Genomic DNA, 115,343 nt, shown 5'->3' with positions numbered 1-115,343 from the left:
TAGATTCATTACGACGAAAGAAATACATGTCTAAATAATAATAGTATCCCACACGATGCAAGTGAGTTAAGAGTGGGGCTTATTTAACGGTTTAGGATTCAAGGGGAGAGTTAGGTCTAATCCACTTATCCAGTGTTCTCACTTTTTAATTCTAGTGTGGCTTCCTGTTTTAATAATAAATTTACCTCCTTGAATAGATTTAAGATTGCACCTTGTTTCTCTTCATCAGTCATAGGAGGTATTCCATCAATAAGTTGCCTCAAACGATTGTTTTCTGCAGATAGTTGATCGCTGCTACTTTTAACTTGTTTTAATAATTCAATCAACTCATGAATTCTAACCATCTTTGCTTCATGTGTTGCTTTCAATGTAGCTAGTGTTCGAATGATCGAATCAATATTTAATTCGTCCTCCAGCTGCTGGATGGATAGCTTTTTTGGAGGGTTTACTTTTACCTGTTTTAATTGTTTAGCCTGTAAAATAGCTTGTACATATTTCTTTCTAATCGTGTTATTCCATCTAAATCCACATGCACCAGCCGTTCTGGTTAGTTTCTTTCCTACTTCTTCAAACGCCTTAAGCTGTGTGCTCCCATTACGGATATGATCTAGGATTGTTTCAGCTAAGATTAAATCATCAGCTGTGGACCAAGAATCAGAACGATTAGTATTCATGGTATTCCTTCCTTTCATTACTGCTTAAATGATATATTGTATGGGACCATTTTTACGAATATGCAGTAATAGTTTATAGATTCATTCTTTACTATTCTTAAGTAATTTAAACTTTATAAATAAATGGGATCATACGGATTACTTAGGTCACAATCTAAAAGGGGCGTGAAAATACTCCCGTACGTGTGGCCTTTACAGCAGTTTATCCATCTCCAGAATTTAACAAGTTGAGGCCACACGGAAAGGAGTGGAAAAGTCTCTCGAAACTGTCCTACAATTTAACTATCAAACCAATGTGAGGATATGAACTATGATGGATGATAAGCAGTTAGAGTTTGAATTTGAAGTCGACAACATTTCAGATCATTACATTGTGACGGAATCCAATGCACTTGTTGAAGCCAGGACAAATCTAACACTATATGAAGAGCGACTGATCTATATACTTGCTTCTCGAATCCATCCAGAAGACACAGCATTCAAGACACACATTTTCCGAGTAAAGGATATTGCTGAGAAGCTTGATATTACAGAAAAGAACTTCTATAAACGAGTTCGTGAGATTGTTAGTAGTCTGCAGGATAAGAAAGTGGTCATTGAAGAGAAGAGTATGAATTCGACCTTGTCCGCCCATTGGTTGGCTGCAGCGCGCTACTATCACGGTAAAGGTATGATTGAACTTGAATTTTCCGAAATGCTGCGCCCTTACCTATTGCAGCTTCAACAGAATTTCACAAAATTCAAGCTATGGAATGTGCTTTATCTGAAGAGCTTTTACTCTTCTAAACTATACAAGCTTCTTAAACAGTATCTTCCCCTGCAAAAGCGCAAGTTTACGATGGAACAACTACGGGATAAGCTGGAGATCGATGAAGGGAAATATGTAAGATACAGTCACCTAAAGAATCGGATCTTATTGTCAGCACAGGAGGAACTAGAAGCGAAAACGGATATTAGATTCACCTTTGATGAAGTTAAGCAGGGAGCTAAGGTAGTTGGAATTGTATTTCACATCTTCCCCAATCATAAACAAGAACGCAACGCTCTAAATGATGGTGAATATATTGATCAAGAGGATACAATCGAATTACTTGCCCGGTTTGAAATCAAGAAAAAAATGGCCAAAGAACTTGTATCAAAGTTTGGTGAACAGCATATCCGTGAGAACATCAAGTACGTTTTTGAAAAGAAAAGGAATATAGAAGTGAGCAATATGGCCGGCTATATTATCCGAGCAATTGAAGAAAATTACGCCGATATTCAAAGGCCTTATGATCCGGAAGAGGATGAGAATAGTAAGACCTCTATCCCAATGTTGAATGAAAGAATATCAAGACAAATCGTGTTTTATAATGAGTGTATAAAGTCGGGAGTCCAGACTGAACGTGACGGTACACGCGAGATGCTTTCTAAAATTATGATTGAGATCCACCAAGTATATGAGGAGAGAACACTTTGTAATCAACGCCCACTTGAGGAAGAAGATTTCTACCATGCGTATGCGAAAGAAGCTTTTCGGTTCCTAATGGTACAAATGAATTCTCAGTTGGAATTAGAATTAAATTAAAGTCAGATCTCAATATGGCACTCATGTAATGATTCTTGAGTGCTATATTGTTATACATATTATAAGGAGCAAAAGTGTGAATAAATCTAATTTCGTGTACCTATTTTTCTCGTTTGCTTTTTTGGTTATTTTTATTATTTCACTATTAAGTGAAATCGACGCTAAAGTAATATTAGGTTACTCCATTGCCACCTTTGTTTTTTCGATCATCGATTTGATAAATACAATTCAAGATGGTAGAAGCAGGTTGAACACATTGCGAAAGGATCAGGGTCAGCAGGAAATTCAGGGATACTTTGATTCTGTTAATGAAATTTTTAGAGGAGCTATTGAGTCGGCCCAAATTGAAAAGAAACGTATGAAAGACACTAGAGAAGGGCTTTTCTTTAGATTACTCACCAATGATTTTACTTTTAGAAGCCCTAAATCAGAAGCCAAAAAAATAATAGAACCAGCAAAAGATATCGCTGATATTACGAACAACCTAACATTTGATTATTCAATTTTTCAAAAGCTTACTTCGTCTTTAGAAAGTATGAAGCCAGTAAGGGAAGTTTCTTCCCGTATATCATTATTATTGTTGATGGTATCCTTCGTATTACTTGTTGTTATTCCCTTGTTTCCTGATAATTTTGTTAGTGTTGTGGTAGGTAGTGATTATGAAAAAGTAGGAACGTATATTGTTCTACTCAGTTTAACATTGCTATTCTTCACCTCATTTATGCGAAACTATTATATGGATAAAACCTATGAGATTCAAACTGAGAAGTTCTATAATCTTAAAAGTGAAATGGACAAAATGATACTGAAAATTCAATATGACATCAAAACTTTCGATGAGTCAATGGCAAATTCATCAGAAGAATTTAAACAACTACTCGAGCTTGTTGGAGTGGGGATTACGAAAGAGTTAACAAAAATCAAAAGTGGTGAATAGGTAGTGATTGGATTAATTTGATAATTGTTAATGACAGGATCGCTTAAATTAACCACAAAAATTCATGGACCATAAAGTAAAACCTTGAGAGCATCATTCTCAAGGTTTTTTGATCTACAAAGAATAGCAAATGTACTGAAAGTGATGGCGTTGCCAAAATTGATTAAGGGGAGAGTAGAAAAGTTACTTGTAGTTCAAGCGAGAAAAATGAATATTCTGTAATGATACCCATTACACGTATACACTATTCATCAAAAGATGTACGCAAGAGGATTAAGTCTATACAGGGTAAAGAATGTAAGTAACTCCTACCCTGTACCCTGTACCCTGCATAGAAGTGATAGTAATGAAGGGAACTAATTCTACTATATATAAGTAAAGCCATGGAAATTTATATTGCTGCTTAACTTTCTCATTGTATAACTCTACACGATCCTGCCATCTTCGTGTTGTCGTGCAAACCAGCGAATGGTTTGATTTGCAACAACTTTTAAACATTGCGCAAATTGCTCCATATCATCAATTGGACATTCGTGCCCCTTATATCTGTAATTAGTTTTAGCGTGGGCTATCATATTTCTTGTATCGGATATCGCACTTGCTAGAGTTTCAAGGCTTAGCTTTTTTAGATATCTAGGCGCAATTAATTCAATATCTGATATGTCACAACAAGTTTGAACAGTTAGCTTAATTGCTTGATGATCCTTTGAATGGTTTCTATGTTCATCGTACAGTTTTTCCAGTTCTAAAATAAATGAAGAATCGGGATTTAGAGCTCTAGGACTATACAGCTTTTTTGTTATTGAATCAAGCATCTCTTTTCTTAGTACTGTTTGAGAAACATATTCAATAACTTTTGTGTACGTGAGTATCAAAAATTCAGAATTGTGAATGTCGTTTCCTGAGTTGTAAATTTCTAAAACTTCAGATATTCCCTTTCCCTGAATAAGTGATCTGAGCCTTAAGTTATTATTTTCTTGATTGCTTTCTTCTACATCAATATGGAAGAAATCATACGAAGTCGGTCGGGGTGAAGGGGTTAAATTAAGATTTAAAGTAGTTCCACATTCGAAAATATAAGCTTGGATTAATTCTTCTGCATCTGATAGGTCTATTGAATCTTCCGAATAGATTCTTATGAACAAGTCCTCAGCCAAAATAGGGGGAGTATATTTATCATACATTCTATCCATAATCAACTTCATACCAAAAACTGAAATACCCTGTTCTAAAGTGATGTATACATTTTTGTTTTTCCACATTTGTTCGATAGTGTACTCCGCAGTGCCCAACTCTTCAAATCTAGGTTTTTGGTAATCAACATGTACAAGAATTAAATTAGGAGAAACAAACAGTTTATTGTTATGTATCTTACCTTGTACGACATATTGAAAGACTTCATCAAGTTTCTCTAAAGAAAACAATTTGTAATCATTTGAGAATAATTCGAACTCATCCCCAGGTTCAAATTCAACCCCTATTACGAATTCGTTTGTGACTAACAAATCTTCGCTTATTAGAGAAGAGATAGATTCAATTATATTTTCCAAATCTATTTTTTCGTTATCAATACTATCACCACTAGTGTAAGCAAAGAAAAAAATAATCTGGTGTTTTTTTAAATGTGTAACCACTCTCTTGAAGCTTTCTTCGGTCAGTGAGGTGTCAAATCTTAACATAGTTTTTCCTCCAGTTGAAGCTAATGAATGTAGCTAACCTCTTGTTTATTGATGTAAAGCAAAGGTATTTGTAGCGCGATTAAGTGCGTCAAATAAGTACTTCTTTATTGATTATTTTGATCCATGAAGAAGTCTACTTGTTGTCCACATTTAATCTGCAGTGCATCCAGACACAAGTTTCTTCGAAGCAACCATTTCAGTACTCCTTAATATAGGAATCAATTAACAAAATATCTCATCCAGCATATTTAAACGTACAGATCTCACGCATATAGCGTTCGCCTTTCACAGCAACACTAACCTCTGTGATATCTTCGATCACTCCACTACCAATGAGCTCCGTGCCGATAAAAACAACAATGGGAGTCCGGTCAATAAGTGCAGTATAAAGTTGAATGTCGGAAGTCAAAGAACGCATGAATCGGGATTTTGAACGCATAGATACACTCCTTTCGTTATAAGTTATATAAGAACTTCGATAAATATAGTCCATTTCCTGTAATATTAGCGCGGATGGAGCAGTAAGAAGAAAAAGAAAGAAAAAGAAAGAAAAAGTGCAATACAAGTAAACCTTAAAAAAGCGTCTCTGATAAATTATTTCAGAGGCGCTTCTTTTGTGATCAATACTCATAAAATATAATATGATTTTTTTATTTGTAACGACAAATTCTGATAGTAAACTACAAATATTGTTTTCTATAATGGTATTTATCCAATCATTCTGTCGTTAAGAGGAGGAAGAACTTTTGCAAAACAAAAGAAAAAGAAATTGGAAATATTGGACTGGGTCATGCGTGTTGAGTTTAGGGGTACTGTGCCTGGCTTCATCTGTACAGGCGGCAGGGAAAATGACATATGTATATGATGCTAATAATCGGATGACATCTGCTACGACATCTGAGGGAGTCATATATAACTATGAGTATGATAACAACGGTAATCTGTTACGAATTACTAAGAGCATGCCTCCGGCGATTGGGAAACTTGAATCTGTAACATATATTTCATCAGGAAAAGTGAGTATCAAGGGATGGGCGCTAGACAAAAGTGGTGTGAAATCAATCCAGATTTATTTAGGAAGAATTCCTATGGGGGACGCCACGTATGGTAAGCAGCGTGATGATATTCTTAAAGCATATCCTGCCTACTCTAATGGTAATGCAGGTTATGAATATATATTCACAAATTTTCCAACCACACCTGGGACATACACCATTAAAGTTGTTCAAATCGGAAATGATGGAACTCAAAAGGAATACCTAGAGGACATCGAGATCCCAGAAGTATCAACGAATCCTCCGCCTCCAGATATGTAAGGGTAATAAATGTACACCACTTTTGTAATATCTTACGTTACCATCTCCATAAATTGGAGCACGACATGTTGCAACTTCTTCTCGTAACAACATGTTTAACAGTAATCTAACTGATGCATGTATAGCAACGTAACACTGATGTTAAAAACCAATCATCCGTTACTAAAAAAAGGAGAAGTATATGAAAAAGAATTTATCCGTAAGAAAAGTTATCAGTGCGATACTCGTACTAACCATGTTATTCTCTTTACTTGCAGCGTATGAAGTACCATTTGGAAGTTCTAGAGTAACCGCTGCACAGGATGTCAATCTAACAGAAGATGATTTCACAGAGTCCTCAATACCTTTGGAAGATCTTATCTCAATTAGTTCGGTTGCTGAGCTATTTGGAGTAGAAAGTGATTGGATAGTATCGGAAATGAGTAAAGGGTACGATCTCAGTGACATTTATCAAGGGTTGAATGTACAGCAATCTGGTGGTGATTACGAGGAGTATCTAAAAAATAAGTATCCAAATAGAGAAATCACCGCATACGAAATCCATCAGGAAGAACTTGCACAGTTGGAGAATCAATTAACAGCAGAAGAGAAGGAAGACTTTCGACAACAGTCCACTGCTTCTTCTTCAATCATGGCAACTCAATCTGGAGCGTATGATAAAATTGCCATCCAACGGGCTAAACTTAAATACGATCAGGCTCCATATAGTATAGGTGATGCAACTGGTGGCATCTCCATGACGGATTCATCACTTAACATCCGAGTAACTGACTTGGTTCTCCCTGGACCAAATGGAATGGACTTTGCACTTACGCGAGTGTACAACAGTGCAGCTGGGAAAGATGATATTTATTTTGCTGAGGGCGAAGGGGGTTTGTACGGTAATCACACTCGTATTTCTATAGATGATGAACGTTTTCAGCTCGGAAAAGGTTGGTCCTGGGATATCTCTTATTACAGCACAAATGAAAATAGACTTCATATCGCTGGTATGGGCTCATTTATGCGTTCGGAACATTCTGGGAGTGGCCTTGAAGGGATGCCCTATCCCTATATTGTATTTGCAGAGACTTCCCCTCCTGTAGGAGGAAACTCAGATATACGATACGTCCTTGAGAATTTTCAGGAGGATACCCGTCAATACTTCGATGGAATGGGTAACCTTGTTGAGATCCGAGATGCTTCAGGTAATCGTATTGTATTAACTTACAGTTATATGGGACGATACGCTTGGCCAGTACTTCAAACCGTGATGACCGTATCTGCTGATGATAAAAATCGAAATTATCTTACACTTGAATATCAGGAAAACACAAAAACGATTCGGGCATCGGTAGGAAACCGGGCAGTTACTTACAAAAAGACACAATTACCTTATACTACGAATTCGGTTAAAAGGGACGTATTAAGCGAAGTTATAGATCCCCTTGGTCGATCTACAAAGTATACATACACCCAGTACAGTCAGCTTCCATTTAATCTTTTTGAGTCCTACAAAGACTTTACAGGTACCATGCGCCTGTTGTACTGGGGATGGCAAGACTGGGTTTTCCTTTCTGCTATTGAACATCCAAATAAAGCGATCACACAATATAGCACAGGCATGTATTCCATTCATACGGGGGAATATGCTGTTGAGACAGCGGTAACTTACTCCGCGATTAACAATTCTTACAGTTCCTCTTCAGCTACGGAGACTAGAAAAACAACATCCTTTGTAGAGACCACCTACTTCGATAAAAATGCTCACGGTCAAGATGTAACATTCTCCACCTATACAACGGAAGGTCCTTTCGAAAGTAAATACACATTTAAGCGTAAGTACTGGGGAGATAACACGCCTGACACCTTCTATTTGCAAAAGAAAACGTTGAAACCGATAGAGGGTTCCGTTGCGGAGAAGGTAAGTACGTATACGTATGATGAATCTAAACGAATACCTGAACCAACTACCATAGATGAATATAGTTTTGGGGAGTCTGGTTTACTGATTAGAAGTCAGAAAAAACAGACGTTGGATTCATTCGGCTTAGTTTCTTCCATAACCGATGCTACTGGTGCAACTACAATGATTACCAATGATGTCGTATCAAGTAATAACCGGATTGCCCCAACTCAAGTTGTTGTACCTATTAGTTCAACTGAGAGTTTAATAACAACCTATACGTATGATGTTAAGAAAGGATATTTGTTAACAGCCTCATCCAAAAACAAAGCTGGTACCCTTCTTGAACAAACCACTTACGAATATGATGCGAATGGAAATGTAAAGAAAGTCACCCTTAAAGGTAGTGGGAAGGACACAGTAGTTGAGCAGACTTTTGATCAGGCGTCCAAAGGGTTCTTTTTGACGGGTCAATCAGTTCATACAACTCATTCAACTGGAGAAGTGCAGACAAGACATGTCCAGGCAGCTTACGATCCTCTTAATGGTTTACAGCAATCATTTACGGATGGTAACGGAAATGTGACCTCTTACAACTACGACGCACTAGGACGTATAACTGCTGAAGTATACCCAGACGCTTCCCGAATGTCAGTGACATATAATGACGAATTGAATTCCGTGACCATCACTGATCCGACAGGTATAACAAGAAGTCTGCTTTATACCCCACTTGGAGACTTAAATTCAGAAAGATATGACCGTGGTTCCACCACATACCGTTACGACTCATACGGTAGATTAATGAGAAAGCTGGACTATAACGGAGGAAGCCTTTCCTATCAGTATGACCCATGGAGCCGGATCTCTATGGAGATATTTGGAATTGGTGCAAATAGATACGAGTATGATGATGTAAATCGGATAAAGAGTATTACGGATGGAGCAGGGATAGTAATCAGAGAAAGCTACGATTCTTTGGACAGAATTACTACAAAAGAAGAAGTTCGTCCAGCAGGAAATGTGGTGATTAACAAAACGTCCTATGATTATGCTGGCAATGTAACTTCTCTTACAGATGCTAACAATCAATCCACTAAGTACACTTACGACGCTTTGAGTCGTTTGGAGACGGTCACCGATCCTTTGGGGCAAATGACAAAATATACGTATGACCTACAGGGGAATCTGACTAAAAAGCGTTATGCAGATGGTCAAGAAATGGTATACGAGTATGACGAGATTGGTCGATTGCTCAAACAAACTGATCCGCTAGGTCAATATGAAGTCTTTCGTTATGACGGGGCAGATCAGTTGATAAGTCATATCGATCGAATGGGGCATGAGCAGACAAACACGTATAATAGTCGTGGATTCATGACGAGTCAGTCAAGCCCAGATGAGACTGTAAACTACGATTATGACACTGCTGGAAGACGAATTTTGATGACTGATACGACAGGTACAACGAGTTACTCTTACGATTCCAGTGGTGATCTCTCTCAAATTACGTATCCAGATGGTGCTACACTTGCTTTTTCTTATGAAGAAAGAGGCCTCCGGACGCAACAAGAGTTTACTTTACGCAATTACCAATTAAAAGTAGAGCAAAACTACCTAACTCCTTTACCACTTGTATCTGGTTTAAATGTAAAGGATAGTGGAGATACAGTTCTGGGTGCTTATACGTACTCTTACCGAAGTAATCAAAGTCTAACTCAAATCAAAACGAATGACGGGTTGGAACAATCTTATGTATATACTGGTTTGAATTTGACAGGTCTTAGCCAAAGTCAAAACGGGACACCGTTTGGTAATTATGCATATAGTTATGACAACAATAGAAGTATACTCTCTAAAACAGATAATGGAGATACTTCTACGTTTACCTATGATGAACTGGACCGATTAAAGTCATCGAGTTTGTATACAGAAAGTTACAGCTATGATGTACGCGGGAATCGAAAGGAAATGGCAAGTGACCGTCCATTTGATCCACGTCTAGTTGATTATAACTTTGACCAAAAAAATCGTTTGACTTCTGTAAATACGGAAACCGGAGAAGTCCGCTATCGTTATAACGGCGATGGGTTGTTGGTAGAGCGAACAGGTACTAACGGTTCTAAAACCAGATACTATTATGATGATCGAATGTTGCTTGTAGCAGAAGGGGTAATTGGAACAGACGGAGCGGTCACGATCACAGCAGGTTACGTATACGATGCTAACGGAGAAATTCAAGCTCGTCATGTTCCAGGTGAGTCTGGACTGCAAACCTATTGGAAAAATGGGCATGGAGATATCACAGAGCTTAGAAATGCATCGGGTGACAGGCTTAACCGGTATGCATACGATGTGTGGGGGAACACACTGATTGAAGAAGAGGAGGTATCAAACGTACTACGCTATGCCGGAGAATATTGGGATAGCGAAACAGGTCTTCAGTATTTACGTGCTCGCTGGTATGATCCAAGTGTAGGACGGTTTATCAGCGAAGATACGTTTGAGGGAGATTATACGAATCCGCTGAGTCTAAATCTGTACACGTATGTGGAGAACAATCCGCTTAAATATGTAGACTTTACAGGTGAATCCAAAAGGCCAGCAAAAAATAGCATGGAAGGGTTAGGACACGGTAGCGGAAGTGCTAGTGCAGGGAGAGGCTCCTCAAGCAGAAACATGGGTGGTGGTGGCCGAGGAGGAAGCTCAAGTGGAAGAGGATCAACAAGCAGCAAACCTTCCACTTCTAATAATGGTCAGACGAGTAAAGGGACAGGTAGCTCTTTAAAAAACATTAAGAATTTAGATGATATTCTGACAGACCCAGGTAAATTAAAAGGGGTTAAACCGGATGAGCTTCATAAGTATCTAAAAGAAAATGGCTTTAAACCAGAACCACTAAGCAGCGGTTCCCAAAAAGGAGTTACTTTTGAAAATGGCGGAGGATTTAAAGTGAATTGGGGTGGTGACAGGATACTGCAATACCATCCTGGAAGTAGGCACCATGGTAATGTTCCATATTACAAAATATCTTCTGGCACCACAGGTACAAATCGATATGATATGCAAGGGAATTTAATTAAATAAGTCAGGGTGATTAGTATGGAATTACAAAAAAAAATTGATTCCTTAATTCACGAGTTGAATTTTGAAAGAGTCACTGTAAATGGCATCTCAATGCTACACTATAATGGTAGTTATTACAAAATAAGTTTCATTAAAGGTCTCAATTCATATGTCATCGAATTTGCAAATAATTATGATGAAGCAAAAAAGAACTTGTTTGAGGACGGTGATGTATATCCTGTTTCGTTAGGCGAAGATAGGTTAATCAGTGAATTACATCATGATTTAAATAAATATTATTTGAATAAATAGCAATAGAATGCCCTAAAGTTTCCGACTTTAGGGTGATTTTTTAGTGGCTAATTAATTTGTTCTCTAATTTGTAAACGTGTGTCGTTTTACTTAAGAGCAACAAGACTCCAGTATTTACTGGCTCTCGATGATATTACCTGAGTGTAGGCCGGTTTATCACCGATTATACGAATCCGCTAAGTCTGAACCTGTACATGTATGTAGAGAATAATCCGCTTAAATACGTAGACTTCACAGGTGAATCCAAACGGCCGACTAAAAATACAATGGAAGGGTTAGTACAAGGCAGCGGAAGTGCTAGTGCAGAGAGAAGTGGTTCTGGCGGAAATATGGGTGGTGGTCGAAAGGAAGCTCAAGCGGAAGAACAAGCAGCAAGCCATCTTCATCCAGTAATGGCCAATCTACCAATGGGACTGACAAGGCTTCTAGTGCAAAAGATCTAATTGGGAAAGATTTTGAGGATTACCTAACTAATCAGTTAGGTGGGAAAGGAAGCTTCTCAAAAGGTGGGCGAGTTTTTGATGGTGGAGTCGGGAAATTTAAATCAGATATGGGTGCTAGACTTGAAATTGCAAAACAAAATGATGCCACATATTTTTTATATTCAAATTCACGGATTCCTCAAGCAATAAAGGATTGGCTAACAAAGAAAGGAATTGGTTTTAAGAAATTCTTAGATTAAAGATAGGAGGACTGTACATGTCTGTTTCATCATCAATTGAGATAAGTTTATCAAAGCCACTTTCAAGACTGACTATTCTTCAAAAATTAGAAGAATTCGGTTGGTCGTATAACGATCGGAAAAGTAAGTTATCTGCCAATTGGGGACGAGGATGACTTTGACTGGCAGCACAAAGATATTCCTGTAGAGGAGTTACTAAAGATTTTAGCTATAAAGGATAGTCAAAGTGAATTAATTGGAGTGGCGATAACTTGGAAGGATACTAATATAGGAGGTACTTTTTTAATTAAAGAAAACAATACTATACTTATGAGTCCTGATGTCAATCGAAAAGTTCTTGATGTAGAAAGTTATAATAAAGTAACTGATATAAATTGGTACACAACCAAACTAATACCTGTATTCGGCGAATTATTTGAGTCTATTTCTTATGATGAACATGTATAATGTTCCTACGTTTAAACCTTGAGGCAATGTCCCTAAAGTTTTTTCTTTCGTGTCGAGGGCCAAGTGCGGGAGTTGCAGTACTATGTGACTAATGGTCATGGAGATATCACCGAGATCCAGGATACATCCGGAAAAATCTTGAATGAGTACACGTATGATATTTTGAGAAATCCGGAAAAGACAATAGTAACCGTGCCTAATATCCTCCGTTATGGGATAGCCGTCCTGATGATGCTGTAATCTTATTACTAAGAGGGATGGGATTAATTGAATGAGAAATATATCGAGAGAAAAGTGTTTTGAATTAATAAGCTCAGTACGTGATCTTGTTGAAAAAGAGATAGATTTGCCCAAATATTTTGAAGAAGGTTCTTCAAACATTAATATGGAACTAAGTGAGGTGGATCTCCAAGGAGTGAGTAATGGATATTTATCAGAAATTGTTTATGCTATTACAGGATATGAAGTTGAAGTTATTGGTGAAGTAGAAGAATTGTTTCCATGCCCTTGTTGTGGTTTAAAAACCCTAACAGAACTTTATGATAAGACTGCAGGAACAGGTTATGATATTTGTCCATATTGCGAGTGGCAAGATGATGGAACTACGGATATAAATTCATACAGGTCTATTAATAAGGGGAGTATAGCAAATTATCTTAATAAACTCCGAATAAATCCTAATAAGTACTATAAGAACAAATGGCTCAATGGGGAAGGTAATGATTATCAGAAAGATGTTTCAAAATAACTGGTTACCCATAACGAATAACACAGTTAGCCTATTGAGTCTCCATTTCGATTATACACACATATAATTACTATATTAAAACCTTGAGAGCATCATTCTCAAGGTTTTTTCTTACTCAGTCCATATTTAATGCAATGCATCCGAGAAATTGCCGACCTTACTTATAGTAGAAATTGATAAGCGCTAACACTTAAGTCACAGCCAGGAACTATTCTCCGGAAAGCGTTGCAGTACTATGTGACTAATTCCTGGGAAACGGTTGGGCTAAGCGGAAGAGATCTTCAAGCGTAGATTTTCAATACTGTTCATAAAAATCCATTTAATATGTATCATTATCAAAGCTCTTTCTATACTTGATTTTTAAGTAGGAAAGGGCTTTTACTTACTCAAATAAAGATAAAAGTCTTCATAATTTCTGACCTTTTCTTGTAAGGTATTTTTTTATTTCTGACGACAAATTATGATAGCAAATTACAAATATTGTCTTCTATAATGATATTTATCCAATCATTCTGTCATTAAGAGGAGGAAGCACTTTTGCAAAACAGTAAAAAAAGAAAATGGAAATATTGGGTAGGGTCTTGCGTGTTGGGTTTAGGCGTACTATGCCTCGCTTCATCTGTACAGGCAGCAGGAAAAATGACATATGTGTATGATGCCAACAATCGGATGACATCTGCTACGACATCTGAAGGAATCAAATATAACTATGAATATGATAAGAACGGTAATCTGTTACGAATTACCCAAAACATGCCTCAGGCGATTGGGAAACTTGAATCTGTAACATATATATCATCAGGAAAAGTGAGTATCAAGGGATGGGCACTAGACAAAAGTGGTGTGAAATCAATCCAGATTTATTTAGGAAGAATTCCTATGGGGGACGCCACGTATGGTAAGCAGCGTGATGATATTCTAAAAGCATATCCTGCCTATTCTAACAGTAATGCAGGTTATGAATATACGTTTACAAATTTTCCAACCACTCCTGGGACATACACCATTAAAGTTGTTCAAATTGGAAATGATGGAACTCAAAAAGAATACCTAAAGGACATCGTGATCCCAGAAGTATCAACGAATCCTCAGCCTCCAGACATGTAAGGGTTGTAATTATACTTGCCTGCAATAGTCTAAAAAAACAATCTATTTAGGGAGAGATAGAAGAAATGAAAAAAGGTTTATCCATCCTTCTGATAGTTACTTTTGTAATATCTATGTTACTCCCGCCAGAACTGGGAGTACAACGAGCTGATGCTTCTTCTTCTCATAACAACATGTCAAACAGCACTGTAACTGATGCTGTTTATACCGACGTAACACTGAATCCTTCTATTGATCCCAATGATCTCATTACGATTTCAACCGTATCCGAACGGTTCCAGGTGGAACGGGATTGGATCATCTTCGAACTGGGAAAAGGTTACGCTTTGAATGATATTTATCAAGCATTGCTTGCTCAGGAACAAGGTGGTTCCTACGAGTCAAGCATGCAAGAAAAATATCCGAGTTTGACTGCTACGTCATTTGCTGAGATCGCTGAACCATTTGATCTTGAACCAGGATCTTTGGGTCGGGCCGATGAACCTTCGGTAACCGATGTTACATACAGTATGTTACCTGATCAAGCATCCGTGACAGATGAGGTATACATATCTTCTGATATCTCAACGATGGCTGCAAACGGATTTGATGATATTGCCCTTCAGCGTCAATCTATTAAGTTTGATCAGGCTCCCTACGGAGTAGGTTCTGTCAATGACAGCATATCTACAAGTGATGGCTCACTAAATATGAGCGTAGTAGATCTCGTAATGCCAGGAGCCAATGGCCTCGATTTCACTTTGCGACGTAAATATGATAGTTCGCTAGGGAAAGATCAGATCTATGCACGTGTTTCCCCCGATTTTCAGAACGTGACAACCTCTACAACAGAGGAGTATAAGTTCCCTCTAGGAAAAGGTTGGATCTGGGATCTTCCCTATGTCAAGCATGATAACGGTGGAACTTTTGTCCACATTCCCGATATGGGTACCTTTGCCCAATCCGAGTTTGAATACAGCGGATTAGCCGGATATCCATGGGAAAATATCGATTTTGGACTCCTCCATACTGAAATTTTTGCAGGCGGCGAAAAAGCCCATTACGTTTTTAAAGACTATAACACGGGTATCGTTCATTACTTTGCACAGAATGGAGATATTCTACTGACGCAAAACCAGTTTGGTAATCGCATAGAATACTTCTATACGACATCGTTTGAGTTTGGAAATGTATTAACTTTTGTGAGAACTCAAGCTGGGCCTAATCAACCAGCACAGATGATGGACATCTCCTACAGTTCAAATGAAGTCAAAGCTTCCTTCAACGACCGGGTGGTTACCTATAAGAAAAGGAATGTCACGAGCAATAATCGTACCCAAAGCCTCCTTGATGAAGTTATCGATGCGGGAGGGAGATCAACAAAGTATGGATATCTTCGTTGGAATGCTCTTCCTTTTAATTTAATTGATCACTTCAAGGATTACACAGGAGAAAATCAGCAGGTTTATTGGGGGCATAATGACTGGCTCGTTTTGGCTTCCATTGAGCATCCAACGAAAGCTATGACACAATACACGTTTAGTGGAACTGTGCTTCGAAAACTGGGACCAACGGGTGCTGAGACTCAGCCGCGATATGGACAGCGCAAAGTATTCTATAGCACAGCAGGACAAGAAGTATCAAACCAAATTAATGTAACTTATAGCGGCGATATTGGTGCGGTCTACGGACAAAACAATACCTTTACTACTACGGTGGATGACGGGCTGACTCGATCCGAATATAGTTTTAAGAAGCAATACATCGCCCATAACAAGCCAGACGTGGTGTACAATACGCAAATCAGCACCCGAGCTTTGGAAGGGAATCAGAGACGAGTTACTGCATATACGTATAATGAAGCAGCCTACCGAAATGTACCGACCCGGATTGAAGAACGCTCCTATGATACGGCCGGTGCTTCTAGTGCGGCAGTGACTACATTCCAGTATAACGACTGGGGACATGTCACTTCTCAAACGGATCCACTTGGAGGCACTGTGAAGTCTACTTACGAGATGAAGTTCTTCAGCGGGTATGACTTATCTCCTGTGAATGTACTTACCCAGCGTAGCGAAACCGGTGGCAATAACGGACTTGCAACAACAAACTTTACTTATAACTCGGTTACCGGGTCGTTAACACAATCGGTGACGCGGGATAGTCAAAGCAATCTTTTGGCTCAAACTAATTATCAATATGATAGTTATGGTAATCCGATTTTTTTCCAACTCAAGGGAGAAACGGCTGATACTGTGGTGCGTCAGCAATTTGCTTATAAATCCATGCAGCCTACCCAGCAAGAGGTAGATGTAACTAATGCCTCTGGAAAAAGTTCTACAATTACCCTACAAGCGGGGTACAATGCGACCGGAGAGATGAATAGCTATACTGACGGGAATCAAAATACGACAACAACAATCTATGACAAACTTGGGCGTGTCATCTCAGAGAAGAATCCAGACGGGACGACTACAACACTCTCCTATGACGACTCTAATAATACCTTGACTGTGACTATGCCGGATCTTAGTAAAACGATATACCGTTTTGACCCGCTAGGCAGGCTGTCTAGTGAGACCAATGAACGAGGTAGCATAGCGTACTCATATGATAAGTACGACCGGATGGTCGCTAAGACAGATGCCGCAGGACAAACTACATCGTATACATACGATGCCTTTGATCGAATTACTCGTGAGCATGATGGGACCTCCACAACTCAAATGACGTATGATGATACGGCTCGTACCCGGACCATTACCGATGGTGAGAATAATCGCATTCGAGAGACCTATAATGTTTTAGGTCAAGTGACCAAAACGGAAGAATTGCGGGCTGCCGGAAACGTTGTTCTAGCTAGCTATTCCTATGATACTAAAGGGAATCTCATCTCTGTTACTGACGGGAACGGCAATCTCACTAAAAATGGATATGATGCTTTATCCCGATTGACATCAGTGACAGATGCAGAGAATAAAAAAACCAGTTATACGTACAGTCTCGGTGGCGACTTAACGAAAGTCACCTATGCAGACGGGAAAACTCTCCAAAAGCGATATGATGAGGTGGGGCGTTTACTGGTACAGACCGATCCTTTGGGTCAATCCACACAATATACGTACGATGCTAATAATAATGTGACAAAGGTACTGGATCGCAAAGGACAGGAACGGACCTATATATACAACAAACGTAACTTCCTGCTTGAAAACCGTGCCAGTGACGGAAAAATCACATTCACTTATGATGCCATGGGTCGGAGAACAAGCATGACTGATACCATAGGAAGCACTCAGTACGGATATACACTTGTTGGCGAGTTGGAGAGCATCAGATATCCAGATGGAGCAACGTTAACGATGGGGTATGATTCCCGAGGTATGAGGACTCGTCAGACCTTCCAGCAAGGTAGTTATAAGCTCAACCTGAGCATGTCGTACAAGGGGGCGTCGGCACTTCCGGAATCCCTGAGTTTGACGAACGGCAGCGGAACGGTCCTCGGTAGCTTTTCCTATACGTATCGTGGTAACAACAGTTTGGCAGAAAAAGGTGCTGGCTCCGGGTGGAAGGAAACCTACACCTACGAGGGTTTGAACCTGAAGGGGCTTGGCCATGCGTTTAAAGAAAAGAATGGTCCAAGCTATACCTACGCCTATGATAACAACCGGAATATTACAAGAAAGACTGATCAAGGGATTGCCTCTCAATTTACTTATGATAAGCTGAATCGAATAAAAACATCTAGCAAGTATGCTGAAACGTATGCTTACGATGCCCGGGATAATCGCAGCAGTCTGGAGAGCAGTAAGGAGTGGAGCCCGCCAGCCGCTATGTCTTATTCCTACGATGCCCGCAACCAGCTGACAGGTGCCACGGTAAACGATCAGACGGTGAGCTACCGTTATAACGGAGACGGTCTGTTGACGGAGCGAAGTGAGGGAGGGCAAACAACCCGTTACTACTATGATGACCATGGAATATTGATAGCAGAAGCTTCGGTAGGCAGTTCTGGAGCGGTGCAGACCACGGTAGGTTATGTATATGATGCGGCCGGGAAGCTGACCGCCCGACAGATAGTCGGAGAGAACCAGCTTCAGTACTATGTAACCAACGGCCACGGGGATGTAACGGAGATTAGAGATGCATCCGGGAACATATTGAACCAATACACTTATGATATTTGGGGCAATCCAGAAACGACAAAGGAGACCGTACAGAATTCCTTACGATATGCCGGTGAATATTGGGATGAAGTAACAGGACTCCAGTACCTAAGAGCCCGTTGGTACGATCCGAGTATTGGATGATTTCTAAGTGAGGATTCGTACGGAGGTGAACTGACAAATCCGCTAAGTTTGAATTTGTATACGTATGTGAGTAATAATCCGCTAATCTATGTAGACCCAAGCGGGCATAGAGAAGAGTGGGGTTCAGGAGGAAGTGGAGGCGAAGATTTCGGTTTCTGGCAAAAAGAATGGAATGCATTGAAGGGGGCACATTCCAGTTGGTCCGGAGCGATTGATTTTTGGACGATGGGAACTGTCAGCGCATTAAATGAGTATTACCGGGTGTCTATGGAAAACCCTTGGTCAATGGAACAATTTATTCAAGCAGGGTATTTGGTCATGGAACTGAATCCTGCAGGAAAAACTACAGCAAAATTGTCTACCAAAGGTGGAAAATTCATAGACAAGGCCATTAGCAAAGCATGCAACTGTTTTACAGCGGGGACTAAGGTATTAACCGACGAAGGGGAGAAGAATATTGAAGACATTCAAGTCGGAGATATGGTTCTCGCCAAGGATGAGAATAATTCTGATGGAGAGTTGGCTTACAAGGAAGTAACAGCTTTATTCCGCAACCAACGTGATGATATTATTAAGTTGCATGTTGGAGAGCAAGTCATTGAGACGACTAATAATCATCCGTTCTATATTGAAGGAAAAGGTTGGGTACTTGCTGGTGAGCTTCAAGCGGGCAATAAACTCCAAAAAGCTGACGGAAGCAATCTAACGATTGACAAGGTAGAGTTTGTCAAAAAAGATGAGCCTGTTACAGTTTACAATTTTGCCGTTGCTGACTACCATACGTATTATGTAACTGATTTAGGAATTTGGGTACACAATACGAATACTGGTGATTGTATTATTAAAACAGGTGACAAGACACCTGGAGGTCATTCATTTAGTGAACATGGTGCAGAACGTGCAAATGAGAGAGGGTTTTCACCTCAAACGATTGACAACATAATAAACAACAATAAAAGGAATAGGAAAAGTAAGGTTGATGACCAAGGGCGGAAAACATGGGAATATACAGATGCTCGGGGCAATAAGGTTGTAACCAACGAAAGTGGAGGAATTATTTCTGTCCATTCCCCTGCTTCGGGGGGCGTGTATATTCCTAAACCTTAATAATGATAATTGGAGTTGATAAGAAAAGATGAATAAGGATGTATTATTAGAATTATCAAAGAATCTAAATACTGAATATGAGATAGGGATTTGGTCAGAGACAACGGACTTCTTTGAAAGACAGGATAATATCGCAGACTTTTCTGTTAAATATGATGATGGTCAGTATAATATTGTGATTAAACTAAAAGACTTTAACTTAAATGCGGCAAAAATCATATTCGCCTCATTAGTACGATTTATAGAGTATAAATCGACATTCTATGTGAGGGAAGATAAAAAAGATTCATTCGTATACTACTTACTCTCTTCAACTGATAGCAAAAAAGCATTCTTGTTTTATGTAGTTATTCAATAAGTTTGAGACCCTGAGGGCAGCAATCCTCAGGGTCTTTTTTTTTCCACCCAGTGCCGAATGAATCGGGCGGCAAGCCCCGAAAGAACCTAACCCTCATCACCTCCGTATGATATTTCTCTGAAATAGCTGTTAAGGAGATCCTTGCTAGTGGAGCAACACAGTTACTACTCTTTTATACTGCATATTTAAATATACAGACTTCTCGGAAATAATGTTCGCCTCTTATAGCAATACTGGCTTCAGTAATATCTTCGATCACTCCGCTACCAACGAGCTCCGGGCCTATAAATATAACGATAGGTGTTTGTTCCATTTTCGCGGTATATAGGTGGACATCAGAAGTCAGAGGACGCATGAAACGGGATTTTGAACGCATAGGTATAGTCCTTTCGTAGTGGATTAGTTGAATATTTCGACAAATTGGGGCTGTTCCCCTGCAACTTTTACGTACGTATGATATGGCTGATTACGAATCAAAGGTGACTGTCGGCATAGAGCAAGATGCACAATCGTGGTGACTTCAGCTAGTCTGTATAATGATTGGATGTAATTCTAGTGGTAGTGCAAAAATGCTGAATAAGAAGCCTGGCCAGCAGGCTTCTGTCATAGGTAACTTTTTATCGTTCGTAAAATATTGGCTAGCTCAATATAATTGTTAGCCTTAGCAAATACTAGCGTTTCTAGAGATCTTCTAAAGATCCAAACGTTTGTGGCTACAAGAAGGACTAATAGAAAGAGAACGACAATATTTCCGATATCTGACCAGTCCCAAAATTTCGTTACAAAGTTATTCCATAGAGGAAATAAAAAAGCTGAGAATATTGTAAAAGGTAGCCATCTTGTTTTACGATGATTATCACTTTGCTCTGTGTAATATTTGATTATTGATTCAATTAAGTTATTGTCTCGAATACCTTCTGATCGTAAGTAATTATAAATAGCGTCGCACCGAATAGTAAAAAGAATGTCAGTATTATAATTAATGGACGACGTATTAACTAGAAATGCGCGATCAATATACTTTGTTTTCACATAACGGTTGGATGCAAGACCAGCAGCAATCAGTGAAAAGAAGGCTGTTAAAAAGAGTAAAGCAAATGCAATGCCATAATAATCAAGGGGATCAGTGTTGTAGAGTCCAATATAAATGGTATGTGCAGGGACAAATATAGTTAAAATAAAAAGTGAAATAATGGCAATCCATTCGTAGACAATAGAGCGAGTATTCATTAGTTTGCTTCTTCTAGAATTACGTTTAATGATTTCATGCAATTCACGCTTTAACTTTAAGTCTTTAACGGAAACACTCGGTATATTATTGGACATGAAACTTCCTGGTTTTTTGACTTGCCTTATGTATCGATCCATTGGCATACTATCCCCCCTTATCAAGTTATCGGTCATAACAAGGGAAAGTGTTAGCCGAAGGCATCAGAACAACTAATTTACGTGGAATAATCTTACGTGTTTTCACGCATATATCTTAATAGTCTTGTTTCTTTCGACGCACTTACCATCAGCACCTCTTCATCTTATCGTATATTCTCCATCAGTTCAGATCGTTCGGATCCGAATCTTGCTACATCCATGTAATCTGCAACCAAGCAAGTATTCAGTCCAGTAGAGGAAGACATTGAGCCATCCACAAACTAATCTCACCTTGATAACGCTTTCATTGTTTTCGGGTTTAGATCTGTTTTTTCTCTTTTGATACGGGGTTTGCTTGTCGGTCTCTCTCTCATTCAATCGAGTTTAGTTTCTTGATCCGTAGGTAGTTTCTTAATATTTATTTAGATGCTGAGTACGAAGGCTGCCAATCAATAAAAACGTATAAAGTAACTTTGCAATATGAATATACTAGGTTCGTTTCTAGATAGAGTGAACGTTGAAGGGTAGAAAAGGGGGGAAGTAGATAAGAGAAGAGAGGGGCATGGTGGGATAACAGTGAGTGTTAACGTGTTAACACGTAAGTTGTCTTCACGTGTGATTGTGATATAATAAAGAGAGACTATTGGAAAGGTTGGTGTTTATGTCCCTCAAGCACATTACATACTTAGAGTTTTTAAAGCGTAGTCCTAGAAAAGCAGAAGTGGATGAATATATGTCTGGAATGACTGAGCAGAATCAGATTGAATTTAAAAACCTAGTATTGTTTTCTCAATACGGCTTGGAGCAGCTCGCAAAAACAGAAAAGCTCATCAAGTTTGGCGACACTTTTATAAGCCGTGCTGCATTATTTACGGTTCTGGTTGCAACAGCCATAACCGTAGCTTTAAACTACTATCTCTTTCATTTTGGGTTGATAGGTTTTTTGGGACTTTTTGCTGTCATGAATCTTGCCGGCTTACTGTATGTCACCAACGTTAGAAAGACTGCCCTTACCATCCCCCACTCCAAGCTGTGGCACATTACAATTCATCAATACGCTGGTTGGGTAGCGAGAGACAGTGATGAATTCATCCAAGTATTAATAGATTTCAACAGCCATATTTCAGAATCAAAAGTTGCTAAAATGTCTGATCGTTTTATGAATCTCATATTCAACAAATAAATGACTTTAGACCAGGAGGACTGACCATATGAGTGATGCGGGTTCTAAAATCGAGAAACAATCAACACTTGGCCATGTTGTAAAAGTCCAACAAGTGATTGATTTTATCGTTCTCGCAGAGCTCCAAACCGGACGGCGCTTTGGTAAACAGCTAGATCAAGTGATCACGACAACGTTACGCGGGGTGGGTGTTAACGATTCCTACCTAGCTCAACGGCTGAAAACGTTAGCTGAGAAGGGGCACCTATCCAGTGAGTGGGAAAGTGACAACCGTTTTCACCGCTTTTATGAAATCACCCCATCGGGGCTAGAATACTTTCAGCAGCTTCAGCGAGAACTTCCTGAGCGTGTTGACCTTGCTCTTCGGGTATATAAAATATTTGAAGCAACATTGAAAAAATTCGAGTAGGAGGCCGCTTTGTCGATGGAGTACAGCGAAATGATCTCCGCACTTAAACGCCAGTTCCCCTCTGGTACAGTTCAATTCAGGGATGACAACCATCGTCCTTATATCCCAAATCAGGTTTATACGGATCGTGTGGAATCTGCAACCGGGAGCCAGTGGGACTTAGAAATCAAAGACCTGGATATAAACATTCCTTACAAGTATGTTAAAGCGATTGTAAGAATCCAAATTGGTCCACATTTCCGAGATGGATATGGTTTATCTATCATCCAGGGAGAGCCTAGCGAACAACCGAATCGGCTAAAGATCGCCATTGATTCAGCAGTGAACAGCGCTTTTGTCGAAGCTTTAGATAAATACCAGGTCGGCTGGATTGACCTGGCGCCGTACAAGACGAAAGATTGGGCGGCTAATCCTGCACTTCAACATTTGTTAGTGCAAGGTGCTCCAATTGCCGGTGTACCAGTTCAATCACAAGAACAGACGGTTCATCAGTGTCTCATTTGTAAACGACCATTGTCTAGTTTGGATTGGGATTTCCTTGGAAAGGTACCCAATCTTAACCGAGGTAAAATGACGTATTGTTTTAATGATCTTCCTGACCACTTAAAACGAAGAGTGGACAACAAAACCCTACAAGAATATGAACAACAACAAACACATCGTCCTGAATAAGGGCAGAACGAAAAAGAGTGAAGGCTAGAAAAGCACTTTTCTCTTTTTTTTTAATAGTTATATACTAGTATTATATTATATTAGTATATAAGATGGTGGTGTACAATGGACGATTTTATTCAACGGGCCTTCGGACATGGGGGACACCTAGCAAGCATGATCAATGGCTACACCCCCCGGGCACCGCAGATTATGATTTCGACGAAAGTGGGCCATGCCCTGGAGAAGGAAAAACACCTACTCTGTGAAGCTGGGACCGGCACAGGAAAGTCTTTAGGATACTTAACACCTGCAGCGCGTTGGGCCGCTCAGAACCACAAAACTGTTGTGGTGTGTACCCACACCATTCCCCTTATGACCCAAATCATAAATGTTGAATTGCCGCGGGTTGCTAATATTCTTTCTCGAGAAAATTTAGATTTGAGGTACCAACTGGTGAAAGGGAAGGACCACTACCTTTGTTTTAGTAAAGTAGAACGGCTCTGGCAGGAAAAATTGTTAAGTGATGACCAGGATGCACAGCTGATCCAAAAAATCTATACCCGAATGAATCGAGATGGCGTAGGCGAAAGATCCGAACTTGGATTTGATATTGAAGACAGCCTTTGGCGCCAACTGAGTGCCTCACGGTGCTCGTCCACGAATCGGCCAAGTGAATGCTCGCTTGAAGTCTTGAAGGGACAAATGCAAAAGTCACACGTTATTGTAACTAATTTCGCTTACTTCTTTAACGATTTGAAGATGCGGAAGAAAACCGGCGGGAATGGTACCTTACCACCCTTGATGCCGTAATCTTTGATGAAGCCCATGAAATTGAGGACGTATGCTGCAATGTCTTTGAAAGGTCTGTTAGCGTTGAACAACTCGAGAACCTTTTTGAGACACTTTACAATAGGTATTCCATGACCAAGCTCAGTACAGACCTGCATATCGAACTAAATGAAATTCGTCAAACATTTATAACAAAGCTCAATGATTTGTATCACGAAGTTCGGAAAGAAATGAAAAATGAGCATGGGAAGCCTATTACCTTTAAATTGTTGTATGAGAAGCGAGAAGTCTCCAATGTCGTCGAAGCCCTAGGTACATTCATTGAAAAAGTGAAATCACTCAAGCTAAAAGGTGTATCCGACATCTTGGAGCGGATGTTTGAGTGTAATGACGATCTGGACTTTATTAATGAGAATGGCCGAAAATCCTGGGCCTATTGGGCAACCATCGAAAAAAGGGGACAGCTCATATTACACGCTGCGCCGCTCTATCCTAAAGCCGTATTAGCCAGAGGGCTTTTTGATAAGGTACCTGTGGTTCTCGCAAGCGCTACGATGTCTACCATGACAGCGCAAGGTAAAACCTTTGCATTTTATGCCGGCCGTGTTGGGGTGAAGGACTTTGACAGCATAGTCGTTGACAGTCCTTTTGATTACGAAAACAAAACAATGCTAATTTGTCCAGACGATGCACCGGATGCAAACAGTCCGGATTATAACAGCTATCTCATCGAGAAATTGGAAGAGATTCTGATGTACACTGGTGGCCGTATGCTTGTTTTGTTTACTAGCTTTGAAACGATGAACCAGACAGCTCAAAAATTAAAACCTTATTGTACCGACAACGATTTAAACCTGTTAGTTCAATATCCTGGTTGCGATCGGGAATCCATTATCCATGAACTGAAAACTAACCCTAGTACCGTCGTCTTGGGTTGTTCAAGCTTTTGGACTGGTGTTGATGTGCCTGGGGATGCACTTACTGCAGTAGTCATCGCAAAGCTACCATTTCCTATGCCTAATGAACCCTTGATCCAGGCACAGCTGGCAGTCATCGAGCAAGCACAACGAAGCAGCTTTTTCGATTACATGTTTCCCAAAATGATGGTTAAGCTGCAACAAGGTTTCGGAAGACTCAACCGATCCATGCAGTGTCAGGGCGCCGTCATTATTCTGGATAATCGAATCTTTAAGAAGAGATACGGGAAAATGGTGATTAAAACGCTTCCCAAATGTAAGTATTCAAGAAATATATCAGACCTAATCCACATCCTACCTTGTTAATAAGGTATATACCCCATACCTTTTTTGGCATTGAAGTATTTTATTTTTCCGGATACTAAAGTTTAGGGAGAATCTTAATCGGCAACAAGCAGGTGCTTGTTAGTTGCTGAGCTTACTTACTTTTTTCATATAGATTACATAATCACCGAAGGAGTGGGTCATCTATGATGGGAAGATCCCATTTAATTATAAGTACAGGTTTATCACTCTCCGCGGTTTCAATCTTTGATGTGGCTCTGTCTCTCCCAATGATGGCTATAGCCGTAGTTAGTTCGCTACTCCCAGATATTGATGAACCCAACTCGCTACTACTATCCAAAACGCTCCCTAAGCATTTTATACAGGGTATTCAAATTACTGGTCTTCTTATCGCGGCTCTTATCTTCCTCCTGCAGCCTATGGAAGCTCTGTGGAACAACATCATTGTCGGTGCTACATTGCTAGTTTCTGTCCTGCCTATACGTTCTCTAAGGAACATCCTGATCATTGTCATCGGTGGACTTCTGTTTTGGGCTGCGCCATCTGAAAATGGGATCTGGTTTTATGTCATAGGTGCTACATTAATTGTTTGTGCTCTTGCTCCACATCGGGGTATCACTCATAGCGCGTATGGTCTTTTGGGATGGACTGCCATACTATATTTCGCTACATTCGGCTATGGAGACAAAATTTGGATCGTTGGGTCGCTATCCTACTTACTTCACTTAATAGCAGACTCCATCACAAACCGCGGAATACGCCCGCTGCCCCCGTTTCAATTCCGGATCAGACTAAGGTTAATGAGCACCGGGACATTTAAAGGCCACTTGGTGGAACAAGGATTTATAGTGATAACGCTTGCCACAGTAACCATGATGTTTTTTATCGGGAAAATAACCTTTATGTAATGCTTGTAAACGCTGGTCCCTTGGTGGAGGCCAGCGTTTGTTTACTTCAGAAATATATTGGATCGAACCTTTACGTTTCTGAACCCCCTGAATTAAAATGAGATTAGAGACGTACTTCCCCCCTGGAAGGAGGCTTAAATATAGAATTTATCACTCTACTTGCAGCACTATTGGTACTGATCACAAGAGCAATTGAGTTGTACCTAGTCATTGAAAAGAAAAAAAGCAGTAAATAGATTTTAGAAAAATACATAAATCACTAGAATTATAAGTTCGGGGGGAGTAGCTGTTTCTGGGCGTTAAACAAAAAGGATTAGAGATATCGTACAGTGTATCTACATAAAAGTGTACCTAATGAAATATGTACATAATTCTCAGTTATACCAGTGATCTCATATACCTCTGAAATGCTCATCATGATATGTTCATTATGGAGAGGTGTAGCAAATATGTTGAATCAATCAATTAAACCTATGTTGCTGTATCCGTTGCAGCCTAATCAAATAAAAAGCTGGAAGAATAATAGTTTGAAATGGGATGGCTTTCGAATTCTGATTCACTATGATGATGGCAAAGTTCGTGCGTTTTCAAGACACGGTACGGAAATTACATCAAGGTTTCCGGAATTGTTAGATATACAGCTTCCCGTAAAATCAGCGATCCTGGATGGAGAGTGCATAGCATTTGATTTAACCCAGCCCAAGGACCAGCCACCGAAATACTGGTGGGATGATGCTATGGCAAGATTTAATACCAAAACTGAGTCAGGGGTAAAACGAATTATGATCACGATAAGGGCTCATTTTCCTCTGTGGGACATTTTATACCTGAATGGTGAACCGATAATAAAGAAAACCTTTGAGGAGCGTAGAGAAGTCTTAGAATCGGTTGTAAAACATTCAGAGACATTATCAGTAACTCCTATATATGATAGTGGGCACAAACTGTTTCAGAAGGCTAAAGAACTCGGTCTTGAGGGTATCTGTCAGTATAATGGGGATGCTCCAATGATTTTAGATGGGCGTTCAGAACGTCACGTGGTTAAGGTAAAAGCGTATCAATACATTACCTGTCAGATAGAATCTATGCGGATCCAAGGGAGGTTTGGTTGGGGTCTATCAGTAAACGGTAAGTATGTTGGTGTATTGGAATTTCCACCTGGCCACGAAGAAGTACGTGCTTTTCATCAGATATCCAAGCAGCTCATTCGGGGCGAAAGTAAAGGCTGGCGTTATTTTGAGCCGTTAATAAGCTGCAAAATTAAATTTCAATGTTACACTAAGAACGGAAAACTTCGTTCTCCCAAGTTTGAAGGATTCTGCACAACTACTTCTGTACAATGAAAAAAGCTGAATATATCATTAATCCAAAGGGTTCCACAGTTCTGGAATTCATTACTTAACTATTTGGGATGAACTCCCTGAGAAGATGTACTATAATCCTTAATTATACTAAAACGCCTATTCTTATAGGCGTTTTTTTCATTAAGTTAAGCAACTTTTTCATTTGTACATTGCTTTCTTGATCGCCAAAACATGTTCAGACAAGTAATCCCATTGTAACAGGATTATGTATTCAGATTATGCTCCGTCGCCAACTTCTACGCAAATGATCGTGACCCCTTCCTTTAATAAAATACTATGATTATTAAGGGGAGCAGGAGTTTTGTATACAAACTTATCTTTAAATCATACCTCTGGAATATCCCTTTTTAATAGTGAAATTGTTGTAATACTGAATAATCTTTCTTACAATAAAAATAAATCTAATATTGTGGGGGTAACCTCTGATGAAACGAACTGGAATGAAGAGAGCATTAGACCGACTTGGACGTATTGTTCTTCCCAAAGAAATGAGGGACACTATGGATATTCATATTGGTGATCCACTCGAGTTCTTCATTGAAGGTAAAGAGTTGATACTCAGAAGATACAAGTCAACAATGTGTGTGTTTTGTGGTGATCCAGGTACAGAAATGTATTTCAAAGAGCAATTTATATGCCAAGCTTGTGCACTTGAATTAAAGAATCCAACTGACATTCCTCAACAGTTCCCCCCTCAGCAAGAAGACTCTCCTGCACCTGAGGAGCTTTCTGTTCCTAATACTAACGATACTAACGAAGAAAAGACAGTAGACGAAGAGAGAGCTAAGGCACAGTATCCAAAATTCAATACTAAAACTGCCCGTAAACTATTAATATTAAAAGAAATTACCGAGCAGCAGCCATTTCTTTCACAACAACAAATTGCAGAAAAACTGGGCATTAGTCAAGGCCGTGTCTCTCAGCTAAAAAAGCTACTTTGATGTTAAATATTAAGTCGTTAACAATAAAAAAAATTCCTTTCTTCAGACAATATTCTTTTTTAAGAACATAATGCTCTACGATCCATATTAATATCTACAACTGCTAGAAATATTGTAGACAGGAATAACAGGCTTGTTCATTGTTATGGTTATTGATATAAGAAATGGATATCGTTTATAATACAAACATACGTTCTTAGTAATTGTGTGCATTACTTAAGGGGGATCAAAGAATGAATCAGCTTACTACCAGAGAAGAGGAAGCCTTGCAAGCCATCAAAGTTTACTTTCAAGATCACGGATATCCTCCAACAACGCGGGAGCTCGGTGATATGATGGGTCTGGCCTCATCCTCCACTGCATACAGTTATTTAGATCGACTTGAGAAAAAGGGTTTTATTACTCCGGCAAGAAAGCATCCCACGTAGTATAAAAATCCTGGGATAGATTTTTTACGCTATTAGATTCTACTTATAATAATGTTAGAAGTGTGATCCGTGTATAATAGAGAAAACTTATGTTTTGAAGTGATACACTATGCATAACCCTGAAACGGGCCAGATAAAATTAACTTAATGAAGGGCAGGGATAATAGATGAATGGTCATGGAATGGGTACTTAACAGTGCTGACTTATTTATAGAATCACGCTTGGACGACCTCCTAAGAAATAGGATCAACTATAGGAATTAAAAAAACCACTTCTCCCGAAGTGGTTTTTTTAATTTGTTTAATTCCAGCGTTCATTTCCCCTTCAAGGTAAAACCTATATAAAAATTTACCTCTTGCATAAAGAACGTCTGTTCGGTTTATAATATATACAAACATACGTTCTAAAATGTAGGGGTGAATTCAGGTGGCTAAGCAACGAACCATAATGCTTATTGATATGCAGTCGTTTTACGCTTCAGTCGAAAAGGCAAAAATGCCACAATATAAGAACAGACCATTAGCTGTCGCAGGTGATCCAGCAAGACGTTCGGGTATCATACTTGCTACATGTCCATTAGCAAAAGCCAAGGGTGTTTCGACTGCAGAACCACTGTGGCAAGCATTGCAGAAATGTCCCGATCTTATTATTGTCAGACCACATATGCAAGAATACATCGAGGTATCCACGCAAATCATGACTATTATTGAAGAGTTCACGGACTTGGTCGAACCGTACAGTATAGACGAACTTTTCGCTGATTTTACGGGTTCCCTACATTTATTCGGTAATGATCCACTCGATTTAGCCAAACAAATTCAAGCCAAAATTTATAATGAGACTGGCGTTTATGCCAGAGCCGGCATAGGTGAAAACAAAATTATTAGTAAATTATGCTGCGATATGATAGCTAAAAAAGTTGAAGGTGGAGTGTTCCACTTAAAAAAAGAGGAATTACACCTACACATTGGAGATAAACCAATCCGTGATATGTGGGGAATTGGCTCCAGGATGGAAAAACATCTTTGGAAGATGGGGATCCACACTATCAAAGACCTGGCAAATGCGCCTCTTTCGAAACTGAGAAGTAAATGGGGAGTGAACGGAGAGGTCATCTGGAGAGTAGCCAATGGTTTGGATAATTCCCCAGTATCCGTGACCAGCCATAACATGCAGAAGGACATTGGGAACGGAATGACCTTACCTAGAGACTACGCAGACGCCTGGGAGATTGAAGTGGTCATTCAGGACATATGTACAGAAGTATGCAGAAGAGCCCGTAAAAAAGGACTGATGGGGAGTGTAGTGTCTATTAGTGTATCTGGAGCGGATTTTGACCGCCCAACTGGCTTTCACAGGCAAGTTAAATTACACGAACCTACCAATATAACGGTTGAAGTGTGCAAGATAGCTAAGCGGATATTTCATCAACATTGGGATGGGCAACCTGTGCGCCGTGTAGGTGTATCTCTTTCTCAACTATCGGACGCAGATACTTATCAATTAACTCTATTCGGTGATCAAGAACAGAAACGGGCAATTGATCAAGTGATGGATGACATCAAAGATCGATTTGGGGACATTGCTATTTTACGAGCAAGCTCCATTACAGCTGCCGGTCAAGCAATTGATCGAGCATCTAAAATCGGAGGGCATTACAAATGAGCAAAAAACTTGAAGCCAATGGATTATGGGAGTCAAGCCGGATGATGCTGCCACAACATAAAGAACGAATTATTGAGCATCGTACACAAATTCAAGTTCAATCTAAACCTCTCATCCATGAAGATGAGTGGGAGATCATTACTCAAAATATAGGAATGTCGCTAAGCTATACTTTGCATGCAATTTTTGAGGTGTTTAATGAGTCGGGGAACCGCCACGTTTACGGTATAGTAACTTCAGTGAGTCGGTATAAATTCAAAATTGAATTGGAAAATGGTTTTGAATGGGTTGACTTTGATCAGTTGGTTTCTGTTCAACTGGAAGAAGGAGGCGACTACGGTGAAGCAGTCTTCTGAGGAACTTGCACTGGTGAAGAGGGTTGTAGAACTACCTTATTTGCTAAGTGCTTTAGAAGTAGATAAGAATAAACTCTTAGCTTCTGAGTTTAAGATGAATTCGGTGTATGTCAATTACCTAGATAATATCCAAAAGAAAATTGCATTAGAGATGTATGTAGCAAAACGAAGTCTAAAGAGCCATCACATAAAAATTATAGATGAATCAAGATCCAATATCAGTTTAACTGTAGATTACTCTGTAAGAGGATATATTCATAAAATGACACTCTTATGGAGCAAAGTTAAAGTGGATATAACCTTAATGCTTACGGAACATATGCACGTGAATATAACTGATTTACCCAAATGAATATGAACATAGAGCTAGTACATTATATTTAAAACACGTTGCAGGATACTTAGAAAAATTATGTCTTCTTCTTGTATGCAAGCAGGATAATTTATTTAGCAGTCCAATCTCACATAATAGTCCTTTATGACTATTACAGCGTTTAAATTATAAATATATAGACCTACTTTATTCGTATTGATATAATTATGGAAAATGTTAGGTGGGGGGGATTCATTTTGAAAAGACAAAACTCAAAGATTGTAATCTCGTTTCTATGTGGTGCTATATTTTTCTCAGGAGTATCTTACGCAGCAGATAATTATTTAAAAGCTGTTCCTGTGAAGGATAGTAAAATGAAAATTAATGGTTCCGAAACGGTACTAGAGAATCCTATGGTTAATATTAATGGTCGTTTATATGCTCCTTTAAAGGAGTTAGGTCAAGAAGTAGGTTTTTCCGTTTCTTCTGGAAGTACTATACAAATTGACAAGTTCGAAAAACTTCCTTTGTCTTATACACGTGACAATGTAACAATCACTCTAAATTCTCTTACTAAAATTGATAATAGCGTTCAACTAAACGTTACACTGAAAAATAATCGTGATCAGAGTATTAGAATAGATCTTTCTCAAGTTAGAGCTGATGATAACGTTAAGGGTAGAAAGGTATACACTACAGGTCAGTCATTTACCTTCACACCAATAAATGATAACTGGAACCTTACTACAAAAAAATTTTTAGATAATCCCATTGATAGCAAAAGTGAAGTCACCGGTAATATAAAGATAGGTATTACAGAAGGAACAAAAAACATCCATTTTTACTTTGAATCACGCAGCATACCAGCTTCATTTCCTTTCTATGTTGATACAGATGGACTATTTTAACACATCCTTGTGTTTTGACGGATTAATATTGCTAAACATTACATAGTACAGGAGGAAGCACATGAATGACAAATTGAAAGGTTTACTTATTGGTGTGGGGATCGGATCTTTAGTTACTGGTGCAACCGCTTTTGCTGCAGGGGGCAAGATGATCGAGGTGTTTTATAACGTAAACGATATTAAGGTAAATCAAATATCAAAAATGCCAGAAGGAGACTTGCAGCCTTTTTTATATAAGGGGAGTACTTTTGTACCTTTAGCGTTTATGAGTGGTGCCCTAGGACAACCTGTGAAATGGGATGCAAAAAACAAAACGGTTCTCATAGGTGAAAATAGAGACGAGATTGTGTCGTATCCTGGTAAAGACATCAAACCAATTGAGACTCAATCAGGATCTTATTACAACAGCCATTCCGTTGAATACGGAGGGGAGAGTATTAAAGATAACAATGGAAATGAGCACGCTAACTATCATACATACGTATTTGCAGCTAATACAGATAACTGGATTTACAACAATTACAATTTGAATGGGGAATATAAGAGTTTTGTTGCAGAAGTGGGGCTACTAGAACGGTACAAGAATTCTTTAACTCCCGTCACATTAACAGTGACTGTAGATGGAAAAAAAGCGTACGCTCAGGAATTTAAAGCTGGAGATATACCGGTTGAAATAAAGCTTGATCTTGAAAAAGCTGTTAGTTTGCAGTTTAAGGTTTCAACGGCAAACGGGACCGATATGTCAGGTTTAGGAATTTTTGACGGCTACTTTATCAAATAATTGCTTTGTTACGGACTGAGTATGTCGACAATTTATTAACAATAGAAAAAGCATAGAGAAAGGAGCCATAGAAAGAAATAAAACATTGGATCCTACTGTCGATATAAGTGAACTTATTAAAAGAAAGTAGTTAGAATAAGTTTGGAAAAGGAAATATATAAATTAAGAGTTGTATTCTGAGTCACATCCTAGTGAATTGTATATTTTCAAGTAACGGGGAGACCCTTTCACATTGAACCTATGTGCAGGATTTAAAACACACTTTAAAGTAAATGCTGTCGGCTTATGGAAAAACCATAAACGAGAAGTAACACTTGCACAAAGTTATTTTGCATAAAGAATTGTCATCGAATATAAGGTGAATTCTTGAAAATAGGGGGTTATATGATGAGTAGAATTGAAGTTGCAGGGATTTGGAGTATTCCTGATAATACTGGGGACAATGTGGAAGGAATCTTATACCTTGATCCCTCAAAGGGTATTTTAAAATTAATTTTATATTCATTAGAGCCAATTGGGTTGATGAGAAATATTGAGATTATTAGTGGTAGGACCATCCAAGGGTCTGAAGTAACTTTATATGATTGCTATGTTGCCCAGGAAAAGATCAGAGTGGGGGCAAACAGAAAATACGAGTCTCTCATCGATGTGAAATATGTTTATGAAGGAATTAAAGCCAATAAAAAGGGGGAATTGCTATTCCACGAAGTGAACTTTAGATTCACCAACTTGGATGAGTGGGCGTATGTTAAAGGGTTTGATCTATATACGGTTGAGGATTGTGATTTTTCTTTAATTCATAAACATCCTGATTCAGTAATTTTCAAAGTTGATACAGATACAACGCTTTCTATTAACACAGGATTAGTATCACCTATGGCACTACTCGTTGAAAAAGAAGTAAAAGTAACACAGAGGGTATATGTTTCTATTAAACATAATTCCCCACAACCTATAGAGAAAAGTATTGACTTAATAAAGTCGTTCATGGGTTTGGTTAGCTTGGGGATAGGTAGGGCTGTTAATTTTACAGAAATATCTGGATTTAACCCAAATCATTATCAAAATATAGGTGAAAGTGAGCAAAGACATTATTATAAAATAAGAGTTTATAATGGAAACTTTACAGATGAACAATATAATGGTGTTGACCCAAGAGATACTCTACTTAATTTGCAAGATATAAAAGAGAATTTCGGTGAAATTATAAAAGTTTGGTTGGAAAAATCAATATTACTTCAGCCAGTCATTGACTTATATCTGACCTCTTTAAATTATTCTGAAATGTCTATTGTACGTCACTTCTTAACATTGGTTCAGGCACTCGAAGCGTTCCATAGGAGGACCAGACAAAATTTTGTAATTCCGGAAGAAGAGCACAGAGAGAGAAACAAGTTGATTGTTGAATCTGCTCCAGAAGAATACAGACCCTGGTTAAAACAGGTACTCTATTATGGGAACGAGCCAACCTTAAAAGATAGATTAATCGAATTGACACACGATGGCCCTGATTATTGGGTGTTCTTCGATAACAAGGAAGAGGCAGAAAAATTTTCGACCGATGTCAAAAATACGAGAAACTATCATACCCATTACGATCATAAGCTTTCAAAGAAAGCCCTTACTGGAGAAGAGTTAGAACTTGCCTGTTTCTATTTAAAGATCATGATTGAATATTATCTTCTGGGAGAAATTGGAATCGATAGAGATTTTGTTCGTCAAAAAATTGTTAGGGTAGGAAATCGTATTAGGGACAGGAAAAATGTTCAGAAATACTGGAGAGACAGAACAGTGACAGATTGAATAAACAACAATTTCAGATGGTGGGAACTGTTACCGTAGACTTCCTGAAGATCTTTGTTATTCCACAACTGCGAACTCCCATTGAAATTTTACTAATTAATCTTAAAAGATCTAAGTAATCTTCAACTGTATCCCTAAAATATCAGTGAACTGATGTAACAAGTAATATCATTCCTTTGTTATTTTGAGGCTGAAGTTGCATGCGGGTGTTTTAATTGTTGAAGGGAGAGTAGACTAATGTGCTCAGTATGGAGTATCACTATTAGTGAGACCGGCGAAGAAAAGATTATATGGGGAGAAGAATCGAAAGTTAATGAATATAAACAAGCTAGCTTAGAGCACGAGGACTTCGGAGGAGGATTTACTGGTAGAACAATTGAAGAAATTAAAGCGATTGTTGATGGATTAAAGAAGAATCATCCTAATGCAATTGAAATAGCTTTATAGAATATAAGGGGCTCATCCCCCATGTCGAGTGACAAGAACATGGTCCCATTGACATTGCTATTTTACGAGCAGGCTCCATTACGGCTGCTGGCCAAGCAATAGATAGAGCATTAAAATTGGGAGCATTACAATTGAGAAAAAAACTGGAGGCCAATGGAATATGGGAATCTAGTCGCATGATGCTCCCCCAACACAAAGAACGAATTATCCAGCATCGCAAACCACTTCATGCACATGTGAAATCGCTGATTCATGAAGGTGAGTGGGAAATTATTGCTCAAAATTTAGAGATGTCGCTGAACCATACTTTACTAGCAATCATTGAGGTCTTGAACGAATTGGGGAACCGGTATGTACACGGGTTCGTCACTTCGGTGAGTACCCTTCAAAAGAAAATAAAAATAGAGATGAATTATGGTTTTGAATGGGGTAATTTTGATCAGTTGGTTTCTGTAAAACTCTATCAAGAAGGCGCATGTGATGAGGCAGCCTAGACAGCCGTATAAGGCTGTCTTTTTATTTTCCCTGACCAATTTTATCGTCCAACTCCCAAGACTCCAACAGGGACAATCCTATCCATCTACAAACGTTTCACTTGGTGGCACGCCTTGAATAGGTTGACGTGGCGTCAACTACTTTCTAATTCCCCTAAATGGTGAAGTGGAAAAATCCTAACATGGTGATCCGCTATATCAGAATCCTCAGCACTAACCAACTTGGTAAACGCTGATCCATAGAGGATGAAATTTCGTCTCTCCTAACCACTAATCGAACATGTGGAAAGATAAAAGCACCCCAATCTAACGGAGTGCTTTTAGATTATTTAGACAGTTCAAGAATTTTCTCAGAATAATATATGATTTGGTCAACGTATTTCTTTTCCTGCTTAAGACTTGCTATGTAACTTTTTGAGGCATAGGCCATTGTTTCTCTTTTATCTTTTAATGCAGCGATTAGAATTCTAAGTTTCTTGATTTGTTTCTTATAATACGCCACCTTTTCTGCTACAGTACTTTCCTTTTTAGCAGCAGCTTCTACTTTAGGCTGAAGGGAAGGAACAGCAATTACAGTAGACATCACAGGGAAGCAAATTAAGACGCTTAGAATCTTATTATGTTTATTTTTTTTCACAAGCTATTCCATCTCCATCTCTATCTAGGGCTTTGCGGTATCCTGGATCACCTTTATAAAGAGGTGCTTTCCCAGCCTTCCTCACAGCAGTACAGTTCTTGTAATACACTTTTTTTGCTTCAGCTTTAGGTACAGCTACTATTGTCGATACGTTAGCAACCAAAATCGCGGCTATCAATGTAAACACTAATTTCTTTTTCATACTGTGATTACTCCTTTAATGTGTATGTAAGTTGCAAAGATAGTTTACCAAAAATGTATGGGTAGCACTACATATTTCCTAAGGATGGACAATAAAAAAAGAACCCTTTAGTCACTTTCAACTACCAACAATGGAGCCTGTACATAAGTATGCCGCTGCTCTCATTCGGAGTATACGACGGTAGAAAAGTTGGAATTCTCCAATGGCTAGTTATTCTGGACCTCCCTTTCACTATAGCCAAGAGCCTACAAAAAGAGGTGGCAAAAGTATTGCAGATCAAATTACTGAACGTGGTTGGAATGATCAACGACTGAGTGAAGCTATATATGAACCGGCAGGGACTGTAGACTGGGTTGATCAAAGAAAAGGACAGAATAATGCACCAGTTACAGTATATTATCACAAAGATAGTGGTTATGTTGTTAGAAGAAATGATACGGGAGAAATTATTCAGGTTAGTCAAGTGGATGACTCCGATTGGAGCACATACTGGTCAGATGATGATATCAAGTGGGTTAAATAGATTCAATGAATTTAAATCATAAGTAGGGAGTAGAGCATATGGTCGATAATAATACCTGGAGCACGGAGTATTCTTCTGTTGATATGCGTGCAGTAAGGTTAGTAGAAAAAAAATGGGGTATACAGTTTCCTTCAGAATACATTAACTTTATTCAAAAATATCACGGTGCAGAGCCTGTGCAACGGACGTTGAATATCAATGGAAAGAAAGTTATGTTCTCATCCTTCTTAACCTTCATCGCATTTGATGATCTTGATATATTAGATGTATATAATGAGCAAAAGAACAGTCTTCCTCTTAATCATTTTCCTTTTGCTATAGATGAGGAGGGTAACCTGTTTTGCTTTAATTTCAGCAACTTGCCTCATCCTAGTATTATTTATGTAGAAACGATACGTTCTGCCGATCCACAGGGTATTTATATCGCCTCAGACTTTACAGAGTTCATGCAACAATTTAATTAGCTGAGCTAACTTCAGTATGGCTAAATCTATACTTTATTCCTATGCTAAATTTGATCCATTCAGACTCCAAACAGGATAGATGCTTTTATTTAGGGGGCTTCTCTCTATATATTCGAATCATGGATACAGAAAACTACAAGGTTAACTGTTTTTCTTCATCTTATTTATATGTTCTGCTCGTTTACTCACATCTGTAATGTTCGCACTGAGAAGGGATTCATATATCTGTTGAACCTCCACATTATTTAAAATTGCATTTTCAGTAATCGTTTTGACTCGAATAATCTTGCGGTATATGAACTCAGAAAGTTCAGTATCATAAACGATCAATTCATTCGATTCAATTTTACGGAGTTCTGGATCGATGCTAAAGCGGCAACGCATTGTAAAAGAAACTATTGAAACGAACAAGAGATCTGGATATCCCACTAAAACATGTTCAAGAGCTTTGATATGTCCATAGTTTTGCTTCAAAGGGTTATACATATTAAATCTATTATTCACACGCCAATACTTATCTTTGCGGGAACCTTTGATTTCACCATTGTAATTCTTGGTTTCTATAACAAATAAACCGAAAGGGGAAATAACAACATGATCTATCTGAGAGTACCCTGTTCTTGATTTGGGGTTAATGATCATAATATCGTTTATGTATTTCGTATCCTTGGGTAGCTGATCCAGCTGAATGTTTATTTTATGCTCCCCTAGATCACCAATTCTGGAGGGATCAATTCTAGATTTATTTGCGGTAGTTCGATTAGAAGAAATATTCTTAGATGTTGACATTTTTTTAGTGGTTTCATTATTTTGAATTTTAAACCAGCTTTTTATTGTATTGAACATGAGAGCATCTCCTCAACCTTTTTTATTATATCGGATGTTTGGTTTTACTAGCTTAGATTTGATTTCAATTCTGGGACAAGACTTTGGATTTCGTGGATTGAAATCTACCTGTCGCTTTACACTAGGCATGGGGTGAATACCGGAACGCGTTGCACTAGCACAGAAGGTATATAAGGCATTCGACTCTACGTTGAAAAAATTCGAGTAAATGGTATCGGCTGTATCTAAACTAATAGTAATTAGTTAGCATTACCTGACCAAAAACAACGAAATCAAATAAGTCTACCTTATTGAGGCAGACTTATTTGTGTAAATTATTTATCTATAAGAAAAATTAGATTACCATTAGATTAATATTAACAATGAAATGCATCAATTTGTTTTGCATCTATTCCAAAATAAGATGGAAAAGGTGATCCTGGTGGCCATACGTATCCTGCAACGGATGTTGGTCCAATAAAGGTAGGAAAGAACCACATTTGATTCCCATTACTCAGCCAAACATATGTCCACTTGTAGATACAACCAAACATACTCGGTGCATCAATGGCATAAGCTTGCGGTGGCTTTTGAGGAATGTATGAAGGAGGTTGTGTGGTTGGTGCAGCTCCTTGACCAGCAGATTGCTGAGGCATTTGCCCTGAAGTAGATCCAGGGTACATTGGGGTCACAGGAGTCGGATAATAACCGGGAAACTGACCCGGAACCATCGGTGGCTGACCGGTAGGAAACAATCCTGGAATAGGAAGCTGTCTGTGCATAGTTTGCAAAGCTAAATTATTCAAATAGCAGTTATAACAATAAGGAAAATAATGCATATCAATACCTCATTTCCGATGTTTTAGTCGAAAACCAACATGTACTGAATCAATACCTTTATTAGTCGTTCATCAATTTGTCTCCTTATCCAACGATTCCCTTCAACATTCACTCTCATTCTTAGTTAGGTTATGGTCAGTAGCCCAAAAGTGTGAATGCAAAAAACATAAATGTGGTGGATTATGTACTAGACGTGTCGTCGGTTTCCTTTCACTCGCATAAATTCAATATAGAATGAAGTACATCATTCTTTTTAGGTAAATGATGCGAATCGAACGGGATTACAAGGATAAGAATCTATTTCGTACGAATTATACTGGATGGTCAGAATAGATTAACGCTTCAATAAACTTGCCCTCTTATCCATTAATGAGGAGATAATAAATGATTGATATACAGCGATTATACGAAAAATACCTGACCTTAGAGATACCCAATCCTTTTACATTAGAACAAATTCATAACCGGCTAACTGAAGCCTATTATGCTGAACAAGTAGATCTCAATATCTTTTCTAGTTTAAGGTTTGATCCTGAAGCAGGCTTTGATCAAGCTCTTGCTGCATATGTTTTCAAAGATGAGAGAGGTATCCAGAAAATTTTAAAGCTCAACAACGACGAGGAGATACACGAACCTTTAGAATTTGCTTGGATCATTAATTCAACGCTGCAAGGTTTTTCTCACATGTTGGTTCTTGAAATCGATGTGCTTCGAGGAAAGATAGAGGAAGAGGAAATGTATTTAGGAAATCTTCCGTTCGAAGAGTACTTAATTACACTCTATTTGACGGGGCACATTCAGTTTGAAGATGACTTGTTCATTGACAAGTTGGCGGCTCGTTTCCAGGAGGGTTACCGACTACGTTACTTTGGAATGCAAAATGGTGATGAAAAGTATTTATATAAATAACTTAGGTTCTTGGTATTAGAGGCTCTTTCGTCAGAAAGGGCTTTTTTACATTTTTATAAACTTGAACGTTAAGAGTAAGAAGAGCAAGATTACCCCCTTCTATTTTCTATTTCTCAACGTTTACAGAAAAGAAAATACTCAGAGGCTTACCTGTTACCGCTTATTTACTACTTTCGTTAGGAAACACGACTAATTGATATTAGAGTCCTTTTGGATTAATCATTATTGTACAGTAACCTACTAATTCGATAGCTTAATTTAAGCTCTAGGAATATCTTAGTATGAATTAGGATATAAATAGAATTAACAATATATCAAAATGAGGGAGTGTTCTTAATGGAGACACGTAAAGATAGCTGGGACGTTGAAGCAGATCTGCTTTTAGCCCAAACCGTACTATAACATATCGAAACGGGAAGCACCCAGTTAAAAGCTTTTGAGGAAGCTAGCGAAAAGTTAAATAGATCGAAAGCAGCGTGTGGATTCCGTTGGAATAGTTCTTTGCGTAAACAGTACGAAAAAGATATTGAGGAAGCAAAAAGAACCCGAAGCCAAAATAAAAGTGATGGCAATATCGTATCGATTAATAACACGCATACGGATCCTGCAGTTACCTCCAAAAAGAAAGTTGCAAAAGGCAAAGAGAAGGTATCCGTAGAAGAGAATATCGTTCGTTCCATTGAAGCCCCAACTCAATTGAATCACGATTTTATAATTACCTTTAATGAGGTTATGGATCAACTGGGTAACAATATAACCGTGTTAAGGCAGATGACTGTCGAATTGGCCGAACGTCTTGAAGAGGCCAATGATCAGAATAAGAAGTTAAAAAGTGACTATGCCAGTCTACAAAACGAAATCATTAATGCTGTTGACATGAATGTTCTAATTATACTTGCCGATAAGGTGTCTAGTAAAAATAAAGAACAAATCACAGGTTAAATTAAACACGCCTGTAAGCTTTAGTTGTGTTTAATAATAATAGAGAGGCCCAGTACCGAATAACTCGGCATTGGGCTTCTGGCCGGATTATACTGTCGAGGGACAAGAAGATGGTCCCATTGAAGTCGCTACTATAGCGGCTTTTTTATGTGTTCTTATCCCGCTCCCAGGGCTACGATAAGCTATCATTAGCATAGTTTTGCTTGTGTAACGGATAAAATGTTCTCTGTAATGATACAAAACTTAATTTGAAAACAAACATCGTAAAGGAAAATTTAGTCAAGGGTTGTTAGGTTCCCTGTGCTCATAAACACTAGTCGTCACATAATAATAACCTTAAACAAACATTACAGTTAGTTACTTTCGTCTGAATAATCACTATGTAAGTAACTTATATGGAAGCTCAGCTTCAGCATTTTGAGCTCTCCTGAAACGTGACTGGCTCGTTCGAGACGGTTGTGGCCGTTCAATATTGTGAGCTGTGTCAGTTGAATAGATCGAATAAGGAAAGGGAAACTTACAAATAACAATAAAGAAGAACAAGGGTATGAAGGATTTGAAGCAGCGGGCAGTTCTTGTTCAAACTTTTGGAAAAGAAAACCTGGCTGATTTATTAATTATTAGTGCTTATTTCTCAGATTAAAAAAAGGATAGGTGAAATAATGCAATATGAGTATGATGTGAAAAAATTCGGTGCAATTGGCGATGGTGTTTCTGATGATACGGACAAAATTCAAGCAGCACTGGAAGTAGCGCAGAAAAATAATGGAGGAATAGTTTTCTTTCCAATCGGTAGATACAAGGTAAGTTCTACAATTAATATTACCGGTTGTAATATTCAACTTGTGGGGAGTGGACACGGCTCAGTAATTTTCTTAGACAAAGAAAATGGTACTGTTATAAAGGTTGGACACTCTACTGATATGAATCAGACAATGCACAATAAAATAAAGAACCTTGTAATCGATAGAAGTGAAATCCCAGAATTTGATTCATGTGGTATTTGGATAGATAGAGCAAGGTATACTGACGTAGATGAAGTAACGATATACAATTCGGGATGCGGAATTTCGGTTGGCCCCAAAGGTGAAGATGGAATTCCAAACCAATTCACTAGTATTACAAATTCAAGGTTACTTCAGGGCACATTTCCTGATGCTGGTATAATTTTTTATTCAGGTGCTGATTACAAGGTTTCCAAGGTATTTATCGAACCAGGGAATCGGGGGATAGTTATGTCCGGAAAATCGAATGCTATAACAATAGATCAAACTTCAATAATTAATGGTGGTGCTTACCAATATGGGATCGTAAGTGAGGGGACTGGATTTGCTCGTTACGTTACAAATTGCATAATTGAGAACGCACTGCATCAACAAGTCTTTATTGGTGGGAGTTCTGAACGGTTTACACTAACTAATTCTTGGCTTGGTGCTGGTGATACTAATGGTGACACCCGCATCGGGATACAAATTGAACCTGGAGCTAAATCTATAACTATTTCAAATAACCGTATAGGTGATCAACGTAAAATGGGGATACTTTCCCGTGGTGACGACGTGATTATTCAGGGGAATACGTTAGAAGGAAATGTTAACGGTAACTACAATTGTGATAGTCTGCAGGTAGAGGGAGGGAAACATGTTATTATTTCCGGCAATAGGATTAGTAGTGTATCAGATCGTTTCGGAGCTGGACTTTATGATCATGAAAGTAACATATTGAATTACTTTATATTTACAAATAATGATACTTCCGAAACTGGAAACGGATATATAATTAGTGCTAGTGGAAAGCATAAAATAGATTCAAATAATCTATAAGTGTCATGGGACAAGAACATGGTCCCATTGAAGTCGCTATTTTAGCGGCTTTTTTATTTTATCGATCGGTACAAGTTCTTGTCCCAAGCGACAAGAACTTTCTGCTTATACTTTTACACAAAGTTAGGATTTTGTACATATGTATATAAGCACGAAAAACCGACCCTCATATTCCAGAGCCTATAAGTAGTATATATACAAACTTGTTCCTATTGCCGTAGCTTTATATGACACAAAAGTTCTTGTCCTCAGATTGGTACAAGAACTTTGTTCCTTAAAACAAAAAAGCCGCTATAATAGCGACTTTGAATGGAATAATGTTTTTGTCCCGCGACATCACAACAGCTTTTTTCGGCAACCTTCTTCGCTCCAGCTTTAACTACTTGCTTAGTAACAGCCTTTACAAACTATCATTCATATTTCTATCAATGAGAACTTCCCGATCCGTATTGCAGACCTTGTAGCCGTATCCCCATACTGTCCGAATGAACTCGTCCCCTTTAGGAGAATGAAAAAATAGCTTCTCCCGCAATCGCTTGATATGGGTATCCACCGTGCGATGATCATAAATCTTTTGGTGGGACGACTTCCACACTTCCTTAAGCAATTCCTCCCTTGAAAAGGCGGTCTCTTGATGCGTGACCAGAAAATAGAGCAGATCGTATTCTTTGGGCGTTAGATGAACTTCGTTGCGCTGCACCAGAACACGTCGAGCGGAAGGCTGGATTATAAGCTCAGAAATCAGAATTTCGCTGCCTGGGGGATTGTTGAATTCAAAAAAGGACGTTCCCTGCACCCGAGCCAGAATGCTTCGGATTCGCAGTACGACTTCTCTTGGGCTGAACGGTTTGACCACGTAATCGTCAGCTCCTGCCCTAAAGCCTTCGAGTCGATCTCTTTCTTCCGAACGCCCAGATAACATGACGATTGGAAGGCCATGATGGTAGTATTTTATATATTCGCAGATTTCTATGCCGCTCATGTCGGGAAGCAACCAATCCAACACCATGAGATCATAATTTCCACCATTGGCATAACAATTCCGGATGGCTTCTCCCCCACTATCTGCCTCTTCTACGATGAAGTTCTCTTTCTCTAAATATTTCTTGAGTAAACCACGGATTCGGGTTTCGTCGTCTACCAGCAAAATTCTTTTATGGTCATGGATCATCTCTCTCCACCTCCTCCTACCATTTGCAATTCGATCTGTTTCATTTCATAAAAATAGCCTTGCCGCTCCATCAATTCCGCATACGAACCCGTTTCTACGATCCTTCCTTGCTCTACGACTACAATCCAGTCCATTCGTTCCAGTCCGGTAAGCCGATGACAGATCAGCACTAGCGTATCTCCTGCTGCCTGTTCGTATAGATGTGTCATCACCCGTTGTTCTGTCACATAATCCAGGGAGGACGTTGGTTCATCCAATAGCCACACTCTTCCTTGACGGAGCATTACCCGAGCCAGAGCGATGCGCTGCTTCTCGCCGTCAGATAAGTTCTCCCCTTTTTCGTACACTACATCCGTTAACGACATCTTGGGCAATTGAACTTTGGCAAGCACGTCCAACAATTGATCGTCGGCATGTTCTCGACTATCATCGAGAAGCAAATTATCCCGAATCGTTCCCCGGAAAAAATGATTATGTTGCAATACAACATTTGCCATTTCCCAAATGCTCGTCTCATCCAATTCGTTCACCGAAACGCCGTTAAAGCGGACATCTCCAGCCAGTGGTGTACGAAGTTTTAGCATCAAATCAATTAGAGTTGACTTTCCCGACCCGCTCGCTCCGACAATCGCTGTTTTGGAACCCGCAGGAAAGTGTAGTGATAAATCTTTGAGCGCCGGCCTCCATTCCCCCTCATATTGAAACGTAACGTCGGATAGTTCAATCGAAACGGTATGATCTGTGGATACCGTTCCGCTTGGTTGTTGTGCTGGCGGCGAGGCAGAATCAAGCACCGTTTCTGTTAGGCGCTTGGCTGCATGCTCGCTATCCTGTTTATACGCTGGTAATGTAGCCATGGCCGCCGCTTCTTCAAATACCGTTAAGGAGGCCATCACCAGCATGGCCAAAAATACGCCGCCAAGCACTCCTTCCATAATCAAATAGGCGCCAAGTGCCAGTACTCCCCATGAAACCAGAAACGTAACAAAAGCATGCATGGATTGACCACGCAATAAGTGCCCAGCTGCACGTAGCTGCTCATTAGCTAATGCTGCAGAGACATGCTGGAGCTTCTGTTCGCGTTGAGCCATCTGTCCGTATACTTTCAAATCCCGGTATCCGTATAACACCTCGGTGACTTCCATTGACAGTTGTGCCCTTTGTTCACGGACGCGCCCCTGTGTTTTTCGCTGCCCTAACATGACTACCCCTGGCACAATCAGTGCGGTTGCCAGCATCCCAAGTAGGAACAAGCACGCAATCCAGATTGAAAATGAAGCAGTAAACAGCATCGTAGCCAAAAAAACCATGACCACAATCACCGGCGGATAAGCGACACGCAAAAAGTAATTTTGCAGACTTTCGACATCGCCAACTATTCGTGCAAGCAGATCCCCGCTCCGATTTTTATTCAGCACACCAGGTGTTAACGGGATCAACTTGGCGAAGAACGATGTACGCAAACGGCTTAGCATGGAGAATGTCGCCCGATGAGAATACAAGCGCTCACCGTAACGACTCGCCGCTCGAAGGAAACCTAGTAGTTTGACTAGCGAAGTAAGCACAATTAATGTATAAAGCGGCGGCGCAAAAACCGTTTGAGAAATCATGTATCCACTTGCGGAAAAAAGAGCCACACCCGCTATGCCGGCAACAAATCCTCCTAGAATGGAAAGAAGAATGTCTTTTCGCTCCTCAATCATACTTTTTGATAAAATAGTCAGCTCGCTCATGCTAATCCCCCTTTTCGTTGAACATCGATCATCTCGGCATATTGCGGCAATCGTTCAAGTAGTTCGGCATGAGATCCGAAATCTGCTAACGAACCATGCTCCATAAACAAAATAGTGTCAGCATGCTGAATCGTATATAATCGGTGAGCCACCGTTATCATCGTAGCCGTTTTTGCCAATGTGGTGATAGAGCTCTGCAACACACGCTCGGTGTGCAAATCAAGTCCCACGGTAGGTTCGTCAAACAAAATAATGGCGGATTGCTTCAGAAAAGCCCGTGCCAAGGCAAGCCGTTGCTTTTCCCCACCGGACAGCCCCCTACCTCCTTCACCTACACAGGTATCAAACCCCTGTTCCAATTGGGCGACAACCGCAGTAAGCCCTGCATTTTCCGCTGCTTGCTCGATTTCGGCCCTGGAAACATCTCGACCAGTGCCAATGGCGATATTTTCGGCGAAAGTTCCTGCAAATATATAAGGATGCTGCGTAATATAGCTCACATATCCAAACCAGGCAGACTCATCGTATGACATGAGCGAGCTTCCGTTCACGAAAATCGTGCCCGATGCCGGTTTCAGCAAACCGGCAATAAGATGTAGCAAGGTCGTTTTGCCTGAACCACTCTGTCCAACAATGGCGATATGTTCGCCCGGCCGGATCGAGATCCGTTCCGTTTGAAGTTCGAATGAATCGGCCCCATACTGAAAACGAACATGATCCAGTTCGATAGTTGGCGGCACGGGGAGCGGCTTTTCATGGGGCGCCCCGTACTTTTGCGACTGGGCTATTAGAGCCTGGTTACTGCTTCGAAATGTCCCGGTTTCTTTCTCTGTCTGAGTATTTCGTCCATCGCCCGATTCAGCAAACGTCTGCTCCACTTTTCGAACCGCACCCATGCTTGTTCTCCCGCTATGAAAAGCCGTACCCGTATTCTTCAGCAAGCTATAGAACTCCGGAACAAGTAACAATACTAGAAAAGCGGTTTGAAACGACAGTGCTTTGAACACAAGTAACTGAATGGCCAGTTCGAGAGCGACAACGCCGATACTTAGCATAACCATCGATTCCAGCATGAACGTATTGGTAAAAGCAATTTTTAAAATATCCATGGTAGCATCCCGATAACCTAGGCTGCTGCGCTCGATGGCCTGCTGTTGACGATGAGCCCGGCCAAATATTTTCAAACTAACCAGTCCTTGAAGAGAATCCAGAAAGGTACCGGAGAACTTAGCCAATTGCGCATATTTTTCTTCGGATTTTTTTTTTGTTCTTAGCCCCACCAGAATCATGAACAGCGGGATAAACGGAGCAGTGAACAGCATAATCCAGCCTGAATTGGGGTGTTGAATAAACGTAACGAATAAAATCAAAATCGGAATGATTGCTGCTTCCATCATGCGTGGCATGTACTGACTGAAATAACTGTCAGACTCATCTACTGCATCCAGCGCAACACTCACCTTTCCACCCGTCTGCCCGCGAAGGGTCGAAGGCATCGAAGCATGGGTCAAGTTCTGTAGCACGGCTGCTCGCATATTCGTCTTGGCAGTAGCGGCCATCCGTAACCCGATTTTTCCGTTTCCATACGACAACAACGTGCGCATAGCCATAATAGACAGCAGTATGCCGAGCAATATGGTAACGGATGAAATGGAAGCCTTCTCCACGAAAATCCGTTGCACCGCTTCGGCCAGCAATACGGCCTGACTCACGATAGCAACGCCAAGCGCAGTCGACATGACCGCAAGGAGAATGAGACGTTTTCGCTGTAGTGACATTTGCTGAGAAATCAGGCCTTGTTTCCTCTCCTTCAAATCATTCTCCTCCTTGATGTTAATGCATTCGAGGGTTACCCTCACATACACTATTGAAAAGTCTATTTTCGTTTGCCTTTCACATAATCCGCATCGAACAGGAAAAGTTTAAAAACCAGAATCAAAGACGGAACCAACAGACACATCCCACCGACAAATACAACAACGAGTGCAAAGCCCATCGATGGAGAAGTCACGCTGCTCTGAATCGTAATATATGGATCAAGGATATATGGATACTGACCAATTCCATAAGCGAAAAAGGCACAAAAAAATTGCAGCATCACGCAAATGAATGCCAATCCGTAGCGGCGTCCATTGTATAACAACCACATCGCGACCATAAAAAACGCAACCGAAAGCGCCAGCAGCCACCATAAATCCATCATATTTTGAAAATGTCTTTCATTGTGTTGACCCAAATAGATGAATGCGGTTAGTGCGACGATGATCGTCGGCGTACTCCAAAAGAGCGCATAAGTACGCATCAACTTTAGCGCAGCGTGATCTTCTGCTCGAGAAGCATAAAAGGCTAGGAACGAGCCGCTAATGAACAAAACGGATACGATAGCCAGCCCAACAATGCTCCAGGATAACGGATTGGTAAACAGCGCCCAATAATCCAAGGAAACCATCTCACCTTGCTGCAAAATAAAACCACCTTCAGACAGTGTCAGTGCCACTGACAACGAAGCAGGAATTAGTAAACCCGTGGCACCGTACAAAAACAAATATAGAATGTTATTTTTCGAACCATAATTTTCAAAAGCGTAGAACGAACCCCGAATGGCGAGCAAAACAACCGCAATGCTGCCGGGAACGATTAGCGCTGAGCCATAATAATAAGCCGTATCCGGAAAGAAACCGATAATTCCAATGTAAAAGAAAACAAAAAACACGTTAGTGATCTCCCATACCGGCGACAAATAGCGGGAAATCAGGCGATTGATCAGATGGTCCTGTTTCGTCAAACGTGCATAAAACGCAAAGAACCCTGCACCAAAATCAATCGAAGCTATAATTAAATATCCGTACAGAAACATCCAGAGCACCGAAATTCCAATTAACTCGTAACTCATTGTGCCTGCTCACCCTTTGCCGTTGTTTTGACGCCCACTTGCTGAATCAACCTTTCCATCTCGGTTTCTGCCGGATTATTGTTGAACAGTCGTCGAAGTACGAGAACACAAACGGTGCCTAGTACGATGTACAACAACAAGAAGAGGAAAAAAATAATTCTTACGCTTGGTGATGTCGTTGCCGCCTCTTCTACACGCATATAACCTCGGATGATCCACGGCTGCCTTCCGATTTCCGCGTAAAACCAGCCTAGCTCAACCCCTAAAAATGCCAGTGGCGCACTCAGAGCAATAATCCGGAGCAACCACTTGTTAACTTCATTGCGTTTTTTCCAGAATACAAACAGGAAATACAACACGGAGATGCCGAGCAACGCAAATCCGATTCCTGCCATCAAGTCAAACAAATAATGCACGAGGAGCGGGGGTTGTTCATCAAGCGGAAATTCATCTAGTCCTATTACTTCCGCATTGAAATCTCCAAAAGCCAGAAAACTGAGAAGTTTCGGCAAGTGAAGCGCCCCTATAATTTCATGCTCTGCATTAAGCCAGCCTAGCAGTATCAGATCCGCACCACTTTCGGTCTCGAAATGCCATTCTGCGGCAGCCAACTTCTCCGGCTGATGTTCGGCTAGAAATTTGGCGGATACATCTCCAGCTAACGTGTTGAGTAACCCAAACAACATCACAACAGCCATCATTAGCTTCAGAGCTTTTTTGTGGTAGCCAGATATACCCTTTCTAAGCATCGTAAAAGCTGCAATTCCTGCTAACAGGGCTGCACCAGTTAAATAGGCAGAGCTTAAAACGTGGAATACCTTGGAAAACGTAGCCGTATTCAGCATCGCTTGCACTGGGTCAACTGCCGTGAAAAGGCCTCCTTCCATTGTAAATCCCCCAGGCTGGTTCATGAATCCATTCACCGTTGTGATAAAGACAGCGGACATTCCTGCTCCGGCTACAATCGGAATCGTTAGCAGCCAATGAATGTACGGATTTTTGAAGCGATCCCACGTATACAAATAAATACCTAAGAAAATGGCTTCAAAAAAGAAGGCGAACACTTCCATAAATAACGGAAGTGCAATTACGTTCCCCGCGAGTTTCATAAAGTCAGGCCATACTAAGGCCAGTTGCAGCGAAATTGCCGTCCCCGTCACCACACCAACCGCAACGGATATGACAAACCCTCTCGACCACCTCTTTGCCATCAAGATATAGTGGTGATCTTTCTTCCGAATGCCGACAAACTCGGCAATAGCGATCATAAGTGGCACACCGACGCCAAGCGTCGCGAATATTACGTGAAACCCAAGTGTCATTCCTGTCACCAGCTTGCTCCACAGTACCGTGTCAATGCTCATCTCTTTCCAGCCTCCTTTCAAAATCCGTCTAATTATTGTCGTAAGATGTTACTGATTTTCTAGGACACTTGCCCTAATTGCATTCGATATCAGGTTTGACCAATCAATGAGCTCGTTGCATTGCATTCGTGGAGCAATTTCCTTTTCGCACCCCAAAAAAGAGAAATATTTCACAAAGTAATTGGTGAAAGTGACAACCGCTCAGTGAAATTCACGACCGATCAGTTGGAAATGCGATTCAAGTAACTGCAAAACCTAATATTTAAAATTATTATATCTTTGCCTTTTAACAATTCAATCACGGTCACGTCTTCGCCCCTAAACGTTCAAGAAAGGATCAATTCTTTATGACATCTGGGTGAATATCTCAAAAACCACCTGATAGAGCTATTGATTGAACTTGTTATACGTGATGATCCACTCATCTCTATTGGTTTGACCCCAGAATTGTGATAATAGATTCCTCAAGCACTATAAATGCGACTTTTGGGCTCTATATATACAGATTTAAGAGCATGAAATTAACCATTATAATCTTGAATGTACAGAACCACAGTCACCACTCGAACTTACTAAACACCTGAAGCCCGTTGTAGGTTATCATGTCTCGAGTAAAAAGAAATGATCTTACATGGAGAGACTCCAAACATAATGGTTGATCCATCGAATCATAGTTGTCCATAAATGGAGACCCCCCTTTGTCTTCCTGTTGATGAACTTCCCTTGGCACAACGATACTTTAACTTGATATTAAAAAAAAAGAGAGCAAGGCTAATGTTAGCCTAGCTTTCTATTTGCTCCAGCTTGACGCAAATGATCCCTTATCTTGAGCGAATTTACATCAATTTACGAAAGAAGTCCCCTGCAGCATAAAAATACCTAGCAATTGATAATCCTTTGTCATTGGACTCAAGAATCTATTCCGTTTCCAGTTCGATATGAACACCCTTATGACAGTCGCCATCATCGGTGCTGCGGCAATCGGAGAATGGGGCGAAGGTGCGACTGTTGTTATATTGTTTGCAATTAGTGAAGCTTTGGAACGTTACTCCATGGAAAAAGCACGTCAATCCATTCGCTCCCTAATGGATATTGCACCGAAGGAAGCTCTGGTCCGTCGTGGTACCGAAGAGATCACTGTCAGCGTGGATGATATCCAGGTTGGTAATATTATGATCGTGAAGCAAGGTCAAACACTTGAAATGGATGGTATAGTGATTAATGGAAGCTCCACAATTAACCAAGCAGCAATTACTGGCGAATCGGTTCCTGTAATGAAAACCACTGATGATGAGGTTTTTGCAGGCACATTAAATGAAGAAGGATTACTTGAAGTCAAAGTAACGAAGCGTGTCGAAGATACCACGATATCCAAAATTATTCACCTTGTTGAAGAAGCGCAAGCTGAACGTGCGCCATCACAAGCATTCGTAGATCGGTTTGCAAAATATTACACGCATGCAATAATGATTTTGGCGTTAGGGATTGCGGTAGTCCCTCCGTTATTAATAGGAGCTGATTGGGGAGATTGGATTTACAGAGGATTAGCTGTACTTGTTGTGGGCTGCCCTTGTGCATTAGTGATTTCGACTCCTATTTCAATTGTTACAGCCATTGGTAACGCCGCCAAAATGGTGTTCTTATTAAAGGCGGTATTCATCTTGAAGAAGCTGGTAGGTTAACTGCTATTGCTTTTGATAAAACGGGTACACTAACGAAGGGTTTTCCAGAAGTGACTGACATTGAAACCTTCGATGACAATGACGACAAGCGATTGCTCGCTATTGCAGCAGTTTCGAAAAGGGTTCGCAACACCCGCTTGCTTCCGCAATTCTACGTAAAGCTGAAAACCTTGGAGCTGACTTATCTCTAACCGTTGATGAATTTCAATCGATAACCGGGAAAGGCGTTAAGGCCAAAGTGGATGGACGATTGTATTATGTAGGTAGTCCAAAACTTTTTGAGGAACTTCATTCCAATATGAAAGCTGAAACAAAGCAGCGTATCGAGGGCTTACAAAAACAAGGAAAAACAGTAATGGTTTTAGGAACGGAACAACAAGTGCTTGCCTTAATTGCCGTGGCTGACGAAGTACGCGAATCCAGTAAAGAGGTTATTGTACAATTGCATGCTATGGGTATCAAGAAAACGATTATGCTTACGGGCGATAATCAAGCAACTGCAGCCGCGATCGGGCAGCGTCTGGATGTGACAGATATTAAAGCCGACCTTATGTCGCAATGATTGGAGATGAATATATCCTTTCCATTTTCGAAGATATATGTCCTATGGTGGATACATATTGTTTCTGCTTGTCAATGCACATCCCTTTGACTCTATTTGATATTAAACTCAATGAGAAAAACCTTCCATTATTTTAGTTAAGGAAGGTTAGTTTATATCACCAAGGTATGAGAATATATAATCTAAGGTTAGTGCAGAAGGTGCTTACAGGTAGGACAGACTTATCAGCAAATTTCCTTCACTGCGAATATATTCTCTAATATATTCTATCGACTAACTACATATCTCCCCTATCTACACACAGTAAATGATGAGCATCCATCCGAGTAAAAGAACAAACAAGACGGATTGGAACAAACTTTTAGGTTTAAACAACGGAACGGCAAGCGGAACATAAGGATCAATTATTTGTTGTATCCGATAGTTAATAGCGGTGTGTGCAAAGAAGACCCCGCCATACATGTGATGCATTTTTTGATTCGCCATTTTAAACAAGATTTCACCAATGGGTGCAGGGCTTCGCATTTGTTCAATAGCATATCGGTCTGCATTCAATTCCATCTGAATTTCAATATATTGAAGCAAATCGCGGATGATTGGCAAGAACCACCCAGCTTTTGCTGCCAGTTTCAAAAGTAAGGTTCCTAGTGGATGTCGACGGTAACAATGATAATATTCATGCAAAAGGATTGCTTCCAGTTCTCTTTTGTTACATTGCGCTATCATTTTATCTGACAATATAATTTGTGTACGTACAATCCCCCATGACATTGCAATCAGCCCCGGGTGAGAAATAACGCGTACTTTGATTCGATTCTTTTCAAATTTAGCAAACAGTTGTTGGTAAGGGTCCGTTAATAGTTGTAGTTCTTGATGGTCAAATTGCAATCTCATCATACGATGAATCCAAGCTTGTTTTATAATGTGATAACCTAAAATGATAAGGGAGATAAGAACGATAACTGAAAACAGTTTCTCTCCTGCGAGCTGATTAGTTACAGCATCTTCGATCAAAGCATTGAATTGCGTAGCCATATCGCTTTTTTTGGGCAAATCTCTAAGTTGATGGTATACCTCATATATAATCTGCACCAATCCAACACTAACAATAGACAAACACAACCACAAGGCTCTACGCGGATGATTGATCCATTTGAAAAGCTCACTCATCATCTCGCCTCAAATCGTTGAGTTTCCTTTCAAGCTGTTTCAACAACTCTGGATCTGCCTGATCCAAGTTACTAATCAGATTTTGGACCATAAATGAACCGAAGTCAGCAAATAACCCATCTGTCACGGCTTGGGTCTGCTCTGAAATAAATTCATCCTTCGATTGAGGAGCTTCGAATAAAGTAAGACGGGTACGCCCTTGCCCAGTAGAATGTCTAAGCAGCATTCCCTTTTCGTGTAGCCGAGACATTACGGTCATGACCGCATTCAGAGAAATTGGCTCCTGTTTATCAACCAAATCATGCACTTCTTTAATGGTCATACGTCCACGCGCCCAGATCACTTCCATGATTTTGGCTTCAAGCGAACCCAAAAACCGATGAATACCTTCCTCATCCAGATGTACTTTTTTTATTTTCATATATGTAACCTCCTCAGGAACTATTCCTTGAAAACGAATGCCGGTATATGTTCCCATTATACTCTGTATAGTTTAACGATTTTTAAAGCATAAGCCAACCTGAAACGTTTAGGAGTGTTTCACCAATGCTGTTTGGTTAGATAGATGATAATTCTCTAACTAATCAATTTCAGCATAAAGAACTACAACGTGTAGTTCTTTATGCATGCTTGTCTTTACGGTTACTAACCTATTCGGTCCAAATGAGCATCAAAGATACTGAAGAACAAAACATGAGCCACTCCTTAGATCCTAATGAATTTCTTCAGTCATCTTATTGGAATTATACAATGATGTGACCCTTCTTGCCATTACGTACCTCTCTTTATAATATTTCTCGTTTAACCCGCTGATCGTAACCCCTTTGCTGCTGGAAGAGTGAGCGAAAGAATCGTTTCCTATATAGATTCCCGCATGAGATATACCGCGGCCGCTCGTATTGAAAAATACCAAATCACCCGTTCTTAAATCTTCCATCTCGACAGCTGCCCCTGACTTTGCTTGCATTTGGGAAGTACGAGGCAAATTTATATTGTATTTATCCATGATATACAGAATGAAACCTGAGCAATCAAATCCTGAAGTGCTTGTCCCACCCATAAGATAAGGCGTTCCAATCACTTTATTGACCTGAGTTTCAATTCGCACCTCGTTAGCTGATGCTGATCCTGCATAATTGGATAACATAAGCATGGCGCCAAGGGCAATGGTAAGCGATTTTTTCAAAATCTAGCTCCTCCTTTGAATTTTTCATGTTCATTATAGAATGCCAAAAGATTAAAAAAATGTAACCCTACACACTGTAGTACATTAGCGCACAAGTTGTCAAATACTGTTGGTAATGTAGGGAATGACTCCGATATTTGAGTACAGGTTCAATTTATCCTAAACCAAGCTCAGTTTTGTATCATGAAATAGCATTCATGAGTCCTACAAAAGACACGACTGTAAATGAAACGCCACAGATCAGTGCAACATATGGATTTTTATTTCGTTTTAACATCAGGTACATAATCAGGATGCTGCCCAAAGCCAGAATATATAAAAACACATTTATAGGATCAATTGTGAATTGAACGGGATAATCGATCACTCTGCCTTGATTAAACCAATCGTACAATCCGGATGCAGATAGTTTCATCGTATCTGAATTAAGCTCATGAGGTGCCGGCTGTTGATTTAAAAAGCCTGTTGCCACATAGATCAACAAAATAAGGATAGCTTCAACGGTTAACCATGCACTGGGATTGAAATCACCCCTCCTGAGTTTGCGTTTGATTATAAATCCATTAAAGAAAGCGATCACGAACATTGGAATAATCAATAGATGTTTCAACAACAAGGATTGCCCATACGAAGTGACCCAGGAATTTACATAATCCGGATCATTTCTGAAGTTCAGAAGCAGTCCTGAAAGAAGAATGATGATCATGGCTACAACTGCAAATGGATGATACCAGGATAAGAAAGACTTCCAATTCTCTGTTTTATTCGGCATATACCTTCCTGCGACACTCAATATCCCTGCCCATATTGTAACGAAAATCAGGTGAATGAAATGTGTCCAAAATCCTGGCAACCCAAAGTAGGAAGATGAATGGCTGGACCAAGATAACGTTGCTACGATTCCGATAGCAAAGAGCAAGAGGCCGCCCGAATGCAGTCGAGTCAATCGATGATTCAAGAGTACCATGGTCATGGAAAGAGCCGAGAGCATTAACGTCCACATGTAAGCTTTTCCTTCTGCAAAAGACAACATGACACTTCTAAATATGATATATAAATTGGTATCGTTCGAGAAAAATACGATAATACGAAGAATCGGTAAAAATGAAAAGACAGCAATACCTGTTATGGCCAGAATTATGATAGATCGAGGTATTCGAATGGTCTGGTGGAAATGCGGAAGGATCAATCCGCCAAACAAAATGGCCAAACAACTGTAAAGAACGGGTTCTCCGAGCCAATACCAGGTCATGGTTTTCTCCGCTTCATGGCTCGCAGGATTCCCCAAATAGTGATGAACAGAGCTGCAATACCGACGATATAATATATCCATGTGAAGTCATTCTTTTGTGGGCTGTCTGCTAGAGGTTCGGACTGTTCCACAGTTGGTGCTGCCTCGGGGACGGCTTCCTGATTTTGTGGATCCGTGGTCTCCTCGTCCGGTTCAGAATTTGAAGGTTTCACAGGGAGATTGACGCTGAATCGGTATTCCCCTTCAATTGGATGACCGTCTTTCCCTACAATTTTCCATCGAATCGTGTACTTGCCGTTTGCAAGTACGAGTGAATCGTTTAATTCCCGAACCATGCTTCTGTCCTCAATTTGAGTTTTTTCCAGTAAGACTTCTTTGTTGTTCTCGTCCATTAATATAAAAGTGCTCAGAATTTCAATATCTGTGTTGAATTGCAACGTAATTTCATGCAGTTGCGTGGTTACTACCTCACCATCTTGTGGCGAAGAATGTTCAAGTTTAGTGTGCGCGGACAGATTCGACGGAAAAGTCAGGACAATAATGCAAGCCAGAATCAGAGTTAACAACACTTGTTTACGAATGTTCATAGGGTTGATGGATCCTCCCTTTCAGTTTTAAAATGTGGAATGTTTAATTGGGAGCATATTGTCTGGAAAAATGAAATCCGCCACCCGCATAATAATGGCCAAATAATTTATATTCCTTGTCAGGCAATTGATCCGTCTCGGCAGAATATACTCCATTTCCTTCGTATTTTGCTTGAAGCCATATGTCGTTCTTATTGCTGGGGGCCTTAATCTCAAACATCACCCATGAACCATCACTAATGACCGATTCATCCAGTGATGCCTCAATACGAGATTCGTTCTGTAATTCACGCTCAATGGATAATTTCATATCAGAAATCCCGCCTGTTCCTGCGATGGGCGTGCTACAAGCTGTTAAAGCGAGTATCAATGTAAGCATAAACATGCCTATAGCGGATTTTTTCATCGACATCCCCCACCATTCCAATGAATCCTTTTCTTCATTTCGATCTCTTTCTCCTTCTGTTTTCTACATTCCTTGAAAAATACACTTATTGAACATTCCGTTTCCAGACTAACATATGAACATATGTTCATTCAATGAGGTAATTTCAACAAAATCCCGAACATTAATACGGGAACAACGAGAAAAATCACAAATCCAACGAAATATTCCAAAATCCCTCCCTCAAGATTGTTTTTTCTTGTTCGATCTTCACGTACTTGTGTTGTTGACAAATGCCTACCTCGATAATATATTGATTAGGGAAATAAATTTTCCCTAGGGAAACAAACTAGCACTAGGGAATGTTTTTTATATAAAGGAAATATAGTTTGCTATAGGCGAGAGTTAATGAAGGGGTGAAGAGCAATGATACAGATCAGTCAGCTTAATGTGGATTACTTCGGTAATCCGGCACTTCAAAATGTAGATATGGATATCCCGCTGGGATTTACAATAGGCATAATTGGACCTAATGGTGCGGGGAAATCGACGTTCATCAAGTCTTTGCTTGGTGTTATAAAAAAACGTACGGGGAATGTTCTCGTCAATGGTACGGCGATTGCGCAAGCGAAAAAAAACATCGCATACGTACCTCAAAAAAGCGAAGTGGATCTAACCTTTCCCATTACAGTACGGGATACCGTTCTGACTGGAACGTATCCCAAATTGAAACTTTTCCGCAGTCCGGGAAAAAAGGAAAAAGCATATGTAGATCACTGCATGGATCTGGTGGATATCACAGAATTAGCGAATAAACAAATCAGCAACCTATCCGGAGGGCAGCTTCAGCGGGTATTCATTGCAAGAGCACTCGCACAACAGGCAGATATTTTCTTCCTCGATGAACCATTTGTAGGCATTGATCTTGTTAGCGAGAAAATCATTGTGAATCTTCTGAAAGAACTCCGGGAGCAAGGGAAGACCATATTGATCGTTCACCATGACTTGCATGAGGTTGAAGAGTATTTTGACAAGGTCATTATTCTCAACAAGAAACTGATTGCTTTTGGAGACGTGTCCAGTACCTTTACTACAGAGAACATACAAGCCGCATACGGCTCTTCTCTGGGAAATATTCAAATTAAAGGGTTGGGAGATGCTCAGAATGATTGATCTGTTGTCGACATGGCTCGATATCCCGGTATATGCATTGAACGCAGGACTATCTGCAATTATTTTGGGAATCGTTTCGGGGGTGCTCGGCAGTTTCATCGTGCTTCGAAAAATATCCCTGATGGGAGATGCGCTGTCACACGCTGTCTTGCCGGGAGTTGCCATATCTTATATTTTAGGCATTAACATGCTGGTTGGCGCTTCATTGTTTGGACTGCTTGCAGCGATTCTCATTCAATTCATTACCAACCGCAGCACGATTAAGAGCGATACGTCCATCGGTATTATTTTGAGTTCGTTCTTCGCATTGGGGATCGTTCTCATCACGTTTGCCAAGAGTGGTCTGGATTTGACCCATATTCTATTCGGCAACATTTTGGCTGTTCCGCAATCGGAATTAACGCAGTCCTTCATTATTATGCTGGTCGTTATTGGTGTTGTATCACTGTTTTACAAGGAACTGTTGATCAGTTCTTTTGACCCGATCGTCTCCAAAGCCAATGGATTGAATATCAACTTCTATCATTACTTGCTGATGCTCCTGCTTTCGGTCGTCACGGTCTCCTTCCTGTCTCAGGTAGGCATTGTGTTAGTCATCGCGATGCTGGTCATACCGGCGGCGACTTCCTATCTGTGGACCAATAAATTGCTTCATATGATCGTGTTCGCTTCAATATACGGAGCGTTATCCGGAGTGATCGGTGTAATACTTAGTTTTGAATTCAATCTTCCGACGAGTGCAACGATTGTCCTGGTTGGAGTAACCGGCTTTGCGGTTTCGTTTATTCTAACCCCCAAAAACAACTTTTTTAAGAAGGGAGTAAGGACACAATGAAAAAACAAGTAATCAGCATTCTTATTGTCCTCATGTTCATTTTGTCCGCATGCTCTGAAACAAAGTCCAATAGCACGGAGGCTTCGACTACACCAGATGAAAAACTAAAGATTGTAGCAACGTATTCCGTTATTGCGGATATGGTGGAAAATATCGTAGGTGACAAAGGGGAAGTATACAGCATGGTTCCGATTGGAACAGATCCTCACATGTATGACCCTTTACCACAAGATACGAAAAAAATATCGGAGGCCGATCTGGTGTTTTATAACGGACTTAATCTCGAGACCGGGAAAGGCTGGTTCCAGGATCTTCTGAAGGTTACGAATAAAACGGACGCTGCGTTCGTAGTGTCAGAAGAAGTAACGCCGATGTATCTTAGCGAAGAAGGAAAAGAAACGCAGGAAGATCCTCATGCCTGGCTCGACATTCAAAACGGGATCAAGTATGTGGATGTCATTACGAAACGGATCATTGAGAAAGATCCGGACAACGAGCAATATTACTTGGACAACCATGCTACCTATGTTGCCAAATTAGAGGAAGCCGATCAGTACGCCAAGGATCTAATTGCCAAAGTTCCCGCAGAGAAGCGGATTTTGGTAACCAGCGAGGGTGCATTCAAGTATTTTTCCAAGGCTTACGGTTTTGAGGCCGCGTATATTTGGGAAATTAATACGGATAACCAAGGCACTCCTGAACAGATGAACGGCATCATCGACATTATTAGAACCAACCAAATTCCAGCGCTGTTTGTTGAAACCAGCGTCAATCCGAAGACGATGAAAACCGTCTCTAATGAAACAGGGGTCCCTATTCACTCGAACATATTTACAGATTCCCTTGCCAAAAAAGGTGAAGATGGCGACACGTACATTACCATGGTCAAATGGAATATTGACAAAGTCACGGATGGTTTGTCGCAATAATGAAAAAAACGGGCCACCTTGCGGTGACTCGTTTTTTTCATGTTTCTCCGTTTTCATGCGAATTGTTGTACGCGAGTAGTCTTAGGGCATTGAAGACGACCAATAACGTTGATCCTTCATGAATCAGCACTGCGACGCCAATACCGGCAAAACCGAAAATCGTGGCCGGAATCAAGAAAGCCGTGACCCCCAGGCTTACCCATAGATTCTGCTTGATAATCCCTTTGCTTTTACGGCTTAATCCGATGGCAAATGGCAAAGCCGTCAATTGATCAGTCATCAGTGCGATATCTGCCGTTTCCAGAGCAACATCAGATCCTGCCGCCCCCATCGCAATCCCCACTGTACTCTTTGCCAGAGCGGGTGCATCGTTGACTCCATCTCCCACCATGGCCACCTTGTTTTCCTGCGCCATTAATTCTTCGATGGCCTTCACCTTGTCCTCAGGCAATAGATCGCCCCATGCATCGGTTAACCCAATCTGCTTGGCAACCGATGTTGCCACATTCTGGTTGTCACCCGTAATCATGGTGATCCGCCGAATCCCTACTTGTTTTAGCAGTAAGATCACATCTGCAGCTTCATCTTTTGGCACATCCATTAAACCAATGATGCCAAGAAAAGTGTCTCCTTTTCTAACAATCATCGTCGTATTCCCCTTAGACTCAAGTTCCGTGGCTTTGGACCGCAAATCCTCAGGTATTTTAACAGATAGTTCGGTTTCAAATAAACTTCGATTGCCGATATAGACCTGTTCACCTTCCCACATTGCAATAACGCCCTTGCCTGTTACGGATTGTAAATCCGATGCTTCGCTTCCTTTTCGCTCTCCGAGTCGCTCCTTGACTCCGTTGACAACTGCCGCAGCCAGTGGATGATCACTTAGTGCTTCAACATCAGCAGCAATGCCCATCAGGTGATCAGACGTTACGCTTCCATAGGGGAATATTTCAGTAAGTTTGGGTTTGCCCTCGGTTAAAGTCCCTGTTTTGTCAAAGGCTATTGCTGTGAGTCCCCCTAAATCTTCCAACGGAGCTCCGCCTTTTACCAGCACTCCCCCTCTCGCCGCTCTTGCAATACCGCTTAAAACAGCGCTAGGAGTGGATATGGCCAGCGCGCAAGGACTTGCGGCAACCAACACGGCCATGGCTCGATAAAAGCTATCTGAGAATGGTTCTTCAATAACCAAAAAGGCTAAAAGAAGCAATGCTACCAACACCAACACACTGGGAACAAAAATCTTCTCAAACTTGTCCGTAAATTGTTGGGTAGGAGACTTTTGGGATTCGGATTCATTAACGAGTTGTACCAGCTTGGCTAAGGTAGAATCGCTCTCTTCTCTGACGACTTGAATTTCCAATCCGCCAGTTCCGTTAATGGTCCCTGCATAAACCCTATTCTCAGGAGGAATTTTGTTGAAAATCACGTTTGTAGGGAGATTTTCGATCCAGGGTTGTTTATCTACGGGAATGCTCTCACCTGTGATGGAGGATTGGTTCACGCTACTGGAACCTTTAATCACAATGCCATCTGCCGCTATATGGCTATTAGGCTTCACGATGATCACATCGTTTACACGAAGTTCTTCGACAGAAATGTCGATTTGGAGATCACCACGTCGGACAATCGCGGTTTTAGGCGCGAGTTTCGTTAATGCTTCTATGGACTTCCTGGCTTTTCCAATTGCGAAGTGCTCTAGGGAATGTCCCAAACTAAATAAAAATAAAAGTAGAGCTCCTTCTGCCCATTCCCCCAAAAGAGCAGCCCCAAGGGCAGCCAAAATCATCAGCGAATCAATCTCGAAACGGCCGCGCCTCATGGATCCTATAGCTTCTTTCGTGGTGAAGTATCCACCGAAAATGTAGGCCAACACATAACTCACCAAACTGGTCCAATCAGGGATCCTTTCGGAAAAATGCAGTAGAAAACCGATTCCCAAGAATAATCCGCATAACAGTGAAGCGATCAGTTCCGTGTGTTGACCGAAAAAGCCCCCATGTTCATGGGCATGCTCATCTGAATTCGGGGGATTAGCTGGTTTGGTTGAATTTTGCAATGTTAAAGCCTCCTATACTACACGAAAATTGTTGTTTGGTTATAGATTTTCGAACCTATACTATTACTGGTACAGATCCTCCTTTTACGCGCCTCTATAATTAGGTATAGCTTAGGGATATGGGTTAGATGTTTATTTGTAGCACTTACCATGTATTTTATCCAATAATTACATCGTTATGTATCATCTCAAATTAACAAACTATCTTCTGAGACAGTTAAATCAAAGTTGTTTCCTCAGACCTTAAGTTTATGAACATGTTATATTTGTCAGGAGCTACAGAAATATGACAAAACACTTCTCTTGTAAAAATTAGTTTAGATCGTCCTAATAAACACAATATGCAGGATTTTGTTCATAGAACAATATCCTGCATATTTTAATTCAGTTAAAATAATCAGTGATGTTCATGAAGAGCCCAGTGAGGTCCTTCATAATGTTCGTGATTTTCATGCCGATCAAAATGACCTGGGATTGAAATCCAATGGTAACCATGTGGAATATGTCCTTGAGGTGGTTCTCCTGAGATTGTCTCCAAGTTCCCTTCATAATAACCAGTATGGGCTTCTTCATGTTTTCCTAAGTCATAGTGTCCATTGTGAAGTTTCACTTCATAATGTTCTGGGATAGAAATTTCCTGCATGTAGTATCATCCTTTCTGAAATGGGATCGAAGGTATTCTAACCATGTCTGAATTAATAAATTCAAGGTTATAAATGTAAAAGTACTTGGTGTTAGTCTGCTGAATGTACTTCCTTCAAGGAAACATTATTTTATAATGTAACCATAACCCCAGAGCGTATTAATAAGCTCTTCTTGTTCAGGAGATAATTTTCCTCTCAGTCGCTTGATGTGAGTGTCCACTGTTCGTGAATCCCTTACGTCTATCTTTTTATCGCCCCAAACTTCATTTAATAATTCTTCCCGTGTGTATGCTCTTCCACGGTTCAAAGATAAAAAATAAAGCAATCCATATTCCATTGGGGATAAATAAATGGTTCGACCTTCATAAGTTACTTTACGGAATTCAGGAGAAATTTGGAGTTTACCAATCTCAATGCAAGATTTCTGTATTCCTTCATGTTCAAAGGAATTTTTGAATCTTCCCAATATATTTTTAACACGTAGTATTACTTCACGGATGCTGCATGGCTTTTTCACATAATCGTCAACTCCAACTTGAAATGCCTTTATAATTTCATGTTCATTCGGTTGTGAGCTTAAAACAATAATCGGAATGTTCCCTCTATATCGAAATAGTCTACATAGTTCTATCCCACAAATGTCTGGTAGTAATGAATCCAAGATTATGAGTTCGTAATGATGCATCTGAAATTTACTTAATGCTTGTAAGCCTTCTTCTGCCTCATCAACCACATAATTCTCTTCTTCTAAGACAATGCGTAGCTTTTCTCTAATGCGCCAATTTTGATCTATAATTAGTATTTGTTTTTGTTTTAAACTTCTGTTTAACAATATTTCACCTCTCTCTAGTCCTTCTTATTCATTAGATAAAATTAATGAGTAAAATCATATTCATTTTGAAGCAAGCAAATTCAATTACAAATTAAAAAATGAGGATCATACATCCATAATCCTCAATAAAGTTATCCTACTGATATATATTATAAAAAAAGGAACTACGAATTGTAGTACTTTTTATCATGTGTCATTCTTTATTCAAAATTCGGTCATATTTTCATCAATTTTCAGTTATACTACCTATTTCTATGATCAAAAAAAGGACGTCAATCCTACCAAGGAAAAGGCGTCCTTTTAATTTATATTTCCACTTTTATAGCTCAATACAAGGGAATCGATCTTTCATTTTAAACTCCCATTGCATTTAGTACTGTGAGTAAACAACCCAACGTAAGCATTAATCACTTCCCACTGTCAACAACGAATGTTCCTAATAACAAGAAGATACCTTTAACAGAGAAAGCGAAAAAGCAATTGTACACACTTTATTGAATGTATCTTCACAAGTAACTTAACGGATTCTGTGGATTTCCATTCACACGTACTTCAAAATGCAAGTGAGGACCAGTTGAATTGCCTGTCGAGCCCACTTCTGCAATGTTTTGACCACGTGTTACAGACTCTCCTTCTTTAACAAGAATACCGTTTTCTCTGATATGAGGATAGAGTGTCCACAGTCCATCACCGTGATCAACAATAACCGTGTTCCCATATCCGCCGTACCATTCTGCCATAATGACAACACCATCTTCTGCTGCATAAATACTAGTACCCTGAGGGGCGGCGAAATCTGTGCCATTATGCATCTTCCCTACTTCGCCTGTTATGGGGTGAACACGTGGACCAAAATTGGAGGAAATATAAGCGCCTTTAATCGGCATACCAAACACTCCCTTCCCGCCAGGATAACTATTCTTGCTGGGTGTATTGTTAGAGCTCGAAATCTTTTGTAACGCATTTTTTCTTTCTGCTTCTTTCGCAGCCGCTTTCGCCTTTGCCGCTTTTGCTGCCTGTTCTTCTTTCATCTCGTTCTTTTCCTGGATTAAAGCAGAACGTTTTAACGCTATTTCAACTAACATACGATCCTGCCTATCACTTAGTTCACTTTGTGTCTCAATCTCCTTCTTGTATCCAGCAATAAGTTTTTGCTTTTCTTGCTCCTTTCTGGCTAACTCCCCTTTACGAGCCTTTTTCTCAGCGTAAAGTCGTTTATGCTCCAAGTATTGTTCATCAAGCTGTTGTTTCTTCACTACAACGAGCTGTTTATCCTTTTTGTGCTCGGCTAAAAGACTTTGATCCTGATTTGCAATCATTTTTAAAGAATCCATTCTCTTAAGAAAATCAGTGAAGCTTGTCGATGACAACAACACATCTAAATAAGAAACTGAACCATCCGTATACATAAATCGCACTCTGGATTCAAGTAAACTCTCACGAGCAGAAATTCGCTCTTCTGCAACTTGTAATTCTATCTTTGTAGTGCGCAAGTTCTCTTCAGTTGTTTCGATATTGTAAGAAACCTTAGCAAGCTCATTGCTTACGTAATTTATTTGATCCATTACGCTCTTCAAGTAAGATTCTTGCTTTTGCATGTAATATGCGGCTTCCTTCTTTTTCTTATCAGCTTTTTCCTGTGCTGATTTTGCCGATTTAGACTGTTGTTCGAGCTCTTTTAGATCATTTTCAATATCACTAATACTTGAAACAGCAGACTATAATCAGGACTGAGAACAGTAGCAGTAATACAGCTTATTATTAGAGCTGTTGCTAGCTTTTTCACTAATCATCTACCTTCCTATACACTAGTTGTAAGGTCAAGCTTCTGCTTTATTAGTCATATAAATCGCTATAAAGCTATTAAACCTTAAAAAATCACCAATTCTTTACAACTGAGATTGATCAAATTATTAAAATTTTGTTACCCTACACAATGTAGTTTATTTGACGTTACCTTGTCAACTCCTTCAATCGACGAAAAACGATAGGTTTTGCATAGCTTTTCTCCTGTACGGCCAGGGTTATGCTGATATACTTGCGCCAAAAAGCCGATTCCTGAAAGAATCGGCTTTTTAAAGTTACAGTTGTTTGAGTCAAAAGTAACAAGTCGTTCATATTTACAAGTTCAACGCTTCATTTATATCACAAGAGGCTACTTCGTTCTCCACTTGTGCATAAACATCATCCATGACTTGCAACAGGTTCCTGATCTGTTCATTCCTTAAGGAATAATAGATGTATTTTCCTTCCTGTCTGCTTACGATAATGCCGCATCCTTTTAAACAGGCGAGATGCTGCGAGATGTTGGATTGGTTGCCTCCAAGCTCTTCTACAATTTGAGAAACCGTTTTTTCTTCCTGATTTATGGAATCCAGGATCAGCAACCTCGTTTTGTCGCTGAAACCTCTCAGAAATTTGGCTTTTACCTCACAGCCGTTCGTATTCAAATTTATCCCCCCAAGCCTAACACTAATGATGCTAATTTAAATTTAGCATGTAGCCATAGAAGATTCAATTCAACCGTTGTGCTTCATCGGCTTATTTGTTAACAACAGAAAAATGGTGATTAGGCCAAATGCAACAAACGCCATGAACGGAATAGTTATAAATCCGAGCCAGTCAACATGGGTAGTCGAGCACGGTATTCCTTGTTTACAAGGAGCTACACTTTCAAAGTTAGGTAACTTTTGTTTCATATAATGAAAAGCAGACACAAGCATCCCAAGAATCGTTAGCGGAAGAACATATTTTTTGATAGACTTTTCATTGAAATAACTTGCAATCCCTAAACTAATGCATAATGGGTACATCAGAATGCGTTGAAACCAGCACAGTTCACAGGGAACAAATCCTCTAACCTCACTGAAGTACAGACTTCCGAAAGTTGCTACTAAAGCTACAATCCAAGCATAAAACAATGTGTATTGTTTGAAAACCACACCCATGTTCCTTTCCGGTTCAATTTCGTTCTTGTTCAATCGCTTCAACAATGCTTTTATAATCGAATGGATTACCAATCAAGATGTGATTGACCATAATAGAAGGGGTCTGTTTGATATTATGTTGTGTAACCAATTGATTGTCCTTTTCGATTTCATTTCGGACCTCAGTGCTACTGATTTTTAACTGCAATTCTGCCAAGTCAATTTGCGGGAAGGATTGACTGACGAGATCAGATATCCTCCCTTCAGTCAACCAAAGCGCATCATGATCCGACACAGGCTGGGCTTCAAACAACAACTCGTGGAATTCCCAAAAGGCTTTTGGCTCCATTTGAAATATAGCTTCGCCTGTGGATGATCCCAATAAGGATTCTTCACCATGAAAAAGGGTATTCACGAATGAAAACTTCACTTTGCCCGTGTCAACGTAGTCTGTTTTTAGCTTAGGCCAGATTTGTTCGCCCCAAGCTTTGCAGGATGGGCATTTGTAATCTCCAAACTCAACAATGGTGATCTCGCTATTTTCGTTTCCCAAAGTGGGCTGTCCTGTAACTTTCGGTGCTCTCTCGATGTTTGCATTTCCTTCTGTTACTACTGAGTTGTTCTGGGAGTAGTCATATATGATATACCCTACTCCCAGTAATAAGATAATCAGTAACGTAGCAATGACCAATTTTCGCGAATGCGGAGCCTCTTGTTTCAAAAATCCACCTCGTCTCTAAATAATGTTCAGATCTTAGCTTTTCATGCGTAGCAACCTCATACTGTTCAAAATCACCAGCAATGCCGCTCCTGTGTCACTCATCACAGCTGCCCATAAAGTTAACCAGCCAGGGAAAATGAAAGAAAGAGCAACGACTTTTACTAACAGCGAAAACCAGATGTTTTGCTTAATGATTCGAAGCGCTTTGCGGCTAAGTTTCATTGTATGAGGAAGTTTTTCCAGATTATCGGCCATCAGGACGATGTCTGCTGTTTCCATGGCCGTATCTGTGCCAGCTCCCCCCATGGCAATGCCCAAGTTGGCTGTAGCCAGCGCAGGTGCATCATTAATCCCATCTCCTACCATGGCCACGAGCTTGCCTTCTTTTTGAAGCTGCTCTATTGCGGAGACCTTATCTTCTGGAAGCAATTCGGCAAAGTAATGATCAAGTCCTGCTTCGCTTGCGATTTTGCGTGCCGTGCCCTCATTGTCTCCAGTAAGCATGACGACTTGCTCAATACCCGATTGTTTCAGCGCCTTCATCGTGGTTATTGTAGTCTCCCGAATTGCATCAGACACGGCTATCATGCCGAGCAGATTGGTTTGCGTACCGACAAGGATCAAGGTGTTTCCTTCCTGTTGGAGTCGGGAAGCCTGCTCTTCCAGATGCACTATCGGTACGCCCATTTCTTGAAATAGCTTTGGATTACCAGCGAAATATTTGGTGCCTTGAATGGTTGCATACGCACCTTTACCCACGAGAGCTCCGTACTGTTCACCTTGGAGCGGGGACATTTCCCGCTGATTCGCGTGCTCCACGATGGCTGATGCGATTGGATGTTGCGAATGCTCTTCAATCGTTAGCGCAATGCGAAGTAATTCTTCTTCGGAGACCTTTTGCGTAAATAACGCAGATACCTGAGGTTTACCCACTGTCAGTGTTCCTGTTTTATCAAAGGCAATCGCCTTGATCGAGCCGGCAACCTCTAGGAACGTTCCGCCTTTGATTAGCACGCCGTTTTTGGCTGCGTTCCCGATGGCAGACACGATGGCGACCGGTGTGGAGATGACCAATGCACAAGGACAGGCCACGACAAGCAACTCAAGCCCTCGGTAGAACCAATCGCCCCAAGTGCCCCATCCAAAAAGAGGAGGGATTACCATGATTAAAAGAGCGATAGTAAATGTGATTGGGGTATAAATTCGTGCAAAACGGTCTACGAAGGCTTGCGAAGGGGCTTTCTTCTCTTGTGCTTCCTCCACCAAATGAATGATTCTCGCAATCGTGGTATCTTCCACCAGTTTTGTGACGCTTACCTCAAGAGAACCACTTTCGTTTACCGAGCCTGCATAAACAATACTTCTAGGTTCCTTCTCTACAGGGACGGATTCACCGGTAATTGGAGCCTGATTGACCACAGAGTGACCCCTTGTAACTTCACCGTCCAGCGGTATTTTTTCACCGGGCTTGATGACGATGACATCCCCGATATGAATGTCTTCTACGGGTATGCGCACCAAATGTTGCCCTTGTTTGACCCATGCTTCCGTAGGAGCCAAGTTCATTAGACCACGAATAGATTTTCTTGTTTTTTCGATCGCTCTATTCTGCAGGGTATTCCCTAACGAGAACAGGAAAACGACTGTGGCGCCTTCGAACCATTCACCAATTAGTGCGGCGCCCATAGCCGCAACGGTCATTAATACGTTCATATCGAGTGAAGCGCTTCGTACTGCATAATAGGCACTTCGGGCAGGTTTATATCCACCTATAACGATAGCCAGGGCATAGAGCAATGTGATGAGCATTTCCGATACATTGCCGTACGAGCCCACAAATCCCATAACCAAAAATATGCCGGAGTACAAGGTGGCTGGTATGGGCTTCTTCGATTTCTCTTCCACCATATCAGATGAAGACCGACTATTGGTAGGCAACAATGCCGTGAACCCCGCTTTGGATACCTCTTCCTTCACTTTATCATTCGTTAAATCATGATCGATCCGCATCTTCCCTGTCGAGAAGTTTACGTTAACTTCACGGACTTCAGGAAACTTGAGCATATGTTTTTCCAAGGTGACGGCACAAGCCCCGCAATCCATGCCTTCAATGATATAAGTCTGTCCGGTTTGCTTCGGAGCAATGGATTCAATGGAATACCCCAGTTTTTTGACCTGCGATTCAATTCGATTTCCGATGGATGGATCAGAGACGGTAACACTCATCTTGGCTGTGCTGAAATTCACTTGAACCTCTTCTGTACCTTCCATGCGGGAGATGCTCTTTTGAATCGTTTCAGCACAAGAAGAACAATCCATGCCCTGAACCCGATATTGAAGCATCTGTCCTGTATCTAATTTCAAATCGGACTTAGAGACCCTTGGAACGGAAGCAGCAGAGCTGGAACAACAAGAGTCTTCTTTGCCTTTTTCTTGCCCCTCGCTGCTGCAACAGTCTTGTTCATCCGCACAGCAGTCACTATTTTTCGTTGGTTTGAAAGTTACGGTGAACTGAATCTGCTGTTTAAACGTGGCACCTGGTTTGATGCTGGGTTGAATAGAATCGGTGCAGGAATGGCTTGAACAACAACTTTCCTGCTGAATTTGTTGTGACTCCGGTTGTTTTGCTGATGAGTTGCATCCTCCCGTTTCAGAACAACAGGAATCCGGATGATTTCGTTCAGACATCGCCAATCAACTCCGTTTCTTTACTTCACATCATTGTACGGTAAAAGTTTGAAAAATAAATTAGTTCCTATTAATATGACAATCATATTAGCATTTACTAATATATACGTCAATGCAGATATTATTCACTAAACACTCTTAACCGGTCGCTACGTTAATTAAAAAAAGATGATCTTATTCTATCGTGTTCATTATAGGTTCACATAGTACCGGAGAGCAGATCTAAAGGTTCATTATAAGTATGAATAGGATGTTTCGATAACATCAGTCGATTTTAAACATGCAATAAGTTAATAAATTTACCGGATGTTAACTCAAGTAAATTGGATGCAAAAATTTGATCTTTTTAATTTTTCAATTAGTCCATACTGTACACCCGTTCACTCTACTTGTTATATCAAAAGTCAGGAACTTCATGCTGGAGATTGCCTTTAAGCAATTAAGTATTTAAGAATAAAGATGGTTCAGGTTGCCCTGTTGGAGAAGCAAGGGAAAGTAGATGGACAGTTTGTTGACGTTATGATTATGGAGAAAATCTTATTAAAATCGGCTAAATCAAAGTCCCTAGGCTTATCCTAAGGGCTATTATTTTCTAGGAGCCTTTATGGATAAATCCCATACCCGAATAGTTTTCCTTCTTTGAGCTATTTACTTAAAATTTTATGAACAATTAGAGAATGTTTCGAATTTAAACTGCATTGTTTTTATCAATGCACTACAATGTGTAGTACACATTTATTTAAAATTTTATATATCGGGAGGCTCATGATAATGTTACTTACATTATTAAGCATAGTAATGATTACCGTTTTATCCGGGTACGTCGTGTTGAATACCTATAGACGAAAAGATAGAGTCACAGGTATGCATGGAATGATGATCGCCATGAGCATTGGAATGATGTCTAGTCTTGCCCTTGGTTTTCAACTAGGCATTGTGTTTGATCATGATTTGGCTGTCCCTTCCATCATCGCTATTTTATTCGGTTTGGGGACCGGTTACTTTACAGGAAAACCTGTGAGTGTACTGGCATCGTTAGATGGAATGTTAGCTGGAATTATGGGTGGAATGATGGGAGCCATGCTCGGATCTATGCTTGGTTTTACCTATATCATGGCATTGTTTGTTGATATCCTATTTATCCTTATAATATGTGTGGTTCTTCAAATAACAAGTTCAGATTCAAATGAAACCAATAAAAAAACAAGCAGTGGGATTACCGTGCCCTTTATCGCAGGAATAATAACTGTTGCCTTTGGAACTGTATCGGTGGGTTTGCTGCTATTTAATCAGTATCAAGATAATCGAACCTCTGTAGTTTCTTCTCAAAATAAGGAACAGAATTCTGTTCAAGAAAATGCAGGCTATCAAGTTATTTCAGTAGATGTAAAAACCAATGGCTTTAGTCAAGAAAATATTGTAGTCAAAGCCGGTGTTCCGACAAAGTTAAATTTCATAAAACAATCAGGCTATACGTGTATAAAAAGTGTTGGATCTACAGATTTAGGTATTGATGTTTACCTTGAAAAGGGAGATAACTTCATTACTTTAGATAATTTGAAACCTGGAACATATCATTTCAATTGTGGTATGTATATGTATTATGGGACTATTACAGTTGTATAATCGAGTTTCGACTGGTTTCCGCACAGTAAAAACGCTATTATCCCATAGTTTGGCTTGTAATGTCTGTTTTAAAGGGGGGCATGCTTTCTTTTTTTAATGCAACTTAGAAGCATAAGTTTGTTGTGAGACCCAATAGAACGCAGTATTATAATTCAAGTAGACAGCCGACTAATTAGTCGACTGTCTTTTCATTAAGCTAACGAGTAGGTTAGTTCAATTGTAAGTAAGAAGGATAGTAGTACAGAAAAGACCGCCTTTTAGCGGTCAGATCATATTACTTTCCTTTTTGTATCCTTAAAAGTCTTAAACTGTTAAGGGTCACAATCAAAGTTGCTCCCATATCTGCCAGAATCGCAAGCCATAGAGTAAGCCATCCGGGAACGATTAGTATTAACGCTAACAACTTTATCCCTAAAGAAAAGCCCACGTTTTGTTTGATGATCATCAGTGTTTTTTTACTTAAGCGGATGGTGTAGGGTAATTTCCGTAGGTCATCTGCCATCAATGCGATGTCGGCTGTCTCAAGAGCAGTATCAGTACCTGCGCCACCCATGGCTATACCAACAGTGGAAGCCGCAAGTGCAGGTGCATCATTTACTCCGTCACCCACCATCGCTACATGGGAATAATCTCCCCGTAGCTTCTTGATGTAATCCAATTTGTCTTGAGGTAACAATTCTGCTTTAATTTCTGCTACACCTAACTGCTGGCCAATTGCGTTAGCTGTTGCTTGGTTGTCACCAGTGAGCATAATCGTCTTTTTTACGCCGATAGAATGCAATTCATTTATCACAGCTTTACTCGAATCGCGTACAGCATCGGCAACTGCAATTAAGGCAATGACTTCATGTTGCGTCCCCAGCACCATTACCGTTTTCCCTTGAGTCTGAAGCATGATAATTTGTTTACGCATTGAACTGGATACCTCTGATTCCAGTTCATCAAACAGCTTAGGGCTACCAATAAAATATTGCTGTTGTCCTACCGAAGCTTTGACGCCCTTCCCTGTGATTGATTGAAAGTGATCAACTGAAATGGAAAGATCGGCACCCATTTGTTCCGCTTTCCGGACAATGGCTGATGCTAATGGATGTTGTGAGCCTTTTTCAATTACAGCAGCAATGGAGAGTACTTCGCCTTCACTACGTTCCCCAAATACAGCGATGTCCGTTACCTCCGGAAATCCTTTAGTAAGGGTACCTGTTTTATCAAATGCAACTGCTGAAATGCGCCCAGCCTCTTCAAGATGAATACCACCTTTAATCAATACACCGTTTTTCGCTGCATTTCCAATGGCAGTAACAATAGAAATTGGGGTAGAAATGACCAATGCACAAGGACACCCTACTACAAGCAATGATAAACCACGATAAATCCAATCCCCCCAGTCCCCACCTAGCAAAGGCGGAATAATGGCGATACCCAAAGCCAGCACCATAATAGCAGGCGTGTAGTATTTAGCGAACCGATCCACAAAAGCCTGAGATGGTGCTCGTTCAGCCTGAGCCTCTTCCACAAGATGAATAATTTTGGAGATTGTCGTATCTTCTACATGTTTGGTAACTCTAACTTCAAGCAACCCTTCCTCGTTTAACGTTCCGGCAAACACTTCATCGTCAACAGTTTTAACGACCGGAACAGACTCTCCCGTGATTGCTGCCTGATTCAAAGTTGACGTTCCTTTTATTACTACTCCATCCATAGCCAGTTTTTGACCTGGCTTGACGATCATTACGTCTCCTACTTGGATATCATCAACACTTATGGTCATTTCAGCAGAACCACGTCGGATCAGAGCTTCTTTGGGCGCAATATCCATAAGTGAACGGATTGACTGACGTGCCTTTTGCATAGAATAGCGTTCTAAAGCTTCACTAATGGCAAAGAGTAACACCACAACAGCACCTTCGCTCCATTCTCCTATAGCAGCTGCTCCAATAATGGCAACCGTCATCAATGTGTTCATATCAAATTGCAGCTGAAACAAGTTTTTGATCCCTTTTTTAAACAGTTCATACCCGCCAATAATAATAGCGGCGCCAAATGCCAATGCAGAAACCAATGCATCTTCTCCATAGTACGACGCCAAGAAGTAACCTGCCGCCATCAATAAAAGTGAGAGAAGCACATTCCAATTCTCTTTCCAAAATGGCTCTTTCTTTTCTATAATTCGTTGTTTTTCAGGCGTTATCTTTAAGTTTTCAAAAGCCCCTGCCTTTTCTAACTCTTCTACAGTTGCATTCCCCGTAACGGTTATTTTGGCTGCTCCAAAATTAACCTTTGCGTCTTTGACACCAGGAAGGTTTTTTACGTTATTTTCAAATTTACCGGCACAGTTTGTACAGGTAAACCCTTGTACACGATAGACCTCTTTGTTACTTTTTTCTTCATGTTGTTGCATGTGTCATCAACTCCTCGCTATGTGTTGAAGCTAAATGAACTAATTGACGTACGTAATCATCTTCCAGTGAATAAAACGCCAACTTTCCTTCTTTCCTGTATTTAGCTACTCCAAGCTGTTTTAGCGACCGCAAATGGTGAGATGCGGTAGCAAGTGAAGCCCCCGTAATATTGGCGACGTCACATACACAAAGTTCGTCCTCTTCGCATAAAGCAAACGCGATCTTCATTCGAGTTTCATCTGCCAAGACTTTAAACATCTTGGACATGCTTTTTATATCTTGCTGCTCCAATGCCTTTTGCACTTTACGAACCTTAGGCTCGTCATAACAGTAGATTTCACAACTATCCTTCATAAATATACCCTCCACTCACTCAAATTCTTGTTTGATTATTGTACCTTACCATATTATAATAACTCAATCAAACCGAAGTTTGATTGATAGCGAACGAATACCTTATATTAACTCAATTTAAGGAGGACAACTATGTACGATGTGTTAGTTATTGGTGCTGGACAAGCAGGATTAGCCGCAGGGTATTACTTAAAACAAACTGGTCTAAACTTTATGATTCTGGACTCTGCATCATCAATAGGCGATTCTTGGCGACGCCGCTACGAATCACTTCATCTCTTTACGCCTCGTATGTATGATGGATTACCAGGAATGTTGTTGAATGGGGATAAAAATGGTTTACCGAGTAAAGATGAGATTGCCAGTTATCTTGAATCTTATGCAAATTACATGGAGCTCCCGATCAAGCTGAAATGTCTAATTAAACGACTTTGGAAGAATGATAATCACTTCATAGTAGAATCAACCGATGGTATTATGGAGGCGCGCAAAATTATCGTTGCAACAGGTCCCTTTCAAGTAAAAAGTGTTCCACCCTTTTCCAAGTCCTTGTCAGAGGGCGTTATACAGTTACACTCTTCAGAATACTTAAACCCGGATCAATTAAGCCCTGGAAGCACGCTGGTTGTTGGTGGTGGGAATTCAGGTGCTCAAATAGCAGTGGAGTTAGCAAAAGGGCAAAATAAAAACAGATCAGTATACATATCCGTAGCACGCGAGATTTCGTTCAAGCCCTTGTATATCATGAACCGAAGCATTTTCTGGTACTTTGAAAAACTCGGGTTTCTCCGTGCTAAGACTCAGAGTCCAGTTGGTAGATGGTTGAAAAGCCAGACTGAGCAAGTGTATGGATATGATCTGAAACAACTAATTAAAAGCGGAGAAGTAAGTGTTGCTCCTCGAGCACTGAGCGCGAGTGGTAACTATATTACTTTTGAGGATGGAACCCAGATCGAAGTAAATAATGTAATTTGGGCTACTGGATTCAGGAGAGATGACCATTGGATTGATATTCAAAATGCATTTAATTCGCATGGTCAAATTCAACATTATGAAGGTGTTTCCCCGGTTACTGGGTTGTATTATGTAGGTTTACCATGGCAAAGTTCTAGAGGCTCTGCACTGTTGGGTTGGGTGAAATATGATGCTCAAAAAATTGTTAAACATCTGACTCTAACTACTAACCAATAATTGAGTTTATTTATTTCCTATGCTGATCGTGGGTTTATAGAGCGTGACTCGAAGATCTATTAGTCCATTTGCCGTATTTATGAGCTAGTTTTGATTAGAATGCCCTCTAATCGGAAATATGTCCTTTTCCGTTATGGACAAGGGATTAAATAGGGATGCAATATGGCCAGTTTAGCTATTTGATGTTTCTTGATACCGGCTTTGTAAGGGGTTGTACCTGTCATCTGGCTGTTTCAAATGATTTTCTTCAATGGGAAAACGCTTTAAAGGACCTGTTGGAGATGTATTAAGGAACTACCACTGTTGTATGTTGGATATTATCTCAAAATTGATGAACAGGTTAGCACATAAAAAACTCTCCATCGGGAGAGTTTTTTTGTTTCCACCTTGCGTGGTCTCTAGTCCCCCCTCAATTGATAGAGGTGCAAATATAAACACTGCTGTGCCCTAAGACCCTAGACAGGTAATTTTACTATCAGAGGGCAAGAACTTGCATTTAAACTAAAGTCATTTTTCGCTACTTTTACTTCGCGTATACAGATTGCTTGAATTTTATTTACACTCGAATGATAATCTTCATATTATCATTAGATGAATAAAGCTTCATATATTCATATTTATAGATAAGAGGAGGATTCATCTTGAAATTATCGAAAAAAGTAATCCCAGCAGCAGCACTGAGCCTAGCCTTTGCTGCTTCTACAGTCTTTTCTGCCGGACAAGCACATGCAGTTCAAGCTGTTAGTGTAGAAAAAAAACAAATTAAGAATATCATTTTCCTCATTGGTGATGGTATGGGTACTGCTTATACTTCCGCTTATCGTTACATAAAGGATGATCTTTCTACAAAGGTAATGGAGAGAACAGCATTTGATCCCTACCTTGTGGGAGCTCAAATGACATATCCGGATGATGACACTCAGAACGTAACGGATTCAGCTTCCGCAGCTACTGCTATGTCTGCTGGCGTAAAGACATATAATGCCGCTATCGCTGTAGATAATGACCAAACAGAAGTCAAAACTGTGTTGGAGCAGGCAAAGGAAAACGGAAAATCTACCGGGCTTGTTGCTACCTCAGAGATTACCCATGCCACACCGGCAGCATTCGGCGCCCATGACATCAGCCGAAAGAATATGGACGCTATTGCGGATGATTACTATGATGAAATGATCAATGGAGAGCACAAACTTGATGTCCTATTAGGTGGAGGAAAAAGCAATTTTGTACGTGAAGATCGTGACCTGACGAAAGAGTTCCAGGAAGCCGGTTTTAGCTATGTGACTGATCGGAGCGCCCTGATAGCAGATACAAATGAACAGATTCTAGGACTTTTCGCTGATGGAGGCTTGGACAAGATGATTGATCGGACTAGCGAAACGCCTTCGCTGGCCGAGATGACGAATACGGCCATTGATCGTCTGAGCACAAACGAAAATGGGTTTTTCCTAATGGTTGAAGGCAGTCAGATCGACTGGGCAGGACATGATAATGATATCGTAGGTGCTATGAGCGAGATGGAGGATTTCGCGGGAGCATTCCAGGCAGCTATTGATTTTGCCAAAAAAGATGGAGAAACCCTTGTCGTAGCTACTGCTGACCACTCCACTGGCGGACTCACGCTTGGGAAAGACGGAGAGTATAACTTCTTTGTGGATCCGATCAAAGCTGCATTACGCACTCCCGACTTCATGGCAACTCAAATTGCTGAAGGTGCTTCAGTTGAAGAAACGCTTAAGAGCTATCTCAAGCTTGAGCTAACAGCTGAAGAAATTCAATCTGTAAAAGATGCTGCCAAAGACGCTGATGTGACGACGATCGACAATGCCATTGAGGCTATTATCGATAATCGTTCGTTCACTGGCTGGACAACAGGTGGACATACGGGAGAAGACGTACCAGTTTATGCTTACGGTCCGGCAAGCCATCGATTCTCCGGCCTAATCGACAATACGGATAATGCAGAAATCATTTTCGATATTTTAAAGAAACATAAATAATTATATCCTCAACAATAGCCCCTCTCTTCTTTTTATGAAGAATCAAAGAGGGACTTTTTTATTTATTATAGAAATAGTGCACCTCTCAGATGTGCCAGTGATTCCATGATTCTGTAGACTTCATTAGTAGGTAATTAGTTTGCATTAAACCCTTTTATTGCAAATTAATTACCTACCACATCGTTTACCTCCACCCCACTTTATTCTTTTCCTTTTTAGCACTCTCTTGATACCGGCGGAGATGAGCCTTCAATGTGTCAAACACCATATTCTTCTTCACGATATAACCCCTTACCAACCTTGGCTGCCTGTACCCCTCATGGCTCTCACACTATTTCATCGTAGCATCGCAAATGAGTAACTGTCATCTTATGCAGATACAATCGTAAAAGTCATTCCTATATATCTTGCGTTTATGATCAACATGCCATTTATTATTCGCTTGATTGTAAAAGGTTTCTCATTGGACATACGTTCAGGAAGGGCTGTAGTGTTTAGTGCTGGAACCCGAATTTCTTTAGTCGTGCTCCCTCTTGCCCTCTCCTTACCTGATGAATGGAGCTCACTAATTGCGGTTATTATCGTAACGCAAACTATTGTTGATTTCTTTGAGAAAGTGCTTATTGGCGCGCTTGTTTTTCCATTTCAATGGAATTACAGTTCCAGTGAAAATACTTCCGATCATTTATGCGCGTCTCTTGATCATAATGGGTTTTAATCACTCAAAAGAGACCCACCTCCTGTACTTAGATACCCTCAAATCGGAAATGGGAACATGTTCTTGTCCAATACGGCAATCGGTACAAGTTCTTGTCTACACTATTTAGATAATTACCTAATCCGAAATGACACATTGTTCTTGTCTTTTTCGGCAATGGTACAATGTTCTTGTCCTCGGCTTGGGACAAGAACTTGGTTCCTTAAAACAAAAAAGCCGCTATAATGGTATTATCCCCTTTTAGTAGACAAGAGAAAAAAGACATCTGTTAAGATGGACTTAATCTTGCCAAACGAAGGGGATTTTTTTATGGCTAAAAAAGGACAAACTTTCCGGCGGTACTCCTTGGAATTGAAATTGGAGGCGGCCCGGCTGGTCAACGAGGAACACATGAGTATACGTGAAGTGGCGAAACGTTTGGATATTCAAAATAAATCTCAGGTACAAGTATGGGCTGCAAAAACGAAACAGGGAATGAGTCTAGAACCTGCTACATCCAAACGGGGACGCCTTAGAACCAAGTTTTCCAGTATGGAAGAAGAGATGGCATACTTGCGAGCGGAGATTGAATACTTAAAAAAGCAGTATCCAAATCTACACAAGGAGTGACGAGTAAAGCTGCCAGATTTCAAATCATAGAGGACCTGCGAGCACGCCATGGTCTAGCTTGGCTCTTGAAGTTAGCTGCGGTTTCCCGTTCGGGCTATTATAAGTGGAGAAAAAGTAGACAGGCGACAAGCGAACGTAGACAAAAGGATCATGAATTGGAAGCGCATCTGCTTGCCATCCATCGCGTTCATCCCTACTTTGGTTACCTTCGAATGACGGTAGCTTTACGGAGAGAAGGCCTTCGGGTCAACCACAAAAAGGTGTACCGATTAATGAAACAATTAGGCATCTGTTCTGTCATTCGAAAGAAACGTCGATTCTTTGGAAAACAAGTTTCTGTGGTGAATCCAAATCGGTTAGAGCGCCAGTTTCAGGCGGATACGCCACGAACGAAGCTGGTTACCGACATTACCTATATTCGTGCTGGAAAACATTTTGTGTACCTCTCTGTCGTTCAGGATTTATACAATAATGAAATTGTAGCGTGGCATCTTTCTGAACGAAATGATCTCGCTTTGGTTCATGACACGTTGGATAGACTCCGTCAGCATGTGGATCTAAGTGGCGTAATTCTGCACTCGGACCAAGGATTTCAATATACCTCGAAGCCATTTAACCGTAAACTGAAACAACTCGGCATGCTAGGCAGTCACTCCAGGCGTGGGAATTGTTTAGATAATGCCTGCATCGAGTCGTTCTTTTCTCATTTGAAGACTGAGAAAATTTATTTGAATAAAGCGGCAAACAAAGCAGAGGTTGAACAGCAAGTAAGCGAATACATATTGTTTTACAACCAAAACCGATTTCAGAAAAAACTAAACGACCGTTCCCCGGTAGAATACCGGGAAACGGCCGCAGCTTAAATCTTGTCTTTTTTTGTATTGTCTACTTGACAGGGTTATGACCATTTCAGCGACTTAAAAAAAGGGCTTATCTTTTCAATTGAATAATTTCCTGTTCAGTCAATCCAGTTGCATTGGCGATCGTTGGTATATCCAAATTCAAATCCAACATATTTTTGGCCACTTCAGTGATACCCGCTTTTCGAGCTCCTTCGAGCATTGACGCTTCATCATGCAAATATTTCTGACGCGCTTCATACAAGCGATGCGCTTCGGAATCCTGGCTCAAAAATTGTAAGGTATTCAAGGCCTTCTTCTCTAATCTTGGTTCATTCATCTTCAGCACCTCCCAGTCGAGCGGATCATCCTTATCGGTGTAAGGATTCATCAGGATAATCTCTGTAAGTGGTGGATCTCCAGCTTCAGTAAGGACTCGATTTAGAAATGCCAGTAATACGTCTTTATTATTCTCACTGCCAAAAATACGTTTCTAGACAAAATCTACTCTGGGATCAAGCAATTCCATAAAAGCAAATCCATTCTCTATACACTCCCATTATACCAAAAATCTAAGCATTCAAAGCAATTTCATAAGGGCATCAACCTCTTTATGTCTGATTAGCAAAAGTTTTGTATACTAGACCTTATTTTAATCCCACTAACCTGCCCGTTAGTTGAATGAATTAACAGGTAAAATAACGAGTAGGTATACGCATATTCGGCAATAGGAATACGTTCATGTCCAGTGCGGTAATCGTTACAAGTTCTTGTCCCGAGCCAAGGACAAGAACTTGTTAACGATAAAATAAAAAAGCCGCTAATTTAGCGACTTATAAAAGAAGGCTTATCTTTTCAATTGAATGATCTCCTGTTCAGTTAGCCCAGTTGCCTTAGCAATCGTAGATATATCCAAATTCAAATCCAGCATATTTTTGGCCACTTCTGTGATACCCGATTTGATACCCGCTTTTCGAGCTCCTTCGAGCATCGACGCTTCATCATGCAAATATTTCTGACGCGCTTCGTACAAGCGACGCGCTTCGGAATCCTGGCTCAAAAATTGCAAGGTATCCATAGCCTTCTCTAATCCTGGTTCATTCATCTTCAGCACCTCCCAATGTGTAGTATCCACACCCTTAAGAAACAACAACCAGTTCTCAAGACCACCTTGTGACGGAATAACGTCATCTAACTTAGGTAATTCCAGAAAATGTATTTCGATATCGTCAATTAGGGTTAAACCTGTCCGGTCTTCTCTAAGATGAAATGTGCTATGGTAATCATCATTAGCTAAAAAAGCATAGTTCAGGATATTAATTGTGACGCATTTTTTCAACTCCTGGTACTTCTCTCCCTCATGAAGTTGACTGGAATATCGTTTACTCCAATAAAATAACGTTCTTTTCTCAATGTCGTACTTATTAAATAGCTGCATTTCAATATCAATCAGTTTTCCCTCTGAGGTTTTAGCATAAACATCAAAGATCGATTGCTTATCGAGCGGGTCATCTTTGTCCGTGTAAGGATTCATCAGGATGATCTCTGTAAGTGGTGGATCTCCTGCTTCAGTAAGGACTCGATTCAGAAATGCCAGTAATACGTCTTTATTATTTTCACTGCCAAAGATACGTTTGAAGACAAAATCTACTCTAGGATCAAGCAATTCCATAACAGCAACTCCGTTCTATATACACTTCCATTATACCAAAAATCAAAGCGTTCAAGGCGAATTTCGTGCAGGCATCGACCTATTTATGCCTGGCCAGCATAAGGGTTGTATTCGCCAATTGCGTTCAAAGGGATATTTACGGTTGCCATAGCTCTTTTCTTTTGATAATCATTAACGTGCGTATAAATCATGGTTGTTTCAATCGAAGAAGAATGCCCCATCAGTTCCTTCACAACGCGTATGTCTACATCATTTTTCAGTAACATGGTAGCAAAAGAGTGCCTTAATTTATGGCATGAAAGTTTCATATCATTAACATTTGGATTGCCTTTCTTGAATGCTTCAAATGTGAGATTGACGATTTTCTGTATCTGCCTAATGGATAGTCTGCGTCCTTTTTGAGATACAAAGAACGCTTCTTCCTGAAGTCTGTAAGGAGAAATCCTCTCCTTTTCTACCTCCAGTAGATAGTTCAGTAATACGTCTGGTACAGGTATCTCATTCCACTTTCGACCTTTCCCAAACACTTCAATCGTTCCTCTAGTTTTTTTCAAATCCTTTAGATTCAACCTGTGAACTTCCCCTACTCGCAGTCCACAATAGGCCATAAGTAAAAATATTGCAATATTCCTGTTCTTATAGCGTCCCTCAATATATTTAAGGCTCTCGGATAGATCCTCTTCCTCCAGGTAGATGGGTTTCTTATTTTTTTCAGTTTTAGACTTTTTCACTTCAGCAGCCGGATTTTTTGATGCAAGTTCAAAATCAATCAGAGCCATATAGAATGTTCGAATGGCAGAAAGAGATCGATTACGTGTTTTATCACCAGCAGAACCCTGCTTGTCACTTAAAAACTCCATAATGTGCAATTTCCCTGCATCTTGGGGTAACGATCCATTTAACGAGTCTAAAAAGATCAGGCTTTCTCTCATATACTCTTTCTGAGTTGATGCCGTATATCCGGATTGTTTTAGATAAATTCGAAAAGCCCGAATTTGTTCGCTATACAAATCCTCGAGTTCATATCGGTTACGCATTTCGCTCACTCCGGTCTCGTTTAAACACTAATTTAGATGAGAATTTTCGTTGAACAATTTCAAAAAAATAGTACATCTATTTAATACTCTTAATTGAAATAAAAGGCTATTTTCAAGAGGGAAGTTCGCCTATAATGAGTCTACTTTATACATTAAAATCAATTTAAAATAAAAGTGCGTCAAATTCATATTTGGCGCTATTATTATAGCACATAAATTCCTCCATTAGAGTTCATACATCTATACTATCATTTTGATTTACGCACATACCTAAAAATTTCCACTTAAAAAGGCAACCTATTACATTGGTCAGCTGCCTTCTTTTATTATTATACTATGGTTCCCAAATTCATTCCAAAAAGGAGTTGCAGTTCCAGGGGGAAACGATTCGATATCTTTGTTTGTACAAAAATCCCCGACGGTTGCCGGGGATTACCTTCGCTTATCGTTCTCAAATTGTTTAAATTGGTGCACATTCCTTACAGGAAACCCACTTCTGTTCATCTCATCCTGGCGTACAAACAGTGCAGATACTGATCTGTCTACCATTTGAAGCAACTTATTGAGATGAGTTTCTGTTGTGCAAATGTTTTTCCTTTTCCATCAGCTTATAAATGGGGTACTCTTTAAACATAGATTGTTCTTCAGGAGTTAACTGTTCAAATAAAAATTGAATTTCAAAATAATTCTCGAGAAGGATGTTTATTCCTATTGTAATAGGATAATTATCATTTTTAATACTTCTAAGTCTCATTTTCATTAATGTTTCTTTTTCTCTATCCGAAAGCTTATCTCCTTTCCACTTTTTTATCTGGTACTTGTTAATAAGCATGACATCGTCCGACTCCATATCGGTTCCGATTGTTTTGTCATAAATATAAAGCGCTAATTCCAGAAGTTCATTATTATTTGATAATATATATGCACTAATACATCGTAAACAAAACATATTAGTAAGTTCACTGGTTGTACTGTCTTTAAAAGGATCGAAGAACTCAAAGGATCGTTTTATTTCGCTTACATTCAGATTAAGCGCAGTTGCTAAATTCACTTCATCTAATAACATATACGGACTGTGTTTATATCTAATGTCTGGATCATCCTGTATTGCAATACTAATATAAGATATATCAGGACTGAATGCATTGGTCACTTCATTACTTTCAGCTTTTCTTTTTAAAAATAGTACAGAATGTTGTTTCCCGATTCGGTATACTGTTAAACCACGATCCAGATTTACTTTAATTCCTTCATATTTCTTGTACAAGACTATATTAATCAAACCTTTTATCTGAGTCAGTAGGTTCTCATCATCCTTTATAGACACTTCAGGACTTATATTTAAGATTTTAAAAGTCTCTAGTAGTTCGTTCATTATTTTCTCATAGTCTTCGAGTTCTGCAACGGTTTCTGAGCTTTGCGGAAGCATTAGATATTGTTCATCTAAAAAATCGATTCTCTCCCCTAAAAAAAGACTCTTAAGAAACGGAATTAACTTTAACTGCACAGATAAAGAGCAAAAATTTAAGTATTTATAGGTAATTGCTTTTTTGGACTCACTTACAATCACTTGAATTGCATTCTCAATGGTGAGTATCGTTGCAGACTTTTGAATGGTAATCTCCGTATACAAGCGATGTAAGGTTTTGAAAGAAATTCTGTAGTCAATGTAACCTTCAGAACCAATTTCCTCAACCTTTGCCAATGTAAGTGGAAAATGTGCATTATTCTTCACTCCATAGATATTAAATTCATCATCAAATGGATTATCATTGCGAAGTATTGGAGTAATCTTAAACTCTTGAAATTCAGTAATTGCAAAAGGTTTGTTAATTACCAGCTCATATGGCTGAAGTTTTTGTTCCTCTAGGAACCTAAAACAAACATCATATAATGAGTTTAAGGGTTGAAGTTTAATGACCCTTGATTTTTTAGTACCGTGTCCTTGAATTAAATCATCTAACTCCATTAAATGAAGAGATTTATAGAATAATTTAGATGAACCATCGGCCTTAACTTGTCCGACAATAAGTAACACACCACTATTTATAAGATAATTTCTATAGTCGTCCATTTCAAAACTAAACGTTATCAATCCTTTGTCGAACTCATCCACTTCAGTGGATTTCACTTGTACATCGACTTTTCCTAAATACGATTCTTTTCGTTCAGTCCCATCAGACAAAACATTGATATGGCCATCGAAAGAAATACCTTTATCTCCAACTGGAATTTCTGGTGTTAAGAAAGATCCTGGTTTATTAGCTAAGTGATTGATAGCGTCAACTATGATTCTCTCTTTTTTTGCATTTGACAGGAACATTCAAGTTCACCACTTCCAGTAGATTTGATCTCCTTATTATACCATGTTTGTGCTTTTTTATAATTCATGAAAATCTCAATGTATCCTTGTCCATATAAATCCACGCCTTCATTCTGCCCTCTGTCTCCAGTTAACCTCTATAATCTAAGAATTTAATATCTTTGATGCTATCAAATCGAATGGGCCCTTCTTCCCCATTTCTCTTGATTACTAAATGGATGCATCGGTATTCTCTTGCGATTTCATAATCAATCAAATCGTAATATCCTGACCATCTTCGCAACCAACGTGTTCATTGGTAGTGCCTATTTCAATGCTTCCGTTCTTTGTAGCCTCAAGATGCTTCGCCAAGTAATTTTAATACGGAGCAAGAGCCTCTTATTGTTCTGGTCTCCTTAGTTAAGCTTGGCGCTCGTCTTCAATCGATTGATAATTCAAAGCTACGATAGTTATCTTGAAGTCAGAGATTTTGGTCTATACGTTGATTTTCGGAATAGCTGTGTTCCTCCTTGTACCTTAATAATGATGAAACCAAGTGTTATGATTGGCGTATTACTCATCGTCGACATATCGATATGTCGACATATTAGCATGGATTTATTGGACGGATTTTCTTGAGCGAATTGCTTATCCGTTGTCGTCTCGGCGATATAATGAAAGAACGCGGTTTAACGAACAAGGAGGCTACAGACTTAACTAGCGTAAGCCGTAACACGATCACTTCACTGTCGGAAACGCGACCAAACGTATCGACTATGACATAATGGGCGCATTGTGCCGTGGACTCGGGTTAGCACCTGGAGATTTACTTGAGTACGTACCTAATAATGTTTACCAATAAAAAATGAAAGGAGGATGAATTGATGCCTTTTGATTTTATACAATATTATGTAATTGCAACAAACATCAGATTGCATGAAGAAGTATCATCCTTGCCTCCCAACTCTTTGGTAAAAGAAATTAGACTCTCACCTAAAGACAACGAAGACATTAAACAAGCTAACACTACAATCTTGGTCAAATGTCTTTTTGATTCAATTTCTAACCAAGCAGTTGCGGAATTCGAGGCTATCAAAGCTATTAGTCTACTATTTGGTAAACTATCATACACACATACCAATGCTATTTTTAGCGAGCCGTTTTTTTCTTACATGTATTCCAGGGGCCAAATCAGTACTTCATCAGACCTGTATTCAACTCTAACGGTTAGGGCAAAATTGAACATAAGATCAATCGAAAACATCACATTGGATGAAAATCATATTCTTTTGTATAGATTAGCTCATTCTATAAATAACGACTCATTAAGGTTAACAATTCTATATGGACTTTTCCAGGAATTAGTGAGCAAGAGATTATCAGTTCCTGGCCGTATACACGGACAACCAACAGTGGATAAAATTATTTTTTATTGGCAAAATCAAATAAACATCCCAACTATTTGGAAAAAATCTTCAAAGAATGAAACAAAGCCTGAAACAATTTATACCTGGCTTAGGAACCAAATAGGCCATTCACAAGCAGAGAGTTACAAACACAATATCCATTCACAGATTAGTCATCACATTAATGAATTTGTATCCCTTGTAAGCATTGGAAAATCACTTGTCCATTGATCAAGAATTTTTTGAGACTGTTGATTCATTCTACCGATCAAACGAGGAACAAATTCTAACTTCTATTCAGGATCACTAAACCATTTCTCGTATAGACAGTTAGTGAGTCAAATTTGTTTATTTATGTGTGGATTCGACCAATCATAAACCTTGTCCACGAAGAAGGCTGCTAATGATGCAGCTCTTTCTTTTTTGTATGGTATTGCCGTGAAATTAGCGCATGAGGGCTTTGCTAAGGGAAAAGTACTCGACCGGCTTATCGCACTATAAGTACGAGGATTAGACGGAGATTCTACGGTATGTAACGATGTCGGCATTATCGGACTTAGTGTATGTCAGGATGTCGTCCATTTTGACCACCACCATAGACAAAAAGTCCGACAACGCAAAAGAACCGCTATCCCTGCGTGAGAATTGCGGTCAAATGCTTCTTTACTTCCAATATGCCTCAATATCACCAAGCTTCTGAATTGGGACGATATCAATATTACTCTTCATAAGACTTTTCATTTCTATGGCCTCTGAATAATTTACTCCCTTTGGGACAAACATTACCGGAACTGAATTTTTTATGGCCAAATATGTTTTAGCTTTTACTCCTCCGACACTTGATATATTCCCCTCAACATTGATAGCTCCAGTAATACTAAATTCCCCATGTTCATTAGGTATTTCCTTTTTTTTAAGCATAACTTCGTAGGCTGTAGCGGCACCACCTGAATCACCTTCAATATTGGCCAGGTCAAACCTCATTAAGTCGCTAAACTTCCATAATTCGTTTATGTTATAGTGCGCGTTAACTGTAACACCATAAAGCGTAGTATCCCGAACAACAATTTTCCCATCATAAGACCTCGATTTAATTTGGTGAAGAGCCTTAGAAGCCAGTATTTCCTCCATTTTTTCAAGTGTAGGAGGATTGCCGTCTATTGCTACAATAGTTGAACTTAATAGATCTTCATTTTTTTTTCGAAGGAACTATAGCAATTTCAAATTCATATCCGTATTCAACTGGACGGCCCGCTTCATTGCTTCCTGCTATGTATGCCGGTAATGCAACATATAGTAGACTTTCTCTTTGTTCTTCTGTATCAGGAAATGCCAACATCCCAGGTGAGTCTTTTGGGGGATTGGAAGGTATGTCCTGTTGTTTTGGTTGTTCAAACTCCTGAAGTAAACCCCCATACTTCATTTTGAGTATAAGATAATCATACAATCGACTTACTCTTTTCTCATACAAGCTAGGGATATAAATAGAGTCTTGAAATTGATAACGAAATAGTTCTTGTGCTGGGGCAAGACTGGATGGGAGATCGTAGGTTCTCAATTCGATTGGTTTCAGCATAATGACCAGCACCACAAGCAAAGTAGCAATAAAACTTACAAAAATACGTATAGTTATTTTTCGAGTCAATTTATCAATTGTTTTTACCACTTCACTATTCATAATTTTGCTCCCATTTTTATAATTTCGATAATAATGTACGAAGTTGATCACTACGTCCAAACAGATCGACTTCCCCTGCAACTTCTAGAGATCTTTAACACGTTTTTTAACACATCTTCTCACTATTTAGCGAAGACAACGAACGACAACATCCCCCTCCCAATTCGGAAATCACCTTACCCTTTACTTTAGGTTACTTAAACTATATACTTCATGTAACATAAAGTAAAGGAATGATTTAACATATGAATTGCATGAACTGTGGAAGCGCAAATGACACAACTGATTTTTTGGCGAATGGAGAGAAAATGATTTTATGTGTTAATTGTCGGTACGATCTCGCTTCCGGTAAACTGAAGCTTCCCTTTAAAACCATGGGCAGGCCATCCTTAGGTATCACCAAAAAGGTTTCTCTTACTCTCCCCGAAAAAATGTGGGAACACGTGGATCACAAGGCTAACGGAAATCGATCCGATTACCTACGATCTCTTGTAGACCGGGACATGTCAGAAGAAAACAAATGGACCAATCAATCTTGCTTAGGCTATACCATAGCAGCTGCTACACAGCTCGGTTTTAGCCCGGAACAGATTGAACTGCTTATCGGGGCCATGTATGATCAGCTGGATACCCTCACAGTTACTGAAGCTCGGGAGATTCATAATAAGTTTCAGCACTAATCGGTGAACTTTCACTTCAGAGCTTCTATAACTCTGTATTCAATTAGATGTGAAAGACTACTTCGATTTCGGAGTGGTCTGTTTGTGCTGTTTTTGTTGAGCTGTGGAAAATTTCTTTCCCTTTGTCACACATAAAGTCTTTTCGCTCCATACCATTCCTGAGAACACGAATATGGCCATCTCAGCTTGAAGTGCAAAACCCAGAAAATAAACACTACTTGATGTGATGATTTGCACATCCGATTTTTTATTGCAGACAGATTGATCTGTACCGCATGCTGAACCTATCCAGAAGTAATGGTTATACGGACACTTCTTCTATATCACAAACAGACTCTCACTTACATATTTGATTATTGAATCTGATGAAAATCATAAACTTTTACTTAAAAAGCAAAACCCTGAATTCATATTTTGGATACTTATGTGGTTCTGAGACATTTGAATTTTGAGGATCATGTGTGGAGGACATAAGAAAAATCCATAAGAGAATTGTAAAAATTTTCAACATGGGTCTTTAAGGGGCAGGACATAAACGAATCAATTCTGGAGATGAACTCGATTTAGGGATACTGCAGCAGAGATGAACTACTATACATGAGATAAAAATACTTTGAGGTTCTTCATACAAAAGCTATTTATCTCAGTCCAAAAATGTCATAAAGCAATAACTACGATCCGGATTATACAAAAAAGGAGGAGCAACCCATGGAACTCATTCACTCTCTTACAGAGCTAATTATCCACGGTAAAGATTTTTTGGAACAAGCCAATGAACTGACCAATAATGTGGGCTTTATCATTCTAGCTTTAAATGGCATCACCGGCAACAAAGAAAAGTAATAATAATAAAAATGCCAATGAGGACTACAACGGCTACAGTACCACAGTACCTAGTGGTCCTCATTGCCATTATAGTAGAAGAGAAGACACTGAAATAACAGACTATTACCATTTTTTACTTTTAATTTATATTCACATCTTATTTTAGACACTAAAACTGCGCTAATCTGCCCGTTAGTTTAACAACTTATGGTGGTTTATTTTTTTACTACATTCATGACGACAAATCCTAAATCGTAACTGTGGCGGAAAGTTATTTGATATTTTTCTACTTTCTTGTCTACCTCATTGTTAATAACCTTGTGAACACTTGCTATTACATCCAATACATAAAAACCACCATCTACCGTTCTCATATTCGCCACTTGAAACGGGTCAATGCTATAAACATTTTCTTTCCCTGTCTTTAAGTATTGTTTTTCTTGGAGCGCAAATAGTGTCTTCCTTTGTAATTCAGTCGTTAACATACGCTCCAATTGTTCTTCTCTAGTTTGTGGGAATCTCCATAATGCAACCCATTCAATGGAATCCTTACCTTTAGTCGCTTCATCATGTGGATGAGCTGCACTTACTGACGGAATGGATAATATAGCCCCAATAGAAAGGACTAGAATAGACATCAAAATTTTTCTCATACAATCACCTCACCATGATTATTCCTCATATGGATGAGTTTTATGTATAAAGGAGTTGTTCTGTTAAACTGCCCGTTAGTTGAACAAAAGCAGCCGATCATATTGATCAGCTGCTTTCTTAGTTTTAACGCTATCGTTTCCCGTTAATGTAATGACGGTCTAATTTTACTCTTGTTTTGAAGCATGGTCATTGCGTCCTTATCTTCAAAATTATTTTGTAATTTCATTATGCAATTTAATTTTTGAAAATTACGACCATATGCTTGCTTCCCATATATTCGACGGATGTATTTAACTGCTCCGCCACAAAACGAACAGGAACGAACGCACTGCCGTTCTTCAGAAGTAAAGGAGCATCTTGCATCACCGTTTGCTGGTTTACTTTTACCTACCTGTTCCCTACAACCCAACGAATCGTTTTACCATCCTTCTGAATCGTTACCTCTTTGGTACTCTGGTTCCAATTCACGGCTGCCCCAAGCTTCTCGGAGATGAAACGGATTGGCACATAGGTACGTCCTGTCTGAATAAATGGCGCTGCGGTAATACGATAAGCACTGTCTCCCACATAAGCTATCGTGCTGCCAATCACCAAGCGCTGTGTCTTACGCTGACCGCTAGGCAACTCATTTCCTGCCATTTTCACAAATAATTTATATGTTTTCGATCCCTTGGTTACATCTAAATAGTTATTTTGCAGTGCAAGTGGTTCAATGAATGCACCCGTATCATAATACGGTAAAAAACCACGTTGTTGGAGCGGCTCTAAATCCCAGATTCGATTTTTTTCAGATAGAGGTAAGACAATCTTTGAAGATTTCTCAACGGCTCCAAATCATAGATCTGGTTAGATGATAAATCCAGAGAAAGTAAGTTAGTTAATTTAGATAACGCAGCAAGATCTTTGATGTTATTATTCGCAGCATCGAGTCTCCAAAGATTAACCAATCCTGCTAGCGGCTTTAGATCTGTAATCTTGTTAGAACTTATGGACAACGTATTCAGATTAACAAGTCCCTCTAACATTGGCATATAGTATATATCCAAACAAAGGCTTTTGCGGTTCTGTAAACTGCTTATTTTTTTTGATCCGGAGGTGTTTTTGTTCATATAAATAGGACGAGAGACGTTTCATTTCTCCCACCAGATATTTCGCTTTCTCCCAGCGTCGTAAAGATAAATAGAGATTTGCAAGGTCTTTAAATGCATCAAGTTGCTCAGATTCATTTAAACGTGCGATGAAGGGCTCAAACTGTATGGCACACTCAAGATTGTTGTCCTGATCATCACTTAACATTAATTTGAATATTCTGTACTGAGCAATCGCCAATCGTTCGGAATGTTGATATCTCTCAGCATCAGCTACTTTCTGAAAGAGAAAAATAGCAGCCTCCTTATTTTCCAGCGACTCAGCTACCTCAAACAACAAGGGGATATATTGTTGTTTCTCCATAATAAATCCGATAATGCGTTCAATACAGCTTAGCTTCCCCAATTCTGAACACCTTATGAGAAATGGTTTCAATCTTCTCCAATCTGTAGATTCGTCAATAATCAGTTCATCTACGTATTGTTCATACAACTCACCAGGATTGAGCCCCATTATAACAGAGACCTTATCAAGGATCTTTACAGATATTGTCTGTGATCCGCTCATAATACGACTAAAAGCTCCAGAGTTGATCCCTGCTTTTTCAGCCAAGTGAGAAGGTAATAGATTGTTTCTCGTTATGTATTTCAACAATTCTGTAAGAATAGTACTTTGCTTCTCTCCTCCCAAATTTGACACCACCTTTCCACCAGATTTCTATCATTAAGTTGCTTCAAAAGATGTTAATGACCTTGTCTTATCATCATTTGAAATTAAAACCAATTTTTATAGGTATAACTCTATATAAGTAAAATTTTATGGAGAAATTTAGCATTGGTCAATAGATTTTTCTGCAATATTTTATTTTTCTAAATTTTTGACCGAACTCGGTATAGTTATGAAACTTTATTCCAGTAAATCATCCTGACAACGAAAAAAATCAGCTCATTATGAACTGATCCATACTACATAATTCTATTAATTACTATTGGCCAGGACTGCTGAAGCTTCATCAAATTGCTTACGATTTCTTCGAGGAAGCTCGATTTCAAGTCCGTTTGTTAACTCAATGATATAGTTTCCATGAGTGCTTGCACTAGCATAAACACGATCAACAAAATTTAGATTTATAATGCTAGATTGGTTAGGCATCATTAATACCTTTGATGGTTGAGCTGCTATCGATTTCAATGAACTGGTTGTAAAAAAACCTTTCCCTTCTCCCTCAACATGCACGAAGGAGCGATGTTCTCCTTTCAATTTTTCAATTGCAATTATATTGTGTTCATTAAAAAGAACTGTTTTGTAACCTGATTTCAAGCGAATAAGGTGCCCTTGCGTTGAATAATGTATCTGCAAGTCGCGATCACGAGCTTCACGAACAGTATTTATTTTTTCATTGAATTCTTTCTGATTTACTGGCTTTGTCAGGAAAGTCGAACATTTCAATCGTACCGCATCAAGCATAAGGTCTCTAGTTAAATTATCCGAAACCAAAATCATATATGGTTTTAGGTCACGGTCTAAAATTCTTTCATAAGCAAGTAATCCAGAAGTTCCATTCAGATGATCATTTATGATGATGATATCTGGTTGATAGCGTGAACAATCGTCAATAAGCCAGTCCCCTGACGCAACGGTTGTTAGTACATTTATCCCAGCATCCTTCGCAAATCCCATCAATATATCCCTGTCTATACTACTATCATCCGCGATGATAGCAGTTAAAATATTTTCTGACAATGAGTTTTCCCTCCTAATTTTTCCGTTTTCGCCCCTTTTCGACAACTTTCTCTCCATATAAGAACTATTTCAGTCCATTTGCGCCTCATGATACTAATGACCCATATGTAAGGTATAATCGTACTATAAGTAGTACGAAGTTAACGCAAAGAAACACATCATACACGGAGGTTTTAGCATGAAAAGAGATATTATGCTTTTAGTAGAAGAAGACGCAGCAACCAACAACGTTAGTGTATACTCACCCGATTATAGATTGGGTGCAGTTGGTGATACAGAACAAGAGGCAATCGCTTGCATTATGGATCTTATAGACATTGAAATCACAAAATCTCAAGCTACAAAAAAGTATTCATCCAAATGGGTATCCGTTCCCATGGAACAGTCTCCTCCTTTAACAGCCGTCTAAGACAAACGTAAGCCTTTCGCCTAAATGGTGCTAGAGCTGATTACATAAAAAAAGGGGGGTCCTTTTATAGGAGCCCCCTTACCGTTTGATTATTGATTTTTATCATCAGCGGTAACCAGGCTGCCATAGTTCAATGATTTGAAAGAACATTAGGCCCTCAGCTTTGCGTCCCTGCTTTTCAGCAAGTTTGCCTTTTTCATATATTATCTACAACAACTTAAATTCAATATAGTTGCTTACCTAAAAATATATGTACATTATAATACATTTTATCGATTACTAGTTATCCACGCTTCACCAAAAATAGTTTGAACCCTACTTCTACCTCGATCTGGAACTAATTCCTCCTGACAGTACTTACAATTTATCACGTCTAGATCTCGGGATAATGTCGCAACATATACCGCTTTGCATTTACAAAAGATCTTATACACTTCTTTGCTATATCCACGATCATAACCTTCGCTACGAACCTGAGTCCGCTGTTCAAATTGATCAGCACCTCTACTCATTTTCTCTATATTCTCAAATGAAAAGTCTGCAACAAGGCGTGGATTTAGCCCCAAGATCAATTCTCCCTCTGTGTTAACGAAAACTGATGAGCTACGGTAGCATTCAAGCCAATCTAATTGTTGTTGCCTCGTTAACTTCATGTTTCCTTTCACGCCACTATTTAATGTGTAGGTCATATTAACGGTAAACGTTTTCGATGACATGTTTCCTCCTTCTTGTTTTACAGAACGGTTTTTGCCAATTATCTAAATTACAGTATAAATTAAATTCTATTGTAAGGAAATAACTGAGTACTACAAACCGATGTTGGTTGCAGCATTCTCAGTAAAAATGGACCCCATACGAATGTACTTACGTAACATAGCGTCTGATGTATGGCGTGTTTGATCTTTAATAGCTCTTTCACTTTTACCAAGCATAGCAGCAGTAGTAGCAAAGCCTGAACGTAAACTATGTCCAGAATAATCAAAATCATCAAGACCAATAGCACTCGCGTATTTTTTGATAATTAAAGCAACGCCTTTTGTAGAGAGCCTACTCTCAGATACTTGACTATGCTTATTTACGGAGCGGAAGATAGGCCCTTTTATAATATTTGCTTGATTAATCCAATTCAAATAGGCACGAACCGGACATGTAGCAGCATTATTACCATATGGTATGCCGATAGTCTGACCTTTTCCTTCCTGGTCCGTTTTTGATTTTTTTATGCGCACAATTAATCCTTCTGGCGTAACACTCATATCTTCTACGTCTAGGTTGGTGAGTTCAGACCGCCTGAAAGCTCCACTAAACCCCATCAACAACAGTGCTTTATCTCTGTAGCCAATCATTTTTCCGTTTGGAACCTGTAGTAGCATTTCCTTCAGGAGGGTTATCGTTATTGGCTTCTTTCCATTCTCTGCTGATCCATGCATTTTCCGTATTCCGGACCACACTGTTTTCACATAAATCGTATTAGGTGATGGATACTCTTTCAATTGATGTGCTTGAGAAATAGAAGTCATTCTTCTTTTAATCGTACTTACTTTAAAACCAGATGCAGCCAAATCAGTTAGATACATCACATATGCTTCATCAGTAGTTGGGAGAAAAGGTAAACCATGATACTCACACCACTTTCTAAAGTGATTAAAATCACTGTTGTAAGCAACTGATGTATTTTCCGATTTTGACATTGCCATGTATTGCCGGCTTTGATCAAGAAGGGCATCCAGCTTAGTCTTAAGCATATCCAATTCATAAATACCATTGTCCAATGGTTTTGGTTTCATACATACCCTCCCTTAACCATAATATTTAGCTATCACGAAAGTATAATGTCATCAAATAATCGTTCAACTCTTGCTCATAATAAGTAATTTCGGCAGCTACTTGTTCTATGTCTCCCATCGGTAACAAACGAACTTTTCCTTTTAAATCATCGAGTTTTTGACGAGTTTCTTCTATTATAATGTATTCTTCTTTAGAAATTTTCTCTTCTGCTAGATAAGCAGTTACTGAAGCATGAATACTAGGGATATTCAGTTCCCTACTTACTACAGCACGGTGATTACCTCCCGAATGAACAACATACTTCCCATTAGGAAACATTTGAAGTTGCACTCCCTGCGGAGCAGGATCATTCCAGCCCATTTCCTGGACTTTAGATAGCAGATCTTCCAACTGCGATTCTACGGGTACCCGGGATAAGCCAATAATTAAGCTAGGGTCTACTTCTTGTAATCCCAATTCTATAGACAGATACTTATTATTCGATTCAAATTCCTGTATGAGCACATCAGAATCAGCATAATCTCGAAACAAATTTGCCCCCCTAAGTTCGATTTAAACAATAAAGAACAGTTAGAGTTTTTGTTAGTTTACATAATTATAAATATGTTTCTTAATTATTGTAAGTTCCGATACTCTTCAATTATCGGAACCTAAGATTATTGTAATGTAATCGATTAAAATGTTAAAGTGTATGTTCAAAAAAATAAAGACAACTCCAAACGCCTTGGAGTTGTCTATTCTGCTTATATAATATTTCAGCTTTTCTCTGCGTTAATCAATATATGTTTCTCCAAAAAAAAGAAGTTTCTATAGGGTTTGTGATTTCTAACTTTCCATGAATCTCTTATACTTTTCCTCATCTCCAAATTCCTGTAGCAGCTCACTAAAATCATACCCCTCTCCTACTTTGATCAAATCCGGAATCGAACAAAGAGTAAGAGGTGGCATACGTTCATTTTTAATCGGTTCAGCCGAAGACCAGTTTTTTTGATCAAAAGCACCTGGTCTCAATAATTGTGGATGTTTAATGAACCTCGGGATTTGTCCTTGTTCTAAATAATTTTCAAATCCTCTATCCCGATCACTATAAGGGATCATGATCTGGATAACTTGATTTCCTGTACAAAGTACCATCCAGGCGTATGGTAAATTTGAAGGAGCATCTGCCCTTCTAAATATAAGGTACACCTCAGGTAACGGAAACACATCTTTTCCATCGATAAATTTAGTGTAGGCATTCAGTTGTACGAGTGGATGCTTTAAAATATGTTTTGTTTCTTTAATCCAACCTAACGTTTCATGAAATTCTAAAAAATCAGCTTCATCCATCATGGTAAGTGCCATCTTTACGTATGCTTTATAGACGGCCATCGGTATGTATTTTCCTCTCTCCAAGCTTACACTGATCTCCCCGGACTGTTCATCGTAAGCAACAAGTTTGGAATATCGTTCATCAACTTCAATTTGGACAATATCCCCGTGAGCTTGTATATCAATGATTCCCTCTCTTTTATGCGAAGGAATCCCACCTTTCCCTTGGAGTAACGTAAGTGTTCTAAATGGACCACTGTAATTTCCAAGTTGATTCTCTATATGTTGACCAAAGTCTCCATTACAGTTATCACATTCGTAATATGAAACCACATATTTGTTACCCAACAATTGAGGTATCGCATGAGCCGCTTTCCTAAACTTCTTTGTATTCGTTATTCCACAAAATCGGCATTTTCTTTTGTCCTTGTTCCCTAAGACTAATTCTTGATCTAGTAAAAAATATTGTGTTCGGTAATACTTAGAATAGAATATTGCTTCGTTGTTTTTCATAAATTTCACCCCTAACTAATTATACTAAACAGATTATAATTAGTTGGACAAAAAATATGATTCCTCATAATATTATCCATAATAATTAAAAAAACACGTCTTCTATCCTTGTAAAGGTATGCAGACGTGCTTTGTATATATTAGATTGGACAACCTACGAGCCAATCTAATTAATATTAACATTATATTTGGCTCTATCTATGCTACAGGGATTGCTACTCGTATCTTCTCGAATACGACATTTTCTTCAAGTTCTTCAATTTTTCTATTTAGTAACTCGATCTTCATCAGTTCCATAGCCATAGTACGTGCTTCTTCTGTATCGTTTGCCCGAACTCCAAGTCTCAAGGCAGGTATATACGCAGTTACCTGTTCTGCTTCTTGCTGTTCGAACATAACCATCAATTTAAGTCCATTAACTTGAAGTGTTTCAATTCGTGCGTCATCATGACTACATACAACCTGTAAGCGACCTTTCTCCATTTCAATCTCAACGAGATCTACAGCATTCATACTTGCTTCTTCCATTGTGTCTCCTTGTGCCCCCAGTTTTAAACAAGGGATATACGCAGTCACATTCTGTTCAGCGCGATCCTCTTCAAACATAACTAGCACTTCCAACTCATTCTTCATTACAATTTCCCCCTCAATGTAATTAATACAGATATTAGGTTTAGAAGTTGAATACTATTAAGTATCCATAGTAGAAATCAATATAAGATATACAAAAATACAAAAAAACCATCGAAACACAAAAAACACCCTACTCGGTGTCTATGTCTCCATGGCTAAATAGCTCAAATTTGTTATGTACCAGGTAATGCTGGTGCTTACTCCATCACTGTCATCTCGGGTGACAGTGAAAATAGATTAAAACGTAATAATCTATTTATACTACAATCTACAAATTTCGTCAAACAACCTGTTAATCTAGTTAAATTATTGGATAGATTTTCATTTACCTGATACAATAGACCTGTTTGGTTCTATCATCCAAGTGGAGGTATTCAAGTTGCTCGATAATTTCGATAATTTCAAAAAGGTTTGGGACTCTGATCCATTGATCGTACTAGATACAAACGTATTTCTCCGTTTGTATAGCCAATCTCCGGATGTAATCAATCAGTATATTGAGATACTGAGATCAGCTAAGGATAGAATTTGGTTACCAGCACAAGTTGTTCAAGAGTTTGAAAATAACCATACAAAAGAGCATGGTCGAAATTTCACTAAATACGAGGTATTCTTAAAACAGATCCAAAGTACGATTGAAAAAAATAAGAATACGCTTGAAGGTGAATTCATAAAACATTTAGAGCTAAAGTATCCACTTATTGATGAGCTCAAAGTTCAGATGACTGGTCTTATAGATGAGATGCAAAAGGCTACTGTGCAGTATAAAGATAACATTAAGCAGCAGATCGACGAAAACACTAAGGTTTTAAGAGAGGATGCTGTAAAGAAATTTGTACATGAACTAGTAGAGTCAGGTGCAACAGGGAAACGCTTTTCCCTTGCTGAAACAATCTCATTGTATCAAGAAGGGGAAATTCGATTTAAGCATTTAATCCCCCCAGGCTATGAAGATATATCCAAAGATGCGGATGACCCAACTAAACAAAGGAAATTCGGAGATTTGATCTTGTGGAAACAAACTCTTTCTAAGGCTAAATTAGAAAACAAAAGCATAATATTTGTTACAAATGATGTTAAGGAAGACTGGTGGGTCCTGGTTGACAAACAACCTGCGTGTCCACGTTATGAACTTTCTCAAGAGTTCAGTGAAATCGTTGGTGAGAAGTTTATAATGTCAACAGGACAGAACTTAATTAGATATATTTCAAGTATTAATCAAATCGCAATCGATACACATCTGATGTTCCTTGAAGAAAATTCGGATGATTTAATTGAAGAATTGTTTGACGGAGAAGATTGGAGTAGTATTCTCAATAATAAAAATGATCTGGATTTTTATCTGGTCCATAGTGGCGATCTTCAACATTACATTGATGATGCAATCTCTGATGTAGAAATTACCGATTACCCGGAGGATACCACCGATGTAGTGCTTACCGTCGAATCAATTGATTATCATCATGAAAAGGCATTTATTCAAGGAAGTTTTGAAACAGACATTGAAATTGCAGTTAGTTCATACTTCTATGGTAAAGAAATTACATCAACACAAGGAAAATGTTCAATTCACGGCCGTTTTTCAGTCGAGTTCACTTTAGATGATACTGATGATGAATTGTCAATAAAAGAGGGAACATCAAAGTTCACAGTTGGTGGATTTGGTATTAATGGATACAAGGAAACTAAAAGCTACCTGAATGACTATAACGATAGTTGCTCACATTGTAATTCCGATGTAGTTTATTACACGGATTCAGGGGATGGAGTTTGCGAAGATCACAAAGATTTATATGACTATTGCCCTGGCTGTAATACCTTATTCGAAAAAGGTTCCCTCCCTGGCGGGTTGTGCAATAACTGTGATTAATTAAAACAAAATAAAACCACGACCATGTTAAATAGGTCGTGGTTTTTTCCAACTAGACTATGTTCCAACGTATACTGGACGACATGCGCCGGTTCTGGCATTAAAATTAGCGTAGTGTACCTGAATCGAATGATTACTAAACAATTCATTTAGTATCGTCGAAATATGAAAGGCCGCAAATTCATTTGCAATCATACGTTGAGGCTGATAGGGCTCCAACCCGCAATTATGGGATGGGGGAATCAGATCATTATCATCAATGGGATAAATTGAATCCAGCGGGGCAAGAATTTCTTTTCCGTTTTTCTTCATGCCTACAACCACTTGGCCAGAATACCCACTCTCCGAACTCTCTTCTCTATCTTTTTGGCTCCACGACTCTCCTTCAGGAACATAAACACCCTCAATACCGGCATCGATATAAATCAGATCATCAGTATTCTTAAAATAGTCATGCATTACTTTCCGAGAAAAATCGTTATCCACGGCCCCGATCAGAACTTTTTGAATGTGATGCCCCGACTTATGTCTATAATCAGTCAAAGAAAAGAGATTCTCTATTTCTTCTTTCGACTCTACATACTTATCTGTGTAAGATCCGATTCTAAGCCCATATGTGCTACCATAACGACCGGCCATTATTTCTGCTTTCTTGCAGCTAATATCCTGACGGATAAATGGTTGCCGTATTAAATTTTTCTCCTCAATTATATCCGGATCTGCGATCATTAAAAACGAATCTTTCTGAAAAGCCGCCAACATTTTTGTGATCCTTTGAACAGCATACCCCCCTGTTCCCCCGCAGCCTACTAAGACAATGTAATAGTAGATATCTGACAACTTATTGTATCGAAAGCGTTCGTCTTCTTTATGAAAGTCCATTAGATGTATCATTTCCTCACACCCCGTTTACTATTTTCACTTGTTTTTTCCAATTATGCGGATAAAGAAGCCTTTGCATTGCGTTCCATGAATTGTCTCGATCCTCGTATTCTCCTTCAAGAATGGAAGCTGAAGGAATCGGTATAAATCTACCGGCTACCCCTGCCCTGGTTTTTATATCAAATTGAATATTGTTATTGTTCTCCTTCAAATTTCCTATAACCCCATATAAATGAGTACCTAGTTCATCTTCATTATCAATTGAACTGAAGAAGGCATACATTGTATTGTGGGAGTGCACTTCCATTACTTTTATAACATGATGAGGGTAAGAACTATAATCCACCATAATCCCGTGTTTGTGTACTTCTTGGAGTGGTATATCCAGCATGAACTTCTCTTTAATTTGATCCCAGTAAATTACACCCATGACTTCGATACCATTATTCTTCTTTGAATAATCAGCAAACAATGAGATCAATTGCTGCATCATTTGTATAGGTATTTTCGGCAATTTAAACTTAAAACCCTCACTACATGGATATAACTTGTCAACTCTCGAAGCATGATCAATAAATTCACGCGCAGTATCTGAGTGCTTCCAGAGCATGTTTATATCGACCTTTGACACAAATACTCCAATACTGGTATCTCTCACTTCATAAAAACCATCCTCTGCTGCTAAGTAGGAGATGGTGAATTCATTCTTCCACTCCATGAGAGAGGAAGCCGAGAAAAAATATCCTCGACTTTCATCATGGAAGAATGCCCCGCTCCCTTTTTTCCCTTTGGCAATGACTGGTACAATGATATTTTTCTTTGCATCATAGTCCATATTTGTTCTCTGCTTTGACATTTCAGGAAAATCCTTCTCCAGTCGCTTACGGACATCTTCGAGTGTTAGAAGGGGGATTTGGTCAGAACTGAAATATTTACTAATCGGCTTACTCATTCCGGCATAACATATGTATGTGCTATGCGTAAAAGTTACCTTCGCCTCTTCTTTCTTATCGGAGGGGGTATCCGCAGATTCATCCTTCAAGGCATCTTCTTCTTCAGCAGTAAGACCACGACAAGCATCTGAGGCCTGCATGTTTTTCTCTTCCTCGGCACAACTGCCTTCTATGCTGCGGTTATCTGTTACTTTCCGATCCGTATTTTCAGAAGAATCTTTTGGACTCACAAAACCTCCACCAAAGTATGTAAACAGATCATTATCTCCATATTGTTCATTATTCATATTTATACCTCCAATTAATTTAGGTTTATATCACTAAAGCAATGCTTGTCATCCATTCGTGTAGATTCATACCGATTGGTTTTAAGTAAGAGGACGGAAATTCCCTACCTTTAACCTGTTCAAGTAATTCTCTAAACGAATATTTACTTTCATTCGCATGGCTATAGTAGCAATCCGTATTCTGTCCATTAAAAAAAAGTTCCGGATAGGTAGATAATTGCGAGATACGTTGGATTTCAGGTAGCTGAGTTGATCCCAAACAGACCTGGTAGTCTTCACCCACATTTGAATAAGGATAGACAAACACCTCGGTATCTTCATTAATAAATTCTTCATCTACCGTAACTACATAAACATTGTTTACAATATATCCGGCACCATTATTTTCTTTTAACAACTCATAGCCCATGATCAAGGTCGGAAAAGGAATATCTTGAATTTCTGCTTCGTGATAATAAAGTGGGCGGTTCCTCCCTTTCACACTTATAAAGCAGTAGGATTTCAATGATCCTTCGACGAATTTAATGCATCCCTGGGGTAGCAAAGGGGTAACGTGGGACGAGATGTTATTTGAAAGAACGATTGCTTCAGCAAGTGCTTCATGTGAATATGTTCCTTTCCCAACACTGACTCCATTTTGAAATTCCAGGACTTCAGGGAGACTATTATCCTTTAAGACGATAATAAACTGATTTCCATTTGATTCTAATTGGATCGCATACTCCCTCGTCGGTACAATACCTATATTCAACCTACTTCACCCTCCTGTGGAACTATTTTATTTTTGAGGATCTCGCATATTTCCTTAAAACTCATTTCTTCTTTTTCGTATCCAGACTCATCGATACCCATTACATTCTGTAATAAGGACATTGGTGTCCAATCATCAATGTGTGAGGCATACTCCCTGAGCATAGGGAACATTTTCAACAAAATAATTTTCTCAATAGACCTCAAAAGCTTATCCTCTTTTTCCTTAACAAAAGAGAGGACTAAATTCTTTATCGATATGATGTTCTCAAGAAAATTGGCGTGATACCCCCATACTCCCGAAATTTTGAAGTGGAGAGCGTCCCGCATCAGTGCTCCTTGCATAACCATCTCAAAGTATGGACATTCCACATCAAACAGGGATTTACACCTGGTATTTAGCTCTATTAAATCCAATGATTCCAGCCTTTCGAGAACAGGGAAGTAACACTGAAACTCCCAAACCTCCTCATATTGGCTTCTGGACACAGAATTAACCTGTGGGAACAGCCTTCGTATCGCCTCGTGAAACACTTCAGACTGATCTCCCCAGTTATAGGTTGTTATTGAGATAGGCTCTTTTTTGATATCACACCCGTGGTCATGTAGCATTTTCACCATATAGATTGCATCCATTTTGGCCTGCATCTGATACACTTGCTCATCACAAAGATAAGTTTTTTCCATAGCTCCTCCACTCCAATTTAAAAGAATCCCAGATGATCATCTGTTTTTCGGATAGGGCTAAGCTTCTTAAAAGCGTACATAATTTCTACATTATGTAGATATGCATGAATCGCATTACTGCAATTAGCACGATGGCCATATCCCTCATCAATGACTTCAGTACCTACATAATCTTTCGCATAATCTAAAGCAGCCATTGCATCTTGAAGAGTAAAGCTTTCCCAATCTACCTCGTCAGATATCGAACAACTAAAGGCAGCATCTACGACACGAAAAACACCAGCTGAAAAAGTGCACTTTTGTTCTTGGACCAGGTTCTCCTTGAATTTCATCAAGTTTTTCATAAAATCTCCTCCATTACGCAAAAAAAACCACGAAGAAAGAAGTACACCATACTGGCATACTGTTATTCTCCGTGGTAAAATGCTTTTTCTAAATTTGGTAATCAAATCTCTCCGTCTTTGCTTTGCAACAAAGAAAATCACAATAGTATCGTAGTTAATATATTATATCAGAAGTATCAGTCTATTAAAAGAAACTTATGTATTAGTTTAGATAAACGTGAGGAATCTTTTTTAATCTGAAGGTTAAACGGCAAGCTCGATATATTCACACTCATATTCACTTTCAATCTCTTTCTGATTAGTTATAGGCGATGTAATTGATTCATACACCATTTGCATAACAGGTTGAGCGATATCATCACGCAGATTAACTAACTTCGAAATCAACTCGCTCTCCTGTCTTCGAGACCGTTTTAACGAATTACAGAATCCTCCGATCATTGCACAGCATGTTAGTATCTGCTCCATATATTGAAATTGATCTATCTCTCTTTTATAGAATCGTTCCGTTATCATTCGTACTGTTTCTTTTGTCGATACCTCAATTTCTCCTAAATTGTTCAAGTGACTCACCTAGCCTTCCTCTACTATAATTAGTAAATTTTATCCTTTATATAATAACATATTAATTAGTATATTAGTATATAAACAAATCCTCATTCCTTTATCTTGAGAATGTTTATTTTCTTGGAAGGGCTCTATAAGCCCCCCCAAGAGTAAGATGGTTAAATACCTGAGGAGAGTGTGAATGTAAATCTGGACTTGTAAATACCGGCCATCAGACCTGTAGATTCACCAGGTACAAATTTACTTCCAGATCCGGAAGAGATGATTTTAACACGATCCGGAATACTCAGCGTAAAGTTGAGCGGAATTTCAACGTACCCCATCCCTTCAAATGCTTTTGCAGTCGCTAGCATTTCAGGACCTGTCCCAGTAAAGACATGTTTTCCAACGTTTGAAAGCTCGGCAGCTGGACCGGTAATCGTTTTGGTATTCAGCACATCCACGGACAAGGAATTGGCCGGAATACTTACAACCAAGCTTTGAGAATTGGTGGAGTTATCCTGCATCGGATCTGATACGAAATCAGTCACATCCAAGCTGTATTGATACCCTTTTCCGTTCCCACGGCTGTCCTCGATTAAAGCACGGCTGACCGAGTTAATGGATTGGTATGGGTTTGTATTGTCGATGATGATTGTTGAGAGATCCGCACCCTCAAACCGAGAGCTAAGTCCCCCACTATTCACGGTAAAATCAACGTCCTCTTCACCGATTGGTGTGCCAGTTCCCGGATCCGGAGTAGGTGTTGTACCACCGCCACCTGGATTACCGGCATTCGGGTCAATAACTGTTACGGTGTATGGGCCTCCGCTAAAGACTGGTGTGCCTGTGCTATCTCTTACTTCGATCTCAATATTATGTGTACCTGGACCGTAGCTTACCGGGCCCGTGTACTCTACCCATTGGTTATTGCTGTCTTTGTAATGGACAGTGACATCACTTGTGTTGATGCCCAGTTCAATGGAAACCTGATCATTATTGACTGTAATTTTTGGATGAGAGACGGTTGTTACAAACTCCGTCACCTCACTCTCCTTACCACCTGCAGTAACAACTTTTGCTCGAATGGTATGAGCTGCGTTGGATACGCTAAATGATCCTGTGGTTGAGATCCACTCGCCACCGTCAATGGAGTACAGTGCCTCACCTTCTGAAGCATCATACGACACCTCAATATCGAGTCCGTATAGGTTATTGAGTCCTTTCTGTGTGACGACCGGTTTACCAACAACTACTGGTGCCGGGTTATCTGCCGTTACATCAAACGTTTTGTTAATAAGCTCTTGATCACGATCATTGAGCAATCTGATTTCAATTGTGTGATTTCCAGGTGTTAATAACAAGTTGTTAGCCGTATTGAAATCTTGCCACGCAGCTCCATCCACTCTTACCTGTACCTTAACGGTACCTGTGGAATCAGCGCTGATTTTAAATTCGTCTGCAGCAATTTTATCGATCTTTGGATGACCTGCAGTTATGACGATCGGATCACTAGTAATCGTTAACTCGCCAACCTCACTCATGTTACCATTGCCATCTGCAGATCTAGCTTGGATAGTAACGCTACCCGATTGAGTAACTATAATATCACCGGTGTAATCCAACCAACCTCCACCGTTAATTTGATATTGTTTAGTGGCAATATCCCCCGTAGTACCATAATTGATTGATACAATTGACTGATTAAATTTATCTTGCGAAGTAATCGACAATACTGGCTTATCCGGATTGGTTACAGGAGTAACATAATCTTTGGGAATAACTTTAAGATTCGACTCCAGGACGTTCACTGAGTTAGAACCTTTGTACAGCGTGTGTACTTGATAGTCATCCGTAATACCCAAAACAGTTTGGGTGCTGGTAGACTCTCTGATCGTGAAAATATCAATATATTTCTTTGAGTGAGTAAAGGTCGCCCCTGTTCCTGACCAACTTATCAAAGTATTGTCATTCTTCAGATAGAAGTTTCCTCCACTGCCAACTGCAAACTTCTTGAGGTCTGTTAATTCATTTGCAGGACCTGTGATCTTCAAAGGAGTAACAAAAGGTCCTCCCACAACTCCGGTAGAGGCAGATGCATTTGGTCCAATGTAAAACAAATTGCCATTTTTTACAAAATAAATGTTGCCTCCCAGGTTAGTAGAAATATAATCTACTCCCGTAGCAACTTGTTTTATTTCAGAACTGAAAGGCTTTCCAGAACTACTCTCCAAAGAGTATATGTCGTTGAACTTGTCTATTGCGGTTCCCCAGTAAGATAGTACCCCATTATCAAGGCTAACATATAAAGTTCTGTTTTCAGTTCCAGCATACTGATTGGTTACAGACCCCGAAACCTTTGTTAGATTTCTGGCGTTAATCCCTGCTGGTACTGGATACAAAGTGGTGGAAGAGGTGTCTAAAGTTCCAGATATCTCTTTATTGAACTTTGTAGTGTCGATCAATGTGTACTGACTTCCTGCGATTTCAAAAACACGTACCGTAGCCGCAGTGGAATCTTTAGATTCATTGTTTAGTCGGAACATATCAAATTCGTCTGCAGTACTAAAGGCAGGGAAGAAGGAAGTAATATCCACGGGAGTTGCTTTTGGCAAAGAATCATAACCAAAGGCTACACCTATCAAATAAACTTTTCCATCGCCTACAAGTAACATTGAATTCTTCCCGGGGTTCTGGGCCATTGGAATTATCTTCTTTATGCCCTTAAGATCTTCAGTGCTATCTGCTGGATCTACGAGTTTCGTAGCTACAGTTTTATCCTGAGCATAGCCAATACCCAGTTGACCGTTAGCTCCCCTACCCCAGGCTTCTACAGTCCCATCTGACTTTAAGATGAAGAAACTGTCAAATCCTGTGTTATTGTAATGAGCGTATCCTTCAAAATCTACAGCGTTTGAAGCCATTTTAACTGGGGTACCTGTACCCTCTTGATAAAATAGATCTCCAGATAGAGTGATATACAAATTCTTTACTACAGATGTCGAACTTCCTGCAGTATAAGTTCTTGTTTTTATGAACTCTCCCTGTTTAAGTTGGCCTTTATTGGCATTCAGACGTACACGATTGCCGCCTTCTAGTTCTAGAGACGAAACAGTGTTACCGCCGTCCAATGTATTGCCTTCATGGTAAGTATCAATTCCTATGATACGAGAATATTCTGCCGCCTGAGCTTTTGGTCCAAAATCAGCAAAAGAATAAGTACCTAGAATCAAAGCAAGCACCAAAGTCAGAATCAGACTTCGTTTCCATCCAATCCGAGTCGAGTATTTCTTCTTCTCTTTTTTCTGTTTTTCCAAAATGTTCACCCCTCCTTAAATTCCTGATGTTGACGTAGTCGTAAATGTGGATTTGTATGTGCCAGCGACAATACCAATTTCTTTACCCTCTTTTGTCTTGATGACTTGTGGCAAGGTTAATGTATATTGGAGATCAAAATCGTATGCTCCCTGGCCAGTACTCACATCTGCGGAAAAGAGCGTTGTTGGTTGTTTCGATAACACTTGATCTTGAGCAATGTGTCCCCCTTGAGTAAAGTCAAGTGGAATTCCCGAGATCGTGTTCTTCAGGGTAGCTGTCACTCGTACCGCATCGATCGGAATATAAAATTCCTGTCCATCCATAGTCGTGACAAAATCAGTACCCGATTGGCTGATGGTCCATCCGCCTCCATTCCCGCGATCATCAATGACCCGGGTAGTCGCTGCAGCTTGGGATTTTTGCTGCTGCCGGACAGCAAGCGTAATGTCCGTAAAATTTAATTTTGACTGTGTGACGACCAGGTTCCCACCGTTAACCTGAACCTCTTTCTCCATGTCCTCCGCTGAGGCCACGGCTGGCAGTGCCAATGCGAGAACCAGCACTGCAGAAACCCATAAGCGTTTCATGCGTTCACATCCCTTTTATGATTTTGACTTGATATAAACAGCCGATTAAAATCACATGGGAACCACCTCCCTTCATGAAAAAGGATCAGTCTTGAGGTGTGTGAACGGTTTGGCGTGCAGCGCGCTGACGTACCTGTTCTTCCTCATCCTCTTTCTTTTTTCGTTTGAGCAAAAGGATCAGGAATAAGAACAATGTTCCCAAGATGAGGATCACCAGTACAGCACCAAGCACAATGGCCCATGGATGTTCCTTCAGCCAATCCAGGAGTCCACCTCTTCCTTGTAATAGACCGGCATTACTTAGGCTTTCCTGGGCTTTCTTCACGTCTGCTTCGGTGACGGTGAAATTAAACGTCCTGGATACTTTTTTGCCGTTAAAGTTGGCTTCAAAATAAGCGGAATACTCACCTGGCCAAAGGATCTGGTCATTTATGTAATAGACCATATCAGCGGTCTTGCCGGCATAGATCGACTTTTCATTCGCTGCAGCGTCATACGATTCACTGAAAATCCCTTTACCGTTTGCATCGCGGATCATAATCAGTCCGTTTGGTCGCTGTAGAATCGTTCCTGTGTTGGTTAGTTTAATGGTCAGCTGCGAGTAACCGTTACTTATGTAGCTATGCTTAAAATCATCGATGCTCATATCTTGAACAGCGAGCTCCTTCTGTTTTTCCATCACGATCTGTACCCCGATGCGTGGAATCCGCTCAATTAACAGAACCGCTTTGTTTTGAGCCTGGGATGGACTTGCTTCTTCATCTGGAATTTGTTCGGCTACAATCCCTCCGACATACTCACCTGGATCCAGATCCTTGGGGACATTTACGGTATAGGTGTATTTCTTCTTTTCGTTAGGCTTAAGATGAATGAGTTGTTCTTTTGAAGGCGATATCCAAGAGCCTACGGAATTGTTTTTCTCACCCTTCAGCGTGTAGCTCTTTCCGCCGTTCACCATTGGCGCTGCATCTGCAGGATAGATCCAAAGGTCTATCGGTTTCTTGATCAGGTTCTCCACGTAAAAGGTGTATTGTTTCGTTTCTCCACCGTTCACCTTGTCGCGATAATAACCACTGGACTGCTCCACTTCTTTGACTGGTGAGAGCAGAAAATCCACATTGGATTCTGCATTAGCCTGCGTCTGCAGCGTGAAAATCGAAAAAAAAGCGAAAAAAAATAAGAGTACGCTATATTTTCCAAAAAATTTCATTCCGTTCTCCTTCCTATTAAGGGGTGGGGCAGGTTGTCTGCCCCGAATATTTTAGTGTGGAGCTTGTGCGCTGAAATCATCGCGGCTGGATTGGTCCGCATTATAGAACACAATGTCTCCGTCACGAAGATTGAACACATTCATGAACGAATCCAGGATGTTCGGACGAAATCCTTCCAGTCTCCATTGATTCATGAGCGGTGCATTAATATACTGTAGATGCGGATCCTGCAGGTTTCCATTCTGAATCGATTCAATATCGAAGTTAACCACAATATAGCCGTCCTTCAGGAAGATGGGAGACTTGTCAGTAAGTCCACCATGGAGCCGGCCATATTCGGCCAAGTCTGTTCCTTGTGCAACTACATAGCTGTCTGCAGGAATGCTATACTCCCCGTACCATTGCTGAATGGATGCATTTGCTCGTTCCGGAGTGACCGTTGCGTTGGATGGGATTTCCTTCGGTCCGATCAGTGTTTTGAGCTGTTCCGGGAGCAGCAGCTGAGCGTATCCACCAACCGGCGTTGGCTTCTTTGTGTACTTAAGAACGTAATTTCGCATATACAGGTCTCGATCGGTGCCGGCTTGCTGGTCTGCTGTTAAGTATTGATCATACCGCCAGTATCCTGCATTTTTGATATCTCCTTGCGGCACGCTGCGTAAGCGTTCGTTCAAGATGACATAACGCTCAACCTTATCTTCCGGAGATCCGATTTTTATGAATGGTTGCTCGTTGGTTTTATAGTACAGATCCACCGGAATAGGTGCACCACCACCCTTACTCACGTATGTGAATGTCGGTGTTATCCGAATCCCGTCTTTAGTTCCAAACATGTTACCCATCGTCTTGAAGTCAAATTTAAAATGATATCCTGTCTTAACAGCTACATTTTTCATTCCTGTCAATGGGTTACTGCCTGCACGAATTGGCAGTGTATAGGGTTCGTTATTTCCTCGCGGAGCTCCATCGATGCCATTTTGGCCAACCCAGTAGCTTACCCCCGTAGAGTCCTTACTACCAATGTATGTCCGGAAGACACGTTCCCAGTTATAATCAGCAATGTCCGTAATGTGAAAGTCATACAATCGTCCAATAACTTCAACACTCACTTGATCGACTGCAGCATGGTTTACGAGATTCAGATTGGCATCCTGTTCATAGGTGTATCCTTCTGGAGCATTTTCTGCAATGTTCCGGAAATATACCTGGTAGTCACCTTCATCGACCCAAACTGGCAGCTGGAACGTGGTATCTAATTGGTACACCGGAATATCAATCCAGGTATCTTTAGGGATCAATTGGCTTTTGGACTCATTGTATACGTCGAACGGGAATCTCACCTGCTTAGTCCGGAAATACTTCGCGTAATCCCTGTTGCCATACCCCGGATATTGCGCTACATCTAAGTGCTGACCGGATGTTGGGATCCGGACGATGAACGGCCTATCCAAGATCAGTGCAGATCGACTCATATTAGGCTTGGTCTTCTGGTTGTGCGGCTGGTCGTCTGATACCGCTGAGTAGTTCACGACTGGTGTATGCACGGTCACTGTATTTATGCCGTTAATCTCGTACTCCAATTCCTCTTCTTCGGTGTTAATACTGCCCGCTGCCATGATAAACTCGATTTTTCCTGTGCTGACCTCATCTTTCTTGTTGACCTTGTTAGATGGAATGTAGTTATACGGGCTGTACAATACATCTTTTCCGATCTCTCCTGGTGCCGGGATGTTCCCTGGCTGAGGTCCACGTTTAGCCACACGCTGTTTATTCATAATCGTCTGCCCTTTAAAGATCAGCGAGTCATTTTCAACCTGTACATCTGGAATAGCTGCTTCAGCTACGCTTTGCAAATTCTCTTCCTCCATGGTTGGTTCACTCGTACCTCCGTCTTTACTCCGGGAAGGACCAGGAACTGGACTCGGATTGTTTGCTGGGTAGTAATTTCCGGTCGTTTCTGCTTGAAATTCCGGTGGTTCGTATCCAGAAGGTTCAATTGTTATCTGACTGCCCGAAAAGGCATATTGCATCAATGTAGCTTTCTTGATGTTATAGACACTCAACTCATCAATCGTCCAGTAAGAGTATGGCCGAACTACTTGGTATGTTGGGCGTCGTACATCTGGTTTAGATCGCGGAATATCATAGACAGTCCTTGTACCACCGTCCTCTGTCGGTACCTCCCGCGGATCTAGCCAAGTCAACGTCCAGTGCTGCTCGACAACCACCGTGTACGTACATATCCCTGACATCTCCACAAATTTATTCTGCACCAAGTAATCTTTGCTAAAGACGTTACCATACAGGCTTTCTGAAGTAGGTATGCCCTTTGACACATCAAAAGGTTCGCTTCCTCGTGCATCAGCCTTAATAACTCCTGTTGCAGCCGGATCCATATACTTGCCTTCCAAGGTACGACCGGGTTCTGGCTTTGTACAAACCAGTCCGGGACTCGGATTGTCTGGTATTGTTGTACCGCCTTTCGGTTCATAATAAAAATTCAGATAATATATAGGAAAAGATCCATTGTATTTAAAGTTTCCAGGGTCTCCCCCACTTGGTCTACCGCCCGAAGGCGGCGACACAGTACTTTTCTTATATCCTGCATACGTATAATTGCTCCCAGGATCAGTATGGACAAAGTTATAATCTTTGTTCTTTTCCAGCTTTTCTTCCCGATCAACGAAATGATCAACTCCATTCAACCTTTGACCAGTTGTGGTCCAGTGCTGAATGATGGCTTTTCCCTCTTCAGGTTCTAGCTCGATAGTGAACAAAGTTGGAAAATAGTATCGGAAACCTAACACTCCAGGAGCAAACGGCGGAGTACCAGGTTTTTGTTCTTGTTCATACTTTCTATCAACTGCTCTAACAGCATCTAATACGCCGTTTAAAACATACACATTTAACTTAGCTGAATTTGTCCCTATGCCTATAACTGGCGTCTGTTCGTAAGTATAGCGAACCTTAGAAGTGGCATCTTGATAGTATTTCTTATCATTTTCCGCTAGTTCTCCCGTCCGTGAAGCATTAAAGGTTTCATTAGCGTAATCCCACCCAAAGTCAAACTGACTTACTTTCACAGACTTAATTTTACGAGTTGATGAAAATGTGAATTCATAAGGTCCGCCATCAACTCTTCGTACAGTATCACCCGGTTTATATCCTTCATCAGTCCAAGTACCTCCTGAACTTCTCCAAACTTCGTAATATACCATTCCTACAAAGTAGTAAATATTTGACTTAGCCGGATCCTCATCTTGATAAAGTCGATTAAAGCCAATTGCTTCAGCCTGTCCAATGCGAAAAGTAAAAATCGTAAGAATGGAAGACAAGATAAGTACCACACTAAGCAAGGAGTTAATGGTTTTCTTCATCCCTATCTCCTTTATTTAAATGGATTTACAATGGCAACTGCATAATCTTCTAAGTTGCCATCTTCTAAGAGAATATAATCAGCCGAACTGATTTTAAATTTACTGTAATCATAATTCTCTACAAATTTCCCGTTTTGAAATAGATCAAGACTACTTAAAACGGGATAGTTATTCATACCTGTCTTATCTCCATTATTCACAAACCCTGCATCAACAACGTGTCTTCCTCTACCAAAACTATTTTTCACCAGAAAAGTAACTGGGTTGCCTCTGGAACTGCTTCTAATTTGAACCCAGTCATCTCCTTTGATTGGATTTTTCACTAAATCAATGCTGTATACAACCTGACCATCAGCTAATTGCAGTGGAAGGTCACTTTCCTTTATAATTTTAACGCCTGAGTATGTTTCACCCTTCGAGTTCTTGAAAATGTCTTTAGTTTGCGTGTAAGCATTGAAATTGCTAAGCTTCGTCAACCTAAACTCTTTATTATCTGTGCTCCGGAAATCCTTATTTCCAATCCAGACCCAGCGGCCAATTTTGTCCCATTCTACCTTTTGACCAAGTCCTTCACTGACCAGACGCAACGGAACAAATGTCCGATTCTGTTTTAAGATGATTTGTGTTCCATAGTCTTTCTTTTGACCATCAACGGTCGCAGTTGTCTGTCCGATCGTCATATCTACCGTGTGATCCTTGGACTTGATGCCTACCTTAGACACCTTGCCAGTTTTAGAATAGGTCACCTTAGCACCCAGGGCTTCTGAAACGAAACGGATTGGAACCATGACGCTGCCTTGACCATCTTGGAACGGCTTCGCATCCGGAAACTTCATTTTCACCGTGTTCAGCAAAACTTCGACTTGCTTAGGTGTCGTTGCAGCATGTGCTGCAGTTCCACCAAACCCTACTGCCGTGAACATCATCGCCCCTGCTACAACCGTCAACAATACTTTTTTCATCTTCATTTGAAATGTCTCCCCTCAAAAATTAATAGTCCCTATTTTTATCGGTAATTCCAATACCTGCAGTTAACAACCTTCATCGAATGATCGGAGAACGTACATCGCTTCCTGGCAGCCATTCGTCAGTTCATCAAACGCTGGATAGGCCATCTCTGGAGCCTTGGGATCGTCTTCCCAACAAGTTTGTTCTCCTTCAGATCCGGTATTTGTTTTGACATAAGATTTGTTAAACTCCTTGCCGTCTACTTTCAGTGTTTCAGTCCATCCTTCTTTGGTAATACGAACAATGATTTCTGCTTCCATAGTTTTCGTCCTTTCTTCGATGTATGTGGGATCAGATATGATCGGTGGCGACCGTTATGCTTGCCGCTTGGCACAAGCTTATCATGCCGAATATACATTCATAACAGGCTTCGCCCGTAGTTCAACTGGAGGCTCCGCCAAGCGACGAAGACGCTGCCGGAGTAGTTGAACTTAATCGTCAAGGCAGGAACGCGCAGCGGCAAATCCTTGACGATTTCAAGGGCCATGATACGCTGGTCCAAGTCGCGGCAAGTGACATAGAAGGTCGCAGGCTTCCGGCAGAGCCGGAAGGCAACATTGCTTTTAATCGTTGCTTTTCGGATCTGTGCCGATTTTTATCTTTTTTCTTTCACCTGTAGTTCCCAGGCTGACTTAATGACTTTCGAATCATGTGACATGATCTTTAAAAGATTCTGTATACGTAGTATGCTTTTTGTTTTTCCTGCCTTGGTTTGATTTGCTGGATGGGATTCAAATTTCATTAAATCTTCAGCTCCTTTTGTATAATCGGCACAGATCCCACTAGCAGCTATCTGGTATTAAGTCCTTTTGCAGGCATGTATCCTGCAGCTGCAGCATCCTTTTCTGATACGAACGTCTCCTCAACGCGCATGTTCAGTGGATAATTACTGCGATAATAGTATTTCAGACCAGTACTTTCATCTATCGCTCCATACACGACATTCTTCTTTACGATCCGGCCACTACCAAATGCGTAATTGTTATAGAACTGGTGCCCCACCGGCAAGCCTTGGATGAATGCCATAATCCCAATGTCATCTACACTGTTTGTCCATTCCTCATTAGGAATCAGAGGAATTTTAAAATCATAGTAACTGCCGAGTCGAAGAGCAAATTGATTATGTTGATTGATGAAATAGGCCACATCTTTTTGAACTGCATTCACAATGGTTCTGCGCCGCATCTCATCAAACTGCTTTTCATCATTCAATAGTGAAATATCCGTAAGTCCTTGCAGCTCCTTACGATAACCCTTCAGCCAGGTGCCTGTACTTGCCTCATACGCGGTTACGTAACTGTCCAAGGTGAAATTAATGCTGTTCCCCGCTTGATCGCTGTAGGCATAAGGTTTCTCCGGTTTCCATTCGTGTTTATAAAGCTTGTTCCCACCCGCGTCCGTATACTCCGTAAATGCGTAGATATGGAATCCGCTATAGTCGGTAACGGCTACTACCGGGACGTATGCTGCCAGCGCGCCCTGGGATACCGGATCCTCTCCTGCACCAAAATTAAGGTTCATGGTTTTCCAAAATGTCTCGATGGCAGCTTCCTTATTCGCATTGAAATACTTGCTGGACTGATAGGAAGCTTCATTCTCCTGATACTCATTTTGATTCAAGGCAAACGCCGCATCTTGGACAGCCGTATGTAATGCTGCTGAATACTGTGCTTCTAGCCGGTTAACTAGCTTCTGATCCGATGTTCGCATATCCAATATGAGATAAAACGGTACGACAATGAGAAGAAATATGATGGCCAGGTTAATAGAAATAGGTAAGGATTTGATATAATCACCGCCTTTTCCCCTTCTCCACACCGTGCGTGCGACTTTCATCGCAC

At 40.0% G+C, this 115,343-nt stretch carries 105 protein-coding genes, 3 pseudogenes and 1 riboswitch; of the genes and pseudogenes, 50 read left to right on the top strand and 58 right to left on the bottom strand.

What is annotated here, in order from left to right:
• Positions 1-125: 125 nt before the first annotated feature.
• Positions 126-674 (bottom strand): RsfA family transcriptional regulator, encoded by a 549-nt coding sequence (locus tag QP794_RS23895; RefSeq protein ID WP_285079235.1) that lies wholly within the window; start codon positions 672-674, stop codon positions 126-128.
• A 310-nt stretch (positions 675-984) separates the two neighbouring features.
• Here QP794_RS23895 and QP794_RS23890 point away from each other — a divergent pair, with 310 nt between their 5' ends.
• The gene (locus tag QP794_RS23890; protein WP_285079234.1) at positions 985-2,241 is read left to right on the top strand and encodes a replication initiation protein; all 1,257 of its coding nucleotides are present in this window, start codon (positions 985-987) and stop codon (positions 2,239-2,241) included.
• Between the two features lie 76 nt (positions 2,242-2,317).
• Entirely contained in the window at positions 2,318-3,178 is an 861-nt protein-coding gene (locus QP794_RS23885; RefSeq protein ID WP_285079233.1) for a hypothetical protein, read from the top strand.
• 425 nt (positions 3,179-3,603) lie between these two features.
• Here QP794_RS23885 and QP794_RS23880 read toward each other — a convergent pair whose 3' ends face one another.
• Positions 3,604-4,857: a hypothetical protein gene (locus QP794_RS23880; protein WP_285079232.1), complete on the bottom strand. Its 1,254-nt coding sequence runs from the start codon at positions 4,855-4,857 to the stop codon at positions 3,604-3,606.
• Between the two features lie 235 nt (positions 4,858-5,092).
• A complete protein-coding gene (locus tag QP794_RS23875; protein WP_285079231.1) occupies positions 5,093-5,296 on the bottom strand; it encodes a hypothetical protein in 204 nt (67 codons plus the stop codon).
• Between the two features lie 307 nt (positions 5,297-5,603).
• Between QP794_RS23875 and QP794_RS23870 the strand changes: the two genes are divergently transcribed.
• The 12 genes from QP794_RS23870 to QP794_RS23815 all read left to right on the top strand — a co-directional run bounded on the left by QP794_RS23870 (position 5,604) and on the right by QP794_RS23815 (position 20,174).
• Positions 5,604-6,173, top strand: a complete 570-nt coding sequence (locus QP794_RS23870; protein WP_285079230.1) for an Ig-like domain-containing protein — start codon at positions 5,604-5,606, stop codon at positions 6,171-6,173.
• Between the two features lie 181 nt (positions 6,174-6,354).
• Positions 6,355-11,145, top strand: a complete 4,791-nt coding sequence (locus QP794_RS23865) for an RHS repeat domain-containing protein (protein WP_285079229.1) — start codon at positions 6,355-6,357, stop codon at positions 11,143-11,145.
• A 15-nt stretch (positions 11,146-11,160) separates the two neighbouring features.
• Complete coding sequence (locus QP794_RS23860; protein ID WP_285079228.1) at positions 11,161-11,436, top strand: hypothetical protein; 276 nt, start codon at positions 11,161-11,163, stop codon at positions 11,434-11,436.
• A 266-nt stretch (positions 11,437-11,702) separates the two neighbouring features.
• On the top strand, positions 11,703-11,879 hold the full coding sequence (locus QP794_RS23855) for a hypothetical protein (protein ID WP_285079227.1): 177 nt from the start codon (positions 11,703-11,705) through the stop codon (positions 11,877-11,879).
• A 107-nt stretch (positions 11,880-11,986) separates the two neighbouring features.
• Positions 11,987-12,118 carry a hypothetical protein gene (locus tag QP794_RS23850; protein ID WP_285079226.1) on the top strand — a complete coding sequence of 44 codons (132 nt, stop codon included), beginning with the start codon at positions 11,987-11,989 and terminating at the stop codon, positions 12,116-12,118.
• A 240-nt stretch (positions 12,119-12,358) separates the two neighbouring features.
• Complete coding sequence (locus tag QP794_RS23845; protein WP_285079225.1) at positions 12,359-12,565, top strand: hypothetical protein; 207 nt, start codon at positions 12,359-12,361, stop codon at positions 12,563-12,565.
• 84 nt (positions 12,566-12,649) lie between these two features.
• Positions 12,650-12,805 (top strand): hypothetical protein, encoded by a 156-nt coding sequence (locus QP794_RS23840; protein WP_285079224.1) that lies wholly within the window; start codon positions 12,650-12,652, stop codon positions 12,803-12,805.
• 31 nt (positions 12,806-12,836) lie between these two features.
• Complete coding sequence (locus QP794_RS23835) at positions 12,837-13,313, top strand: CPCC family cysteine-rich protein (protein ID WP_285079223.1); 477 nt, start codon at positions 12,837-12,839, stop codon at positions 13,311-13,313.
• Positions 13,314-13,850: 537 nt separating this feature from the next.
• Positions 13,851-14,420: an Ig-like domain-containing protein gene (locus tag QP794_RS23830; RefSeq protein WP_285079222.1), complete on the top strand. Its 570-nt coding sequence runs from the start codon at positions 13,851-13,853 to the stop codon at positions 14,418-14,420.
• A 173-nt stretch (positions 14,421-14,593) separates the two neighbouring features.
• Entirely contained in the window at positions 14,594-18,709 is a 4,116-nt protein-coding gene (locus QP794_RS23825) for an RHS repeat-associated core domain-containing protein (RefSeq protein ID WP_285079221.1), read from the top strand.
• A gap of 48 nt (positions 18,710-18,757) precedes the next feature.
• Positions 18,758-19,816 (top strand): polymorphic toxin-type HINT domain-containing protein, encoded by a 1,059-nt coding sequence (locus tag QP794_RS23820; RefSeq protein WP_285079220.1) that lies wholly within the window; start codon positions 18,758-18,760, stop codon positions 19,814-19,816.
• Positions 19,817-19,844: 28 nt separating this feature from the next.
• Complete coding sequence (locus QP794_RS23815) at positions 19,845-20,174, top strand: hypothetical protein (protein ID WP_285079219.1); 330 nt, start codon at positions 19,845-19,847, stop codon at positions 20,172-20,174.
• A gap of 603 nt (positions 20,175-20,777) precedes the next feature.
• Here the strand turns inward: QP794_RS23815 and QP794_RS23810 are convergent.
• The gene (locus tag QP794_RS23810; RefSeq protein ID WP_285079218.1) at positions 20,778-21,548 is read right to left on the bottom strand and encodes a hypothetical protein; all 771 of its coding nucleotides are present in this window, start codon (positions 21,546-21,548) and stop codon (positions 20,778-20,780) included.
• A 637-nt stretch (positions 21,549-22,185) separates the two neighbouring features.
• Between QP794_RS23810 and QP794_RS23805 the strand changes: the two genes are divergently transcribed.
• From QP794_RS23805 to QP794_RS23725, 17 genes are all read left to right on the top strand, one after another.
• A complete protein-coding gene (locus QP794_RS23805) occupies positions 22,186-22,725 on the top strand; it encodes a BTB/POZ domain-containing protein (RefSeq protein WP_285079217.1) in 540 nt (179 codons plus the stop codon).
• A 28-nt stretch (positions 22,726-22,753) separates the two neighbouring features.
• Positions 22,754-23,134: a PadR family transcriptional regulator gene (locus QP794_RS23800; RefSeq protein WP_285079216.1), complete on the top strand. Its 381-nt coding sequence runs from the start codon at positions 22,754-22,756 to the stop codon at positions 23,132-23,134.
• A 15-nt stretch (positions 23,135-23,149) separates the two neighbouring features.
• Positions 23,150-23,806: a hypothetical protein gene (locus tag QP794_RS23795; protein WP_285079215.1), complete on the top strand. Its 657-nt coding sequence runs from the start codon at positions 23,150-23,152 to the stop codon at positions 23,804-23,806.
• A 105-nt stretch (positions 23,807-23,911) separates the two neighbouring features.
• Positions 23,912-24,598, top strand: a complete 687-nt coding sequence (locus tag QP794_RS23790) for a DEAD/DEAH box helicase (RefSeq protein ID WP_285079214.1) — start codon at positions 23,912-23,914, stop codon at positions 24,596-24,598.
• Positions 24,599-24,708: 110 nt separating this feature from the next.
• Complete coding sequence (locus tag QP794_RS23785; RefSeq protein ID WP_285079213.1) at positions 24,709-25,860, top strand: ATP-dependent DNA helicase; 1,152 nt, start codon at positions 24,709-24,711, stop codon at positions 25,858-25,860.
• A 164-nt stretch (positions 25,861-26,024) separates the two neighbouring features.
• Positions 26,025-26,747, top strand: a complete 723-nt coding sequence (locus tag QP794_RS23780) for a metal-dependent hydrolase (RefSeq protein ID WP_285079212.1) — start codon at positions 26,025-26,027, stop codon at positions 26,745-26,747.
• Positions 26,748-27,196: 449 nt separating this feature from the next.
• Entirely contained in the window at positions 27,197-28,090 is an 894-nt protein-coding gene (locus tag QP794_RS23775) for an ATP-dependent DNA ligase (protein ID WP_285079211.1), read from the top strand.
• Between the two features lie 446 nt (positions 28,091-28,536).
• On the top strand, positions 28,537-29,052 hold the full coding sequence (locus QP794_RS23770; protein ID WP_285079210.1) for an AbrB/MazE/SpoVT family DNA-binding domain-containing protein: 516 nt from the start codon (positions 28,537-28,539) through the stop codon (positions 29,050-29,052).
• Positions 29,053-29,285: 233 nt separating this feature from the next.
• Entirely contained in the window at positions 29,286-29,480 is a 195-nt protein-coding gene (locus QP794_RS23765) for a LexA family protein (protein ID WP_285079209.1), read from the top strand.
• A gap of 448 nt (positions 29,481-29,928) precedes the next feature.
• Positions 29,929-31,146: a DNA polymerase IV gene (locus QP794_RS23760; RefSeq protein ID WP_483311950.1), complete on the top strand. Its 1,218-nt coding sequence runs from the start codon at positions 29,929-29,931 to the stop codon at positions 31,144-31,146.
• On the top strand, positions 31,143-31,502 hold the full coding sequence (locus QP794_RS23755; protein WP_285079207.1) for a YolD-like family protein: 360 nt from the start codon (positions 31,143-31,145) through the stop codon (positions 31,500-31,502). Before QP794_RS23760 ends, QP794_RS23755 begins: the two co-directional genes overlap by 4 nt.
• On the top strand, positions 31,486-31,854 hold the full coding sequence (locus QP794_RS23750; RefSeq protein WP_285079206.1) for a YhjD family protein: 369 nt from the start codon (positions 31,486-31,488) through the stop codon (positions 31,852-31,854). Before QP794_RS23755 ends, QP794_RS23750 begins: the two co-directional genes overlap by 17 nt.
• Positions 31,855-32,072: 218 nt before the next feature.
• Positions 32,073-32,723 carry a hypothetical protein gene (locus tag QP794_RS23745; RefSeq protein WP_285079205.1) on the top strand — a complete coding sequence of 217 codons (651 nt, stop codon included), beginning with the start codon at positions 32,073-32,075 and terminating at the stop codon, positions 32,721-32,723.
• A 61-nt stretch (positions 32,724-32,784) separates the two neighbouring features.
• Positions 32,785-33,504 carry a stalk domain-containing protein gene (locus tag QP794_RS23740; RefSeq protein WP_285079204.1) on the top strand — a complete coding sequence of 240 codons (720 nt, stop codon included), beginning with the start codon at positions 32,785-32,787 and terminating at the stop codon, positions 33,502-33,504.
• Between the two features lie 384 nt (positions 33,505-33,888).
• Complete coding sequence (locus QP794_RS23735) at positions 33,889-35,307, top strand: ApeA N-terminal domain 1-containing protein (protein ID WP_285079203.1); 1,419 nt, start codon at positions 33,889-33,891, stop codon at positions 35,305-35,307.
• 237 nt (positions 35,308-35,544) lie between these two features.
• Entirely contained in the window at positions 35,545-35,754 is a 210-nt protein-coding gene (locus QP794_RS23730; protein ID WP_285079202.1) for a hypothetical protein, read from the top strand.
• Positions 35,755-35,885: 131 nt separating this feature from the next.
• Positions 35,886-36,248 (top strand): YolD-like family protein, encoded by a 363-nt coding sequence (locus QP794_RS23725; RefSeq protein ID WP_285079201.1) that lies wholly within the window; start codon positions 35,886-35,888, stop codon positions 36,246-36,248.
• 325 nt (positions 36,249-36,573) lie between these two features.
• On the opposite strand, the gene QP794_RS23720 is transcribed toward QP794_RS23725, so the two are convergent.
• Positions 36,574-36,885, bottom strand: a complete 312-nt coding sequence (locus QP794_RS23720; protein WP_285079200.1) for a hypothetical protein — start codon at positions 36,883-36,885, stop codon at positions 36,574-36,576.
• Positions 36,872-36,991: pseudogene (locus QP794_RS23715) on the bottom strand (excalibur calcium-binding domain-containing protein); the annotation flags it as partial. The gene QP794_RS23720 and the pseudogene QP794_RS23715, both read right to left, overlap by 14 nt.
• 298 nt (positions 36,992-37,289) lie before the next feature.
• Here QP794_RS23715 and QP794_RS23710 point away from each other — a divergent pair.
• Entirely contained in the window at positions 37,290-37,610 is a 321-nt protein-coding gene (locus tag QP794_RS23710) for a colicin E5-related ribonuclease (protein WP_285079199.1), read from the top strand.
• A 38-nt stretch (positions 37,611-37,648) separates the two neighbouring features.
• Positions 37,649-38,074, top strand: a complete 426-nt coding sequence (locus QP794_RS23705) for an SMI1/KNR4 family protein (RefSeq protein WP_285079198.1) — start codon at positions 37,649-37,651, stop codon at positions 38,072-38,074.
• Positions 38,075-38,215: 141 nt separating this feature from the next.
• On the opposite strand, the gene QP794_RS23700 is transcribed toward QP794_RS23705, so the two are convergent.
• The gene (locus QP794_RS23700) at positions 38,216-38,920 is read right to left on the bottom strand and encodes a nuclease-related domain-containing protein (protein WP_285079197.1); all 705 of its coding nucleotides are present in this window, start codon (positions 38,918-38,920) and stop codon (positions 38,216-38,218) included.
• A gap of 356 nt (positions 38,921-39,276) precedes the next feature.
• Positions 39,277-39,738, bottom strand: coding sequence for a hypothetical protein (locus QP794_RS23695; RefSeq protein ID WP_285079196.1), 462 nt, complete (start codon positions 39,736-39,738; stop codon positions 39,277-39,279).
• 385 nt (positions 39,739-40,123) lie between these two features.
• Here QP794_RS23695 and QP794_RS23690 point away from each other — a divergent pair, with 385 nt between their 5' ends.
• From QP794_RS23690 to QP794_RS23680, 3 genes are all read left to right on the top strand, one after another.
• Positions 40,124-40,648 carry a pyruvate kinase gene (locus QP794_RS23690; protein ID WP_285079194.1) on the top strand — a complete coding sequence of 175 codons (525 nt, stop codon included), beginning with the start codon at positions 40,124-40,126 and terminating at the stop codon, positions 40,646-40,648.
• A gap of 501 nt (positions 40,649-41,149) precedes the next feature.
• Positions 41,150-41,590 (top strand): hypothetical protein, encoded by a 441-nt coding sequence (locus QP794_RS23685; protein ID WP_285079193.1) that lies wholly within the window; start codon positions 41,150-41,152, stop codon positions 41,588-41,590.
• A 662-nt stretch (positions 41,591-42,252) separates the two neighbouring features.
• Positions 42,253-43,413, top strand: a complete 1,161-nt coding sequence (locus QP794_RS23680; protein ID WP_285079192.1) for a glycosyl hydrolase family 28-related protein — start codon at positions 42,253-42,255, stop codon at positions 43,411-43,413.
• A 400-nt stretch (positions 43,414-43,813) separates the two neighbouring features.
• On the opposite strand, the gene QP794_RS23675 is transcribed toward QP794_RS23680, so the two are convergent.
• The 5 genes from QP794_RS23675 to QP794_RS23655 form a co-directional block, all read right to left on the bottom strand.
• A complete protein-coding gene (locus QP794_RS23675) occupies positions 43,814-44,584 on the bottom strand; it encodes a response regulator transcription factor (protein ID WP_285079191.1) in 771 nt (256 codons plus the stop codon).
• Complete coding sequence (gene cydC, locus QP794_RS23670) at positions 44,581-46,317, bottom strand: thiol reductant ABC exporter subunit CydC (RefSeq protein ID WP_285079190.1); 1,737 nt, start codon at positions 46,315-46,317, stop codon at positions 44,581-44,583. The genes QP794_RS23675 and cydC overlap by 4 nt, the downstream gene beginning before the upstream one ends.
• A complete protein-coding gene (gene cydD, locus QP794_RS23665) occupies positions 46,314-48,095 on the bottom strand; it encodes a thiol reductant ABC exporter subunit CydD (RefSeq protein ID WP_285079372.1) in 1,782 nt (593 codons plus the stop codon). Before cydD ends, cydC begins: the two co-directional genes overlap by 4 nt.
• A gap of 98 nt (positions 48,096-48,193) precedes the next feature.
• Positions 48,194-49,210, bottom strand: coding sequence for a cytochrome d ubiquinol oxidase subunit II (locus QP794_RS23660; protein WP_285079188.1), 1,017 nt, complete (start codon positions 49,208-49,210; stop codon positions 48,194-48,196).
• On the bottom strand, positions 49,207-50,574 hold the full coding sequence (locus tag QP794_RS23655) for a cytochrome ubiquinol oxidase subunit I (protein WP_285079187.1): 1,368 nt from the start codon (positions 50,572-50,574) through the stop codon (positions 49,207-49,209). Before QP794_RS23655 ends, QP794_RS23660 begins: the two co-directional genes overlap by 4 nt.
• A gap of 896 nt (positions 50,575-51,470) precedes the next feature.
• Here QP794_RS23655 and QP794_RS23650 point away from each other — a divergent pair.
• Positions 51,471-52,815, top strand: a pseudogene (locus QP794_RS23650) (heavy metal translocating P-type ATPase); the annotation flags it as partial.
• A gap of 297 nt (positions 52,816-53,112) precedes the next feature.
• On the opposite strand, the gene QP794_RS23645 reads toward QP794_RS23650, so the two are convergent.
• The 6 genes from QP794_RS23645 to QP794_RS23620 form a co-directional block, all read right to left on the bottom strand.
• Positions 53,113-53,991, bottom strand: coding sequence for a M56 family metallopeptidase (locus QP794_RS23645; RefSeq protein ID WP_285079186.1), 879 nt, complete (start codon positions 53,989-53,991; stop codon positions 53,113-53,115).
• Positions 53,981-54,409 carry a BlaI/MecI/CopY family transcriptional regulator gene (locus QP794_RS23640; RefSeq protein ID WP_285079185.1) on the bottom strand — a complete coding sequence of 143 codons (429 nt, stop codon included), beginning with the start codon at positions 54,407-54,409 and terminating at the stop codon, positions 53,981-53,983. The genes QP794_RS23645 and QP794_RS23640 overlap by 11 nt, the downstream gene beginning before the upstream one ends.
• 291 nt (positions 54,410-54,700) lie before the next feature.
• Positions 54,701-55,174 (bottom strand): C40 family peptidase, encoded by a 474-nt coding sequence (locus tag QP794_RS23635; protein ID WP_285079184.1) that lies wholly within the window; start codon positions 55,172-55,174, stop codon positions 54,701-54,703.
• Positions 55,175-55,355: 181 nt separating this feature from the next.
• The gene (locus QP794_RS23630; protein ID WP_285079183.1) at positions 55,356-56,426 is read right to left on the bottom strand and encodes a copper resistance D family protein; all 1,071 of its coding nucleotides are present in this window, start codon (positions 56,424-56,426) and stop codon (positions 55,356-55,358) included.
• A complete protein-coding gene (locus QP794_RS23625; RefSeq protein WP_285079182.1) occupies positions 56,423-57,013 on the bottom strand; it encodes a copper resistance CopC family protein in 591 nt (196 codons plus the stop codon). Before QP794_RS23625 ends, QP794_RS23630 begins: the two co-directional genes overlap by 4 nt.
• Positions 57,014-57,056: 43 nt before the next feature.
• A complete protein-coding gene (locus QP794_RS23620) occupies positions 57,057-57,425 on the bottom strand; it encodes a hypothetical protein (protein ID WP_285079181.1) in 369 nt (122 codons plus the stop codon).
• Positions 57,426-57,827: 402 nt separating this feature from the next.
• On the opposite strand from QP794_RS23620, the gene QP794_RS23615 reads away from it, so the two are divergent.
• The 3 genes from QP794_RS23615 to QP794_RS23605 are packed head-to-tail and all read left to right on the top strand — an operon-like array spanning position 57,828 to position 60,335.
• A complete protein-coding gene (locus QP794_RS23615; protein WP_483311949.1) occupies positions 57,828-58,571 on the top strand; it encodes a metal ABC transporter ATP-binding protein in 744 nt (247 codons plus the stop codon).
• Positions 58,564-59,406, top strand: a complete 843-nt coding sequence (locus QP794_RS23610; RefSeq protein WP_285079178.1) for a metal ABC transporter permease — start codon at positions 58,564-58,566, stop codon at positions 59,404-59,406. The genes QP794_RS23615 and QP794_RS23610 overlap by 8 nt, the downstream gene beginning before the upstream one ends.
• Positions 59,403-60,335, top strand: a complete 933-nt coding sequence (locus QP794_RS23605; RefSeq protein WP_285079177.1) for a metal ABC transporter substrate-binding protein — start codon at positions 59,403-59,405, stop codon at positions 60,333-60,335. Before QP794_RS23610 ends, QP794_RS23605 begins: the two co-directional genes overlap by 4 nt.
• A 37-nt stretch (positions 60,336-60,372) precedes the next feature.
• On the opposite strand, the gene QP794_RS23600 is transcribed toward QP794_RS23605, so the two are convergent.
• From QP794_RS23600 to QP794_RS23565, 8 genes are all read right to left on the bottom strand, one after another.
• Positions 60,373-62,391, bottom strand: coding sequence for a heavy metal translocating P-type ATPase (locus tag QP794_RS23600; RefSeq protein ID WP_285079176.1), 2,019 nt, complete (start codon positions 62,389-62,391; stop codon positions 60,373-60,375).
• A gap of 397 nt (positions 62,392-62,788) precedes the next feature.
• Positions 62,789-63,034 (bottom strand): hypothetical protein, encoded by a 246-nt coding sequence (locus tag QP794_RS23595; protein ID WP_285079175.1) that lies wholly within the window; start codon positions 63,032-63,034, stop codon positions 62,789-62,791.
• A 125-nt stretch (positions 63,035-63,159) separates the two neighbouring features.
• The gene (locus QP794_RS23590; RefSeq protein WP_285079174.1) at positions 63,160-63,867 is read right to left on the bottom strand and encodes a response regulator transcription factor; all 708 of its coding nucleotides are present in this window, start codon (positions 63,865-63,867) and stop codon (positions 63,160-63,162) included.
• 506 nt (positions 63,868-64,373) lie between these two features.
• A complete protein-coding gene (locus tag QP794_RS23585; RefSeq protein ID WP_285079173.1) occupies positions 64,374-65,465 on the bottom strand; it encodes a murein hydrolase activator EnvC family protein in 1,092 nt (363 codons plus the stop codon).
• A 522-nt stretch (positions 65,466-65,987) separates the two neighbouring features.
• A complete protein-coding gene (locus tag QP794_RS23580; protein ID WP_285079171.1) occupies positions 65,988-66,317 on the bottom strand; it encodes an ArsR/SmtB family transcription factor in 330 nt (109 codons plus the stop codon).
• A gap of 69 nt (positions 66,318-66,386) precedes the next feature.
• Entirely contained in the window at positions 66,387-66,815 is a 429-nt protein-coding gene (locus QP794_RS23575) for a disulfide oxidoreductase (RefSeq protein WP_285079170.1), read from the bottom strand.
• Positions 66,816-66,828: 13 nt separating this feature from the next.
• The gene (locus QP794_RS23570; protein WP_285079169.1) at positions 66,829-67,515 is read right to left on the bottom strand and encodes a DsbA family protein; all 687 of its coding nucleotides are present in this window, start codon (positions 67,513-67,515) and stop codon (positions 66,829-66,831) included.
• 33 nt (positions 67,516-67,548) lie between these two features.
• Positions 67,549-70,203 carry a heavy metal translocating P-type ATPase gene (locus tag QP794_RS23565; RefSeq protein WP_285079168.1) on the bottom strand — a complete coding sequence of 885 codons (2,655 nt, stop codon included), beginning with the start codon at positions 70,201-70,203 and terminating at the stop codon, positions 67,549-67,551.
• Positions 70,204-70,974: 771 nt separating this feature from the next.
• On the opposite strand from QP794_RS23565, the gene QP794_RS23560 reads away from it, so the two are divergent.
• Positions 70,975-71,829, top strand: coding sequence for a cupredoxin domain-containing protein (locus tag QP794_RS23560; RefSeq protein ID WP_285079167.1), 855 nt, complete (start codon positions 70,975-70,977; stop codon positions 71,827-71,829).
• Positions 71,830-72,103: 274 nt separating this feature from the next.
• Here QP794_RS23560 and QP794_RS23555 read toward each other — a convergent pair whose 3' ends face one another.
• The gene (locus QP794_RS23555) at positions 72,104-74,230 is read right to left on the bottom strand and encodes a heavy metal translocating P-type ATPase (protein WP_285079166.1); all 2,127 of its coding nucleotides are present in this window, start codon (positions 74,228-74,230) and stop codon (positions 72,104-72,106) included.
• The gene (locus QP794_RS23550; protein WP_443146627.1) at positions 74,217-74,585 is read right to left on the bottom strand and encodes an ArsR/SmtB family transcription factor; all 369 of its coding nucleotides are present in this window, start codon (positions 74,583-74,585) and stop codon (positions 74,217-74,219) included. The genes QP794_RS23555 and QP794_RS23550 overlap by 14 nt, the downstream gene beginning before the upstream one ends.
• A 132-nt stretch (positions 74,586-74,717) precedes the next feature.
• Between QP794_RS23550 and QP794_RS23545 the strand changes: the two genes are divergently transcribed.
• The 4 genes from QP794_RS23545 to QP794_RS23530 all read left to right on the top strand — a co-directional run bounded on the left by QP794_RS23545 (position 74,718) and on the right by QP794_RS23530 (position 79,966).
• Entirely contained in the window at positions 74,718-75,776 is a 1,059-nt protein-coding gene (locus QP794_RS23545) for a flavin-containing monooxygenase (protein ID WP_285079165.1), read from the top strand.
• A gap of 641 nt (positions 75,777-76,417) precedes the next feature.
• Positions 76,418-77,776 (top strand): alkaline phosphatase, encoded by a 1,359-nt coding sequence (locus QP794_RS23540; protein WP_285079164.1) that lies wholly within the window; start codon positions 76,418-76,420, stop codon positions 77,774-77,776.
• Positions 77,777-78,200: 424 nt separating this feature from the next.
• Positions 78,201-78,494 carry a hypothetical protein gene (locus QP794_RS23535; RefSeq protein WP_285079162.1) on the top strand — a complete coding sequence of 98 codons (294 nt, stop codon included), beginning with the start codon at positions 78,201-78,203 and terminating at the stop codon, positions 78,492-78,494.
• A gap of 309 nt (positions 78,495-78,803) precedes the next feature.
• Positions 78,804-79,966 (top strand): IS3 family transposase gene (locus QP794_RS23530; protein ID WP_483311947.1). Its coding sequence is split into 2 segments (ribosomal slippage): positions 78,804-79,068 and positions 79,068-79,966, totalling 1,164 coding nucleotides; the frame shifts between segments, so codons are not numbered across the junction.
• A gap of 67 nt (positions 79,967-80,033) precedes the next feature.
• Here the strand turns inward: QP794_RS23530 and QP794_RS23525 are convergent.
• From QP794_RS23525 to QP794_RS23510, 4 genes are all read right to left on the bottom strand, one after another.
• Entirely contained in the window at positions 80,034-80,429 is a 396-nt protein-coding gene (locus tag QP794_RS23525; protein WP_285079370.1) for a hypothetical protein, read from the bottom strand.
• A gap of 360 nt (positions 80,430-80,789) precedes the next feature.
• A complete protein-coding gene (locus QP794_RS23520) occupies positions 80,790-81,614 on the bottom strand; it encodes an Rpn family recombination-promoting nuclease/putative transposase (protein ID WP_285079161.1) in 825 nt (274 codons plus the stop codon).
• Positions 81,615-81,697: 83 nt separating this feature from the next.
• Positions 81,698-82,651: a tyrosine-type recombinase/integrase gene (locus QP794_RS23515; protein ID WP_285079160.1), complete on the bottom strand. Its 954-nt coding sequence runs from the start codon at positions 82,649-82,651 to the stop codon at positions 81,698-81,700.
• 559 nt (positions 82,652-83,210) lie between these two features.
• Positions 83,211-84,974, bottom strand: coding sequence for a DUF4365 domain-containing protein (locus QP794_RS23510; RefSeq protein ID WP_285079159.1), 1,764 nt, complete (start codon positions 84,972-84,974; stop codon positions 83,211-83,213).
• Between the two features lie 863 nt (positions 84,975-85,837).
• On the opposite strand from QP794_RS23510, the gene QP794_RS23505 reads away from it, so the two are divergent.
• Positions 85,838-86,590 carry a hypothetical protein gene (locus QP794_RS23505; RefSeq protein ID WP_285079157.1) on the top strand — a complete coding sequence of 251 codons (753 nt, stop codon included), beginning with the start codon at positions 85,838-85,840 and terminating at the stop codon, positions 86,588-86,590.
• 432 nt (positions 86,591-87,022) lie between these two features.
• On the opposite strand, the gene QP794_RS23500 is transcribed toward QP794_RS23505, so the two are convergent.
• Positions 87,023-87,490: a S16 family serine protease gene (locus tag QP794_RS23500; RefSeq protein ID WP_285079156.1), complete on the bottom strand. Its 468-nt coding sequence runs from the start codon at positions 87,488-87,490 to the stop codon at positions 87,023-87,025.
• A 58-nt stretch (positions 87,491-87,548) separates the two neighbouring features.
• On the bottom strand, positions 87,549-88,037 hold the full coding sequence (locus QP794_RS23495) for a hypothetical protein (protein WP_285079155.1): 489 nt from the start codon (positions 88,035-88,037) through the stop codon (positions 87,549-87,551).
• A gap of 503 nt (positions 88,038-88,540) precedes the next feature.
• On the opposite strand from QP794_RS23495, the gene QP794_RS23490 reads away from it, so the two are divergent.
• On the top strand, positions 88,541-88,717 hold the full coding sequence (locus tag QP794_RS23490; RefSeq protein WP_285079154.1) for a hypothetical protein: 177 nt from the start codon (positions 88,541-88,543) through the stop codon (positions 88,715-88,717).
• Positions 88,718-89,425: 708 nt separating this feature from the next.
• On the top strand, positions 89,426-89,560 hold the full coding sequence (locus QP794_RS23485) for a hypothetical protein (RefSeq protein ID WP_285079153.1): 135 nt from the start codon (positions 89,426-89,428) through the stop codon (positions 89,558-89,560).
• Positions 89,561-89,757: 197 nt separating this feature from the next.
• Here the strand turns inward: QP794_RS23485 and QP794_RS23480 are convergent, their stop codons facing one another.
• From QP794_RS23480 to QP794_RS23465, 6 genes and pseudogenes are all read right to left on the bottom strand, one after another.
• Positions 89,758-90,195, bottom strand: coding sequence for a hypothetical protein (locus QP794_RS23480; protein WP_285079152.1), 438 nt, complete (start codon positions 90,193-90,195; stop codon positions 89,758-89,760).
• Between the two features lie 235 nt (positions 90,196-90,430).
• Positions 90,431-90,565: pseudogene (locus tag QP794_RS33375) on the bottom strand (stalk domain-containing protein); the annotation flags it as partial.
• An 18-nt stretch (positions 90,566-90,583) separates the two neighbouring features.
• Positions 90,584-90,835, bottom strand: coding sequence for a copper amine oxidase N-terminal domain-containing protein (locus QP794_RS33370; protein ID WP_483311946.1), 252 nt, complete (start codon positions 90,833-90,835; stop codon positions 90,584-90,586).
• A gap of 125 nt (positions 90,836-90,960) precedes the next feature.
• Positions 90,961-91,221, bottom strand: coding sequence for a leucine-rich repeat domain-containing protein (locus tag QP794_RS33220; RefSeq protein ID WP_350338896.1), 261 nt, complete (start codon positions 91,219-91,221; stop codon positions 90,961-90,963).
• Positions 91,202-91,975, bottom strand: a complete 774-nt coding sequence (locus QP794_RS23470) for a helix-turn-helix domain-containing protein (protein WP_285079151.1) — start codon at positions 91,973-91,975, stop codon at positions 91,202-91,204. The genes QP794_RS33220 and QP794_RS23470 overlap by 20 nt, the downstream gene beginning before the upstream one ends.
• A 288-nt stretch (positions 91,976-92,263) precedes the next feature.
• Positions 92,264-93,028: a LytR/AlgR family response regulator transcription factor gene (locus QP794_RS23465; RefSeq protein ID WP_285079150.1), complete on the bottom strand. Its 765-nt coding sequence runs from the start codon at positions 93,026-93,028 to the stop codon at positions 92,264-92,266.
• Between the two features lie 178 nt (positions 93,029-93,206).
• Between QP794_RS23465 and QP794_RS23460 the strand changes: the two genes are divergently transcribed.
• On the top strand, positions 93,207-93,437 hold the full coding sequence (locus QP794_RS23460) for a hypothetical protein (RefSeq protein ID WP_285079149.1): 231 nt from the start codon (positions 93,207-93,209) through the stop codon (positions 93,435-93,437).
• Positions 93,438-93,544: 107 nt separating this feature from the next.
• Positions 93,545-93,639, bottom strand: a riboswitch (cyclic di-GMP riboswitch).
• Positions 93,640-93,706: 67 nt separating this feature from the next.
• Here the strand turns inward: QP794_RS23460 and QP794_RS23455 are convergent.
• The 5 genes from QP794_RS23455 to QP794_RS23435 all read right to left on the bottom strand — a co-directional run bounded on the left by QP794_RS23455 (position 93,707) and on the right by QP794_RS23435 (position 97,682).
• The gene (locus QP794_RS23455; protein ID WP_285079148.1) at positions 93,707-94,153 is read right to left on the bottom strand and encodes a hypothetical protein; all 447 of its coding nucleotides are present in this window, start codon (positions 94,151-94,153) and stop codon (positions 93,707-93,709) included.
• A gap of 90 nt (positions 94,154-94,243) precedes the next feature.
• Entirely contained in the window at positions 94,244-95,224 is a 981-nt protein-coding gene (locus QP794_RS23450; RefSeq protein WP_285079146.1) for a site-specific integrase, read from the bottom strand.
• Between the two features lie 25 nt (positions 95,225-95,249).
• The gene (locus tag QP794_RS23445) at positions 95,250-95,756 is read right to left on the bottom strand and encodes a hypothetical protein (RefSeq protein WP_285079144.1); all 507 of its coding nucleotides are present in this window, start codon (positions 95,754-95,756) and stop codon (positions 95,250-95,252) included.
• Between the two features lie 294 nt (positions 95,757-96,050).
• Complete coding sequence (locus tag QP794_RS23440) at positions 96,051-97,049, bottom strand: HNH endonuclease (RefSeq protein WP_285079143.1); 999 nt, start codon at positions 97,047-97,049, stop codon at positions 96,051-96,053.
• Positions 97,050-97,247: 198 nt separating this feature from the next.
• Entirely contained in the window at positions 97,248-97,682 is a 435-nt protein-coding gene (locus tag QP794_RS23435; protein WP_285079142.1) for a hypothetical protein, read from the bottom strand.
• Between the two features lie 379 nt (positions 97,683-98,061).
• On the opposite strand from QP794_RS23435, the gene QP794_RS23430 reads away from it, so the two are divergent.
• Positions 98,062-99,552 (top strand): PIN-like domain-containing protein, encoded by a 1,491-nt coding sequence (locus tag QP794_RS23430; protein ID WP_285079141.1) that lies wholly within the window; start codon positions 98,062-98,064, stop codon positions 99,550-99,552.
• Between the two features lie 57 nt (positions 99,553-99,609).
• On the opposite strand, the gene QP794_RS23425 is transcribed toward QP794_RS23430, so the two are convergent.
• The 12 genes from QP794_RS23425 to QP794_RS23370 all read right to left on the bottom strand — a co-directional run.
• The gene (locus QP794_RS23425) at positions 99,610-100,434 is read right to left on the bottom strand and encodes a ThiF family adenylyltransferase (protein WP_285079140.1); all 825 of its coding nucleotides are present in this window, start codon (positions 100,432-100,434) and stop codon (positions 99,610-99,612) included.
• A gap of 16 nt (positions 100,435-100,450) precedes the next feature.
• On the bottom strand, positions 100,451-101,674 hold the full coding sequence (locus tag QP794_RS23420; RefSeq protein ID WP_285079139.1) for a hypothetical protein: 1,224 nt from the start codon (positions 101,672-101,674) through the stop codon (positions 100,451-100,453).
• A gap of 25 nt (positions 101,675-101,699) precedes the next feature.
• Positions 101,700-102,425, bottom strand: a complete 726-nt coding sequence (locus QP794_RS23415; protein ID WP_285079138.1) for a hypothetical protein — start codon at positions 102,423-102,425, stop codon at positions 101,700-101,702.
• A complete protein-coding gene (locus tag QP794_RS23410) occupies positions 102,422-103,111 on the bottom strand; it encodes a hypothetical protein (protein ID WP_285079137.1) in 690 nt (229 codons plus the stop codon). The genes QP794_RS23415 and QP794_RS23410 overlap by 4 nt, the downstream gene beginning before the upstream one ends.
• Before the next feature lie 17 nt (positions 103,112-103,128).
• Positions 103,129-103,455 (bottom strand): hypothetical protein, encoded by a 327-nt coding sequence (locus QP794_RS23405; RefSeq protein WP_285079136.1) that lies wholly within the window; start codon positions 103,453-103,455, stop codon positions 103,129-103,131.
• Between the two features lie 725 nt (positions 103,456-104,180).
• Positions 104,181-107,318, bottom strand: a complete 3,138-nt coding sequence (locus tag QP794_RS23400; protein ID WP_285079135.1) for a hypothetical protein — start codon at positions 107,316-107,318, stop codon at positions 104,181-104,183.
• A gap of 15 nt (positions 107,319-107,333) precedes the next feature.
• Positions 107,334-107,906: a hypothetical protein gene (locus tag QP794_RS23395; RefSeq protein WP_285079134.1), complete on the bottom strand. Its 573-nt coding sequence runs from the start codon at positions 107,904-107,906 to the stop codon at positions 107,334-107,336.
• Between the two features lie 85 nt (positions 107,907-107,991).
• Positions 107,992-109,116, bottom strand: a complete 1,125-nt coding sequence (locus QP794_RS23390; RefSeq protein WP_285079133.1) for a WxL protein peptidoglycan domain-containing protein — start codon at positions 109,114-109,116, stop codon at positions 107,992-107,994.
• A 51-nt stretch (positions 109,117-109,167) separates the two neighbouring features.
• Positions 109,168-112,494 (bottom strand): DUF5704 domain-containing protein, encoded by a 3,327-nt coding sequence (locus tag QP794_RS23385; RefSeq protein WP_285079132.1) that lies wholly within the window; start codon positions 112,492-112,494, stop codon positions 109,168-109,170.
• 11 nt (positions 112,495-112,505) lie between these two features.
• Positions 112,506-113,462 (bottom strand): copper amine oxidase N-terminal domain-containing protein, encoded by a 957-nt coding sequence (locus QP794_RS23380; RefSeq protein ID WP_285079131.1) that lies wholly within the window; start codon positions 113,460-113,462, stop codon positions 112,506-112,508.
• 63 nt (positions 113,463-113,525) lie between these two features.
• Complete coding sequence (locus QP794_RS23375; RefSeq protein ID WP_285079130.1) at positions 113,526-113,762, bottom strand: hypothetical protein; 237 nt, start codon at positions 113,760-113,762, stop codon at positions 113,526-113,528.
• Positions 113,763-114,291: 529 nt separating this feature from the next.
• A partial coding sequence (locus tag QP794_RS23370) for a hypothetical protein (protein WP_285079129.1) occupies positions 114,292-115,343 on the bottom strand: 1,052 nt, incomplete at its 5' end.

This window comes from Paenibacillus sp. UMB7766-LJ446 (genome assembly GCF_030226665.1).
In the GTDB taxonomy this organism is placed as follows: domain Bacteria; phylum Bacillota; class Bacilli; order Paenibacillales; family Paenibacillaceae; genus Paenibacillus; species Paenibacillus vandeheii.
This window is presented reverse-complemented; position numbering and strand designations above follow the sequence as displayed.

What these genes read in the sequence shown, in the direction of transcription:
- QP794_RS23505 (WP_285079157.1), top strand. Translation starts at nt 85,838, where the DNA reads ATGCCTTTTGATTTTATACAATATTATGTAATTGCAACAAACATCAGA.
- QP794_RS23735 (WP_285079203.1), top strand. Translation starts at nt 33,889, where the DNA reads ATGATGAGTAGAATTGAAGTTGCAGGGATTTGGAGTATTCCTGATAAT.
- QP794_RS23455 (WP_285079148.1), bottom strand. Translation starts at nt 94,153, where the DNA reads ATGTCATCGAAAACGTTTACCGTTAATATGACCTACACATTAAATAGT.
- QP794_RS23385 (WP_285079132.1), bottom strand. Translation starts at nt 112,494, where the DNA reads ATGAAGAAAACCATTAACTCCTTGCTTAGTGTGGTACTTATCTTGTCT.
- QP794_RS23440 (WP_285079143.1), bottom strand. Translation starts at nt 97,049, where the DNA reads ATGAAAAACAACGAAGCAATATTCTATTCTAAGTATTACCGAACACAA.
- QP794_RS23520 (WP_285079161.1), bottom strand. Translation starts at nt 81,614, where the DNA reads ATGGAATTGCTTGATCCTAGAGTAGATTTTGTCTTCAAACGTATCTTT.
- QP794_RS23380 (WP_285079131.1), bottom strand. Translation starts at nt 113,462, where the DNA reads ATGAAGATGAAAAAAGTATTGTTGACGGTTGTAGCAGGGGCGATGATG.
- cydD (WP_285079372.1), bottom strand. Translation starts at nt 48,095, where the DNA reads ATGTCACTACAGCGAAAACGTCTCATTCTCCTTGCGGTCATGTCGACT.
- QP794_RS23760 (WP_483311950.1), top strand. Translation starts at nt 29,929, where the DNA reads ATGCTTATTGATATGCAGTCGTTTTACGCTTCAGTCGAAAAGGCAAAA.
- QP794_RS23435 (WP_285079142.1), bottom strand. Translation starts at nt 97,682, where the DNA reads ATGAAGAATGAGTTGGAAGTGCTAGTTATGTTTGAAGAGGATCGCGCT.
- QP794_RS23575 (WP_285079170.1), bottom strand. Translation starts at nt 66,815, where the DNA reads ATGGGTGTGGTTTTCAAACAATACACATTGTTTTATGCTTGGATTGTA.
- QP794_RS23675 (WP_285079191.1), bottom strand. Translation starts at nt 44,584, where the DNA reads ATGATCCATGACCATAAAAGAATTTTGCTGGTAGACGACGAAACCCGA.
- QP794_RS23490 (WP_285079154.1), top strand. Translation starts at nt 88,541, where the DNA reads ATGTCAGAAGAAAACAAATGGACCAATCAATCTTGCTTAGGCTATACC.
- QP794_RS23695 (WP_285079196.1), bottom strand. Translation starts at nt 39,738, where the DNA reads ATGCATTATTTTCCTTATTGTTATAACTGCTATTTGAATAATTTAGCT.
- QP794_RS33370 (WP_483311946.1), bottom strand. Translation starts at nt 90,835, where the DNA reads ATGGCAGGAAATGAGTTGCCTAGCGGTCAGCGTAAGACACAGCGCTTG.
- QP794_RS23890 (WP_285079234.1), top strand. Translation starts at nt 985, where the DNA reads ATGATGGATGATAAGCAGTTAGAGTTTGAATTTGAAGTCGACAACATT.
- QP794_RS23595 (WP_285079175.1), bottom strand. Translation starts at nt 63,034, where the DNA reads ATGCAGGAAATTTCTATCCCAGAACATTATGAAGTGAAACTTCACAAT.
- QP794_RS23850 (WP_285079226.1), top strand. Translation starts at nt 11,987, where the DNA reads ATGGGTGCTAGACTTGAAATTGCAAAACAAAATGATGCCACATATTTT.
- QP794_RS23560 (WP_285079167.1), top strand. Translation starts at nt 70,975, where the DNA reads ATGTTACTTACATTATTAAGCATAGTAATGATTACCGTTTTATCCGGG.
- QP794_RS23495 (WP_285079155.1), bottom strand. Translation starts at nt 88,037, where the DNA reads ATGAATAGTGAAGTGGTAAAAACAATTGATAAATTGACTCGAAAAATA.
- QP794_RS23855 (WP_285079227.1), top strand. Translation starts at nt 11,703, where the DNA reads ATGGAAGGGTTAGTACAAGGCAGCGGAAGTGCTAGTGCAGAGAGAAGT.
- QP794_RS23640 (WP_285079185.1), bottom strand. Translation starts at nt 54,409, where the DNA reads ATGAAAATAAAAAAAGTACATCTGGATGAGGAAGGTATTCATCGGTTT.
- QP794_RS23620 (WP_285079181.1), bottom strand. Translation starts at nt 57,425, where the DNA reads ATGTCGATGAAAAAATCCGCTATAGGCATGTTTATGCTTACATTGATA.
- QP794_RS23895 (WP_285079235.1), bottom strand. Translation starts at nt 674, where the DNA reads ATGAATACTAATCGTTCTGATTCTTGGTCCACAGCTGATGATTTAATC.
- QP794_RS23875 (WP_285079231.1), bottom strand. Translation starts at nt 5,296, where the DNA reads ATGCGTTCAAAATCCCGATTCATGCGTTCTTTGACTTCCGACATTCAA.
- QP794_RS23510 (WP_285079159.1), bottom strand. Translation starts at nt 84,974, where the DNA reads ATGTTCCTGTCAAATGCAAAAAAAGAGAGAATCATAGTTGACGCTATC.
- QP794_RS23500 (WP_285079156.1), bottom strand. Translation starts at nt 87,490, where the DNA reads ATGGAGGAAATACTGGCTTCTAAGGCTCTTCACCAAATTAAATCGAGG.
- QP794_RS23515 (WP_285079160.1), bottom strand. Translation starts at nt 82,651, where the DNA reads ATGCGTAACCGATATGAACTCGAGGATTTGTATAGCGAACAAATTCGG.
- QP794_RS23395 (WP_285079134.1), bottom strand. Translation starts at nt 107,906, where the DNA reads ATGAAACGCTTATGGGTTTCTGCAGTGCTGGTTCTCGCATTGGCACTG.
- QP794_RS23420 (WP_285079139.1), bottom strand. Translation starts at nt 101,674, where the DNA reads ATGAATAATGAACAATATGGAGATAATGATCTGTTTACATACTTTGGT.
- QP794_RS23375 (WP_285079130.1), bottom strand. Translation starts at nt 113,762, where the DNA reads ATGGAAGCAGAAATCATTGTTCGTATTACCAAAGAAGGATGGACTGAA.
- QP794_RS23770 (WP_285079210.1), top strand. Translation starts at nt 28,537, where the DNA reads ATGAAACGAACTGGAATGAAGAGAGCATTAGACCGACTTGGACGTATT.
- cydC (WP_285079190.1), bottom strand. Translation starts at nt 46,317, where the DNA reads ATGAGCGAGCTGACTATTTTATCAAAAAGTATGATTGAGGAGCGAAAA.
- QP794_RS23585 (WP_285079173.1), bottom strand. Translation starts at nt 65,465, where the DNA reads ATGCAAAAGCAAGAATCTTACTTGAAGAGCGTAATGGATCAAATAAAT.
- QP794_RS23460 (WP_285079149.1), top strand. Translation starts at nt 93,207, where the DNA reads ATGAAAAGAGATATTATGCTTTTAGTAGAAGAAGACGCAGCAACCAAC.
- QP794_RS23550 (WP_443146627.1), bottom strand. Translation starts at nt 74,585, where the DNA reads ATGAAGGATAGTTGTGAAATCTACTGTTATGACGAGCCTAAGGTTCGT.
- QP794_RS23825 (WP_285079221.1), top strand. Translation starts at nt 14,594, where the DNA reads ATGTCAAACAGCACTGTAACTGATGCTGTTTATACCGACGTAACACTG.
- QP794_RS23645 (WP_285079186.1), bottom strand. Translation starts at nt 53,991, where the DNA reads ATGATGAGTGAGCTTTTCAAATGGATCAATCATCCGCGTAGAGCCTTG.
- QP794_RS23425 (WP_285079140.1), bottom strand. Translation starts at nt 100,434, where the DNA reads ATGGACTTTCATAAAGAAGACGAACGCTTTCGATACAATAAGTTGTCA.
- QP794_RS23790 (WP_285079214.1), top strand. Translation starts at nt 23,912, where the DNA reads ATGGACGATTTTATTCAACGGGCCTTCGGACATGGGGGACACCTAGCA.
- QP794_RS23785 (WP_285079213.1), top strand. Translation starts at nt 24,709, where the DNA reads ATGACCAAGCTCAGTACAGACCTGCATATCGAACTAAATGAAATTCGT.
- QP794_RS33220 (WP_350338896.1), bottom strand. Translation starts at nt 91,221, where the DNA reads ATGTTAGAGGGACTTGTTAATCTGAATACGTTGTCCATAAGTTCTAAC.
- QP794_RS23680 (WP_285079192.1), top strand. Translation starts at nt 42,253, where the DNA reads ATGCAATATGAGTATGATGTGAAAAAATTCGGTGCAATTGGCGATGGT.
- QP794_RS23815 (WP_285079219.1), top strand. Translation starts at nt 19,845, where the DNA reads ATGAATAAGGATGTATTATTAGAATTATCAAAGAATCTAAATACTGAA.
- QP794_RS23630 (WP_285079183.1), bottom strand. Translation starts at nt 56,426, where the DNA reads ATGACCTGGTATTGGCTCGGAGAACCCGTTCTTTACAGTTGTTTGGCC.
- QP794_RS23625 (WP_285079182.1), bottom strand. Translation starts at nt 57,013, where the DNA reads ATGAACATTCGTAAACAAGTGTTGTTAACTCTGATTCTGGCTTGCATT.
- QP794_RS23740 (WP_285079204.1), top strand. Translation starts at nt 32,785, where the DNA reads ATGAATGACAAATTGAAAGGTTTACTTATTGGTGTGGGGATCGGATCT.
- QP794_RS23705 (WP_285079198.1), top strand. Translation starts at nt 37,649, where the DNA reads ATGGTCGATAATAATACCTGGAGCACGGAGTATTCTTCTGTTGATATG.
- QP794_RS23655 (WP_285079187.1), bottom strand. Translation starts at nt 50,574, where the DNA reads ATGAGCATTGACACGGTACTGTGGAGCAAGCTGGTGACAGGAATGACA.
- QP794_RS23480 (WP_285079152.1), bottom strand. Translation starts at nt 90,195, where the DNA reads ATGAGAAAAATTTTGATGTCTATTCTAGTCCTTTCTATTGGGGCTATA.
- QP794_RS23660 (WP_285079188.1), bottom strand. Translation starts at nt 49,210, where the DNA reads ATGAGTTACGAGTTAATTGGAATTTCGGTGCTCTGGATGTTTCTGTAC.
- QP794_RS23410 (WP_285079137.1), bottom strand. Translation starts at nt 103,111, where the DNA reads ATGGAAAAAACTTATCTTTGTGATGAGCAAGTGTATCAGATGCAGGCC.
- QP794_RS23865 (WP_285079229.1), top strand. Translation starts at nt 6,355, where the DNA reads ATGAAAAAGAATTTATCCGTAAGAAAAGTTATCAGTGCGATACTCGTA.
- QP794_RS23390 (WP_285079133.1), bottom strand. Translation starts at nt 109,116, where the DNA reads ATGAAATTTTTTGGAAAATATAGCGTACTCTTATTTTTTTTCGCTTTT.
- QP794_RS23450 (WP_285079146.1), bottom strand. Translation starts at nt 95,224, where the DNA reads ATGAAACCAAAACCATTGGACAATGGTATTTATGAATTGGATATGCTT.
- QP794_RS23710 (WP_285079199.1), top strand. Translation starts at nt 37,290, where the DNA reads ATGGCTAGTTATTCTGGACCTCCCTTTCACTATAGCCAAGAGCCTACA.
- QP794_RS23545 (WP_285079165.1), top strand. Translation starts at nt 74,718, where the DNA reads ATGTACGATGTGTTAGTTATTGGTGCTGGACAAGCAGGATTAGCCGCA.
- QP794_RS23835 (WP_285079223.1), top strand. Translation starts at nt 12,837, where the DNA reads ATGAGAAATATATCGAGAGAAAAGTGTTTTGAATTAATAAGCTCAGTA.
- QP794_RS23605 (WP_285079177.1), top strand. Translation starts at nt 59,403, where the DNA reads ATGAAAAAACAAGTAATCAGCATTCTTATTGTCCTCATGTTCATTTTG.
- QP794_RS23690 (WP_285079194.1), top strand. Translation starts at nt 40,124, where the DNA reads ATGATTGATATACAGCGATTATACGAAAAATACCTGACCTTAGAGATA.
- QP794_RS23535 (WP_285079162.1), top strand. Translation starts at nt 78,201, where the DNA reads ATGCCATTTATTATTCGCTTGATTGTAAAAGGTTTCTCATTGGACATA.
- QP794_RS23775 (WP_285079211.1), top strand. Translation starts at nt 27,197, where the DNA reads ATGTTGAATCAATCAATTAAACCTATGTTGCTGTATCCGTTGCAGCCT.
- QP794_RS23565 (WP_285079168.1), bottom strand. Translation starts at nt 70,203, where the DNA reads ATGTCTGAACGAAATCATCCGGATTCCTGTTGTTCTGAAACGGGAGGA.
- QP794_RS23405 (WP_285079136.1), bottom strand. Translation starts at nt 103,455, where the DNA reads ATGAAAAACTTGATGAAATTCAAGGAGAACCTGGTCCAAGAACAAAAG.
- QP794_RS23800 (WP_285079216.1), top strand. Translation starts at nt 22,754, where the DNA reads ATGAGTGATGCGGGTTCTAAAATCGAGAAACAATCAACACTTGGCCAT.
- QP794_RS23880 (WP_285079232.1), bottom strand. Translation starts at nt 4,857, where the DNA reads ATGTTAAGATTTGACACCTCACTGACCGAAGAAAGCTTCAAGAGAGTG.
- QP794_RS23795 (WP_285079215.1), top strand. Translation starts at nt 23,150, where the DNA reads ATGGAGTACAGCGAAATGATCTCCGCACTTAAACGCCAGTTCCCCTCT.
- QP794_RS23755 (WP_285079207.1), top strand. Translation starts at nt 31,143, where the DNA reads ATGAGCAAAAAACTTGAAGCCAATGGATTATGGGAGTCAAGCCGGATG.
- QP794_RS23860 (WP_285079228.1), top strand. Translation starts at nt 11,161, where the DNA reads ATGGAATTACAAAAAAAAATTGATTCCTTAATTCACGAGTTGAATTTT.
- QP794_RS23780 (WP_285079212.1), top strand. Translation starts at nt 26,025, where the DNA reads ATGATGGGAAGATCCCATTTAATTATAAGTACAGGTTTATCACTCTCC.
- QP794_RS23555 (WP_285079166.1), bottom strand. Translation starts at nt 74,230, where the DNA reads ATGCAACAACATGAAGAAAAAAGTAACAAAGAGGTCTATCGTGTACAA.
- QP794_RS23730 (WP_285079202.1), top strand. Translation starts at nt 35,545, where the DNA reads ATGTGCTCAGTATGGAGTATCACTATTAGTGAGACCGGCGAAGAAAAG.
- QP794_RS23700 (WP_285079197.1), bottom strand. Translation starts at nt 38,920, where the DNA reads ATGTTCAATACAATAAAAAGCTGGTTTAAAATTCAAAATAATGAAACC.
- QP794_RS23810 (WP_285079218.1), bottom strand. Translation starts at nt 21,548, where the DNA reads ATGCCAATGGATCGATACATAAGGCAAGTCAAAAAACCAGGAAGTTTC.
- QP794_RS23765 (WP_285079209.1), top strand. Translation starts at nt 29,286, where the DNA reads ATGAATCAGCTTACTACCAGAGAAGAGGAAGCCTTGCAAGCCATCAAA.
- QP794_RS23610 (WP_285079178.1), top strand. Translation starts at nt 58,564, where the DNA reads ATGATTGATCTGTTGTCGACATGGCTCGATATCCCGGTATATGCATTG.
- QP794_RS23485 (WP_285079153.1), top strand. Translation starts at nt 89,426, where the DNA reads ATGGAACTCATTCACTCTCTTACAGAGCTAATTATCCACGGTAAAGAT.